Origin of the sequence: Mesorhizobium sp. ESP6-5, assembly GCF_020164695.1 — a bacterium.
Lineage (GTDB): Bacteria > Pseudomonadota > Alphaproteobacteria > Rhizobiales > Rhizobiaceae > Mesorhizobium > Mesorhizobium australicum.
On the sequence record NZ_JAIUGR010000005.1, the window covers coordinates 164319 to 279385 of the forward strand.

General features: G+C 62.6%; 106 protein-coding genes, 1 tRNA gene and 1 pseudogene (2 of these 108 cut by a window edge). 46 read left to right on the plus strand and 62 right to left on the minus strand.

The features are described from left to right. From LB524_RS10070 to LB524_RS10080, 3 genes are all read left to right on the plus strand, one after another. On the plus strand, window positions 1–528 hold the 3' portion of the coding sequence (locus LB524_RS10070) for a YgfZ/GcvT domain-containing protein (protein WP_224525710.1). The gene continues 333 nt to the left of window position 1, outside the view; only the last 528 of its 861 coding nucleotides appear in the window; its start codon lies beyond the left edge, outside the window; the stop codon is at window positions 526–528. Then, window positions 528–1163: an HD family hydrolase gene (locus tag LB524_RS10075; RefSeq protein WP_015318561.1), complete on the plus strand. Its 636-nt coding sequence runs from the start codon at window positions 528–530 to the stop codon at window positions 1161–1163. Before LB524_RS10070 ends, LB524_RS10075 begins: the two co-directional genes overlap by 1 nt. A gap of 65 nt (window positions 1164–1228) precedes the next feature. Next, window positions 1229–3367: a putative bifunctional diguanylate cyclase/phosphodiesterase gene (locus tag LB524_RS10080; protein ID WP_224525713.1), complete on the plus strand. Its 2139-nt coding sequence runs from the start codon at window positions 1229–1231 to the stop codon at window positions 3365–3367. Window positions 3368–3382: 15 nt separating this feature from the next. Here LB524_RS10080 and LB524_RS10085 read toward each other — a convergent pair whose 3' ends face one another. Next, window positions 3383–4273: a fatty acid desaturase family protein gene (locus LB524_RS10085; RefSeq protein WP_224525715.1), complete on the minus strand. Its 891-nt coding sequence runs from the start codon at window positions 4271–4273 to the stop codon at window positions 3383–3385. Between the two features lie 111 nt (window positions 4274–4384). Here LB524_RS10085 and LB524_RS10090 point away from each other — a divergent pair, with 111 nt between their 5' ends. Next, the gene (locus tag LB524_RS10090) at window positions 4385–5299 is read left to right on the plus strand and encodes a LysR substrate-binding domain-containing protein (RefSeq protein WP_224525716.1); all 915 of its coding nucleotides are present in this window, start codon (window positions 4385–4387) and stop codon (window positions 5297–5299) included. A gap of 15 nt (window positions 5300–5314) precedes the next feature. Here the strand turns inward: LB524_RS10090 and LB524_RS10095 are convergent, their stop codons facing one another. The 18 genes and pseudogenes from LB524_RS10095 to rpoZ form a co-directional block, all read right to left on the minus strand. After that, complete coding sequence (locus LB524_RS10095) at window positions 5315–5587, minus strand: DUF3303 domain-containing protein (RefSeq protein WP_224525719.1); 273 nt, start codon at window positions 5585–5587, stop codon at window positions 5315–5317. A gap of 16 nt (window positions 5588–5603) precedes the next feature. After that, window positions 5604–7067 carry a RimK family alpha-L-glutamate ligase gene (locus tag LB524_RS10100; protein WP_015318565.1) on the minus strand — a complete coding sequence of 488 codons (1464 nt, stop codon included), beginning with the start codon at window positions 7065–7067 and terminating at the stop codon, window positions 5604–5606. Continuing rightward, on the minus strand, window positions 7067–8164 hold the full coding sequence (locus LB524_RS10105; protein ID WP_224525723.1) for a peptidase C39 family protein: 1098 nt from the start codon (window positions 8162–8164) through the stop codon (window positions 7067–7069). The genes LB524_RS10100 and LB524_RS10105 overlap by 1 nt, the downstream gene beginning before the upstream one ends. Window positions 8165–8372: 208 nt before the next feature. After that, complete coding sequence (locus tag LB524_RS10110; RefSeq protein WP_224525726.1) at window positions 8373–9164, minus strand: anti-sigma factor family protein; 792 nt, start codon at window positions 9162–9164, stop codon at window positions 8373–8375. Continuing rightward, window positions 9161–9679 (minus strand): RNA polymerase sigma factor, encoded by a 519-nt coding sequence (locus tag LB524_RS10115; protein WP_140726435.1) that lies wholly within the window; start codon window positions 9677–9679, stop codon window positions 9161–9163. The genes LB524_RS10110 and LB524_RS10115 overlap by 4 nt, the downstream gene beginning before the upstream one ends. Window positions 9680–9840: 161 nt before the next feature. Then, window positions 9841–12588 carry a DUF2339 domain-containing protein gene (locus LB524_RS10120; protein WP_140663083.1) on the minus strand — a complete coding sequence of 916 codons (2748 nt, stop codon included), beginning with the start codon at window positions 12586–12588 and terminating at the stop codon, window positions 9841–9843. An 82-nt stretch (window positions 12589–12670) separates the two neighbouring features. Continuing rightward, window positions 12671–13190, minus strand: a pseudogene (locus tag LB524_RS10125) (PaaI family thioesterase). Next, window positions 13187–13963: a DNA repair protein RecO gene (recO, locus tag LB524_RS10130; protein WP_140823768.1), complete on the minus strand. Its 777-nt coding sequence runs from the start codon at window positions 13961–13963 to the stop codon at window positions 13187–13189. Before recO ends, LB524_RS10125 begins: the two are co-directional and overlap by 4 nt. 133 nt (window positions 13964–14096) lie before the next feature. Continuing rightward, window positions 14097–15257: a porin gene (locus LB524_RS10135; protein ID WP_140618485.1), complete on the minus strand. Its 1161-nt coding sequence runs from the start codon at window positions 15255–15257 to the stop codon at window positions 14097–14099. A gap of 752 nt (window positions 15258–16009) precedes the next feature. After that, window positions 16010–16930 (minus strand): GTPase Era, encoded by a 921-nt coding sequence (gene era, locus LB524_RS10140; protein ID WP_015318573.1) that lies wholly within the window; start codon window positions 16928–16930, stop codon window positions 16010–16012. After that, the gene (gene rnc / locus LB524_RS10145; RefSeq protein WP_140618724.1) at window positions 16927–17643 is read right to left on the minus strand and encodes a ribonuclease III; all 717 of its coding nucleotides are present in this window, start codon (window positions 17641–17643) and stop codon (window positions 16927–16929) included. The genes era and rnc overlap by 4 nt, the downstream gene beginning before the upstream one ends. After that, window positions 17643–18392, minus strand: coding sequence for a signal peptidase I (gene lepB / locus LB524_RS10150; protein WP_027144187.1), 750 nt, complete (start codon window positions 18390–18392; stop codon window positions 17643–17645). Before lepB ends, rnc begins: the two co-directional genes overlap by 1 nt. 78 nt (window positions 18393–18470) lie before the next feature. Continuing rightward, on the minus strand, window positions 18471–18884 hold the full coding sequence (gene acpS, locus LB524_RS10155) for a holo-ACP synthase (RefSeq protein WP_015318576.1): 414 nt from the start codon (window positions 18882–18884) through the stop codon (window positions 18471–18473). After that, window positions 18881–19480, minus strand: a complete 600-nt coding sequence (locus LB524_RS10160) for a DUF2062 domain-containing protein (RefSeq protein WP_015318577.1) — start codon at window positions 19478–19480, stop codon at window positions 18881–18883. Before LB524_RS10160 ends, acpS begins: the two co-directional genes overlap by 4 nt. 335 nt (window positions 19481–19815) lie before the next feature. Continuing rightward, window positions 19816–20196, minus strand: coding sequence for a VOC family protein (locus LB524_RS10165; protein ID WP_015318578.1), 381 nt, complete (start codon window positions 20194–20196; stop codon window positions 19816–19818). Window positions 20197–20209: 13 nt separating this feature from the next. Next, complete coding sequence (gene pyrE, locus LB524_RS10170) at window positions 20210–20788, minus strand: orotate phosphoribosyltransferase (protein ID WP_224525729.1); 579 nt, start codon at window positions 20786–20788, stop codon at window positions 20210–20212. A 24-nt stretch (window positions 20789–20812) separates the two neighbouring features. Further along, on the minus strand, window positions 20813–23041 hold the full coding sequence (locus LB524_RS10175; protein WP_023771627.1) for a RelA/SpoT family protein: 2229 nt from the start codon (window positions 23039–23041) through the stop codon (window positions 20813–20815). A gap of 211 nt (window positions 23042–23252) precedes the next feature. After that, window positions 23253–23654: a DNA-directed RNA polymerase subunit omega gene (rpoZ, locus tag LB524_RS10180; protein WP_015318581.1), complete on the minus strand. Its 402-nt coding sequence runs from the start codon at window positions 23652–23654 to the stop codon at window positions 23253–23255. Between the two features lie 317 nt (window positions 23655–23971). Here rpoZ and LB524_RS10185 point away from each other — a divergent pair, with 317 nt between their 5' ends. Together LB524_RS10185 and LB524_RS10190 are read left to right on the plus strand one after the other, a co-directional pair. Continuing rightward, entirely contained in the window at window positions 23972–24553 is a 582-nt protein-coding gene (locus LB524_RS10185) for an NYN domain-containing protein (RefSeq protein WP_015318582.1), read from the plus strand. A gap of 11 nt (window positions 24554–24564) precedes the next feature. Beyond that, a complete protein-coding gene (locus tag LB524_RS10190; protein WP_140663089.1) occupies window positions 24565–25221 on the plus strand; it encodes a uracil-DNA glycosylase in 657 nt (218 codons plus the stop codon). Window positions 25222–25254: 33 nt separating this feature from the next. On the opposite strand, the gene LB524_RS10195 is transcribed toward LB524_RS10190, so the two are convergent. Then, on the minus strand, window positions 25255–25728 hold the full coding sequence (locus LB524_RS10195; protein WP_015318584.1) for an Lrp/AsnC family transcriptional regulator: 474 nt from the start codon (window positions 25726–25728) through the stop codon (window positions 25255–25257). 145 nt (window positions 25729–25873) lie between these two features. Here LB524_RS10195 and LB524_RS10200 point away from each other — a divergent pair, with 145 nt between their 5' ends. Further along, a complete protein-coding gene (locus tag LB524_RS10200; protein ID WP_224525730.1) occupies window positions 25874–26797 on the plus strand; it encodes a DMT family transporter in 924 nt (307 codons plus the stop codon). A gap of 62 nt (window positions 26798–26859) precedes the next feature. Here LB524_RS10200 and LB524_RS10205 read toward each other — a convergent pair whose 3' ends face one another. From LB524_RS10205 to dapA, 3 genes are all read right to left on the minus strand, one after another. Then, window positions 26860–27570, minus strand: coding sequence for a GH25 family lysozyme (locus tag LB524_RS10205; protein WP_224525732.1), 711 nt, complete (start codon window positions 27568–27570; stop codon window positions 26860–26862). Between the two features lie 73 nt (window positions 27571–27643). Next, a complete protein-coding gene (gene smpB, locus LB524_RS10210; RefSeq protein ID WP_224525746.1) occupies window positions 27644–28123 on the minus strand; it encodes an SsrA-binding protein SmpB in 480 nt (159 codons plus the stop codon). Window positions 28124–28274: 151 nt separating this feature from the next. Beyond that, complete coding sequence (gene dapA, locus LB524_RS10215; protein WP_140618726.1) at window positions 28275–29156, minus strand: 4-hydroxy-tetrahydrodipicolinate synthase; 882 nt, start codon at window positions 29154–29156, stop codon at window positions 28275–28277. A 350-nt stretch (window positions 29157–29506) separates the two neighbouring features. On the opposite strand from dapA, the gene LB524_RS10220 reads away from it, so the two are divergent. Both LB524_RS10220 and LB524_RS10225 read left to right on the plus strand, forming a co-directional pair. After that, complete coding sequence (locus LB524_RS10220) at window positions 29507–31537, plus strand: lytic transglycosylase domain-containing protein (RefSeq protein ID WP_224525748.1); 2031 nt, start codon at window positions 29507–29509, stop codon at window positions 31535–31537. Window positions 31538–31646: 109 nt separating this feature from the next. Then, a complete protein-coding gene (locus tag LB524_RS10225; protein WP_224525751.1) occupies window positions 31647–32546 on the plus strand; it encodes an alpha/beta fold hydrolase in 900 nt (299 codons plus the stop codon). A 58-nt stretch (window positions 32547–32604) separates the two neighbouring features. Here the strand turns inward: LB524_RS10225 and LB524_RS10230 are convergent, their stop codons facing one another. Continuing rightward, window positions 32605–33681: a tyrosine-type recombinase/integrase gene (locus LB524_RS10230; protein WP_224525753.1), complete on the minus strand. Its 1077-nt coding sequence runs from the start codon at window positions 33679–33681 to the stop codon at window positions 32605–32607. 242 nt (window positions 33682–33923) lie between these two features. Further along, complete coding sequence (locus LB524_RS10235; protein ID WP_224525756.1) at window positions 33924–35081, minus strand: porin; 1158 nt, start codon at window positions 35079–35081, stop codon at window positions 33924–33926. Between the two features lie 452 nt (window positions 35082–35533). Between LB524_RS10235 and LB524_RS10240 the strand changes: the two genes are divergently transcribed. From LB524_RS10240 to LB524_RS10250, 3 genes are all read left to right on the plus strand, one after another. Then, window positions 35534–35624, plus strand: a tRNA-Ser gene (locus LB524_RS10240). Window positions 35625–35718: 94 nt separating this feature from the next. Beyond that, window positions 35719–35970 carry a GIY-YIG nuclease family protein gene (locus LB524_RS10245; protein WP_140618505.1) on the plus strand — a complete coding sequence of 84 codons (252 nt, stop codon included), beginning with the start codon at window positions 35719–35721 and terminating at the stop codon, window positions 35968–35970. 96 nt (window positions 35971–36066) lie between these two features. Further along, window positions 36067–37260, plus strand: a complete 1194-nt coding sequence (locus tag LB524_RS10250; protein ID WP_224525759.1) for a porin — start codon at window positions 36067–36069, stop codon at window positions 37258–37260. A 128-nt stretch (window positions 37261–37388) separates the two neighbouring features. Here LB524_RS10250 and LB524_RS10255 read toward each other — a convergent pair whose 3' ends face one another. Both LB524_RS10255 and LB524_RS10260 read right to left on the minus strand, forming a co-directional pair. Further along, window positions 37389–39050 (minus strand): tetratricopeptide repeat-containing sulfotransferase family protein, encoded by a 1662-nt coding sequence (locus LB524_RS10255; protein WP_224525762.1) that lies wholly within the window; start codon window positions 39048–39050, stop codon window positions 37389–37391. A 236-nt stretch (window positions 39051–39286) separates the two neighbouring features. After that, window positions 39287–40951, minus strand: coding sequence for a tetratricopeptide repeat-containing sulfotransferase family protein (locus LB524_RS10260; protein WP_224525764.1), 1665 nt, complete (start codon window positions 40949–40951; stop codon window positions 39287–39289). 120 nt (window positions 40952–41071) lie between these two features. Between LB524_RS10260 and LB524_RS10265 the strand changes: the two genes are divergently transcribed. Continuing rightward, window positions 41072–42184, plus strand: a complete 1113-nt coding sequence (locus LB524_RS10265; RefSeq protein ID WP_224525767.1) for a pyridoxal phosphate-dependent aminotransferase — start codon at window positions 41072–41074, stop codon at window positions 42182–42184. On the opposite strand, the gene LB524_RS10270 is transcribed toward LB524_RS10265, so the two are convergent. Continuing rightward, window positions 42181–42450 carry a hypothetical protein gene (locus LB524_RS10270; protein ID WP_224525770.1) on the minus strand — a complete coding sequence of 90 codons (270 nt, stop codon included), beginning with the start codon at window positions 42448–42450 and terminating at the stop codon, window positions 42181–42183. The two genes, LB524_RS10265 and LB524_RS10270, sit on opposite strands and share 4 nt — an antisense overlap. A 68-nt stretch (window positions 42451–42518) precedes the next feature. On the opposite strand from LB524_RS10270, the gene LB524_RS10275 reads away from it, so the two are divergent. The 7 genes from LB524_RS10275 to LB524_RS10305 all read left to right on the plus strand — a co-directional run bounded on the left by LB524_RS10275 (window position 42519) and on the right by LB524_RS10305 (window position 49323). Next, window positions 42519–42803 carry an acylphosphatase gene (locus LB524_RS10275; RefSeq protein WP_224525773.1) on the plus strand — a complete coding sequence of 95 codons (285 nt, stop codon included), beginning with the start codon at window positions 42519–42521 and terminating at the stop codon, window positions 42801–42803. Window positions 42804–42869: 66 nt separating this feature from the next. After that, complete coding sequence (locus LB524_RS10280; protein WP_224525775.1) at window positions 42870–43520, plus strand: TetR/AcrR family transcriptional regulator; 651 nt, start codon at window positions 42870–42872, stop codon at window positions 43518–43520. Further along, window positions 43489–44652 (plus strand): isovaleryl-CoA dehydrogenase, encoded by a 1164-nt coding sequence (locus LB524_RS10285; RefSeq protein WP_224525778.1) that lies wholly within the window; start codon window positions 43489–43491, stop codon window positions 44650–44652. Before LB524_RS10280 ends, LB524_RS10285 begins: the two co-directional genes overlap by 32 nt. A gap of 1 nt (window position 44653) precedes the next feature. Beyond that, complete coding sequence (locus LB524_RS10290; protein ID WP_224525782.1) at window positions 44654–46261, plus strand: carboxyl transferase domain-containing protein; 1608 nt, start codon at window positions 44654–44656, stop codon at window positions 46259–46261. A gap of 1 nt (window position 46262) precedes the next feature. Continuing rightward, a complete protein-coding gene (locus LB524_RS10295) occupies window positions 46263–46793 on the plus strand; it encodes an O-acetyl-ADP-ribose deacetylase (RefSeq protein WP_224525785.1) in 531 nt (176 codons plus the stop codon). 120 nt (window positions 46794–46913) lie between these two features. Next, on the plus strand, window positions 46914–47288 hold the full coding sequence (locus LB524_RS10300) for a hypothetical protein (protein ID WP_224525789.1): 375 nt from the start codon (window positions 46914–46916) through the stop codon (window positions 47286–47288). A gap of 49 nt (window positions 47289–47337) precedes the next feature. Continuing rightward, the gene (locus LB524_RS10305) at window positions 47338–49323 is read left to right on the plus strand and encodes an acetyl/propionyl/methylcrotonyl-CoA carboxylase subunit alpha (protein ID WP_224525805.1); all 1986 of its coding nucleotides are present in this window, start codon (window positions 47338–47340) and stop codon (window positions 49321–49323) included. 81 nt (window positions 49324–49404) lie between these two features. Here LB524_RS10305 and LB524_RS10310 read toward each other — a convergent pair whose 3' ends face one another. Together LB524_RS10310 and LB524_RS10315 are read right to left on the minus strand one after the other, a co-directional pair. Beyond that, on the minus strand, window positions 49405–50526 hold the full coding sequence (locus LB524_RS10310; protein ID WP_140718108.1) for a branched-chain amino acid ABC transporter substrate-binding protein: 1122 nt from the start codon (window positions 50524–50526) through the stop codon (window positions 49405–49407). Between the two features lie 423 nt (window positions 50527–50949). Beyond that, window positions 50950–51216: a sel1 repeat family protein gene (locus LB524_RS10315; RefSeq protein ID WP_010915070.1), complete on the minus strand. Its 267-nt coding sequence runs from the start codon at window positions 51214–51216 to the stop codon at window positions 50950–50952. A gap of 439 nt (window positions 51217–51655) precedes the next feature. Between LB524_RS10315 and LB524_RS10320 the strand changes: the two genes are divergently transcribed. The 5 genes from LB524_RS10320 to LB524_RS10340 all read left to right on the plus strand — a co-directional run bounded on the left by LB524_RS10320 (window position 51656) and on the right by LB524_RS10340 (window position 55331). After that, a complete protein-coding gene (locus LB524_RS10320) occupies window positions 51656–51997 on the plus strand; it encodes a DUF2147 domain-containing protein (protein WP_140618524.1) in 342 nt (113 codons plus the stop codon). 208 nt (window positions 51998–52205) lie between these two features. Further along, on the plus strand, window positions 52206–52361 hold the full coding sequence (locus LB524_RS10325) for a hypothetical protein (protein WP_181166393.1): 156 nt from the start codon (window positions 52206–52208) through the stop codon (window positions 52359–52361). Between the two features lie 40 nt (window positions 52362–52401). After that, the gene (locus LB524_RS10330; protein ID WP_140788148.1) at window positions 52402–52596 is read left to right on the plus strand and encodes a hypothetical protein; all 195 of its coding nucleotides are present in this window, start codon (window positions 52402–52404) and stop codon (window positions 52594–52596) included. A 117-nt stretch (window positions 52597–52713) separates the two neighbouring features. Beyond that, window positions 52714–54174, plus strand: coding sequence for an AMP nucleosidase (locus LB524_RS10335; RefSeq protein ID WP_224525807.1), 1461 nt, complete (start codon window positions 52714–52716; stop codon window positions 54172–54174). A 146-nt stretch (window positions 54175–54320) separates the two neighbouring features. Further along, window positions 54321–55331, plus strand: a complete 1011-nt coding sequence (locus LB524_RS10340) for an endonuclease/exonuclease/phosphatase family protein (protein ID WP_224526105.1) — start codon at window positions 54321–54323, stop codon at window positions 55329–55331. 64 nt (window positions 55332–55395) lie between these two features. On the opposite strand, the gene LB524_RS10345 is transcribed toward LB524_RS10340, so the two are convergent. Next, on the minus strand, window positions 55396–55992 hold the full coding sequence (locus LB524_RS10345; RefSeq protein WP_140663123.1) for a DUF922 domain-containing Zn-dependent protease: 597 nt from the start codon (window positions 55990–55992) through the stop codon (window positions 55396–55398). Window positions 55993–56130: 138 nt separating this feature from the next. Beyond that, window positions 56131–57810 (minus strand): electron transfer flavoprotein-ubiquinone oxidoreductase, encoded by a 1680-nt coding sequence (locus LB524_RS10350; RefSeq protein WP_224525809.1) that lies wholly within the window; start codon window positions 57808–57810, stop codon window positions 56131–56133. 220 nt (window positions 57811–58030) lie between these two features. Here LB524_RS10350 and LB524_RS10355 point away from each other — a divergent pair, with 220 nt between their 5' ends. The 3 genes from LB524_RS10355 to LB524_RS10365 all read left to right on the plus strand — a co-directional run bounded on the left by LB524_RS10355 (window position 58031) and on the right by LB524_RS10365 (window position 60492). Further along, window positions 58031–58675 carry a hypothetical protein gene (locus tag LB524_RS10355; protein WP_224525811.1) on the plus strand — a complete coding sequence of 215 codons (645 nt, stop codon included), beginning with the start codon at window positions 58031–58033 and terminating at the stop codon, window positions 58673–58675. A 90-nt stretch (window positions 58676–58765) separates the two neighbouring features. Further along, window positions 58766–59635, plus strand: coding sequence for a uracil-DNA glycosylase family protein (locus LB524_RS10360; protein WP_224525812.1), 870 nt, complete (start codon window positions 58766–58768; stop codon window positions 59633–59635). A gap of 53 nt (window positions 59636–59688) precedes the next feature. Continuing rightward, window positions 59689–60492 carry a helix-turn-helix domain-containing protein gene (locus LB524_RS10365; protein WP_015318612.1) on the plus strand — a complete coding sequence of 268 codons (804 nt, stop codon included), beginning with the start codon at window positions 59689–59691 and terminating at the stop codon, window positions 60490–60492. On the opposite strand, the gene LB524_RS10370 is transcribed toward LB524_RS10365, so the two are convergent. Next, window positions 60493–61458, minus strand: coding sequence for a DMT family transporter (locus LB524_RS10370; protein ID WP_140618532.1), 966 nt, complete (start codon window positions 61456–61458; stop codon window positions 60493–60495). A 270-nt stretch (window positions 61459–61728) separates the two neighbouring features. Between LB524_RS10370 and pepN the strand changes: the two genes are divergently transcribed. Both pepN and LB524_RS10380 read left to right on the plus strand, forming a co-directional pair. Then, entirely contained in the window at window positions 61729–64374 is a 2646-nt protein-coding gene (gene pepN, locus LB524_RS10375) for an aminopeptidase N (RefSeq protein WP_224525816.1), read from the plus strand. Between the two features lie 196 nt (window positions 64375–64570). Further along, on the plus strand, window positions 64571–66892 hold the full coding sequence (locus LB524_RS10380) for a PAS domain-containing sensor histidine kinase (RefSeq protein WP_224525819.1): 2322 nt from the start codon (window positions 64571–64573) through the stop codon (window positions 66890–66892). Between the two features lie 45 nt (window positions 66893–66937). Here the strand turns inward: LB524_RS10380 and LB524_RS10385 are convergent, their stop codons facing one another. The 14 genes from LB524_RS10385 to LB524_RS10450 all read right to left on the minus strand — a co-directional run bounded on the left by LB524_RS10385 (window position 66938) and on the right by LB524_RS10450 (window position 82472). Next, window positions 66938–67411: a hypothetical protein gene (locus LB524_RS10385; protein ID WP_140726696.1), complete on the minus strand. Its 474-nt coding sequence runs from the start codon at window positions 67409–67411 to the stop codon at window positions 66938–66940. Window positions 67412–67460: 49 nt separating this feature from the next. Further along, window positions 67461–70421: a bifunctional [glutamine synthetase] adenylyltransferase/[glutamine synthetase]-adenylyl-L-tyrosine phosphorylase gene (locus tag LB524_RS10390; protein WP_224525821.1), complete on the minus strand. Its 2961-nt coding sequence runs from the start codon at window positions 70419–70421 to the stop codon at window positions 67461–67463. Then, on the minus strand, window positions 70421–71896 hold the full coding sequence (locus LB524_RS10395) for an ATP-binding protein (protein WP_224525823.1): 1476 nt from the start codon (window positions 71894–71896) through the stop codon (window positions 70421–70423). Before LB524_RS10395 ends, LB524_RS10390 begins: the two co-directional genes overlap by 1 nt. Window positions 71897–71904: 8 nt before the next feature. Next, window positions 71905–72579 carry a response regulator transcription factor gene (locus LB524_RS10400; protein ID WP_224525825.1) on the minus strand — a complete coding sequence of 225 codons (675 nt, stop codon included), beginning with the start codon at window positions 72577–72579 and terminating at the stop codon, window positions 71905–71907. A 353-nt stretch (window positions 72580–72932) separates the two neighbouring features. Further along, window positions 72933–74483, minus strand: coding sequence for a Do family serine endopeptidase (locus tag LB524_RS10405; protein WP_140618544.1), 1551 nt, complete (start codon window positions 74481–74483; stop codon window positions 72933–72935). Between the two features lie 132 nt (window positions 74484–74615). Then, window positions 74616–75083, minus strand: coding sequence for a cytochrome c-type biogenesis protein (locus tag LB524_RS10410; protein ID WP_224525828.1), 468 nt, complete (start codon window positions 75081–75083; stop codon window positions 74616–74618). Beyond that, the gene (locus LB524_RS10415) at window positions 75080–77065 is read right to left on the minus strand and encodes a heme lyase CcmF/NrfE family subunit (RefSeq protein WP_224525831.1); all 1986 of its coding nucleotides are present in this window, start codon (window positions 77063–77065) and stop codon (window positions 75080–75082) included. The genes LB524_RS10410 and LB524_RS10415 overlap by 4 nt, the downstream gene beginning before the upstream one ends. 32 nt (window positions 77066–77097) lie before the next feature. Then, window positions 77098–77541: a cytochrome c maturation protein CcmE gene (gene ccmE / locus LB524_RS10420; protein WP_224525834.1), complete on the minus strand. Its 444-nt coding sequence runs from the start codon at window positions 77539–77541 to the stop codon at window positions 77098–77100. An 8-nt stretch (window positions 77542–77549) separates the two neighbouring features. Next, complete coding sequence (gene ccmI, locus LB524_RS10425; RefSeq protein WP_140618550.1) at window positions 77550–78686, minus strand: c-type cytochrome biogenesis protein CcmI; 1137 nt, start codon at window positions 78684–78686, stop codon at window positions 77550–77552. A 121-nt stretch (window positions 78687–78807) separates the two neighbouring features. Then, complete coding sequence (locus tag LB524_RS10430; RefSeq protein ID WP_224525836.1) at window positions 78808–79248, minus strand: hypothetical protein; 441 nt, start codon at window positions 79246–79248, stop codon at window positions 78808–78810. 186 nt (window positions 79249–79434) lie between these two features. Beyond that, a complete protein-coding gene (locus LB524_RS10435) occupies window positions 79435–80805 on the minus strand; it encodes an ATP-binding protein (RefSeq protein ID WP_224525838.1) in 1371 nt (456 codons plus the stop codon). Window positions 80806–80851: 46 nt separating this feature from the next. Beyond that, window positions 80852–81517, minus strand: coding sequence for a response regulator transcription factor (locus LB524_RS10440; protein ID WP_015318627.1), 666 nt, complete (start codon window positions 81515–81517; stop codon window positions 80852–80854). Between the two features lie 78 nt (window positions 81518–81595). Continuing rightward, window positions 81596–81895 (minus strand): hypothetical protein, encoded by a 300-nt coding sequence (locus tag LB524_RS10445; protein WP_015318628.1) that lies wholly within the window; start codon window positions 81893–81895, stop codon window positions 81596–81598. A gap of 169 nt (window positions 81896–82064) precedes the next feature. Beyond that, window positions 82065–82472 carry a DUF3168 domain-containing protein gene (locus tag LB524_RS10450; RefSeq protein ID WP_015318629.1) on the minus strand — a complete coding sequence of 136 codons (408 nt, stop codon included), beginning with the start codon at window positions 82470–82472 and terminating at the stop codon, window positions 82065–82067. 322 nt (window positions 82473–82794) lie between these two features. Here LB524_RS10450 and LB524_RS10455 point away from each other — a divergent pair, with 322 nt between their 5' ends. Beyond that, complete coding sequence (locus LB524_RS10455) at window positions 82795–83583, plus strand: 2-keto-4-pentenoate hydratase (protein WP_224525840.1); 789 nt, start codon at window positions 82795–82797, stop codon at window positions 83581–83583. On the opposite strand, the gene LB524_RS10460 is transcribed toward LB524_RS10455, so the two are convergent. From LB524_RS10460 to LB524_RS10480, 5 genes are all read right to left on the minus strand, one after another. Continuing rightward, window positions 83580–84395, minus strand: a complete 816-nt coding sequence (locus tag LB524_RS10460; protein ID WP_140663155.1) for an ABC transporter permease — start codon at window positions 84393–84395, stop codon at window positions 83580–83582. The genes LB524_RS10455 and LB524_RS10460 overlap by 4 nt on opposite strands. Next, window positions 84395–85228, minus strand: a complete 834-nt coding sequence (locus LB524_RS10465; protein ID WP_015318632.1) for an ABC transporter permease — start codon at window positions 85226–85228, stop codon at window positions 84395–84397. The genes LB524_RS10460 and LB524_RS10465 overlap by 1 nt, the downstream gene beginning before the upstream one ends. 22 nt (window positions 85229–85250) lie before the next feature. Beyond that, window positions 85251–86363 (minus strand): ABC transporter substrate-binding protein, encoded by a 1113-nt coding sequence (locus LB524_RS10470; RefSeq protein WP_224525842.1) that lies wholly within the window; start codon window positions 86361–86363, stop codon window positions 85251–85253. Window positions 86364–86433: 70 nt separating this feature from the next. Then, window positions 86434–87528: an ABC transporter ATP-binding protein gene (locus tag LB524_RS10475; protein ID WP_224525844.1), complete on the minus strand. Its 1095-nt coding sequence runs from the start codon at window positions 87526–87528 to the stop codon at window positions 86434–86436. Between the two features lie 122 nt (window positions 87529–87650). Continuing rightward, entirely contained in the window at window positions 87651–88547 is an 897-nt protein-coding gene (locus LB524_RS10480; protein WP_140823797.1) for a LysR substrate-binding domain-containing protein, read from the minus strand. Window positions 88548–88623: 76 nt separating this feature from the next. On the opposite strand from LB524_RS10480, the gene LB524_RS10485 reads away from it, so the two are divergent. The 6 genes from LB524_RS10485 to LB524_RS10510 all read left to right on the plus strand — a co-directional run bounded on the left by LB524_RS10485 (window position 88624) and on the right by LB524_RS10510 (window position 96322). Then, on the plus strand, window positions 88624–90210 hold the full coding sequence (locus LB524_RS10485) for an amidohydrolase (RefSeq protein WP_224525845.1): 1587 nt from the start codon (window positions 88624–88626) through the stop codon (window positions 90208–90210). Between the two features lie 40 nt (window positions 90211–90250). After that, a complete protein-coding gene (locus tag LB524_RS10490) occupies window positions 90251–91183 on the plus strand; it encodes a dimethylarginine dimethylaminohydrolase family protein (RefSeq protein ID WP_224525847.1) in 933 nt (310 codons plus the stop codon). 223 nt (window positions 91184–91406) lie between these two features. Continuing rightward, on the plus strand, window positions 91407–93560 hold the full coding sequence (locus tag LB524_RS10495) for a transglycosylase domain-containing protein (protein WP_224525848.1): 2154 nt from the start codon (window positions 91407–91409) through the stop codon (window positions 93558–93560). Between the two features lie 109 nt (window positions 93561–93669). Next, window positions 93670–94254: a DUF1214 domain-containing protein gene (locus LB524_RS10500; RefSeq protein ID WP_224525852.1), complete on the plus strand. Its 585-nt coding sequence runs from the start codon at window positions 93670–93672 to the stop codon at window positions 94252–94254. Continuing rightward, window positions 94247–94816, plus strand: coding sequence for a DUF1254 domain-containing protein (locus tag LB524_RS10505; RefSeq protein WP_140618565.1), 570 nt, complete (start codon window positions 94247–94249; stop codon window positions 94814–94816). The genes LB524_RS10500 and LB524_RS10505 overlap by 8 nt, the downstream gene beginning before the upstream one ends. 480 nt (window positions 94817–95296) lie before the next feature. Then, window positions 95297–96322 (plus strand): hypothetical protein, encoded by a 1026-nt coding sequence (locus tag LB524_RS10510; protein WP_224525854.1) that lies wholly within the window; start codon window positions 95297–95299, stop codon window positions 96320–96322. Here LB524_RS10510 and LB524_RS10515 read toward each other — a convergent pair. The 3 genes from LB524_RS10515 to LB524_RS10525 all read right to left on the minus strand — a co-directional run bounded on the left by LB524_RS10515 (window position 96300) and on the right by LB524_RS10525 (window position 99227). After that, entirely contained in the window at window positions 96300–96647 is a 348-nt protein-coding gene (locus LB524_RS10515) for a DUF1491 family protein (protein ID WP_224525857.1), read from the minus strand. The two genes, LB524_RS10510 and LB524_RS10515, sit on opposite strands and share 23 nt — an antisense overlap. Before the next feature lie 71 nt (window positions 96648–96718). Then, entirely contained in the window at window positions 96719–97501 is a 783-nt protein-coding gene (locus LB524_RS10520) for a peptidoglycan-binding protein (protein WP_224525860.1), read from the minus strand. Then, entirely contained in the window at window positions 97476–99227 is a 1752-nt protein-coding gene (locus LB524_RS10525) for a PAS domain-containing sensor histidine kinase (protein WP_224525863.1), read from the minus strand. Before LB524_RS10525 ends, LB524_RS10520 begins: the two co-directional genes overlap by 26 nt. Window positions 99228–99760: 533 nt before the next feature. On the opposite strand from LB524_RS10525, the gene LB524_RS10530 reads away from it, so the two are divergent. After that, window positions 99761–100108 (plus strand): DUF5330 domain-containing protein, encoded by a 348-nt coding sequence (locus LB524_RS10530; RefSeq protein WP_224525865.1) that lies wholly within the window; start codon window positions 99761–99763, stop codon window positions 100106–100108. A gap of 100 nt (window positions 100109–100208) precedes the next feature. Beyond that, window positions 100209–100637 (plus strand): SufE family protein, encoded by a 429-nt coding sequence (locus tag LB524_RS10535; protein WP_015318647.1) that lies wholly within the window; start codon window positions 100209–100211, stop codon window positions 100635–100637. 86 nt (window positions 100638–100723) lie between these two features. Here the strand turns inward: LB524_RS10535 and LB524_RS10540 are convergent, their stop codons facing one another. Further along, a complete protein-coding gene (locus tag LB524_RS10540; protein WP_015318648.1) occupies window positions 100724–101152 on the minus strand; it encodes a MucR family transcriptional regulator in 429 nt (142 codons plus the stop codon). A 450-nt stretch (window positions 101153–101602) separates the two neighbouring features. Further along, complete coding sequence (locus tag LB524_RS10545; protein ID WP_140618729.1) at window positions 101603–101971, minus strand: SH3 domain-containing protein; 369 nt, start codon at window positions 101969–101971, stop codon at window positions 101603–101605. Between the two features lie 113 nt (window positions 101972–102084). On the opposite strand from LB524_RS10545, the gene LB524_RS10550 reads away from it, so the two are divergent. The 3 genes from LB524_RS10550 to LB524_RS10560 all read left to right on the plus strand — a co-directional run bounded on the left by LB524_RS10550 (window position 102085) and on the right by LB524_RS10560 (window position 105382). After that, entirely contained in the window at window positions 102085–104184 is a 2100-nt protein-coding gene (locus LB524_RS10550) for a S9 family peptidase (protein WP_140618577.1), read from the plus strand. Window positions 104185–104203: 19 nt separating this feature from the next. Further along, window positions 104204–104830, plus strand: a complete 627-nt coding sequence (locus LB524_RS10555; RefSeq protein ID WP_140618579.1) for a LysE family translocator — start codon at window positions 104204–104206, stop codon at window positions 104828–104830. A gap of 150 nt (window positions 104831–104980) precedes the next feature. Continuing rightward, entirely contained in the window at window positions 104981–105382 is a 402-nt protein-coding gene (locus tag LB524_RS10560; protein WP_015318651.1) for an SET domain-containing protein, read from the plus strand. Here the strand turns inward: LB524_RS10560 and LB524_RS10565 are convergent. The 4 genes from LB524_RS10565 to LB524_RS10580 all read right to left on the minus strand — a co-directional run bounded on the left by LB524_RS10565 (window position 105379) and on the right by LB524_RS10580 (window position 108583). Beyond that, window positions 105379–106326 (minus strand): cytochrome c, encoded by a 948-nt coding sequence (locus LB524_RS10565; RefSeq protein ID WP_224525883.1) that lies wholly within the window; start codon window positions 106324–106326, stop codon window positions 105379–105381. The genes LB524_RS10560 and LB524_RS10565 overlap by 4 nt on opposite strands. A 9-nt stretch (window positions 106327–106335) precedes the next feature. After that, window positions 106336–106773 (minus strand): c-type cytochrome, encoded by a 438-nt coding sequence (locus LB524_RS10570; RefSeq protein WP_224525885.1) that lies wholly within the window; start codon window positions 106771–106773, stop codon window positions 106336–106338. A 157-nt stretch (window positions 106774–106930) separates the two neighbouring features. Further along, complete coding sequence (locus LB524_RS10575; protein WP_015318654.1) at window positions 106931–107533, minus strand: superoxide dismutase; 603 nt, start codon at window positions 107531–107533, stop codon at window positions 106931–106933. 171 nt (window positions 107534–107704) lie between these two features. Beyond that, a complete protein-coding gene (locus LB524_RS10580; protein ID WP_015318655.1) occupies window positions 107705–108583 on the minus strand; it encodes a branched-chain amino acid aminotransferase in 879 nt (292 codons plus the stop codon). A gap of 156 nt (window positions 108584–108739) precedes the next feature. Between LB524_RS10580 and LB524_RS10585 the strand changes: the two genes are divergently transcribed. After that, a complete protein-coding gene (locus tag LB524_RS10585) occupies window positions 108740–109402 on the plus strand; it encodes a haloacid dehalogenase type II (RefSeq protein ID WP_140618589.1) in 663 nt (220 codons plus the stop codon). A 170-nt stretch (window positions 109403–109572) separates the two neighbouring features. Next, window positions 109573–110400, plus strand: a complete 828-nt coding sequence (locus tag LB524_RS10590) for a L,D-transpeptidase (protein ID WP_015318657.1) — start codon at window positions 109573–109575, stop codon at window positions 110398–110400. 41 nt (window positions 110401–110441) lie between these two features. On the opposite strand, the gene LB524_RS10595 is transcribed toward LB524_RS10590, so the two are convergent. Beyond that, window positions 110442–111989, minus strand: coding sequence for a helicase HerA-like C-terminal domain-containing protein (locus LB524_RS10595; RefSeq protein WP_224525887.1), 1548 nt, complete (start codon window positions 111987–111989; stop codon window positions 110442–110444). Between the two features lie 330 nt (window positions 111990–112319). Here LB524_RS10595 and LB524_RS10600 point away from each other — a divergent pair, with 330 nt between their 5' ends. Then, complete coding sequence (locus LB524_RS10600; RefSeq protein ID WP_224525889.1) at window positions 112320–113762, plus strand: methylmalonyl-CoA mutase subunit beta; 1443 nt, start codon at window positions 112320–112322, stop codon at window positions 113760–113762. Beyond that, window positions 113759–115067, plus strand: partial view of a methylmalonyl-CoA mutase gene (scpA, locus tag LB524_RS10605; protein ID WP_224525891.1) — the 5' portion only. Its footprint extends 812 nt past the window's final position; 1309 of the gene's 2121 nt are visible here — the first part of the coding sequence; it begins with the start codon at window positions 113759–113761; the stop codon falls past the right edge of the window. The genes LB524_RS10600 and scpA overlap by 4 nt, the downstream gene beginning before the upstream one ends.

Consider the following 115067-nt stretch of genomic DNA (forward strand, 5'->3'; position numbering starts at 1 on the left):
GAAAGTGATTCAACCGCGCTTGCCGACAGGCGCTTAGGCGACGAAGGCGTCACGCGCTTCCATGCCGGCACCGCAGACGCTGGCGACATTGGCGCGTGGCAGGCCTTTCGCATTGCCCACGGCGTCGCCGAGAGCGGGGCCGACTATGCACTTGGCGATGCGTTCCCGCATGACGTGCTGCTCGACGAAATGGGCGGCGTCGGCTTCAAGAAGGGCTGCTATGTCGGCCAGGAGGTCGTCTCGCGCATGCAGCATCGAGGCACCGCCCGGCGGCGCGTTCTGATTGTCCAGGCTGGGCTTCCCCTGCCCTCTGCGGGTGCCGAGCTAACCGCCGGTGGGCGGCCGGTCGGCACGCTCGGCTCGAGTGCTACCGTGACAGGGCTCGCTATCGCCCGTATCGACAGGGTGAAGGCGGCGCTCGATGCCGGGCAGCCGATCCTGGCGGGTGACGTACCGGTGACGCTCATCATCCCCAGTTGGGCCAAATTCAGCTATCCGCAGGAAATCGCCGGCGCGGAGGAAGCCTGATGGCGGCAGACCGCGCCGGTGCGCCGCCACGGGCATGGCAGCGTATGCTGTCCGGCCGCCGGCTCGACCTTCTCGACCCTTCGCCGCTCGACATCGAGATCTCGGACATCGCCCATGGGCTTGCCCGCGTCGCCCGCTGGAACGGCCAGACCAGCGGCGAGCACGCCTTTTCGGTTGCCCAGCATTCACTGCTGGTCGAGGCACTGTTCAACGAGCTGGTGCCCAAGGCTTCGGCCGACGACCAATTGGCGGCACTGCTGCACGATGCGCCCGAATATGTCATCGGCGACATGATCTCGCCATTCAAGTCGGTGATGGGCGGCAGCTACAAGGACTGCGAAGTGCGCCTGCAGCGCGCCATCCATCTGCGCTTCTCGCTGCCGCCGGAACCGGGTGCGATCCTGCGCAAGGAGATCAAGCGCGCCGACCAGATCGCCGCCTATTTCGAGGCGACGCTGCTTGCCGGGTTTTCGACCGCCGAGGCGACCGAGTTCTTCGGCCGGCCGCGCGGTTTTTCCGCCGAGCGCTTCGACTTCGCGCCACGCTCGGTGACCTCAGCGCAGAATGCGTTCCTGAAGCGGTTTTCGGCGATCGAGAAGTCGCGGCATCACGTTCCGACGTCCGCGCTAGGATAGAAAACGCTAAATTAACCGGAAGCGTCAACAGTGTGGTGTTCGATCAAGCATCGCAGGGGCGCCTCATGCCCGTCGTGGATGTCAAGGGTGGTTCGGTCGTCCCGGAACGGGCGGCCGGAGGCATGGAACACCCGCGCCGCATGCAAGATGAGCTGCGCGAGCAGAACGAACGCTTTTCAGCTGCTGCCGAAAACATGTCGCATGGCCTGTGCATGTTCGACGACGAGCGCATGATCATCTGCAACGGCAATTATATCAACATTTTCCGCCTCGACGCCAAAGTGGTACGGCCAGGCATTCGCTTCGTCGATATCCTGCGGCACAGCGTCGATATCGGGGTTGCCTCGCAAAGCGCCGAAGAACTCTACGCCATCCGCAAGCCCTATATCGACCAGGCAAAACCCTCAACTTACGAGGAGACGCTGTCTGACGGCCGCATCATCAACATCTCGCACCGTCCGCTTGCCCTGGGTGGATGGGTTTCGATCTACGAGGACATCACCGAAAAGCGGCGCGCCGAGCAGGATCTCAAGGAGCAGCATCGCCGTTTCGACGCGGCACTCGCCAACATGTCGCAAGGCCTGCTGATGTACGACGCCGACGGCAAGATGATTGTGCGCAACAGGCGTTTTCTGGAGCTCTATAACGTCACTGCGGAGGACTTCCCGCTTGGAACGACGCACCGCAACGCACTCGAACGATTGCTGGAACTCGGCATCTACATGAAGATCGACGTCGACAGCGAAGTCGCCAAAACCGAAGCCTGTCTGGCGGCGGCAAAGACGCATTCGGCCTACCGGCATCTGACCGACGGCAGGACGGTTCTGGTCACACGCCGGCCGATGAGCGGCGGCGGCTGGGTGGTGACTTTCGACGACGTGACCGAGCGCCGCCGAACCGAAGAGCGCATGACCCATCTTGCGCATCACGACACGCTGACCGGACTGCCCAACCGCTCGAAGTTTCGCGAACGGCTCGATCTTGCGCTGGAGGACGCGGCAGCCAAGCCGTTGGCGATCTTCTCGCTCGATCTCGACCGCTTCAAGGCGGTCAACGACACCTGGGGACACCCCGCAGGCGACTGGCTGCTGAGAAGCGTAGCCGAGAGGCTGCGGCATTGCGTCCGCAACGAAACAGACATCGTCGCCCGCTTCGGCGGCGACGAGTTCGTCGTCATGCAGTTCCATTTCAAGGGCATTGGCGATGCCGAAAAACTGGCAAAGCGCATCGTCGAAGCAATCGCAAAACCATTTAGAGACAAGAGCCGGGACATGCATGTCGGCATCAGCATGGGCATTGCCGTTTTCCCCAACGACGGCAGGGACGCCGACACGCTGCTGAAAAACGCGGATACGGCGCTCTACCGGGCGAAGAGCGAAGGACGAAACCTGTATCGCTTCTTCGAGCCCGGAATGGATGCTGTCGTGCAGGCCCGCAGGGCGCTTGAAGTGGACCTCGAGGCAGCACTGCCGCGCCAGGAGTTCGATCTCCATTTCCAGCCCATCATGAACATCACGTCCGGCGAGATCACCGGCGCGGAAGCCTTGATGCGCTGGCATTCACCAGGGCGTGGCACTGTCGCGCCGGACGACTTCATCCCGGTCGCCGAAGAGACCGGGCTGATCGTGCCGCTCGGCGAGTGGGCGCTGAGGAAAGCCTGCGCAGAGGCCGCAAGCTGGCCACCCGGCCTACGCATTGCGGTCAATGTCTCGGCCGTGCAGCTTAAAAGCAACGGGTTTGCCCGCGGCGTGATCTCGGCGCTGGCTTTTTCCGGCGTTCCGGCTGGACGCCTCGAGCTGGAGATCACCGAAACCGTGCTGATGGACGAAAGCAAGGCCGTGCTGAAAACGCTGCGCCAGTTGCGTGAGCTCGGCATCCGCATCGCCCTGGACGATTTCGGCACCGGCTATTCCTCGCTCGGCTACCTCAGGCGTTTTCCGGTCGACAAGATCAAGATCGACCGATCATTCATTCGCGACATGGGCAACCGCGACACGGCGGCGATCGTTCGGACCATCATCGGGCTGGGTGCCGAGCTTGGCATCGTCGTTACGGCCGAAGGCGTCGAGACGGAGGCGCAACTCGACATGCTGCGCGACAATGGCTGTGTCGAGGCGCAAGGCTATCTGATCGGCGTGCCGTCGAAGCCGGTCGACATCCAGCGCCTGCTGGAGTCGCGTGCGACACGCAGCCAGACCGGCTGATGGCGTCAGCGCAAGTCAGCGCAGCGTTTCCAGGTATTTCTCATGGAAGCTGACATAGCCGGGCTCGACCACCTTCAGATGCCGCTCGATCAGCGCATGAAACCGCGGCAATTGGTGAAACGGAACGCCGGGATAGGCATGATGCTCGGCATGGAACGGCATGTTCCAGGCGAGCTTGCGCACCCCCCAGCTGGTCAGCGTCGTCCTGGTGTTTTCCAGCATGTTGGCCACGAACGGGCAACGACCGTGCTCGGCCAGCAGATAGAGGCGCAGGAATGGCTGTCCGAGCAGAGCGGGAATGATCCAGACATAGAAAAGCACGGTGAGACGGAAATGAACGGCGAGCAGAATGAGGACAGCGTAGAAGGCAATCATGGCGCGCGCCTCGGCCCGCACCTTGCGTCGGCCTTTCGGCGGTACATAGCTCTCCTGACTACCGCCAATCGCATTGGCGTAGAGTGTCTTGAGATGGCCCCACCACACCGGAAGCCCAGAGACGTGGACAATGTACTGCCGCAGGGTTTCGGGCTTCGGAAAGGCAAGCTCGGGGTCGTTTTCGGGATCCTGCGTGTACCGGTGGTGAGCGAAATGGAAGTAGCGGAACCAGTCGGCCGGCAGCGCGATGGCCAGGCTGCACAGCCGCGCCACGCCGTCGTTCAGCCACTGTGTTTCGAAAGCCGTGCGGTGCGCCGTCTCATGCAGCAGCGTGAACAGGAACACGATCAGGATGCCTTGCGGCAGCATCAGCAACGGCCAGAATGGGACCTCGGCCGCGATCAGCGATCCAATGAAGATAATCGCACCCAAGTGAGTGCCGAGCTGGAACAGGCCCGCAACATCGGACTTGGCCGTCAGGCGGTTGCGCTCTTCCGGTGTCAATGAGGCGATAATGTCGCGATGGTCCATCGGCTTCGATCCATGCTGAAGAATGATGAAGCCATTCTAGTCGACGAAAAAGCTTTCCAGAAACGACGATTTCTGCGATTTAGATAAGCTTACCTTACCTATTTAGCGATCATGGCCACATCCCCATCCCTGAAAGGACTTCAGGCTTTCGAGGCCGCGGCGCGCACGGGCAGCTTTGCCGCGGCGGCGGAAGAGCTTTCGGTTTCGGCCGCCGCCGTCAGCCAGCTTATCCGCACCGTGGAGGTGCAGATGGAACGCAAGCTGTTTCATCGGATCAACCGCCGCGTTGTCCTCACCGAGGCCGGCGTGGAAATGCTGCCTCGGCTGACCGTGGCCTTCCAGGAGATCGGCAGCGTCTCGCGCGAACTGGGCGCCGATGCATTCCGCCCGCGCCTGGTGGTGTCGGTGCCGCCATCCATGGCCATGGGCTGGCTCTCGCAGCGCCTCGCCGGCTTTGTCGCAAGCCACGGCGCCGCCGACATATCGCTCCGGGGCGATGACGACCCGGTGTCGTTCGACCGCGAGTTGATCGACATCAGGCTTTCCTATGGCCCGCATTATCGCGAGCACCCGACCGAGGAGATCGCCCGGGACGCCGTCTATCCCGTCTGCGCGCCGGGGCTTGCCGGCATCACCAAGGCGGGCGAGCCGCTCGCCGGGCTGCCGCTCATCCACACCGACTGGGGGCCGACAGGCGCATCGTTTCCGTCCTGGCCCAACTGGTTCGAGGCCGCGGGTGCTCACCCTGGCCGAGCGGCACGGCGCGGCCTTTCGGCCAATTCGTCGCGCGCGGCCCTCGACCTCGCCATTTCGGGGTTGGGCGTGGCGCTGGCGCAAGGGATTTATTGTGCCGAAGCCGTGGAGGACGGCAGGCTGGTCCGGCCGGCCGGCGGCGCGATTGCATTGCGCCAGCCCTATTGCCTGACGGCTCCAGAGCGAAGCGCAAGCCGCGATGTTGTGGCCGCGTTCCGCGATTGGCTGGTCAACCAATGCCAACGCGCGGTTGGCTCGCCGGCGCTGCGCTGACCGGGAGGGAGATGGTCAGAGGTGCCCGCTCAAGGCCGCCACCATGTCCTTGCTGGTCGCCACGGACACGATCTCGAACTCGACCAGATCAGCCCATTCGATGACCCAGCGCTGCAGCGACGTGACATCATCGGTCTCCACCAGCAGGAAACAGCGGCTCATGTCAGCCGCGATCCAGCTGTGATGCACGACAAGCTCCTCCGGCTTCAGGCGGCCCCGGTCGCGGAACCGGCGGTAGATTTCCTTGCGGTCGCAGCCGGTGAAATCCTCGATGACGATGAAATGCATATTCCCCTCGGATGAACTACCGCCCCGGCCGGTCGAGACGCTCCAGGAACCACTGCGTCAGCCGCACCCAGACCTCGTCCTTCTCGCCGGAATCCTCCCAGCCGTGATCGAGGTTTGGATTGTCGTTGACCTCGATGACGAAGACGCCGTCCTTGGTCTCCTTGAGGTCGACGCCGTAGAGGCCGTCGCCGATGCAGCGCGCCGCCTTGACGGCGGTCTCGACGACATGGGCCGGCGTCTCCTTCAGCGTGAAGGTCTTGATGCCGCCCTGGTCGGGCTTGCCATTGGCCTTGTGGTTGACGATCTGCCAATGTTTCTTGGCCATCAGATAGTGCACGGCAAACAGCGGCTGGCCACCGAGCACGCCGACACGCCAGTCATATTCGGTCGGGATGAACTTCTGCGCGATGAGAAGGTCGGAATCCTCCAGCCATTCGGTCGCGAGCCGCGTCAGTTCCTCCAGGGTCTCGCATTTCTTGACGCCGCGCGAGAAGGACGAATCCGGAATCTTCAACACGAGGGGAAAACCCAGCGTCTGTGCGGCCAGTTCGAGGTCAGAGGTGCCGGCGATCATCACCGTCGGCGGCACCGGCACCTTGTTGTAGGCCATCAGTTCGTTGAGATAGACCTTGTTGGTGCAGCGGATCATGGACAGCGGGTCGTCGATGACCGGCATGCCTTCCTGCTGGGCGCGGCGAGCGAAGCGGTAAGTGTGGTTGGAGATCGAGGTGGTCTCGCGGATGAACAGTGCATCGTAATTCGCGAGCTTGGCCAGATCCTTTCTGGTGATCGGCTCGATTTCGACCCCCATCTTCTCGGCGATCTTGGCCCAGTAGCGCAGCGAAGAGATTTCCGAAGGCGGCAATTCCTCATGCGGATCGACCAGCGTGGCGAAGGTGTAGCGCGCCGGCGTGCGGCCCTTGGTGTCGCGCCACTCGCGGTTGGTGTAGGTCTCCAGGCACTGGATGAAGCTTTTTTCCTCGTCCTCCGTCATCCGAGCCAGGGGGTGGAAGCCGATCTTGCGGATCGAAGCCCATTCGGCGCTGTCCTTGATATGGACTTCGAGCGCCGGCGCCCGGAACCAGTCGAACAACAGCTTGGCGAAACGGTCCCAGACCTTGGACGGGCCGATGCCGAAGAAGATGCAGACCTTCGCCGGAAATACACCGCCGAGATCCTTGCGGCATTTGTTGAGCGCCAGTTCCAGTTCCGGCAAGGCGTGCTCGTAGAGCTTGCGCTCCGACAGGTCGATCATCGTCTCCACAGTCGGGATGACCTTGTGGCCGCGCGAACTCGCCAGCAGCGAGGCATAGTAGCCGCGGCTCTGATAGCCGTAGTTGTTCGACAGGTTGATGACCTTAGGCCGCTGACCGCGAAACAGCGAGGGATGCGCGAGATAGTCGCGATTGGTGATGATCTTGTGCGGCGTCGCCACCTGGTCGAGATCGCTCTGCCTGCCGGTAAGAATGACCCAGGTCATTATCTCTTTCCCAAAGTGATGGCGGCACGCAGTCCGTCGCGGCCGAACTGCGCCATGTTCATGAAGATGCCGTAAGGCACGGGAATGTTGGCGGCATCAAGGATGGTTTCCTGCCTTTCATCCTCGACCCACGGATCGTGGATCAGAATATGATCGCCATCATCGCCGATGGCCAGCACCCAGTGCGGCACCTTCTTGCCGAACATCAGGAAGCCGCTGATCAGCACCAGCACCAGTTTGCCCCCGGCGAGAGCCGCCCTGATATCGTCGATGGTGAATGGACGGTAATTCACCGGGATGCCGTAAAGTTCCGCGCGGCGGCGAAAGTCGACCTGTGCCAGTTCCATGACCCGGCGCTTGTCCTCGCTGCGCACCGATTGCAGGAACAATGCGCCGTAGAAGGAAACGTAAACCTCCGCCGCAAGCCCGCTTTCGTAGCCCGAGACAGCCAGGCCGAATGGTTCGCAGCCGCCCGGTCCTGACATCATGAAGACGGTCGTTGCCTCGCGCCAGAGTCGGATTTCCATCACCGGGTCGGGCACGAAGCCACGATCGAAATTGGCCATGGCCATCATCAGGCAGCATGGACCGCAGGTGAACTCGCAGGTCTGCTGATAGAATGGCACCCTGGTGGCGACCGGAAGTTCGCCGCGCAGGGTTTTTTCATAGCGCAGTGCCGTCGCGCCGTCCTCGTAATAACCGGGCTCGCGGCCAATCTTGCGGTAGCCGGCCTGTTCATAGATGCTGATGGCACGGCCATTGTCCTCGCGCACTTCGAGACGCAGCATCATGCGGTCGTGTTCGAAGGCTGCCTCTTCGGCCGCGGCCAGCAATTGCCGGCCTATGCCGAGCCCGCCGAAAAACGGTCCGACGGCGATCGAATAAAGCCGTGCTACCCCACTGCCCTTGCGAAACAGCACGATCGCATAACCGCCGACGCGGCCATCGATTTCGGCGACCAGCGTCTCGGCGGTCTCGCGCTCGATGAACAGGCGGAAGGAGCGGCGGGAAATGCGGTCGCTCGAGAATACAGCTTTCTCGATGGCGGCGAGGTCATCGACGTCAGACGCGCGGGCCGTGCGGATCTCGGCAGGCATGCGGCTTGAGAAAACCTCGATTGCGTTGCGGCAACGTCCCCGGTCGAAAAGCGTCGCAAACACCGGCCGAAGCGCCGGTATCCATCAAGCGCTATCGCTCCTTGATTAGGGCCGAATTGTGACACTTTCCGCGACGGCAGGGAAGCTGACAAGCTTTGAACGGAATCGCTGTTTTCATGCCAGCCGACCGCGCAAGATCGCAGCCGGCTCAGCTTGAGAGACCGGCCAGAAGCTGGCCATACGCGCTCTTGGCCACGGCCGCCAACTGCTCGCGCGGCAGCGAACCAACGACGGCACAGCCATAGCCTTTATCCAGCCAGTAGACGGCCTGCGGACCGTCCCGCGCCGAAGCATAGGTGCCCTTGGCATTCTCGGTCGATTCCGCCGTCACGAAGAGGGATATGCGCTCGCCCTTATCGTCTTCGTAGAGCAGCATCGCGGCCTTGCTTTCCCCCGCCGGCAGCAACCGGCCGCCAACCAGTTGGAAGCCGTTCGCGCTCAGGTCCGGTGCCACCAGTTTCAGGCCGACCCGACTGGACAGCCAGGTCTGCAGATGATCCTTGTCGCTGGCCGGCACTTCCACCGCGTGCCGCTTCTCGGCGGCATAGATGACATGGGCGGCGATCGCTTGTTCGGCGAGCCGATCCTCCGCCGGATCCTCCTGCCCGATCCCGCCGATACCCGCAAAGTAGCCGCCAAATCCGCCCGTGGCGAGAAGCACGGCCGCGGCGGCGGCAAGCCACCAGCGTGAGCGTGGCACTGCTGCCTTAACAGGCGCTTCACCGAGCACCACCTTGCGCAAGCGCACTGGCACCACCTCGTCCAGCACGCCGGCGAAGGCCGAGCGCAACGCCTCCCGGTCGGCGGTGAAGCGGGCGCTCCTGGCCTTCATCTCGGGATTGGCGTCGAGCCAGGCATCGTAGGCGGCGCGCTCATCGGCCGGCAGTTCGCCGTCGAGCGCCATATGGATGTCCCGTTCGGAAAAATCGCGGCGGATCATTTCTCGACGATCCTTATGGCGCGCCGGCGCGCTGTGTCGTCCAGCAGCCCGCGCAATTCCTCACGCCCCCGCGCGATGCGCGACATCAGCGTGCCGGCGGGAACACCCAGAATGTTGGCGGCCTCAGCATAGGAAAAGCCTTCTATGGCAACCATGACAATGGCCGCGCGGCGATCGGGGCTGATCGCCTGCAACGCGTCGATGATCTCGCGCGAAGCGATGCCCTCCAACTGTTCGGGCGGCTGAGCAACCGCCTCACCCGCTTCCAGCGGCAGCATCGCCGCTTCGCCGCGGCGGTTCACCTTGCGCATCTGGTCGATGAACAAATGATGCATGATCGTAAACAGCCACCTCCTGGGGCTTTCTCCCGTCTGCCAGTTGTCGAGCCGCAACAGCGCACGCTCGAGGCAGTCCTGAACGAGGTCGTCGGCAGCATCACGGCCGCGCAGAAGCGAGCGTGCGTAGCGGCGCAGGCGCGGTATTTCACCAAGGATTGCTGCCTTTTTTTCGTCCATGACCGCTGGTTCTGAGGTCGCCCTTGTTGATCCGATAGAACGCGCCTTCCCGGCACGGCGCAAGCAGCCAGCGCGAAGCGGTCCACCGCTCCGGTCACCCAAGCAATGAGATAACGCCGGCGGATGCCGGTTTATTCCCGCACAGCGTTGAATTCCGGCTATTATTGTTCGCCGGCCGACAATTTCTCCTTTGCCGCCCGCGTCAGCAGCCGCTGGTAGAACAGGCCGATGCCGATCAGAACGGCGCCGAGCCCGATAAAGGACAGCGCCCTGAGCACCCCTTCCAGTTCCGACATGTCGAACAGGAAGACCTTCAGGACGGCCACCGCGATCAGCGCGGCTGAGGCGATGCGCAGCACCTGCGATCTCAGCCAGACGCCGGCGGTGAGCAGCGCCACGCCGATAACCAGCCAGAGCGCCGAATAGGTATAGGTCTCCAACTGCCCAAGGCCGCTCCACATGCCGATGAACTCGCCCTTGAACAGGCGCCTGACCGAAAGCGTGGCATAGGCGAAGGCAAGCAGCGCCGCCATCAGCGCCAGCATGGCCGAATACCATTTCGGCCGCTTGCCCCTGCTATAGAGCGCCAGACCACCGGCGGCGACGGCCGGCAGGAGATAGGCGAGGAACAAGAGGTTGAAGACCGGGATCCGGCCGGTCGATTCGTCCGTGAACAACGGATTGAGCACCAGGAAATGCTGGATGACGATGAAGGCGGCCGAGAGCACGCCCACCGCCATCGAACCATAGCGCAGCACCGAGCTTGGCGAGCGCCTGTCGATGGCGATCAGGATGGCGCCGGCACCGACGGCGATCAGCGTGTAGATCGCCTGTTCGGCGAGCGTCGGCGCATCGCTGTTGATGACGCCGCCATGCATTGCGTGACGCACCAGCATGGCGAGCGTCAGCAGCGCAAACAGTGCCGCCGCCGCTTCCATGGCCAGGCGTGGACGGCCATCGGTGGTGCGGGCGAGTTGCCAGGCCGCGAAGCCGAAGGCGAGCGCCGGCACGCCGTAGCCCGGCAGCAACCAGTTGAAAACCGGTGTCGTCGACAGGAATTCGGCGCCGACGATCGTCGGATCGACGGCGGCGCGGCCAAGCACCGCGATGACAGCGGCGACCGAAATCCAGCCGAGCACAGGATAGGAGCGCCAGCGCGTGGCGAGCGCCGGCACGATCGCGGCGGCACCAAGCAGGATGGTGGTCCAACCGGAATCAAAAGCCATATGCAGCATCAGGAGGCCGGCGACTGCCGCGCCGCCCAAAACAAACGACACTGCGGCTCCCCCCTTGTGCGGCGGTTCCTCGGCCCGCGCGATCCACTCGCCGCCCGCGGCGAAGACCAGGACCAGCAGGGCCGCGACGGCGGCATAGACAAAGTCGCGGTCGAGATTGCCGAACGTGAACCAGAGCGCCAGCAGGACGATCAGCGGCACGATGACACCCCATGCAGCCCAAGAGGCTGCTCGGATCTGCGCCGTGGCGGCGAAGCGGCGCGCGGCCCACAAACCAGCGGCGACGAAAACAAGACCGAGACCAATACCGATACGCAAGCTCAGCGCGTCAGCGGTGGCCAAGGGCACCCCATCAACACCCAAAGCGCCGCCCGAAAAGTCGGAAGCGATAGACGTTGGCGGGATGATGCCGAGATAGATCAGCACCGTCACCAGTCCCGCGCCATAAAGCAGTGGCAGCGCCAGTGGGCGGTAGAGCGCGACCGCTATCATCACGACAAGCAGCACCGCGCCCGGCAAAGCATCACCGGCAGCGGCGAAGACCGGGTCAACCGAGAGGCCAAGCGCCGAGAAGGCGACGAACAGTCCAGGCACGATGGATGGCCAGTCGAAAGTCCCTGCTAGTCCGGTCTCGCCGCCACGACTGCTCAGCCAGACAAGGGCAAGCACAGCCAGCGTCACAGCATCGATGAACAGTATGGCGGAGAGGTTCGCGCCCGGTGCGTCGGTCATGTAGAGGATGGTCCAGACGCCGGTACCGAAAAAAGCGGCCGCCATCAGCGTCTTCCAGTCGCGCATGCGGGCGATCACGCCAGTGGCGGCGAGCACGATGGCGAGATAGCCGAACAACGCCCACGGATTGGGCGCCTGCGAAGCGATCAGCACCGGCGTCACCATGGCGCCGACGAGACCGATGCCGGCCAGCGCCTGGCCATGGACGAGAGCGGCGGCTATGGTCGCAACGCCGATCGCACCGAGCAGCGTGAAGGCAAGCGCCGGGCCGATAAAGCCGTAAATGCCATGGGCGGCATAGACGGTGCCGAACAGGATGAAGGCGCCGGCCGCGGTCAAGATCGCCGGAATATAAGCGCCGGCAATACCTTGCACCGGTACCTTGAAGCCGGTGCGGCGAATGAACTCGCCGCCGGCGACCAGCACCAACCCGAGCACCGCCGCCATGGTGAGCCGCACGCCGGGTCCGAAAATGCCGGCCTCGATGGTGTAGCGGATCAGGAACAAGCCGCCCAGAGCCAGCGCAATGCCGCCGACCCAGACCGCCCAACGCGTGCCGAGCGCGGTTTCAACGTCGGACTGGCGAGCGGCTTTGGCGACTGCGGCCGGCGCGACCTCTGGCGTTTTCGGTGTGATCTCGGGGGCGCTCCAAGGGCCGGGCCCTCCGGCCGGGATTTCCGCCTCCGTGGCCTGTAGCGCGGGGGCCGGCTCGCCGATTGGTGCCGGGGCGATGTCGGCAGGCCTGGCCACCGGAGCCGTGTCGGCCCTGCCCTGCGCCGCCTCCAGTTCCGACGGCTTGACCGTGGGCGATACCGCGCCCGAAAGCACGAGGCTGCGCAGTGCGCCAAGTTCGCGCTCGATCAGACCGATGCGGCCCTGCTGACGCGAAATGATGACGAACAAGGCAATGATGGCGACGAGGCCGATCAGGCTCTCAAACATGGCGGTTCCCCCAAACCAGGCCAGTTTTCACTGACGCTTCATCTCACTGACATTGAAATACGGCGGCTAAACGGCTGAAAATTCAACGTGCCGCCAGATTGGCGGCTGGAAATATCGAACATGTCTCGGTACCGAAAGCCAGCAGCTTGCCGCCGGCATCCTTCAGCGTCGCTTCCGAAACGGCAAGCGTGCGGCCCTTGTGAACCACCTTGCCTTCGCAGACAACCTCACCGGTCCTGGGCGTGATCGGCCGCGTCAGGTTCCACCTTGAACTCCGCAGTGGTGTAAGCCTCGCCCTTGTCGAGCAGGGTCTGCACCGCGCACGCCAACGCTGAATCGAGCAGCGTCGCCGCCCAGCCGCCGTGAACGCCGCCCAGCGGGTTGAGGTGGCGTTCGTTCGGCACGCCCCGGAACACGGCGCGACCTTCCGATACTTCGGTCAACGCGAAGCTGAGCTGGAAGGAGATCGGTGGTGCCGGGTATTTGCCGTCGACGATTCGCTGCAGCAATTCCAAGCCGGTGTATTTCAGGATGTCGGCATGAGGAATGGTGCCGAGGCCGAGCGGCGAGACCCGGCCCGGATAGAGTTCGACTTCGCTCATCGGATGATTTCTCCGGCCGCGCTCTCTCCGGCGATGGGCTTCTGCGCTGCGTGGTGCTTGCGCAGTGCGGCCAGAAAGCCGGCGCGCGCATCGGGCTGATCGATGCCGCGCGGCTCGTAGACGTGGCGGGTGAAGAAGTAGCCGGTCAGGCGGAATGCGTCCGCCATCGCCGCATGATTGGCGCGCTGGCCGGAGCCGCGCTGCAGGAAGGCGGGCAGCACCAGCATCTTGTCGTGCCACGGAGCGCCGGCCCCGCGCGACACCGCGCGTCCGGATTTAGGCGAGACATAGGCCAGATCCTGCCTCGTGCCGGTGGCGGCGCATTGGCTGAGATCGAGGCCAAAGCCGAGTTCATCGAGAATCAGGAGCTCGAAGCGCGCCACCAGTTCGCCGGCGGCATCTGCGTCGTCGAGATGAACGATCATCACCGAAAGCGCCTCGTAGAGGCCGCCATGGGCATCGCGCTCGGGCAGCAGGCGCAGATGCGCCGCCATCGTCTGAAGGCCGTAGACGGCAACGGCACTGTCCATCAGCCGGGCGGCGTTCATCTCGATGGCTTCGGCCTGGAATGTGCCCAGATGCTCGTCGAGGCGCGCACGCCACAAAAGATCGACGCGATTGCCTGGCTGGAGAACAGGCTGCTGCTTGCGCGAGCGGCCACCGCGCACGAGGCCGAGATGGCGGCCATGGGCGCGCGTCATCACCTCGAGAATGGCGCTGGTTTCGCCATGCCTGCGGGTGCCGAGAATGATTCCCTCGTCGCGCCATTCCATATCAGGAGCTTTTCACCGATCGGGTGGCGAAATCAAGGTATGGGTCTGGCGCCTGTGCCGGCTCTCGCAACGAGGCATAAAAAAGCCGCCCGCAGCAATGTGCTGCGGGCGGTTGGTGAGGTCAGTCGATCCGTTAGAAGTTGCGCTGGAAGCGGACGATGCCGCCGACGCTGTCCTTCTTGTCGGCCTTGGACCAGTTGCCGTAGATGGATGGATTGCCGAAATTGCCGTAGTGATCCCAGTCGACTTCGGTCGTGACCGTGAAGCCCGGGACGATGGTGTATGCGACGTTCGCGGCGAGAGCATAGTTCTTGTCGTCGTCAGCCGAAGCCTGGACGTTGAACGAGGTCTTCTCGTTGAACTTGTAGGTACCGCCGCCCCAGACGGCCCAGTTGCCGCCCCACGGCTTGTACTGGCTGCGGCCATGTACGTCGATGGCATTGTGTGCGTCGTCTGTGAGGTTGTCGTCGGTGCCGTAGCCGCCCATGATGAACAGCGACAGTTCCTTGCTGACGTTGACATCCAGGCGAACCTTGCCGGCCACTTCCTCGTAGTTGCTGTCATAGGCGACAACACCGGTGATCGCGCCCCAGTCGCCCTTGTACTTCAAGCCGCCGACGACATGCGGAACATAGCTGTCGATGGTGTTGACGCCCGTGCCTTCTTCGAGCGAGACCACGCCCGTGAAGCCGCTGCCAGCGTCGAAATAGTACTGGACGACATTGGTGTCCTTGACGCCGTACGGGATGATCGTGTCCTGGATGACGTTGCCCGCGTAACCGATGAACTGGTCGTATGCAGTTTCATCCTTACCGACGCGCAGGCCACCGAGCTGTATCCAGGCGAAGTTGAGGCTGGTGGTTTTGTTGCCGGCCTGCCAGGAGGTCGAGGAGCTTCCATCATAGTCGCCCGAGGAGTTGCCGAACTGGAAGCGGGTCTCGGTGAAGGTCTTCAACGTGCCGAGTTCGGTTTCCTGGCCGGTATACGTCCTCAGCGTGAAGCGCATGTTCTTGTAGTAGGTGTCGTGGTTTCCACCGTCCATGTGATCGCCAACGTTGTTGACGCCATCCAGCGTGCCGGAATCGCCGACGCCGATGTCATAGCGGAGATAGCCGCCGATGCGCAGGCAGGTCTCGGTGCCCGGGATGTAGAAATAGCCGGCGCCGTAGACGTCGCAGATCTTGACGTATTCGGCCGGTTCCGGTTCGGCGACGACAACCGCGTCCGCGGCGCGCGCGCCGGACACCGCGATCAAAGCCGCGGCTGAGCCGAGAAGGAGGCTCTTGATGTTCATTTTCTGACCTCTCCAGTCAAGTTTGAAAAAATGGCTTCTGAATTGTGGCTGGCGGATATGTTTTCCCGCCTCACCCCCACAATGAAAAAGGCCCGCACCGCGTCCCCTTTTCGCGGCGAACATACCCACCAATCGTCCACCTTCAATGACAATTCCATAAATGCGCTGGATTCTCGCCACAGATTAAATACGTGTTGCACAAATAACACTAATGAGAGCTTGCTTGAATTTAAAATGGCACAAATGGAACATCGTCATATTTTTGTAATAATTAAGTGTATCCTTCTGCATATACCAGTTTACTCTATGAATTGCGGTCTTTTAAACTCTAAATCTAAAATAAATTGAGAAATTTGTGATTTCTGTCCTCGTATCGCTGTCGGCGCGAAAACAACACCATCAGCAGATCCAGATCACGGCGCGGAAAGCCGGCCTCAGCACGCGTCGCCGCTTCGTTGGCGGCTTGCCAAGAATCTGAGTTGGTCTCGCGCCAATCGCGGGCCGCATGGTGGAGCCGGCGTTTCGCTTTGGCCTGCTTTCCGCCACCCGGGAGCCGTTCGCGGTTCGCGTAAAACCGCGACGTGCTCTACAGCACGTCGCGGCGAATCGGATTCGCCGACCTGCTGTAAGCTTCTGATTTTATGCATGTCGTTGTCCCGGAACCGAGGACTCTTCCGGGCGACATGCATTAGCCTCACGCCCAATGCTTGTGGTCGGCCACCGTGCGATGACGCGCCAGGATTTTTTCGGCCTTAGCGGGGGAACTCCAGCCCCATCTCGCGGTAGCGCTCGGGATCATCGCCCCAGTTCTCGCGCACTTTCACGAACAGGAACAGGTGCACCTTCTGTTCCAGTATGCCTGATATTTCCATCCGCGCGGCCTGCCCGATGGCGCGGATGGTCTCGCCCTTGTGGCCGAGCACGATCTTCTTCTGGCTGTCGCGCTCGACAAAGATGGTCTGGTCGATGCGCACCGAGCCGTCCTTTTTCTCTTCCCATTTCTCCGTTTCGATGTGCGAGGAATAGGGCAGTTCCTGATGCAGCCTGAGATAGAGTTTTTCGCGGGTGATCTCGGCAGCCAGCTGGCGCATCGGCAGGTCCGAAATCTGGTCTTCCGGATAGTACCAGGGGCCGGCCGGCAGCGCCTGCGCCAGATAGTCGAGGAGGTCCTTGCAGCCGGAACCGGTCAGCGCGGAGACCATGAAGGTGCGCTGGAACGGCACTTTCTCGTTCGCTGCCGCAGACAGGGCCAGCAGCGCCTCGTGCTTGACCCGATCGACCTTGTTGAGAATCAGCACCATCGGTTGGCGCACGTCCTTCAGCCGTTCGAGGATGGCATCAGCATCGCCCCTGATGCCGCGCTCGGCATCGATCAGCAGCAGCACGATGTCGGCGTCCTTGGCGCCTCCCCAGGCGGTGGTCACCATCGCGGTGTCGAGCCGCCGCTTGGGCTTGAAGATGCCCGGTGTGTCGACAAAGACGATCTGCGCGTTGTCGTGCGTGGCGATGCCGCGCACGATGGCGCGTGTCGTCTGCACCTTATGGGTGACGATCGAGACCTTGGCGCCGACCAGCTGGTTGACCAGCGTCGACTTGCCCGCGTTAGGCGCGCCGATCAGCGCAACGAAGCCGGAGTGCGTGACGGGAGCGGCTGCAGTGTCTTCTGCGGTCATGCCGCGCTCCCTTTATTGGCCCACACGCCTTCGCGCACGAGAAATGCCGAAGCCGCCGCTTCTTCAGCCGCCCTGCGGGAGCCGCCGGTACCGACGGAAGGTGCAAAGCCGCTAACCTGCAAAGAAATAGTGAAGACCGGCTGATGGTCGGGCCCTTCGCGTTTTTCGATCACATATTCGGGTCGCGCGTCACTCGTCTTGGCAATCCATTCCTGCAAATCGGATTTCGGATTAAGTGGCTTCGTCACAACCGTGCTCGAACGTGGCTCCCAATAACGCAGAACGAACCGCCGCGCGGCGTCGATACCGCCATCGATATAAACTGCCGCGATTAGCGCTTCGACGGCATCAGCCAGATAATTTCCGCCAGAGCCGCGCGATCGCGCCTTCAAGGCGGCGTCGGCTCGAACCAGATTCTCCAGCTGCATCTCGATGCCGACTTCCGAGCATGTCTTTGCATCGACCAGCGCATTGAAACGGGGCGCGATTTCACCTTCCGGTGCATCGGGGAATTTCTCGAAAAGCATATCGGCGACGACAAGACCAAGCACCCGGTCGCCAAGGAATTCAAGACGCTGATTGTTGCTTGCCGCCTTGACCGCGCTGGAATGCGTCAAGGCGGTCTCAAGTAAGCGGATGTCCCTGAAAACATGGCCGGTCCTGGCCATCACCAAACCGGCCAGAGTCTCGCCTGTCGGGCGCTTCAAGGCCATCAGTTGACGAAGTGGAACAGGCGCGAAGCGCGCATCAGCGACGGCCACTTCCAGATTTCGAGCGGGCTAGCCTTGCCGGCGATCGAGAAGAAGACAAGGTTGGCGCGGCCGACCAGGTTCTCGGCCGGAACATAACCGACGGTGAAACGGCTGTCGGCGGAATTGTCCCTGTTGTCGCCCATCATGAAATAGTGGCCGGGGGGCACGTCGAATTCGCGGGTGTTGTCGCCAATCGAGTTCGGCGACAGGTCGAGCGTGTCATAGCTGACACCATCGGGCAGCGTCTCGCGATAGACGTCGATCGGATAATCCTTTTCCGTGATGTCGGGATTGTCGATCTGGCCGGTCTTGACGCGCGGCACGCCAACGCCATTGATGAAGACTTGGCCATCCTTCATCTGGATCTTGTCGCCGGGCAGGCCGATGACGCGCTTGATGTAGTCGACGGACGGATCAGGCGGGAACTTGAACACCACCACGTCGCCACGCTTGGGCTCGGAGCCCCAGATGCGGCCCGAGAAAATGTCCGGTCCAAAAGGCAGCGAATAGCGTGAATAGCCGTAGGACCATTTGGTGACGAACAGATAGTCGCCTTCCAGAAGCGTCGGCCGCATCGAGCCCGACGGGATCGAGAACGGCTGGAACAGCAGCGTGCGAATGACCAGGGCGAGCAAAAGCGCCTGGACGATGACGCTGACGGTTTCGCCAAGCCCGCCGGATTTCTTCTGAGATTTTTCAGCCACGCTCATGTCGTCCTCGATTGTGCGTTGGATGGTATAGAGTCTCGGCGCGCGCTGGGCAACGTCCATGCCGGTCGTCAGATGCAATCAATGTGGCGCTTCTTCGACCGGTAACGCCTCTATGATCACAAAGGCTTGAGCGAGCGGGAAATCATCCGTGATGGTGAGGTGGATCGCCGCCCGATGACCTTGAGGCAGGATCTTTTCCAGCCGCGCCAGCGCCCCGCCGGTCAGCGCCATCGTCGGCGCACCGCTGGGCAGGTTGACGACACCCATGTCACGCCAGAAGACCCCTTGTGCCAGACCAGTGCCCAGTGCCTTGGCGCACGCCTCCTTGGCGGCAAAGCGCTTGGCGTAGGAAGCTGCGCGGGCGCGCCGGTTCTCCGAACGCGCCTGTTCCACCTCGGTGTAGATCCTCTGGATGAAGCGCTGGCCGTGACGCTCAAGCGATTTCTCGATGCGTGTGATGTCGATCAGGTCGCTGCCGATGCCGATGATCATTGGGCGGCGGAACCGACGCTTCCGCCGGGATGAGGCGAATGCTCACGGCGTCTCGCGCGCTCGGCCAGCCGCTTGCGCCGCTGTTCGCGGAAGACATTCATGCCCCAGCGCGTGATGCCGTAGAACACCAGGCCGAACACCAGCCCGAGCGGCACCGCGCCGATCAGCATCGGCTCCAGGACGGGATGCCATAGTTTGGCGAAGGACAGCGTGTGCAGCATCTCGCCCAGATGCGCCGGCGGACCGTGTGTCGGCAGGCGATCGTGCAGGATGAGCTTGCCGGTTTCCCAGGATGCGCCCCACAAGAGCGGAAAAGTCAGCGGATTGCCGAAGAATACGGCTCCCAGAGCGGCGGCCACCAGATTGCCGGCGATCACCCAACACAGAACGGCGGCAATGATGAAGTGGAAACCGACGGGGAAGAACGAAGCAAAGACACCCGCGGCGACGCCGGCCGCCACCGCATGCGGGGTGGCCTTCAGCCGCAGAATGCGCTTGGAGAAATATTGAAGCGAGCGCGAAAACGAACGGCGCGGCCACAGATAGGTACGCACCCGCTCGAAAAGGCCATCAGGCTTGCGGCGACGAAAAAGCACTCTCTTCCTATTCCCGACAGTTCACAGCTTACACGCCGGCTGTTTCCAGCCAGGCTTCGACCGCCACATCTTGCGCTTTACGGTCGCCAGAAGGCAATCGCGACTTTGATATAGCCATCCGCAAGCCCAACAACAACCGAAGGCCGTACGCTCAGCGTCCGCAGCGCCAGATTTTTGGTCAGATCCATCTTCTCCACATCGGACAATCGCGGCGAATTTGAGAAGTGGTTTCGGCTAATTGTCGCAGCCGGATGACCGATATGCGGCCAGGGGTTCCGGCCGGCTTCGACAAGGTCACCATCCGGGGCCGAGACGATATCCTTCCGGCGCGGTGCCTACTTCAGATATTCGCTGACCTCGACCAGATTGTCGTCGGGATCGCGGAAATAGACCGACATCATAGGTCCTCGCGCGCCGATGCGCTCAACCGGACCGACTTCGATGGCAACGCCGTCGGCCGCGAGGCCGGCCTGGATTTCGGCGAGAGGCACCGCCGACACGAGGCAGAAATCGCCAGAACCCGGCGTCGGCGTCCTCGCCTTTGGCTCGAAAGTGCGGCCGACTTCGTGCAGGTTGATCTTCTGCGAACCGAACAGAAGCGCTGTCGGCCGGTTCGGCTGATCCAGGCGCCGCATGCCAAGCACGCGCCGGTAGAAGTCGCAGGTCGCTTCAACCGAGCGGACCGTCAGCACGAAATGGTCGATGCCGGCGATCATTTCGACCTCCTCGTCAGATGTTGCGGCTGCCCGGCTTGATGGCCGGGATGGCGGCAAGCTCCGGCGGCAACCTGTCCGGCGGGTAGGCTGGAACTTCATATTCGGCAAGCGCGATCAACGGCACACCGACATGGGTCTTGCCGGCCGAACGGTCGATGATGCAGGCGGCCGCGACCACCCCTGCGCCAACGTCGCGCAGGCAATCAATGGTTTCGCGGATCGACAGACCGGTGGTGACGATGTCCTCGACGATGACGACGCGGGCGCCTCGATCGATCTCGAAGCGGCGCAGGCGGAACTCGCCCCCTTCCCGCTCCACCCAGATCGCCGGCACGCCAAGGTGGCGCGAGGTTTCGTATGCCGGGATCAAGCCGCCGATCGCCGGCCCGACGACATAGTCGATCTTGCCTGGCACGGCGGCGCGGATCTTCTTGGCCAGCGCCTTGCACAGCCGCTCGGTCTTGTCGGCATGCATGAAGACGCGTGCCTTCTGCAGGAAAACTGGACTGCGCAGGCCCGACGTCAGGATAAAATGACCCTCGAGAACAGCGCCAGCCCCGCGGAATATGTCCAGCACTTCGTCGGTATTCATCTCGTCCCCCATGGTCGGCTATCGCTAGCCGTTGACGCGCCGCGCATCGCTGACGCTCGAATTGTCCTTGAGCTGCGACAGCAGCCGGTTGAGATGCTTCAGGTCCCAGACTTCGAGATCGATCAGCATTTCGGTGAAATCGGGCGCGGTGCGCACCATCGACAGCGTATGGATGTTGGCGTCGTTGGAGGCAACGACCTGGGCGATATCGGCAAGCGAACCCGGCGCGTTGATGGCGGTGACCGAGACGCGCGCGGGGAACCGTTCCTTGGTGCGCTCGTCGATGTCCCAGCGCACGTCGATCCAGCGCTCCGGCTGATCGTCGAAGGCCTGCAGCGCCGGAGACTGGATCGGGTAGATGGTGATGCCGGTGCCCGGCTGGACGATGCCGACGATACGATCGCCAGGGACCGCGCCTTCCGGCGCGAAGCGCACCGGCAGGTCGCCGCGCACGCCGCGGATCGGCACGGCGCCGGCGCCTGGCTGGTCCTTGTCCTTGCGCGCGGCCCGGCCAGGTATCTGGAACAGCATGCCTGCGGCGTTGCGGATCTTCGACCAGCCCTCCTCGCGCTGCTTGGGCGCTGCCGGCGTGACGCGCTCGTCCTTGTAGTCGGGGAACACCGCCTTCATGACATCGGTTGAGGCCAGTTCGCCGCGCCCCACGGATGCCAGCACATCCTCGATGTCCTTGCGTGCCAGCCTGTGCAGCACGGGCTTCAGGCTTTCCCTGGTGAAGGTCTTGCCGGCTCGTTCGAAGGCACGCTCCAGGATACGCGCGCCAAGGCCAGAATACTGCTTGCGGATCGCATTCTTGGTGGCGCGGCGGATGGCGGCGCGCGCCTTGCCGGTGACGACGACCGATTCCCATGCGGCTGGCGGCACCTGCGCCTTGGAGCGGATGATCTCGACCTCGTCGCCATTCTTCAGTTCCGTCATCAGCGGCATGATGCGGCCATTGACCTTGGCGCCGACGCAGGTGTCGCCGACATCGGTGTGGACCGCATAGGCGAAATCGATCGGCGTGGCGCCGCGCGGCAAGGCAATCAGCATGCCTTTCGGCGTGAAGCAGAACACCTGGTCCTGGAACAGCTCCAGCTTGGTGTTCTCGAGAAAATCCTCGGGATTGTCGCCCTCGGCCAACTGCTCGATGGTACGGCGCAGCCAAGCGTAGGCGTTGGTCTCCTTCGAGATCGCATGGCCGGCGCCGTTCGTCTTGCCGCCGGTGTCCTTGTAGATCGAATGGGCGGCGACGCCGTATTCGGCGATCTTGTTCATCTCGCGGGTGCGGATCTGCAGTTCGACGCGCTGGCGCGAAGGCCCGACGATGGTGGTGTGGATCGAACGGTAGTCGTTCTGCTTCGGGGTCGAGATGTAATCCTTGAAACGGCCGGGCACCATCGACCAAGTGGTGTGGATGGCACCCAGCGCGCGATAGCAGTCCTCGACGCTGTCAACGACAACACGGAAGCCGAAAATGTCGGACAGCTGCTCGAAGGACAGCGCCTTGGCCTCCATCTTGCGGAACACCGACCATGGCTTCTTCTGCCGGCTCTTCACGCCGGCGTTGATGGCGTGCTTTTCAAACAGGGCCGACAGCGCCTTTTCAATGTCGGTCAGCACGCCCTTGTTGCGCTCGAATATCTCGGCGAGCCGCGCGGTGACGGCCCGGTAGGCTTCCGGATTGATGAAGCGGAAGGCGATCTCTTCCAGCTCCTCGCGCATGCCTTGCATGCCCATGCGCCCGGCCAGCGGCGCGTAGATATCCATCGTCTCCTCGGCGATGCGCAGGCGTTTGGCCTCGGGCATGTGATCGAGGGTGCGCATGTTGTGCAAACGGTCGGCGAGCTTGACCAGCAGCACGCGAACATCTTCCGAGATCGCCAGCAAAAGCTTGCGCAGGTTCTCCGCCTGCTCGGCCTTCTTGGAGACGAGGTCGAGCTTCTTGAGCTTGGTCAGGCCCTCGACCAGCTTGCCCATTTCGGGGCCGAACAGATCGTCGATCTCGGCCCGCGTCGCCGTCGTGTCCTCGATGGTATCGTGCAGCAGGGCGACGGCGATGGTCGCCTCGTCCATGTGCATCTCGGTGAGGATAGCGGCGACTTCGAGCGGATGCGAGAAATAGGGATCGCCGGAAGCGCGCTTCTGGTGACCATGCTTCTGCATGGCGTAGACATAGGCCTTGTTGAGCAACGCCTCGTTGACGTCAGGCTTGTAGCGCTGGACGCGCTCGACAAGCTCATACTGACGCATCATGGGCTAAATCTCTCGGCGATGAAATGAATCATGCGCCGCACTGTTGTACGGCGCATGCCGGTACCAACTGTCGCAAATACCAGATTCACGCATTATGCCAAGTGCGGCCAAAGCTGCATCTGGTATTTGCGACAGTTGGTACTAGATAGCCACGAAACCGCCGGGACGGAAGTGCCGGAAGATTGTTCCAGCGACCGCCGGAACGGAGGGCTTAGTAGTCGTCGCTCTTTTCCGGGGGCACCAGGCCTTCGATGCCAGCCAGGAGATCTTCCTCGGTCATCCGGTCGAAGGTGACGTTCTCCTCGGCGTCGTCGGCTTCGGCGGCCGCAACAGCGCCGCCGGTCTGATCGGCGATCACTTCGCCATCGGCTTCGGGCTCGTCGACCTCGACATGCTTCTGCAGCGAATGGATCAGATCTTCCTTGAGATCATCGGGCGACAGCGTCTCGTCGGCGATCTCGCGCAGTGCGATGACGGGGTTCTTGTCGTTGTCGCGCGGGACGGTGATCTGCGCGCCCTGGCTGATCTGACGGGCGCGGTGGCCGGCCAGAAGCACCAGCTCGAAGCGGTTGTCGACCTTGTCGATGCAATCTTCAACGGTTACGCGGGCCATGGACTGCCCCTTTCATGCCTGGATTTAATGGAAAACAGGCGCGGTCCATAACCCGAACGGCGCCAAAATACAAGCATCATGGCAATGCGGGCCCACAGGGCACTCAATCTCAATATCGAACTCCCGATCTAGCAAAGCAGCCGGGTCCAGGGTTCGGCGCCACGATCACAATTGCTTGCAGTGCGCCACATGCCCTTGGATTGCCACCAAACTGGCGTTATCTCGATTGGTCCAAGGTCGGCCGGTTATTAGAGCCTGACCGATAGTCGCTACCGCATTTCGTTTAGACGGCCGTTTTTTCGAAAAGGATTATTTCCATGTTCGACCCTCGTGAAAAAATCGCCCTGTTCATCGACGGCGCCAATCTCTACGCCACATCGCGCGCGCTCGGGTTCGACATCGACTATCGCAAGCTCCTGGCGAGCTTCCACAAGCGCGGTTACCTGTTGCGCGCCTATTATTACACCGCGCTGGTGGAGGACCAGGAATACTCCTCGATCCGGCCACTGATCGACTGGCTCGACTATAACGGGTTCAAGGTGGTCACCAAGCCGGCCAAGGAATTCACCGACTCGACGGGCCGCCGCAAGATCAAGGGCAACATGGACATCGAGCTTACCGTCGATGCCCTGGAACTCGCCGATGTCGTCGACCACTATGTCATATTCTCCGGAGACGGTGATTTCCGAACGCTGGTCGAAGCGCTGCAACGGCGTGGCCGCAAGGTGTCGATCGTCTCGACCATGGCCTCGCAACCTCCGATGATCTCAGACGACCTGCGCCGGCAGGCCGACCATTTCATCGACCTGGCGACGCTGAAGAACGAAGTCGGCCGCGATCCCTCCGAACGACCGGCACGGCGGCCCGAACCGGCTGAAGTCGACGAGGACGACTACTGAGGCCGGTCGACTTGACCGCCCCTTCGCTTTCCGAACCCAGCCGCGATTGCCCGCTCTGCCCGCGGCTGCATGATTTCATCGCCGAATGGCGGCAGCGCGAGCCGTCATGGTTCAACGCGCCGGTGCCGACCTTCCTGCCATTGGGCGGCGAAGATACCGTCCAGCTTCTGATCGTTGGTCTGGCGCCTGGCCTGCGCGGCGCCAACCGCACCGGGCGCCCCTTTACCGGCGACTATGCCGGCGACCTGCTCTATTCGACACTGATTGCCCACAACTTCGCACGCGGCGAGTTCAAGGCGCGGCCCGATGATGGGCTGGAACTCCTCGGCACGGCGATCACCAACGCGGTGCGCTGCGTGCCGCCGGAGAACAAGCCGGTCGGTGCCGAGATCGCTACCTGCCGGACATTCCTGGTGCCGACGATCGCTCGCTTTCCCAACCTGCGCGCCGTGCTGGCGCTGGGATCGATCGCGCACCAGTCGACCGTGCGGGCACTGGGCGGGCGCGTCGCCGCCTATCCGTTCAAACATGGCGGCCAGTTGGAAGCCGGCGGCATCATGCTGTTTTCGAGCTACCATTGCTCGCGCTACAACACCAATACCGGTGTGTTGACCGAAGACATGTTCGTCAGGGTATTTGGCGAGATCGCGGCATTCCTGAAGAACTGAGCTCTCGGATACCGTGCGGTCTGCGGTGCCTGCTCACACCGGCAGCAAGGCATCCGGCTTCACGTCGCCGATCGAGGCATAGGTATGTGTCTCCTTCACCCCCGGCAGCGGCAGGATGACGCGTTTGAGAAAGTCCTGATAGTCGGCCATCTCGGCAATGCGGGCCTTCACGAGATAGTCGAAGCCGCCGACGACCATGTGGCATTCCAGAACCTCGGGCGCCTTTGCCACCGCCTCGGCGAAGCGGTCAAAGATATGCGGGGCCGCATGATCGAGCCGCACCTCGATGAAGACAAGCATGCCGCGGCCAATCTTTGCCGGATTGAGCACCGCCCTGACGGCGGTGATGAACCCGTCGCGAAACAGGCGTTTCACGCGCTGGCTGGCGCCGGTTGGTGACAGGCCGACGCGCGCTGCCAGGTCGAGCGTGGTACGGCGTCCATCTTCCTGCAGCAGTCGCAGAAGACTGCGGTCGACGGCGTCCAGGTCGACTGGTTCAGGATTCACGTTCAAGCCCTCCTATTTGCGTGAATTACACTTCAAATTGTAAAAAACAGCGTATTTTGTCGCGACCATTTCGACCATAGGCTGCGCTTCATCGCAAGGTCGGGGCTGTCTCCTCCTGGCGGCATGAACATGCGGCGGAACTGACATGGCGGACGGACGAGACACGGGAGACACAAGACTGGCGGTGATCGCCGGCCTTGTCATGATCGCCATCTATGCGGCGCAGTTCGTCGCCGCCCGCTTCAGCCTCAGGGAGCATCTGACGGCCACCGACATGGCCAGCCTGCGCTTTGCAGGTGCCGGCGCGGTGTTCCTGCCGATCGTCTGGAGACGCGGCCTGGCGACCATGAAGGCGCTGGGCTGGCGGCGTGGACTGACGTTGGCTGCACTGGCCGGATTGCCCTATCCGCTGATCATCAACTGGGGTCTAACCCACGCGCCCGCCGCCCATGCCGCGGCGCTCTGCCCGGCCTCGATCGTGTTCTTCTCGTTCCTATTGTCGCTGTTCAGGGAAAGCGCGTCGCGTCGGCGGATCATCGGCGTCGTTACGATCATCGCCGGCTTGTTGCTGTTCATAGCGCCGGCGCGCACCGGCGCCAGCGATGTCCTGTTCGGGGACCTGCTGTTTATCGGATCGGGCGCGATGTTTTCCACATATGCCGTTCTTGTGCAGCGATGGCGTGTCGACCCGGTCACGGCGACCGCGAGCGTCGTGCTTTTGTCCTGCCTGCCGCTGCCACTTCTTTATGTCTTTGCGCCAAGCGGCCTCCATGCCGCCGCAGGCGCCGAAATCGCCAGCCAGATCGTCATTCAAGGTCTTCTCGCGGGCGCTGCGGCAATGTTCCTCTACACTTACATTGTCGACCGATTGGGCTCACAGGCTGCATCGCTGTTCCTGCCGGGTGTGCCGGTCGCCACCGTGATGGTCGGCATGGTCGTGCTTGGCGAGACCCCGCTGGCTATCCAATGCGTGGCCATCGCCATCATGGCCGCCGGGATGGGTTATTCGGCGATGGGTCGACGCAGCACCAGGGAAAGTCTGGCTGTCTCGACATCAGCTGGATCGTGAATGGTTTCAGGAGCATGGCAGGCTGCCGAAGAAGGGGACCGGCATCGGATCGGGCCTGTTCATCAAGGTGTGGAGGCGAGCAGCGCCGCCAACTTCTCCGGCCCGCCCTGCAAAACGTTCAGATCGACGTCCCCCTCGATGCCGTTCACGCGCCCCCTGTTGTGGTACTGCCAGTAGATCCAGTCACGACGGTCCGGTTCCATGAGCAGTGAGCGTAGCCAGAGTGGGCGAGCGGCGATTTGCCCGGCATAAGCGGCCTCGGCTTCATCCGTAAGATAGACGATCGCCGGCTTGCCGAATGCCGTCTCGACAGGTCCGAGGAAGGCCTGGAGTTCGGCATTCAACTGTTCGGGCGACGGACGCCGCGGACAGTTGCCGCCGAACTCGATGTCGACCACGGGCGGCAGCAGCGGCTGATCGTGCGGCACCACCGAGATGAAATTCCTCGCCTGGTCGGCGCCCGTCCGGCAGAAGGTGAAGAAATGATAGGCGCCGACGGCGAGTCCGGCGGCGCGGGCCTCGCGCAGATTGCCGGCGAAGGCGTCGTCGACATGGTCGCCGCCTTCAGTCGCCTTGATGACGACGAAAGCCACATCATCGGCGGCAACACGCCGCCAGTCGATCCGGCCCTGATGATGGGAGACGTCGATGCCCCTGACCGGATATCGGTCGCGGTCGGGAGAGTAGGTGCGGAAATAGGCCACTCCTCCCGCAGCAATGACACATGCCAGGGCAAGACTGGCCGCGCCCCAGAGAACAATCCGCTTCTTCAAGACCACCCCTGTTGGACTTGCCGGTTGTTCGGCGTTGAAAACCAGACCGTTGGCTTTGCAGGCTATCTCCCGATCACCCGCGTTCCTTCAGCAGCCGGCCTTTTTCGCGCGACCAGTCGCGTTGCTTTTCGGTCTCGCGCTTGTCGTGCAGTTTCTTGCCGCGGCCGACGGCAAGCAGCAGCTTGGCGCGTCCCTGGTCGTTGAAATAGATTTTCAGCGGCACCAGGGTCATGCCTTCGCGGTCCACGCTCTGCGACAGCTTGGCCATTTCGCGCTTGTTGAGCAGCAGTTTGCGGCGGCGGCGCGGCTCGTGGTTGAAGCGGTTGGCCTGCAGATATTCGGGCAGATAGGAATTGATCAGCCAGATCTCGCCGCCTTCGGCCGAGGCATAGCTGTCCTGGATGTTGGCCTGGCCCTGACGCAGCGACTTGACCTCGGTTCCGGTCAGCACAAGGCCGGCCTCGATCGTGTCGAGCACCTCATAGGAAAACCGCGCCTTGCGGTTTTCGGCAACGGTCTTGTTGTTGGGATCGGCTTTTCTGACTTGGTTCATGAGGTCTAGAGTCCGTTTCGAAACTCGCTCCCGCGAGTCAGATGATGGTGCTACCGAGAACCGGAGCGGAGCGTACATATAGTACGGGAACACCGGAAGCGCAGGTGGCGCCTTCAGATGACCGCGGGAGCAGACTTCCCAAACGGGCTCGCTAATTGATCAAGCCGGCGTGCTTCATGGCCGCATCGATCCTCTCGGCCGTTGCCGGCTCGACAGTCACCAGCGGCGAACGCAGCACGTTCTCGACCTTGCCCAGCTTCGACAGTGCATATTTCGCGCCGGATACGCCGGGCTCGATGAAGATCGCCTTGTGCAGCGGCAAGAGACGGTCCTGCAGCTCCAGCGCCTTCGCACTGTCGCCCGAAAGCGTTGCTTCCTGGAATTCGGCGCAGAGCCGTGGCGCGACGTTCGAGGTCACCGAGATGCAGCCGACACCACCATGCGCGTTGAAACCGAGCGCGGAAGCGTCCTCACCCGAAAGCTGGATAAAATCCTTGCCACAGGTCATGCGCTGCTCCGACACGCGCTCGACCTTGCCGGTGGCGTCCTTGACGCCGACGATGTTCTTGAAGTCTTGCGCCAGCCGGCCCATCGTCTCCGGCATCATGTCGATGACCGAGCGCGGCGGGATGTTGTAGATGATGATCGGCAGCTTGGTCGCCCGGGCGACAGCGGCGAAATGCTCGTAGAGGCCGCGCTGTGTCGGCTTGTTGTAATAGGGCGTTACGACCAGGGCAGCATCGGCGCCGGCCTTTTCGGCATACTGCACGAGCCCGACGGCTTCCTCGGTGTTGTTGGAGCCGGCGCCGGCAACCACCGGGGCGCGGCCCTTGGCCACCTCGATGCAGACCTTGACGACGTGGCGATGCTCGTCATGCGACAGCGTAGGCGACTCGCCCGTTGTGCCGACAGGAACCAGGCCTGTCGTGCCCTCGCCAAGCTGCCAGTCGACGAACGCGCGAAAGGCTTTCTCGTCGAAACGCCCGCTCTTTTCGAACGGTGTCACGAGCGCGGTAAGCGAGCCTCTCAGCATGTCGTCCAACTCCTTGGGACTTCTCGGTTCACGCATGTGGTTGTCCCAAAATCGGTATCCACTTTTGGGCGCCATGCACTTTGTTGGTTGTGCATGTCGTTACCCCAAAATCGGTATCCACTTTTGGGCGCCATGCATCGGTGTTTCGTGGTGCGCGCCTTCTAACCGAAAGCGAAGCCGCGCACCATAGTCTCGACATTGTTGCGCGGCAAGCATTGCCATGGTGCCAGCAAGCGTAATTCGAACGGCCTCGATAACCCTTTGTTTACGAGCCCTTCACGACCTAAGTTTAGGCTTCAAGGCTTCTTCGCCCGCTGGTAAAATGCTGGATTAAGGAAAGACACGCGATCATGCCGACCAGTCGGCCCCATCTCTTCGCGCTGCTTGGCGCCGTCGCCGCGCTGATGCCCGGCGTGGCGATCAGCGGCAGCGTCGATGTGCGGGTCACCTCGGCCATCCCGGTGCCTGGTGTACAGGACAAGGCGCAACAGGCCCCCTCACCCAGCGTCGCGCGGTTGAAAAGTGGGCTGGATGCGCTGGCGGCCGGCGATATTGCCGGCGCGCGCGGCGTGCGTGATGCACTGCCCGCACAATCGCTCGACCAGCACATATTGGCCTGGGCGATCGCGCTTTACGGCGGAGACAAGGTTCCGAGCGGCGACATCGCGGCGGCCGCGAAGATGCTGCCCAACTGGCCGGGCACCGTCGCCTTGCGCAAGAACAGCGAGCGCGCGCTCTACCGCGAAAACCCGGCGGCGGATGTCGTCGTCAAGGCATTCGACGGCAGCCAGCCGCAGACATTCGAAGGCGTGATGGTTCTCGCGCGCGCCTATGTGTCGTCCGGCAACGCCAAGGCGGCGCGATCGGTGCTGTCGCCGTTCTGGCGCACCGCGATCCTGGAGGCCAAGGACGAGACGGCTCTGATCAAGGAGTTCGGCAGCCTTGTTCCTGCCGCCGACCACCGTTTTCGCATGGAGCGCATGTTCTATGCCGACCGGGTGAGTTCCGCCTTGCGTGTCGCCGGCCTCGCCGGCGCCCAGCAGCTTGCCGACGCCTGGGCGGCGGCCGACAGGAGCGACAAGAATGCCGCCAAACTCCTAAAGGCGGTACCGGCGGCGCAGCGTTCGGCCGGCTATTTCTTCGCGCAGGCCGAGTATCTGCGCAAGCAGCAGGATTTTGCGGGCGCCGCGGCGGTTGTCATGAAGGCGCCGGCGGACCGTGACTCCCTGGTCGATCCGGATGCCTGGTGGGTCGAACGCCGGGTGCTGTCGCGCGAACTGGTCGACCAGGGCGACATGAAGACGGCATACAAGATAGTCGCCACGCATGCCGCCGAAAGCGCGGCCAATGCGGCGGAAGCCGAGTTCCATGCCGGCTGGTACGCGCTGCGTGGCCTGAACGATCCCAAGCTCGCGGCGACGCATTTCGCGCGCATCGCCGACCTTGCCCAGGGACCGATGACCCTGTCGCGCGCCTATTACTGGCTCGGCCGCGCGGCGGAAGTCGGAGGCCCCGGCAATGCCAAGGATTATTTTGGACGTGCGGCGACCTACGGCACCACGTTTTACGGCCAGCTCGCCGCCGAACGTGTCGTCCGGCAGGCGCTCAACATCGTCTATCCCCAGCCAAGTGCCGCCGACCGGCAGAGCTTTGCCGGCCGCGAGGCCGTCTCCGCCATCAAGCGACTGCAGGAGGCGGGCTACGACCGCTATGCCGAAACGCTCTACCGCGACCTTGCCGGCCAGTTGACCAGTCCGGGTGAACTGGCGCTGCTCGCCGTCCTGGCGGAAAAGCAGGACAACCATTTCATGGCGCTGAAAATCGGCAAGATCGCCGGAGCGCGGGGCATCGACGTCGGAGCGCTGTCCCATCCGCTCGGCGTCATCCCCGATTCGGCCAATATTTCCGGTTCCGGCAAGGCGCTGGCCTACGCGATCGCCCGCCAGGAAAGCGAATTCAATATCGGCGCCATATCCAGTGCCGGTGCGCGCGGGCTGCTGCAGCTGATGCCGGCAACCGCCAGGCAATTGGCGAAGAAGGCTGGATTGCAGTTTTCGCAGAACAGGCTGACAACCGATGCCGCCTATAACGCAACGCTTGGTTCGGCCTTCCTCGGCGAACAGCTCGATCGCTTCAACGGCTCGTACGTATTAACCTTCGCGGGCTACAATGCCGGCCCGGCCCGGGCCGGCCAGTGGGTGACGAAATATGGTGACCCACGCGGCAAGGACATCGATGCGGTGGTGGACTGGATCGAACGGATTCCCTACACGGAAACAAGAAGTTACGTGCAGCGCGTGATGGAGAATTACGAGGTCTACAAGATGCGTATCTCCGGCAAGTACGACATCGTCGGCGATCTCGTGAACGGGCGGAGGTGAAGTTTTTGCTCTTCCTTCGTGAGGAGAAGGAGGAGCCTTTCCCATTTGACCCTCCTGCGCTCCGTCTATAGCAGACGTGGACGATCCCTTCGGCTAAGGAGCCCGTCCCATGTCGAGCAACCCAGGTTTCTCCGACTTCTTCTATGCCGCGCCAGATGGGCTGAGACTTCACGCGCGCGTCTATGGCGAAGCGAATTCCGCACATTGGCCGGTCGTCTGCCTGCCTGGCCTGACACGTAATGCGCGGGATTTTCACGAGCTGGCGCTCTATCTCTCAACGCGATCCGCCCTGGCGCGCAAGGTCATCGCCTTCGACTATCGCGGACGCGGACAGTCGGCCTACGATCCCGATGTCAGTCACTATAATGTCGGCATCGAGGCGGGGGACATCCTTGTCGGGCTGACGGCGCTCGGCATCGAACAGGCGGCCTTCATCGGCACCTCGCGCGGCGGGCTGATCATCCATGTGCTTGGCGCGATGCAGCCGGCGGCGCTGAAAGCCATCGTGCTCAACGACATCGGGCCAGTGATCGAAGCCGCCGGCCTTGCCCATATCCTCACCTATCTTGATCCCACGCCAAAACCGAAGAGCCGTGCCAAGACTGTCGATGCCCAGCGCGACACGCATGGCGGCGACTTTCCCGCCCTCGCTTCGGCGGATTGGGAGCGGATGGCGTCAGCGCTCTATCGCGAGACGGATCAGGGGCTGATGCCGGATTTCGACCCGAGGCTGGTTGAAACGCTCGCCGCCCTCGACCTAAGCAAGAAACTGCCGGATTTGTGGGCGCAATTCGAGGCGCTGGCCGCCATGCCTATGCTGGTCATACGCGGCGCCAACTCGAGACTTTTGTCCGTCGAGACGCTTGAAGAAATGAAGAAGCGCCACCCAAACCTCGAGGCGATCACGGTCGAGGGCCAAGGCCACGCGCCTTTCCTCGAGACCGGCAGCCTGCCCGTCGCCGTTGCTGCTTTTCTCGATCGCGCCGAGAGGCAAATAAGCGGCAAATAAGCCCCAAGACCAGATCAGATCCCGGGGCTGTTACGGCGGCAAAGGCAAACTGTCGGAACTACTTGGCCTTGGAGCTTTTGCGGGTCGCCTTTGGCGGCGCCTTCGCCGAAGCGCCCTCATCCGTCTGCTTCCGCTTCGCCGACGGCGTCGTCACCGGCGACGAAAACAGCGAGCTTTCCGCGCTGCCGGCCGGTTGCTCGCCGCGAGGTTTCTCCAGCACGACAACGCAGCCATCGAGATCATTGGTGGCCAGATGCGCGTAGCGCATGGTCATCGACAAGGTCTGATGGCCAAGCCACATCTGCACGCGGCGGATGTCGATGCCGCCCTGGACAAGACGCGAAGCGCAGGTGTGGCGCAGGATGTGCGGCACGACCTGGTCGTCGGCGCCAAGCCCGACTTCCGCCTTGGCATCGTTCCAGATGGCGCGGAATTGTGCCTGGCTGAGCTTGGTGAACGGGCCCTTGGGTCGGCGTCCTTCGGCCGGAGGCAGCTTGATGACCTCCTTGACCCGTTCGGTCATCGGAATGGTCCGGCTGCGGCCGGATTTGGTGATCCAGAAGGAGACGCGATGTTCCTGGATATCGTTCCAGATCAGCCCGAGCGCCTCGCCGAGGCGGCATCCGGTGTCGACCAGGAAGACGGAAAGCCGGTAAGCATCCTCGCTGCGACTCTTGATAGCGGCAAACAGCCTTGCCTCTTCCTCCCTCTCGAGGAAACGAATTCGTCCCGCCCGCTCCTTCTGGCGGCGAAACTCGGGCAGGCTGTGGATATCTCCCATCTTGTAAGCCTTGCGCAGCAGTTTGCTGAGAGCAGCCATCTTTCGATTGATGGTCGCGTTGCTGTTGCCGCGCTGGCGCAAGGTGCCGATAAGGTTGTCCAGGGTACTCTGGTCAAAGGCGCTGAAACGCTCCCCAAGGAGGATCTCGTCTATCTCGCCGATGAAGGAGCTGACATTATATTTATGTCGCCCATCATCCCACAATATGTCTCGATAAGCTGAAAAAAGCTCTCCGACCCGGTATGACTTTACTTCTCTTATCTTGTTATATGTGTAGTTGATCTTCGAGTTCTGAGAAGAAAACGTCGAAAACTGATCAGAGGGGTATCCCTCTTGAATCGCTTCGTTGGTCATTATCCGTCACTCCCCCGAGTGGATTGGAATCAGCCCTATCCGCTTGGGAGCGTCCTTTCAAGAGATTAAATCACGCAGTTGTGATCTCACCCGCCCACCGCGGATCCCACGAGACCAAGCCTACGGATCTGTTCAGCTACCGATTCCCCCTTTTCCTTCGTTTGCGTTGACCCAGTCACGAAACAAAAACAGCCCGGGCGTTTGTGCGCCCGGGCTGGATTTCACCTGTAAGGAACCAGCCCTTAGAAGGAGCGCTGGAAGCGGAGGATACCCGCGATGTTGCTCTTCTTGTCGGCGCCGACCCAGCCCTGCGACAGGTCGTCAGCACCGCCGACGTTCTGGTAATCGACTTCGGCCGTGACCGTGAAGCCGGGAACCACGTCATAGGCGATGTTCGCCGCGATGCCGAGGTTCTTCCAGTCGTCATACGAGATCTGAGCGTTGAACGAGGTCTTCTCGTTGAACTTGTAGGTGCCACCGCCCCACACTGCCCAGTTGCCGCCCCACTGCTTGTAGAAGCCGCGGCCCGTACCAAAATCGTTGAGGTTATCGTCAGTGCCATAGCCGCCCATGATCCAGAGCGACAGTTCGTTGGAGACGTTGACGTCCAAACGAACCTTGCCGGCAACTTCTTCGTAGTTGCTGTCATAGGAGACGACGCCGGTCAGAGCGCCCCAGCCCTGGGTCCACTTCAGACCACCGACGACATGCGGAACGTAGCTGTCGATCGTGTCGTCGCCAGCGCCTTCTTCGAGCGAGACCACGGCCGAGAAGCCGTTGCCGGCGTCGAAGTAGTACTGAACGACGTTGGTGTCGAAATTGCCGTAGGGGACGATCGTATCCTGGATGACGTTGCCGGCGTAGCCGATGAACGTATCGAAGGCCGATTCGTCTTTACCGACGCGGAGACCACCGAGCTGGATCCAGGCGAAGTTCAGCGAAACCGGCTTGTTGTGTGCCTGCCAGCCGTCGCCGCCAGTCAGCGGGCCGGTACCATCCGGATCCGCGTAGTTGCCGTAGCTGTTGCCGAAGTTGAAACGGGTCTCGGTGTAGGTCTTCAAGGTGCCGAGTTCGGTTTCCTGGCCGGTCCAGGTCTTCAGCGTGAAGCGGGCGTTCTTCCAGTAGGTGTCGTGATCGCCATCGTCCATGTGGTCCGGAACGTTCTGGGCGCCACCGAACGCACCATGATCACCCACGCCGATGTCGTAACGGATATAGCCGCCGATGCGCAGGCAGGTTTCGGTGCCGGGGATGTAGAAGTAGCCAGCGCCGTAGACGTCGCAAATCTTGACGTATTCAGCGGGTTCCGGCTCGGCTACGACGACGGCGTCGGCGGCGCGCGCACCGGAAACTGCGATCAGGGCCGCAGCGGAGCCGAGAAGAAGGCTCTTGATGTTCATTTTCTGACCTCCAGTCAAAAGTTAAAAAACGGGTCTGGGTATTCTTTGCTGAAGGACAGCGTTCCCTGCCCCATCCCCACTACCGAAAAAGATGCGCACCGCGCCGCTTCCTCGAAACCGACATTACCCATGAGCCGGCGGCGTTCAACAACGATCGTACCGGCGAAAGGGCTGTTCGGCTGCTATCCCCCAGCGTTGTTGCACAAATGACACGATTTGGCCTCACTCAGAAAGCTCTCGTTAACCATCAGGCCCGCCATAGCCGGCTATTTCCGGCCGAATCCGGCACTCGGCCGACGGAATCATGGCGAGGCCGCGAGTCACCGGCCAGGGATTTGCCGCATAACCGCCGCATCGCGGAAAATCCGCGGCGCCGGCGCGCCGTTATTTTCCATATTAATGACGCGAGCTTGTTGATTGTGCCGGCGCTTTTCTTTATCCAGCGCCTCAACGGAGAGGTGGCCGAGTGGTCGAAGGCGCTCCCCTGCTAAGGGAGTAGAGGTCAAAAGCTTCTCGTGGGTTCGAATCCCATCCTCTCCGCCACCCTACGCCCTGCGGGGTTCGGGTGGCAGGCCACCCGGAACCGCATTTGGGCGTAGGAGTGTCGCCCGAAGCTACGAAGTAGCGTAGGGGGACCATGTGGTACGTCTATTTCCTGGAGCTCCGTAACGGCGATATCTATGTCGGATCGACAAACGACCTTCGACGCCGCACCGAATCGCACCGATTGGGCAATGTTCCATCGACAAAGGCCTACCTGCCCGTAGCCTTGAAGAGCTACATCGCGGTCGAAACCGAGGCCAACGCTCGCCAACTCGAGAGATATTTCAAGACCGGATCGGGCAAGGCTTTCGCGACCAAGCGTTTCTTGCAGACCGCGCCTCGCTGACCGCCACCATATTATCTACCTGAAATAAAAAGGAAAACGGCTCTCCTGGCAGCTTTTCGTCGGCCTTCGCTCGCGATTCTGACTGGAGGTCAGAAAATGAACATCAAGAGCCTTCTTCTCGGCTCCGCTGCGGCCCTGATCGCAGTTTCCGGTGCGCGCGCCGCCGACGCCGTCGTCGTCGCCGAGCCGGAGCCCGCTGAATACGTCAAGATCTGCGACGTCTACGGCGCTGGCTACTTCTACATCCCCGGCACCGAAACCTGCCTGCGCGTCGGCGGCTATATTCGTGAGGATATCGGTGTGGGCGACGGTGGCTCGTTCGATGGCGTCAATCACGTCACGGACCACCAGCACGGTGATGACGACTCGACCTACTGGAAGCAGACCCGCTTCACGCTGAAGACCTGGACTGGCCAGGAAACCGAACTCGGTACGTTGAAGACCTACACTGAGTACCGCATCAACTTCGGCAACAGCTACGGCGACTATGGCACCCCTGGTCTCGCAGGCAACACCGAAGCGAACCCTAACGCTGGCGGCGACGGCTGGCAGGCGCGCAACAAGACCAGCGCCTTGGAATTTGCCTGGATCCAGCTCGGCGGTCTGCGTGTCGGCGCTGACGAATCGGCCTTTGATACGTTCATCGGCTACGCCGGTAACGTCATCAACGACACGATCGTCCCTTACGGCAATTTCCAGACCAACGTCATCCAATACTACTTCGACGCTGGAAACGGCTTCTCGGCCGTGGTCTCGCTGGAAGAAGGCTCCGGTGAGGTTGGCACCATCGACAGCTATGTCCCGCATGTCGTCGGCGGTGTGAAGTGGACGCAGGGCTGGGGCGCCATCACCGGCGTCGTTGCCTATGACAGCAACTACGAAGAAGTCGCCGGCAAGGTTCGCCTGGATGTCAACGTATCCAACGAACTGTCGCTGTTCGCTATGGTCGGCTATGGTTCGGACAACAATCTCAACGACCCGACCAACAACATCGATGCGCTCGGCCGCGGCTTCTACAAGCAGTGGGGCGGCAACTGGGCAGCGTGGGGCGGCGGCACCTACAAGTTCAACGAAAAGACCGCGTTCAACCTCCAGGCGTCGTATGACGACTGGAAGGACATCGGTGTCGCGGCGAACGTTGCCTACACCGTCGTTCCCGGCCTTACGGTTACGGCCGAAGTCGACTGGCAGCGCGTCGGTCAGGGTGCCATCGACAACCAGTCCGTGTGGGTCAACGCGACCAAGAAGGACAATGTCGGCGGTCTCCTCCGCTTCCAGCGCGACTTCTAATCAGTTCGCCTAGGCGAAATCGAAAACCCGGCGGGCAACCGCCGGGTTCTTTTAAGCCGCTTGCAACTATCGCAGGTAGGGGGCCTGTTTGTCGCGCGCAGGAAGTCAGTTCGAGCAACTGAGAAAGGCTAGCCTTCAGCCAGATCCCCCAAGGCATCGATCAATGGCCGGAGCCTGCTTTCGTAGTGCTTCCAACGCTTGACCGATGATTTGTAAATCGGCTGACGAACCTGCCAGCGGCTGAGTGTTCTAACGGAGCCAGCCCTTTCAAAGAAACGGAGGCAGGCATCGTTCCACTCCAAACCAAGATGCTCCACAAGCCGACGTGACTGCCCCTCCTGGTCGGAAACAAGGTCTTCATAGCGATTCTCGAAAATGCGTCCCGGAAAAAGCGACTTCCAATGGCGCATGAGGCGATCGTACTCGCGGTAGTAGAGCCCAAGCACTGCAAGATTCGAACTATACTGATGCGCATCGTTGAGATTCGAGGTGAAGCAAGAAAAACAATTATCGACGGGATCGCGTACGCAATGAACAATCCGTGCGTTAGGGAAGAGAAGGGCGATGAGGCCCAAACGTTCGAAATTGTGAGGCATCTTATCGACGATACGCAATGCCTCGGGCGCGTTGAGACCCAAGCTGGATAGATATTCGCTGGCGAGCGCCATGGATTGCGGTCGCGTCATCGATATGACCGGCCGCCCCAACGGGCGCCCTGGCTGCAATTTGAAACCGTTGACAACCGCGATTCGCCTCAGCTTGGAGAGTTCCCCCGCGCCGTGGACATCGGGATGGCTCGAGCAGATCTGTTCCGTCAGCGTTGTGCCGGAACGCGGCATTCCAAGCACGAATACAGGCGTTTCGGATGGATCACCATATCCCGCCCTCGCCGCGAAGAACTCCGGATTGAAGAGCTCGATCCACGCATCCACCTGTCGACGATAGGATTCGATGTCAAAATCGAACCCCTTGTTCGTTGCGGCTCGAAGAAAATGGTCCATGGCCTCATCGTGGCGACCAAGATCATCCAAGACCTTACCCGCGGCCATATGAAGCTGATACGGCGCATCGGCGGGATTCGCCGTTTTTTGAAGCTCGTCCAGAATGGCTTTGAGTTCAGGCGGTTCGGCGGAGAATTTTCGAACCGCCACAAGCGTATTGTAGGAGGATGGCACGCTGATCCGCCTAGCTATGCTCTCCTTCAGGTAGACCGTAGCTTCGTCCATGCGGCCGAGGGCAACGAGAGTATCCGCAAGGGCCATCCGGACGAATGCGTTGTCGGGCTCTATTTCGAGCGCTTTTTCATAGAGCGGCACAGCCACGTCGGCCTTTTCGAACATGAAATATGCTTCGCCAAGCCGGCGAAGGGCATCCGTGAGATCCGACTTCAGCTCGCAGGCACGCTGCAAATGATGAATCGCAAGCGGATAATCGCCGACCTTTAGAAAGGCCTCCCCCAGACTGAGCTGATAGTATGGATTGTTCGGCTCCTTCGCTGCCGCGCGGGCGAAATACTTGATCGCCAGTTCGTCGTCGAAACCGAGCCCCAGCGTGCCAAGAATGTAGAGGGCAAGCGCGTGATTGGGCGAGCGCGTCAGAACACGATGGCAGAGTTCTTCGGCTTCCGGCAGCTGTCCGGCTTTCTGTAGTTCCAGCGCTTGTCTAAGCAGCATGTCATCGGTTGGCCCAAGCAACGATCCAGGCTTAGCCGGTTGGGCGAAGGGTCTGGCCTTTTGCACTGGCTGTGCCTTGAGATGCTTGGACCAGGTTGGGGGCAGCCGTGAGTTCATCGTGCCTCGCTAGCAAAAACGGCCGACAGAATCCAGCATGGGATAGACCACCGGCCGTTGCCTGGAGACTTGCCAGAACTATTTGATACCGAAATCTTACTCCCCTACGCCTGCAGATCTGATCCAGTCCTGCACTCGCGTGCATCTACCCGCTTAACGGATTTAGGCCAGAGGGGCAGGACGTCTCGCGCAGCCACGGCCAAATCTCGACATCGTTCCGGCGCAAGCGTGCCAGACTAAGTCTCAGCTAAGTCTCCAAGGGCCTCAATCAGCGGCAGGATTGAACTTCCATAGCCCTTCCAGCGATTGACAGACGAGGTGTAGATCGGTTGTCGAACCTGCCAGCGGCTAAACGTGTTCACCGAACCTGGCTTGTCAAAGAACCGCAGACAGGCGTCGTCCCAGAGCAGCCCCAGATGGTCGATCAAGCGGCGCGATTGCGCTTCCTGGTCGGAGACCATGTCCTCATAGCGGGTCTCAAGCATTTGGCCTGGAAAGACCTTATCCCAGTGCCGCATAAGCCGGTCGTATTCGCGATAATACAGTCCGAGCATATGGAGATCCGCAGTATAACTATTGTCCTCATTGAAACCCAGGAAATAACACGAGAGGCAGTTATCGATAGCATCTCGACGGCAGTGAATGATGCGTGCCTTGGGAAACAGAAGCCTTATAAGGCCGATAAGTTCGAAATTATGCGGCAATTTGTCGACGATACGCTGGGCGTTGGGGGACCGTTGACGGATATGGGCAAGATAGTCTTCAGCCAAAGCCTTCGACTGATTCACCGTCATGGTCAGGATCGAGCTTCGCAATTCTTCGGGCGAGCGCGTTTTGGGCGCGAGATTGTTTGTGATGCGCCGGAGTTTTGTCAGCTCGCCAGCGCCATAAACATCCGGGTGGCTCGCACAGATTTGCTCGGTCAAAGTGGTGCCTGAACGTGGCATGCCAAGCACGAAGACAGGCACTTCCGAAGAGCTTCCATGTCCTGTCTTGGCGGCCAACATCTCGGGGCTGAACAGTTCGATCAAGAAATCGATGCCGCGGCGGTAAGCCTCAAGGTCAAAGCCGCGGGTCGAGCGCTTTGCCTGCTGAAAATGGCCCATCGCCTCGTCATAGCGCCTGATATCGTTGAGCACCTTCCCGGCCGCGTAGTGGAGTTGTTGTATGCTTTTGTTATCAAGCGCCGGATTCTTCAGTTCAGCCAGAATGGATTTTAACTCCGTCGGCTCTTCCTTGAATGTTCGTATACCGACCAGGCCGTTGTAAGCAGCGGCGACATCCTGGCCACGGGCGATCGCCTCTTTCATGTAGTTTGCCGCCTCATCCATCCGGCCGAGGCTTACAAGCGCGTTGGCCAACCCTATTCGGATAGCGGAACGGCCGCCATCGATCTTGAGCGCTTTCTCATAGAGGGGCACCGCGAGGTCGGCTTTGCCGAATCCGGTGTAGGCGCGGCCCAGCGCATAAAGCGCCTCGACCCAGTCGGCCTTCAATTCGCAAGCACGCTCGAAATGCCTGATTGCATCCGTATGCTCGCCGACTTTCAAATAGGTTTCACCCAGGGTCAGATGGTAATGCGGATTTTGAGGTGCCTCCTTTACCGCTCGCTCAAAACAGCGAATGGCCATCTCGTCATCCAGCCCGAGCGCAAAGGTTCCAAGCAGATACAAGGCAAGGGGGTGTCGCGGGGCATGAGCCAATACACGCTGACACAGCGCCTCCGCCTCCGGCAACCGATTTGCCCGATGAAGTTCTACCGCCCGCCTGAGCAGTGCGTCATCGGCCTGCGCATGTGATAGCGGCCCCGCTTTGGGTTCGGCGATTTTCGACTGCGGGTTTTTCGGTCCGGACGGAGTTTTCAGATGCTTGGACCAGGCAGGCGGCAGACGATTGTTCATCGTGTCTGGCTACCAAAAAGACACGGCCGAATCCAGCATGACAAATTGCTGCCTGCGAGCAACTTGCACCTAATAAGCCGGCGCGTTAGCAAGAAGGCCCCTTCCAAGCGAGCTTCCGCCATGCCTCAGCGCCCTGCCCTCTCACCCCTCATCGCCGCGCTTCCGTCGACCGTGCCGTTTGTCGGCCCCGAAGCGCAGCAGCGTGAGCGCGGGCGCGCTTTCCGTGCCCGTATCGGCGCTAATGAGAGCAGTTTTGGTCCTTCGCCGCGCGTCATCGCCCGCATGGAGAGTGTCGCGCGCGACCAGTGGATGTATTGCGACCCGGACAATTACGATCTGAAGGTCGCGGCTGCGGCGCATCACCATGTGGCGGTCGAAAACATCGTGGTCGGCGAAGGCATTGACGGTCTGCTCAGCCTGGTGGCGCGCATGTACGTGGCGCCTGGCGATGCCGTGGTCACCTCGCTCGGCGCCTATCCGACCTTCAACTTCCATATTGCCGGTGTCGGCGGCCGGCTGGTGACCGTCCCTTACGAGAATGATCGCGAAAGCCTTGACGGTCTGCTGGATGCGGTCGTCAGGGAGAAGGCGCCGCTGGTCTATCTGTCCAACCCGGACAATCCGATGGGCAGTTGGTGGGAAGCCGACGAGGTCATCCGCTTCATCGAAGCCTTGCCGGAAACCACCATGCTGGTGCTCGACGAGGCCTATGGCGAATTGGGACCAGCCTCGGCCCTGCCGCCGATCGACATCTCGCGGCCGAACGTCATCCGCATGCGAACCTTTTCGAAGGCCTATGGACTTGCCGGAATACGCTGCGGCTATGCCGTCGCCGAGACGCAAGTGATCAGCGACTTCGAGAAGATCCGCAACCACTATGGCGTCAGCCGCATGGCGCAGATTGCCGGCGTCGAGGCGCTCGCCGACCAAGCCTATCTCGAGACGGTGGTGGCCCGGGTCGCAGCCGGACGTCGGCGCATTGCCGATATCGCCGAACAGAACGGGTTGAAGCCGCTCGCCTCGGCGACCAATTTCGTCACCATCGACTGCGGCCATGACGATGCTTTTGCCCTGAACGTGCTGCAGGGGCTGTTGTCGCGCGACGTCTTCATCCGCAAGCCGATGGCGCCACGGCTCGACCACTGCATCCGCGTCAGCGTCGGTCTCGCCCACGAACTGGACATCTTCGCCGAGGAATTGCCTGGCGCCTTGGCAGCGGCGCGCGGAAACTAGGGCACTTCGCGGCGCTCGGGAGCCATCGCGGCGCCGAGCAGATGTCCGGCACGCGCCAGCACATCCGACAATTCCGCGGCTTCCCTGTCATTCAAGCCCGCGGTCAGGCGGGCCAGATCACGATCCGTGGCCGCATGAAGTGCCGCAAGCGCGGCCTGGCCGCGCGCGGTGAGCGAAAGAACGCGCGGCCGGAGTAGCGCGTGATCGGTACACATCTCGGTCAGGCCGGCGGCAGAAAATTTGGAACGGAGGCCCTCGATTTTCATCGGGGTCACCGTTTCAACCGTTGCCTTCGTTCGATGCTGCGCCAGACTCTATGGAACGGGAGCGAGCCATGAATGAGCGGAAAAGGGCAGTGCAGGCGCACATATACGGCACGGTCCAAGGGGTCGGCTACAGGGCGTGGACGCGCGATGAAGCGACAAGGCTCGGGCTGTTGGGCTGGGTGCGCAACGAAAGAGACCGCTCGGTGACGGCATGGCTTACCGGCGCCGACGCGGCGATTGCGGCCATGATTGAACGGCTTCGGCAAGGCCCGCCGGGCGCATCCGTCTCGCGGATCGATGTGGACGAATTGGCGACCTGGACTACGCCTGGAGATTTCAGAATCATAGCATAGGCGGATTTCCGCCCACTTGAATTAATTGAACGTTTGTTTTATTATTCTGCCGTCAACGAGGCGACGATGGCGCGCACCACAGGATCACACGGCGAGCGAACCGAAGCGGCAGTCCGTGAAGCGGCGGCCATCCTGATTGCGCGTTACGGTTATGAAGCAATGTCGATGCGCCAGCTGGCCGCCGAGGTCGGCGTGCAGGCGGCCGCGCTCTATCGCTATTTTCCGACCAAGGAAGACCTGCTGTTCACGCTGATGCGCGACCATATGCAAGCGCTTCGCGAGGCCTGGGAGCGTTCCAGGCCGGCCGACGCGGATCCGGTGCGGCAGCTTGCCGCCTATGTGCGCAACCACATCGCCTTTCATATCGGGCGCCGCCACGCCACGCATGTGTCGAACATGGAATTGCGCAGCCTGTCGCCCGACAGGCTGACACAGATCCTGCGCATGCGCACGGCCTACGAAAAGGACCTGCGTTCGATCCTGCGCGATGGCGCCGAGGCGGGTATTTTCCGCATCGAGGACACCGGCCTGACGGCCATGGCTCTGATCCAGATGATGACCGGCGTCATCGTCTGGTTCCGGCCGGGCGAGCGATTGTCGATCGCCGAGGTCACGCAGACATACCTTTCGATGACAATGCGCCTGGTCGGCGCGAACATCGGCGTTGGTACCGGGGAGGAACGGCATGTACACGAACACGCTCAGCTTCGGGCATGATGAGGACGTCGAGGCGTTGCGCGACCTGGTGCGCCGCTTCGCCCAGGACAGAATCGCGCCGATAGCCGCTGACATCGATCGCGAGAGCGAATTCCCGGCGCATCTATGGGGAGAACTCGGCACTCTTGGCCTGCTCGGCATAACCGCCGATCCCGATTTCGGCGGCAGCGGCATGGGCTATCTCGCCCACGTGATCGCGGTCGAGGAAATCTCACGGGCCTCGGCATCCGTCGGCCTTTCCTACGGCGCCCACTCCAATCTCTGCGTCAACCAGATCAACCGCTGGGCAACGCCGGCACAGAAGGAAAAATACCTGCCGCCGCTATGTTCGGGCGAGCACGTCGGCGCGCTGGCCATGTCGGAGCCCGGCGCCGGCTCCGACGTGGTGTCGCTCAAGTTGCGCGCCGAAAAGCGCAATGACCGCTATGTGCTCAACGGCACCAAGATGTGGATCACCAACGGCCCGGATGCCGAAACGCTGGTCGTCTACGCCAAAACCGACCCGGACCGGAAATCGCGCGGCATCACCGCCTTCATCGTCGAAAAGGCGATGCCGGGGTTTTCGGTGGCGCAGAAACTCGACAAGCTCGGCATGCGAGGGTCCAACACCGGCGAACTGGTCTTTTCAGACGTCGAGGTGCCGTTCGGCAATGTGCTGCACGAGGAAGGACGCGGCGTCGAGGTGCTGATGTCCGGCCTCGACTATGAGCGCACCGTGCTTGCCGGCGGCCCGATCGGCCTGATGGCGGCCTGCCTCGACGTAGCGATCCCCTATGTTCACGAGCGCAAGCAGTTCGGCCAGCCGATCGGGGAATTCCAGCTGGTGCAAGGCAAGCTTGCCGACATGTATACGGCGATGAACGCCGCGCGTGCCTACGTGTACGCCGTCGCCGCCGCCTGCGACCGCGGCCAGACCAGCCGCAAGGATGCAGCCGGATGCGTGCTGTTCGCCGCCGAGAAAGCGACGCAGATGGCACTCGACGCGATCCAGCTGCTTGGCGGCAACGGCTATATCAACGACTATCCGACCGGCCGGCTTTTGCGCGACGCGAAGCTCTACGAGATCGGCGCCGGCACCAGCGAGATCCGTCGCTGGCTGATCGGCCGCGAGATCATGGCGGAGGGGGTGTAGCATGGCTATCCTCCAAACCCAGATCTCGCCCTCCTCCGAAACCTTCCGTGCCAACGCCGAGCGCATGCGGGCTTTGGTTGCCGACATCGCTGAAAAGGCCACGACCGTCGAGCGCGGCGGCTCGGATGAGGCCCGCGATCGCCATGTCGGTCGTGGCAAGCTGCTGCCGCGCGAACGCCTGGCGCAATTGCTGGACACCGGTTCGCCCTTCCTCGAGATCGGCCAGTTCGCGGCCTGGTCCATGTATGGCGAGGAGATAGCGTCGGCCGGCCTGATCGCCGGCATCGGCCGCGTCGAGGGCACCGAGGTGATGGTCGTTGTCAACGACGCCACGGTGAAGGGCGGCACCTACTATCCGCTGACGGTGAAGAAGCATCTGCGCGCGCAGGAGATCGCGCTGCAGAACAATTTGCCATGCGTCTATCTGGTCGACAGCGGCGGCGCCAATCTGCCCAACCAGGACGAGGTCTTTCCCGACCGCGAGCATTTCGGCCGCATCTTCTACAATCAGGCCAACATGTCGGCTGCCGGCGTTCCGCAGATCGCCTGCGTCATGGGCTCCTGCACCGCTGGCGGCGCCTATGTGCCGGCGATGTCGGACGAGACGATCATGGTGCGCAACCAGGCGACCATCTTCCTTGGCGGACCGCCGCTGGTGAAGGCGGCCACCGGCGAAGACGTCAGCGCCGAGGAATTGGGCGGCGCGGATGTACACACCAGGCTTTCCGGCGTCGCCGATCACTATGCGCTGGACGACGAACACGCGCTCGCCATTTGCCGGCGCATCATCAAGAACCTGAATCGGAACAAGGCTGTAAGCCTGAGCTTACAGAAAGCTCATCAGCCGCTTCATCCCGCGGATGAGCTCTATGGCATCGCCCCGACCGACCTGCGCCAGCCCTATGACGTGCGCGAGGTGATCGCGCGCATCGTCGACGGCTCCGAATTCGATGAGTTCAAGCAGAACTACGGCACCACGCTGATCACCGGTTTCGCCCACCTCCATGGCATGCCGGTCGGCGTCATCGCCAACAATGGCGTGCTGTTTTCCGAAAGCGCGCTGAAGGGCGCGCACTTCATCGAGTTGTGCTGTCAGCGCAACATTCCGCTGGTTTTCCTTCAGAATATCACCGGCTTTATGGTCGGCCGCAAATACGAGGCGGGCGGCATCGCCAAGGACGGCGCCAAGCTGGTGATGGCGGTGGCGACCGCCAGGGTGCCGAAGGTGACCGTCATCATCGGCGGTTCGTTCGGCGCCGGCAACTACGGCATGTGCGGCCGCGCCTACTCACCGCGCTTCCTGTGGATGTGGCCGAACGCGCGCATCTCGGTGATGGGCGGCGAACAGGCGGCAACCGTGCTCGCCATGGTCAAGCGCGAAGGCATCGAGCGAAAGGGCGGCGAGTGGAGCGCCGAGGAGGAAGCGAAATTCAAGAAGCCGATCCTGATGAAATACGAGCATGAGGGCCATCCGCTCTACTCGTCCGCCCGCCTCTGGGACGACGGCATCATCGATCCGGCGAAGACGCGCGAGGTGCTGGCGCTTAGCCTGTCCGCCGCGCTCAACGCCGAGATCGAGGAGACACGCTTCGGCGTGTTCAGGATGTGAGATGAGCAAGGCCCAAGACAGGATTCAAGTCCACACCGGGGACATCACGAAGCTCGACGTAGACGCCATCGTCAATGCCGCCAACACTTCGCTTCTTGGTGGCGGTGGAGTCGATGGCGCCATCCACCGCGCGGCGGGTCGTGATCTCGAGGTAGAATGCCGGATGTTGAACGGATGCAGGGTCGGCGACGCCAAGATCACCAAGGGTTACAAGCTGCCAGCTCGACATATCATCCACACGGTCGGGCCGGTCTGGCAGGGCGGCGGCAAGGGCGAAGCCGAACTGCTAGCCTCTTGCTATCGCAGGTCGCTGGAACTCGCGACCGCCAATGATTGCCGTTCGGTGGCGTTTCCCGCGATCTCGACCGGTGTTTACCGCTACCCGAAAGACGAGGCGACCGAAATCGCCGTCTATGAGGTCAATGACTTCACCAAGCGCAACGCGCTTCCCGAAATCGTTGTTTTCTGCTGCTTCGACGAAGCGATGGCGGAACTATACCGACAACATCTGGCAACATTGGGTGGAGATTGAATTTTATAGACCAGGCCTTTCGTTCGCTCACGAAATCGCGAGCTCATCCTGCAGCTCTGGCGGCGCCGGAGAATATTCGCTATCGCTCCTGCTGCACTTTGCAATGGGGATGGGGTGAGAATGAAACGGAAATATTCACGGAATGTGTCTACTTTAATACTTTCGGCATTGCTGCTAACCGCCGCGCATGGCGCGGGCGTGGCCGGATCGTTGGCGGGAAGCGAGGGAGACAGGCGTTTCCCGCCCTATTTGCCACGAAATTTGAAAGATCCATGTACCAAGACCTACAAGGCCTATGTGGCGGCCGGCGGCCATTCGGCCTACGCCACCACGCCCTATGCCCGGATCATGTCATCATACATAATCTGCGGCGGGCATCTGAACGCGCCGTCACAAAAGGCAGCGGAAGAACTGGCTATGAAATCCTGTCTGACCACGCGCGCGCACTACAAGGTAACCACCGGCGGCGCGTGCGAGATCGCCGCTTCGAAATAGGCCGGTGCCTACCAAAATGGCGCCGCCCGATACTGACCCGGGAGGCTCCATGTTCAGCAAAATCCTGATCGCCAATCGGGGCGAGATCGCTTGCCGCGTCATCCGCACGGCTCGCAAGCTGGGCGTGCACACTGTCGCCGTCTATTCGGATGCCGACGCGAGATCCCTGCATGTCGAGATGGCCGACGAGGCGGTCCATATCGGTCCTTCGCCCGTCGGCGAGAGCTATCTGCGCGGTGACAGGATTGTCGCCGCGGCCCTGGCCACGGGTGCGCAGGCCATCCATCCCGGTTACGGCTTCCTGTCGGAAAACCCCGATTTCGTCGACCAGGTGGTGGCGGCCGGCCTCATTTTCATCGGCCCGTCGGCGACCTCGATCCGCGCCATGGGGCTGAAGGACGCCGCCAAGCGGCTGATGGAAAAAGCCGGCGTTCCGGTCGTTCCGGGCTATCATGGCGAGGCACAGGAAATCGTGCTGCTTGCGTCAAAGGCCCGCGAGATCGGCTATCCCGTGCTGATCAAGGCGCGCGCTGGCGGCGGCGGCAAGGGCATGCGCCGCGTCGAGCATCCCGATGACTTTTCCGAGGCACTCTCCAGCGCCCGGCGCGAAGCAAAGGCCGCTTTCGGCGACGACCGCGTGCTGGTCGAGAAATATGTCGACAAGCCGCGCCATATCGAAGTGCAGGTGTTCGGCGACAATTTCGGCAATGCGGTGCATCTCTACGAGCGCGACTGTTCGGCGCAACGCCGCCATCAGAAGGTAATCGAGGAGGCCCCCGCCCCCGGCATGACGCCGGCTTTGCGCAAGGCAATGACCGAGGCGGCGGTAAAAGCCGCCAAGGCAATCAACTACTCCGGCGCCGGCACCATCGAATTCATCGTCGACGCCTCGCAAGGCCTCGAGGCCGATCGCTTCTGGTTCATGGAAATGAACACCCGGCTGCAGGTAGAGCATCCGGTCACCGAGATGGTCACCGGCACCGATCTCGTCGAATGGCAGTTACGGGTCGCCAGCGGCGAAAAACTGCCGAAGACACAGAGCGAGATCACGCTTTGCGGCCATGCTTTCGAGGCGCGCATCTATGCCGAGGATGCGGCCAAGGGGTTTCTGCCGGCGACAGGCACGCTGCACCACCTTAGATTTCCGGACGTTGTCCCCGAAGGCGCCGCGATGCGCATCGAGACCGGCGTGCGGGCTGGCGATGCCATCTCGCCCTACTACGACCCGATGATCGCGAAGCTGGTCGTTCATGCCGGAGACAGACGGCAGGCGCTGGAAGCGCTCCGCACCGCGCTCGCGCAAATCGAGATTGCCGGCTCCACCGTCAACACCGCTTTTCTTGCCGCTCTTGCCGCCGATCCGGATTTTGCGGCTGAAGACATCGATACCGGCCTGATCGGCAGACACCAGGAGGCGTTGACGGCGGTCGCGCCGCCGACCGGCGGAATCATCGCGGCTGCCGCCCTGGCGGCCTCGGGCGCCGGAGCATTGCCGTCGTCGAACGACCCATGGTCATCACTCGCCGGCTATGCGCATTTCCACGGCGTGGCGCGGCGCATGCGGCTGACGTTCGGCGACGAAGCCATTCAGGCAAAGATTTCAGTGCGATCGGACGGGCGCTTCCAGGTGGCGCTCGATGCGCCTTATGACAGCACCAGTTCGCATGATATTCGCGCCGTTCCCCGCCTCGCCCGCTGGCCTGGCCACATCACGGTGTTCGAAGGCGCCGTCGGCTATACTTTCGCGGTGCCGGACCCCTTGGCCAGGAGCGATGAAGCGGCCGTCGCCACCGGCAGCCTGCGCGCGCCGATGCCGGGCCTGGTCAAGCTTGTGCGCGTGGCGAAAGGCGACGCTGTGATCAAAGGGCAACCTCTGCTTATCCTCGAGGCGATGAAGATGGAGCACACCATCGCCGCCCCGCATGACGGGGTGATCGCCGAGATCGCCGGGGAAGGCGCACAGGTCACCGACGGCGCGGTGCTGGTGCGGTTCGCCGAGGACCAGAACGCGTCCACCGCGGCCGCCGGCGGATAGAAGGAGCGCACCGCGGACCGCAAACGGAAATGGCCAGGACGAACCCGGCCATTCCCTTGGAGTACCCGACTGCCAGGGCGATTACTGCGCGATCGGCGCGTACTTGCCGTCATGCCACTGGTTGATGTCGTAGCTGGCATTCTTGAGGTCGCCCTTCTCGTCGAAGGTGACGTCGCCGACAACGGTGCTGATCGCCGTGCCATTCTTCAGCGCCTCGGCAACCTTGGCCGGATCATCGCTGCCAGCACGCTTGATGCCTTCGGCGAATGCCTGGACCACGGCATAGGAGAACAGCGTGAAGCCTTCCGGCACGAAGCCGCCGGCCTTGATCTTCTCGACGGCTGCCTTGGCTTCCGGCTTTGCCTGCGGATCCGACGGGAACACGAACATCGTGCCCTCGCCGGCCGGGCCGGCAACCTGCCAGAATTCCGGCGACGCGATCGAGTCCGGCATGATCAGCTGGAACTTGAAATTCTGTTCGGCCGACTGACGCAGGATCAGGCCCGCCTCGGGGTGGTAGCCGCCGAAATAGACGACATCAGCCTTGAGATCCTTCAGCTTGGTGACAAGCGCCGAATAGTCCTTCTCGCCGGGGTTGATGGCGTCATAATAGACCTCCTTGAGGCCACCGGTATTCATGGTCGCCTTGACGGCATCAGCCACGCCCTGGCCGTAAGCGCTCTTGTCGTGCAGGATGACGACGTTCTTGCCGGCGTATTTCTTGGCGATCCACGGGCCGATGAAAGCGCCCTGTGCGTCGTCACGCGTGTAAAGACGCATGATTGTCGACCAGCCGGCCTTGGCGGCCGCATCGGTCAGCACCGGGTTCGAGGAAGCCGGGCTCATCATCAGCGCGCCGGCTTCGGCATAGACCGCCGAGGCCGGAATGCTGGAACCCGAGCAGGCATGCCCGTCGATGAACTTGACGCTGTTGGCGACGATGCGATTGGCGACCGACACCGCCTGCTTGGGATCGCACTGGTCGTCCTCGATGTCGAGCTTGATCTGGGAACCGTTGACGCCGCCAGCCGCGTTGATGGCATCGGCGGCGGCCTGTGCGCCTTGCTTGAACTGATCGCCGATGGTGGCGAGCTGTCCGGTCATCGGGCCGACCACCGAGATGGTGATGTCATCGGCGAACGCGACCGGCGCGCTCATCATCAGGCCGAAAATGGCCGCGCTCAAAACACTCATTTTTTTCATGACAATAGAACTCCTCCACTCACGCGCGGCCGCCCGGCCGCGCTTCTTCCAGAGAGGCGGGACAATTTCATCCTTCATCGGACCTGTCTAGGCGCATTGGCGCCACTCGATTGGGCCTGTGGGGCCTCATCCACGCAAAAAGCCACGCCAGCCTTGTTCCGGCCGGTCGTGGCTTTTTTTGCCTGTCAGGCTGTTTCCCCGGCGCCCCCGCGCTGTGAACCCAACCTTCCCTGTCTTCATGTTGGCCATGATCCTTCCGAAAACCGGAATCTTCGGGATCATGGTCCGTCGCGCGGCTTGGACCTGTCGGCGTGCCGCATTCTCGTTGTCGATGGCCGTGGCCTGGCTGTCTGCGCAGCCTTTTCCCTGTTGGCCCGACCGTCTTTCTGCGGTCTTGGCCGGAGCGTCCCCGTCTGGCGGAACTCAGTGCATGGTCATCCATTCGCGGGCTTCGCGCAGCGCCTTGGCGATCTCGACCTTCGACATGGCCGCCGAGAGTTCCGAGCGCAACTCGGCGGCGCGGGCCGATCCCTTGATGGCGGCGATGTTGAACCATTTGTGGGCGGCAACGACGTCGGTTTCGCAATCGCGGCCGGTCGCATACATCATGCCCAATTCGAAAAGAATGTCGGCCTGGGCAGTTGCCCCCATGGCGCCGAAGCCTGCTTCAAGCATTTCAAAACGTGCCATTTTTAGTCCCCTGTCTGGCTCCCGAGAGCTGCCTCCGTTCGTCTTGACCGGGCCGCTCTTTCGATGCTTTCGAGAATGCCGCGCAGGCTTGAATCCGTCGTTAAATGGCGTGCTTAATTTGAGGAAAACAAAGCTAAAACAAGAGGTAAACGCGAAAATTCGTTAAGGATACGAAGCCAGCAATTCAGCTGGTTTTCGCCAAATTTGACGAAAATTTTCGAGCGCGCGGTCAACACTCTGCTAACCCTAGAAAGCAAACACGAGGCGCTGGTCGTTTTCATTTCCGGGCCGACAGGGCGAATTCAGGCGCTTTCGAAATGCCAAAGCCTTCCGTCGCGGCACCGCTTTCGTTTTGACGGAAGCTGGATTAGCTTACGTTTGCGTAAGCGGCAGACCGGCGAGGCGGAGCATTCGGCCGGCTATCCAAAGGGAGGAAGACATGTCTCGAAAAGTGAGCCTGGCCCTGGCGGCCACTTTGATCCTGAGCGGCGCGGCGTGGGCCGATCCGATCGAGGGCAACTGGAAAACGCAAGCCGGCGACACCGCTGCCATTTCAGGCAGCAGCTCGTTCTCCATCACGCTCAAATCAGGCAAATATGCCGGCAAGACCATCGGCTCGCTCAAGGCGGCCGGCGACAACAAATACACCGGCAACATCACCGATCCGGCAAATGACAAGACCTATTCGGGCAAGGCAACCTTGTCGGGCGCCTCGCTCAAGATGAGCGGTTGCGTGCTCGGCGGACTGATCTGCAAGAGCCAGACCTGGCACAAACTCTAAGCGACCATTTCCGTGTGATCTCTAAACGGGGCCTGGCGGGCCCCGTTTTCGTTCTGTCGATGAGCAGGCAGCGCTCGGTCGGCATTCTGGTTGCCGCAACCCAGTCAACATCCCTTCAATCAATTTGAACGGCAGATGAACGCCGGCATCAGAGCCGGTTCAGAGGCGTCAGGGCATTCTCATGCGTGTTGAAGGAGACACGGACCCAATGCTTGCTCGCCGCTTCACCATCGTCTGCCTGCTGATGAGCCTGTTTGGAATGTTCTTCGCCATCCTTGTCGCCGAAGCGGGCCGTTCCCCGCGCTCCTGGGACGGCGCCACCAGAATGTGCCATCTCGCCTGCCCGACCGATTTTCGTCACTGAAGCAGAGAACCCGGACCTCGAAAAGAAAAGCCCAGAGATCATGAACCGCATCGCCGCCAACCTCTCCAAGACCCTCCGGCTCCTGCCGCGGGCGGCGCTCATCCTGATGCTGCTGGCCGCTCCGGTCCTGGCGGTGCCGATGATGCGCGCCGATAGCGGCTCGACGATCGAGGCGCCGGCGCTCAGAAAGTCAGGCGTCGGGTTCGTACTACTGGTCAGCCTGCAGCGGGGTTGAAGAAAAAAGGGCCCTTTGAGCGCCTTCGGCGGCGAGCCCCCTCCCAACCGCCCGTCCAAGTCTCTATATTGAGCCATGGAAAAGCGAATCTATCCCCAAGCCATCGAATCTGTCGTCATGCCCGAGCCCTTTGGCCGGCAAAGCTTCGATAACGCCGAAAAGGCCGTTGCCGCGCTGCAGGTGCTCTACGACCGCAATACCAAGTTTCTGCGCGATTCCTTCGCGGCCCTAGCCGCCGGCGGCGACAGCAGCAAGCGCTATCGGGCCTTCTACCCCGAGATCGGCGTCACCACGAGTTCGTTCACCCAGGTCGACTCGCGCCAGGCCTATGGCCACATGCCAACACCAGGGCATTTCGCCACCACGGTTACCCAGCCGGACCTGTTCGAAACCTACCTCATCGAGCAGCTTCGGCTGATCATGCGCAATCACGGCGTGTCGGTAACCGTCTCGGAATCGACCACGCCGATTCCGCTGCATTTCGCTTTTCTGGAAGGCACCTATGTGGACGGCGCCGATGCCGAACGCATCAAGCGGCCGATCCGCGACCTGTTCGACGTGCCGGATCTCGACGGCACCGACGATCAGATCGCCAATGGCACGTTCGAAGTGGCCTTCGGCGAGCCCCGGCCACTAGCGCCGTTCACGGCGCAGCGCATCGATTATTCGCTGCACCGCATGACGCACTACACCGCAACCAGCCCGCAGCATTTCCAGAACTTCGTGCTGTTCACCAACTATCAGTTCTATATCGACGAGTTCGTCGCCCGCGCCCGCGACCTGATGGAAAAGGGCGGTGACGGCTACACGGAATTTGTCGAACCTGGCAACGTTATCACCCGGGCCGGGCAGAGCGCGCCCAGCGAAGGCGTAGCGCCACAGCGCCTGCCGCAGATGCCGGCCTACCATCTGAAGAAGCCGAACCATGGCGGCATCACCATGGTCAATATCGGCGTGGGTCCTTCCAATGCCAAGACCATCACCGACCATGTCGCGGTGCTTCGGCCACATGCCTGGGTGATGCTTGGTCACTGCGCCGGGCTGCGCAACACCCAGGCGCTCGGCGACTATGTGCTCGCGCATGCCTATGTGCGCGAAGACCATGTGCTGGACGACGATCTTCCGGTCTGGGTGCCGATCCCGCCGCTGGCCGAGATCCAGGTCGCGCTGCAGGAAGCCGTCGCCGAGGTCACCGGCCTATCGGGCTATGATTTGAAGCGCATCATGCGCACCGGCACCGTCGCCACCATCGACAACCGCAACTGGGAACTGCGCGACCAGCGCGGACCGGTGCAGCGGCTGTCCCAGTCGCGCGCCATCGCACTCGATATGGAATCGGCGACGATCGCCGCCAACGGCTTCCGCTTCCGCGTCCCTTACGGCACGCTGCTGTGCGTTTCCGACAAGCCGCTGCATGGCGAGTTGAAGTTGCCAGGGATGGCGACCGAATTCTATAAGCGGCAGGTGGCGCAGCACCTGACTATCGGTATCAGGGCGATGGAGAAGCTGGCGGAGATGCCGATGGAGCGGCTGCATTCGCGCAAGCTCCGGAGCTTTTCGGAAACGGCATTCCAGTAGGCGACCGCGAAGCCTCGGCGAGGCAATTCGTCGTCTTGCTCAGGCCGCAATTTGGCCGATAAGCAAATCCAACGGACCGACACGCGGCATTCAGCGGATACAACCTCGCAGACACGACCTCAATGGCAACAGGCGCGCGCTTGAACATGACGGCTGGGCTGGCATTCCTGGCGATGACGGCATTGTCGGCCGCTTTGTTGGCCGGATTTTTCGGCACGCTGCACCCGGCGTTCGATTCCTTCTCGCATTTCCGCATTCATCTCAGCGTGCTGATGGCACTTCTGGCGCTGCCGCTGCTCGCCAGCTCGTTTCGGCTGCAAGCGGCGGGTGGGCTGCTTTTCGCCATTTCCTGCCTGGCCACAACGACGGGTGCGCTGCCCAAATGGTGGCCACAACAGGCGGCCGCCAAGCCGACCGGCCAGATCGTCTACAGCCTGCTGCAGATGAATCTGCGCTTCAACAACCCAACACCTAAGAAAGTGCTCTCACTGATCGGCCGCACCAATCCGGACGTGATCACGCTCGACGAGGTGTCGCAGATGTGGACGACCGAGCTTGGCTACATCGCCAGCGCCTACCCCTACCGAATCCTCTGCCCCTACCCAAACGGCATGTTCGGCGTGGCGCTGCTGTCGCGCCGGCCCTTTGCCGCCGACGCCGCGCCGCGCTGCGAGCCGCGCGGCGCGATGGCTATCGCCACGGTCGACTTCGGCGGCACCGATGTCGATGTCGCCGCGATTCATTTGAGCTGGCCCTGGCCGAAGGAGCAATACTGGCAGATCGGCGAACTGGCGCAGCCACTGGCCGCGCTCGGCGAGACCGCGATCATGGCGGGCGATTGCAACGCCGTGCCGTGGAGTGCCGCAGTGCGGCGGGTCGCGGCTCTCGGCGGGCTGACACTCATGCCTTCCGCCGGCCCGACGTGGATCCACCGGACGCTGCCCGACTTCCTGCGCCGCTATGCAGGCCTGCCGATCGATCAGGTGTTCAGCAAAGGCGGCGTGACGATCCTGTCTTCGAGGCGGCTGGAAGATACCGGCTCCGACCACCTGCCGCTGCTGGTCGAATTCTTGGTCCGGTCCGATGAGAAGCAGCCTGAGGATGGGCACGCCACTGCGCTCGCGGCGCACGATTTGCCTGCTGAGCCGCAGGGCTGACGCATCAACGAATGGAGCACCCGCGCCGCGGCGAAGCGTTTGAGATGGCGAACGGATTGCTCGTTCAAGGTTTCCCGATCAAGGCAGCGATCAGATGTTCGACATGGCCGCCATCGCGATGCTCACGCCGATCGAAGGCGTTTTGCCTCGCCTCATATTCTGCATAAACGGCCTTGATGCGAAGCCGAGCCTCGCGGCGCGCCTTGTCGCATGACGGGTCGTTGGCGACCCGCAGGCCAGTTATCGACCTTTCTGTCACGCGCATCATCTCTCTGGCGATGCGCCCATGTGTTTCCTCATGGGCGCGAACACCGGCGAAAAACCTGTTCCAACGCCTCTTCAACGTCGGCGCCATGGGCGAGCCGACGCGAGGGAAGGTGTAGAACAGATTGAGCGTGCCGTTGACCCGCCGCAGCCGGCAGACGCCGTTGTCCTGGCCTCCGCCGAGATCCCAGTCGACCGTATAGGCGGTTGTGGCTATGGCATGCGTCATGAAGCCGTGCTTGGGCCCCTTGCTGTCCATCGCATCGATGAAGGCCGTACCCGAGTTTCCCGTGATGTCGTAGGTCCGCGTCTGGACGATTGCCCTGGTGCCGGCCAAGGCCTGAGGCGCGCACAGTGTCCCGATGACGGCGAGGCATGTCAGAACTGTCCGGCGCATCGGCCTTCTCCTTGTCCCCGGAGAAGGGAACCATAAGCCGGTGATAGTTTCAACGGTTCTGCTACGCTGCATGCTCTCGCAGCCAGAACTCCGCTGCAATTTTGCTGCCGCGCCCTGGACGGCCCGGCGGCGCAGGGGTCACATGCCCTGGTAGACCGGTCCTTCACCGCCTTGCGGGGGCACCCAGTCGATGTTCTGGTTCGGGTCCTTGATGTCGCAGGTCTTGCAGTGGACGCAGTTCTGCGCGTTGATGACGAAGCGCACATCCTTAGCCTGCGGATCGGCGGCGGCGTTGCCGTCCTTGTCGACCCATTCGTAGACGCCGGCCGGGCAATAGCGTGTGGAAGGTCCGGCAAAGACATCATGTTCCGAGCGTTTCTGCAGGTCCATGTCGCCGACCAGCAGATGGACCGGCTCGTTTTCCTCGTGATTGGTGTTGGACAGGAACACCGAGGACAGACGGTCGAAGGTCAGCACGCCATCCGGCTTCGGATAGACGATCTTCTTGTGCTGGGCGGCAGGCTCGAGCGTGGCATAGTCGGCCTTGCCGTGCTTCAGCGTGCCGAAGGGCGAGACGCCGAACAGCGTGTTCAGCCACATGTCGAGGCCGCCGAGGCTGACGCCCATAATGGTGCCGAAGCGCGACCACAGCGGCTTGACGTTGCGCACCTTCTTCAGGTCCTTGCCGATGTCGGTCGCCCGCCAGGCATCCTCATAGGCGGAAAGCTCGTCGTTGGTACGGCCGGCGCCGATCGCCTCGGCGACATGCTCGGCCGCCAGCATCCCCGACAGCACCGCATTGTGGGAGCCCTTGATGCGCGGCACGTTGACGAAGCCCGCCGCGCACCCCATCAGCGCACCGCCCGGGAACGACAATTTCGGCACCGACTGCCAGCCGCCCTCGGTTATGGCGCGCGCGCCGTAGCCCAGGCGCTTGGCGCCGTCGAACGTGCCCGCGATCGCCGGATGGGTCTTGAAGCGCTGGAATTCCTCGAAAGGCGACAGATAGGGATTCTTGTAATTGAGGTGGAGGACGAAGCCGACCGCCACCTGGTTGTCCTCCAGATGATAGAGGAACGAACCGCCGCCAGTCTTCATGTCCAGCGGCCAGCCGAAGGAATGCTGCACCAGACCCGGCCGATGGTTCTCCGGCTTGACCTGCCAGAGTTCCTTGAGGCCGATGCCGTATTTGCCGGGCTCGCGGCCATCGGAGAGTTTATATCTAGCGATCAACTGCTTGGCCAGCGAACCGCGCGCGCCTTCGCCGATCAGCACATATTTGCCCATCAACGCCATGCCCGGCGCGAAGCCTGGACCATGCGTGCCGTCCTTCTCGACGCCCATGTCTCCGGTGACGACGCCGGTGACGGCACCTTCTTCATTGTAGAGCAGGCCGGCCGCGGCAAAGCCTGGGTAGATCTCGACGCCGAGCGCCTCGGCCTTGCCAGCCAGCCAGCGGCAGACGTTGCCGAGCGAGACGATATAGTTGCCGTGGTTGTTCATCAGCGGCGGCATGAAGATGTTGGGCAGGCGGAACGAACCGGCGGGGCCGAGCACCAGGAAATGGTCCGCAGTGACCGGCGTCTTGAAGGGATGACCATCCTCCTCGCGCCAGCCAGGCAGCAACCGGTCGATGCCGATCGGATCGACGACGGCCCCCGACAGGATGTGGGCGCCGACTTCGCCGCCCTTTTCCAGCACGACGACGGAGAGCTCGGGATTGACCTGCTTGAGGCGGATGGCCGCGGCAAGGCCGGCCGGTCCGGCACCGACGATGACCACGTCGAATTCCATGCTTTCGCGTTCGATATCGCTCATCAACCCCTCCGCACTGGCTTGCCGCCGTTGGCGTATCTTGCTGGCTCCTGCGCTGCATAGCGCATCAATTGGCGACAGGAAACCGGCGCATACGTGACAATGCCGATTTGGCCAAAAAGTCGCGCTTTGCGCGGCAGAGAGGCCATTTCCACGCGGCGCGGCCCGCGAGGCTTGCGTTTTTTATTGTTCGACGGCTTGCTTATCGGCCATACTTCCCGCCATGCGCATTCCCGGGCCAGGCGGCTTCTCTTCGACGCGCTTTCCATCAACGCCCGGCCGGGCCTGCCGGGCGCTTATTTTGGCCCTTCTGGCGTCGAGCCCGGGTCATGCCGTCGCGGATGAAGTGAAGGTCTGGGCGACAGGCGCGTACTCGTTCTCCGACGAGCTTGGCGGTTTCCGCATCACCGGAGCCTCCGGCATCGGAACCAAGGACGATCCGCTGGTCATCACCGAAGAGCTGAATTCTGCGACACCCGTGACGCTGACCATCCGCACCACAAAGCCGATCCAGGCATTCGGCAGAGCAGGCGAGTTCGCCAATGGCATCATGTATATGCGCATCGACGCGCTCAACAACAGCGGCCAGGCTTGGATCGAGTTCCAGTTCGAGCTTCAGGAAATACTGGACCAGCCAAGCGTGTTCGGAGACGGGCTTTCGTTCGACCAGCGCAACAAGACGCCCGACAATATCTGGTCGAGCAATTTCGCCGATTTCGACCGCGATTTCGAGCCCTATGACCGGCTGCTGTTCAAAAACGGCAAGGTGGACCCGCTGAAGACCGCCAGCTTCGAATTCCTGATGACCGACTACACGCCGCGATGGACCTTCTATTTGGTTCAGGATCCACGCATACCCACTGGCTAGACCGCGACCTCGCCTTGGCAAGCGGGATTGGCTGCCGCGACCGACTTCGCCGAGGTTGCAAATTGATCCCGCCCGGACGATGGTGCGGCCATGACTGCCGCCTCTCCCAACAATCCGGTCGATTTGGCCGATCTGCTCGCCTTCTATGCCAGCGCGGGTGTTGACGAGGCGTTGGAGGATGCGCCGGTCAATCGGTTCGCGGAGGCCGTGCCGAAGCCGGCGGAGCGCACGCCGGCGGCGGCGCCACGCGAAAGCAAGGTACCGGAGCCGGCCGCGGGTCCACCGCGCCTCGATGGGCGCTCCGTGCCGGATGCTCCGGCCCCGCGCCCGCCGACGTCGGCCGTGCCCGACGAAGCGCAGGCGGCGCTGGCGCGCCAGCTGGCGACCGCGGCAATGTCGCTGGACGAATTACGCCAGCACATGGCCGCTTTCGAGGGCTGCAATCTCAAGGCCACCGCCAAGAATCTCGTTTTCGCCGACGGCAACCCGCAAGCCGCAGTCATGCTGGTCGGTGAAGCCCCCGGCCGTGACGAGGACATTGAAGGACTGCCCTTCGTCGGCCGCTCGGGCCGCCTGCTCGACCGAATGCTGGCGGCGATCGGCCTCGACCGTAGCTTGGTCTACATCGCCAATGTCATTCCCTGGCGCCCACCCGGCAACCGCACGCCGACGCCTCACGAAACCGAGATCTGCCGGCCGTTCATCGAGCGTCAGATCGAGCTGGTCAATCCCAAGGTGCTGATCAATCTCGGCGGCCCGTCGGCCAAGACCTTGCTCAACACCTCGGAAGGAATCCTGCGGCTGCGCGGCAACTGGCGCGTGCACACAACGGGTTCCGGCATTGCCATTCCGGCCATGCCGACGCTGCACCCGGCCTATCTCTTGCGCACGCCCGCGCACAAGAAGCTCGCATGGCGGGATTTCCTCGAAGTGAAGGCGAAGCTGCGGGAAGTGAGCTAGCGATGACCTTGCAGGTAATTGAAATACATTCAGCGTCAGCCTAGTCGTCCTGCATGACAACGCCCCAAACCTCCGCCGGTAGCCTGATCCGCGAATGGCGCACGCGACGTCGCATGAGCCAGCTCGACCTCGCCATGGAGGCCGAAATCTCGCAACGGCATCTCTCCTTCGTCGAAAGCGGGCGTGCCGCGCCCTCGCGCGACATGGTGCTGCATCTGGCCGAGCAGCTTGCGATCCCGCTGCGGCAGCGCAATCAATTGCTGCTGGCCGCGGGCTTCGCGCCGAGCTTCAGCGAACGGCCGCTCACCGATACGACGCTGGCACCGGCAATGGCGGCGGTCGAGATGGTGCTCAAGGGGCATGAGCCGTTTCCGGCATTGGCGGTGGACCGGCACTGGAACCTGGTTGCGGCGAACACGGCGATCGGGCCATTCCTGGCCGATGTTTCCGAGCCCTCTCTGCTCCAGCCACCCGTCAATGTGCTGCGGCTCAGCCTGCACCCAGGTGGTGTCGCGCCACGGATCGTGAACCTCCAGGAATGGCGCACCCACCTGCTCGAACGGCTGAAACATCAGAACGATGCCGCCGGTGACCCGGTGCTGGTGGCATTGGAGCAAGAGCTTCGCGGCTACCCCTCTGGCCTGCAGAGCAGCCGGCCGGCGCCAGTCGAGCCGAATGCGATCGTGCATCCGCTGCGGCTTGCCCATGGCGACACGGTGCTTTCCTTCATCAGCACCATCACCGTGTTTGGCACGCCACTGGATGTCACCCTTTCGGAACTGGCGATCGAATCCTTTTTCCCGGCCGATGAGCAGACACGGGCGATGCTGGTACGCTTGGCGAAGGAACGGTCCTGATCACCCTTGCGGCAGCGCAGCTTTGCGGGTGCGCGTCCGCTCCAGACCCAGCTGCCGTTCGCGCCAGATGATGAAGATGCCGGCGGCGACCACGATCACGCCACCGACCAGCGTGCCGGGCGAGGTCACGTCGCCGAAAACGAAGTAGCCGACGACGACGCCCAGGATCATCGAGGTGTATTCGAAAGGCGCCACGACCGAGGCTTCGGCATGACGGTAGGCCGCGGTCATCAAAATCTGGCCGAGCCCGCCACAAAAGCCGGCGAGGATGAGCAACGTGGCTTGTATTGGCGTCAGCGACTGCCAGCCGAAGGGCAGCGTCAACAGCGAGAGCACGCTCGCCGTCGACGAGAACCATAGCACGATGGTCGCCGTCTTCTCCGTCTGCACGAGATTGCGCACCAACAGCATGGCGACAGCGGAGATTGCCGCGGCCGCCAGCGCGGCCATGACGCCCAGGACCTCCTGGTCGTCGAGACCTTCATCCGAATTGAGCAGCGTCAGTTCCGGCCAGGAAATGACGAGCACGCCAATGAGGCCGATCGCGACAGCGCTCCAGCGATAGACGCGGATCGTCTCGCCAAGGAAGACCGAGGAGAACACCACGACCAGCAGCGGCTGTGCATAGTTCAGGGTGATCGCCTCGGGAAGAGGCAGCCTGGTGAGCGCGAAAAAGCCGAGCCCCATGGCACCGACGCCGACGACGCCACGCGCGACGTGGTTGAAGGGACGTTTCGTGACGAATGCCGTGGCCAGATGTCCCTTCAACGTCAGGAAGACAATGATCGGGAAGATGGCGAAGAAGGAACGGAAGAAGACGATCTGCCCGGCAGGCACATCGCCCGCCGCCTTGATACAGGTTTGCATGCCGACAAATACCGCCACGGAGACGATCTTCAGCACGATGCCTCTCAGGGTGCCGTGGCCGCCCGTCGTCTCTGGTTGCGCCCCCGCTCCTGATGTCACTTTGGCAATGCGTCTCTGCCCGCGGTCGAGGGCACGCTACGGTTCTCGAAATGGCAGAACGGGAAATTGTCGGCGCGCCGAACGAAAGCGCCCATCCCGAATTTCGGTGTGACGGCCGTCATGACTGCCTCGCGACAAGGAAAGGATGACCTGAATTAGGCCCTGCCGCAGTTTTGTCGAGGGAGTGTTTCGTGTAAAGAGCGCGGACTTCGAATTTTTGGACCGGTCAGATCATGTCCGGTCCCCGGAAAAGACAGGAAAAGCCAGGGAATGCGCACCGATACAGGCCAGGTCTTCAAACTCGAGGACTATCGCCCCAGCGACTACCTCATTCCGGAAACCAGCCTTGAATTCCGTCTTTCGCCGCAGGCAACGGTCGTCACCGCGATACTGACCGTCGAACGCCGCGAGGACATATCCACGTCGGCTCCGCTGGTGCTCGACGGCGATGGGTTGACGCTCAAACGCGTCGAGGTCGACGGCAAGCTGGTGAGACCGGCGGATCTGCTGACGAGCCCCGACCAACTGACCCTGCTCAAACCGCCGGCGGCTCCTCGTTTCCAACTGCTGATCGAAACCGAACTGGCCCCAGCCGGCAACGAGGCCTTGATGGGCCTTTACCGCTCGAACAACGTGTACTGCACGCAATGCGAGGCGGAGGGTTTTCGCCGCATCACCTATTTCCTCGACCGCCCCGATATCCTGTCGGTCTACACGGTGCGCATCGATGCGCGACGCGACGAAGCGCCGCTGCTCCTGTCGAACGGCAATCCGGTCGAGAGCGGCGATCTCGCCGAAGGCTGGCACTACGCCACATGGCACGACCCCTTCCCCAAACCATCCTATTTGTTCGCGCTGGTGGCCGGCAATCTCGGCCAGGTCGCCGACAATTTCGTCACCATGTCCGGCCGCAAGGTCGAGCTCGGCATCTATGTCGAGCCCGGCAAGGAGGCGCTCGCCGGCTACGCCATGGACGCGCTGAAGCGGTCGATGCAATGGGACGAGGAGGCGTTTGGCCGCGAGTACGACCTCGACGTCTTCAACATCGTCGCCGTGTCGGACTTCAACATGGGCGCGATGGAGAACAAGGGTCTCAACATCTTCAACGACAAATACGTGCTGGCCGACCAGGAGACGGCGACGGACGCCGATTTCGCCAATATCGAGGCGATCATCGCGCATGAATATTTCCACAATTGGACAGGCAACAGAATCACTTGCCGCGACTGGTTCCAGCTTTGCCTGAAGGAAGGGCTGACGGTCTTCCGCGATCATGAATTCTCCGCCGACCAGCGCTCGCGCGCGGTCAAGCGCATAGCAGAGGTGCGCACGCTGCGGGCCCACCAGTTTCCCGAGGACCAGGGCCCGCTGGCGCATCCCGTGCGGCCGCGCCGCTACCGCGAGATCAACAATTTCTATACGGCGACGGTCTACGAGAAAGGCTCCGAAGTGGTGCGCATGATCCGCACCATTCTCGGGGCCGAGGTCTTTCGCGCCGGCATGGACCTTTATTTCGAACGCCACGACGGCGAGGCCGCGACCATCGAGGATTTCATAAAGGTGTTCGAGGACGCGTCCGGTCGCGACCTGTCGCAATTCGCGCTATGGTATCATCAGGCGGGCACACCCAACCTGACGGTAAGTTCGACGCACAATCCGGCCGCACAGGAATTCACGCTTGAGATCGAGCAGTCGGTGCCGCCGACCCCCTCCGAAAGCCGCAAGCGGCTGATGCATATCCCGCTCGCCTTCGGCCTGATCGGCGCCGGCGGCAAACCTGTCGCGTATAGCGGCGTCGAGGGCGCGAGCGTCGAGGACGGCGTCATCCATGTCCGCAAGCGTCGCCATGTGGTGCGTTTCTCGGGCGTGGCCGAGCGCCCGGCGGTGTCGCTCAACCGTGACTTTTCGGCGCCGGTGACGCTGTCGGCCGAGCAGAAGGCGGCCGACCAGTACTTCCTCGCCCGCCATGACAGCGACGCCTTCTCGCGCTGGCAGGCCTTCAACACGCTGTTGACCGATGCTCTGATCGCTGCCTTCCGCCAGATCCTTGGCGGCAAACAGCCGGACTTCGCCCCACGGCTGACCGAGCTTGCCGGCAGCATCGCCAGCGACGAGACGCTGGAGCCAGCCTATCGGGCCCTGGCCCTGGCGCTGCCTGGAGACGCCGACATCGCCCGCGACATCGGCAAGAACATCGATCCCGACGCCATCCATGCGGCCCGACAGGCGCTTGCGCTGGCGATCGGCATGGCCAATGGCGAGGCATTTTCCGGCCTCTACGACAGCCTTGCCGACAAGAGCGCTTTCAGCCCCGACGCGGCGAGTGCCGGACGGCGCGCCTTGCGCAACATTCTGCTGGATTATCTCTCGCTGCTGCCAGGTGGAGCGGCGTTGGCGGCCGGGCATTTCCAGTCCGCGAGCAACATGACCGACCGGGCGGCCGCATTGGCCGTGCTTGCGCATCGCCACCACGGATCGCCGGAGGCAAGCAAGGCGCTGGCGGCTTTCGAACAGACATATGCGTCGGACCCGCTGGTGATGGACAAATGGTTCCAGATCCAGGCCAGCGTGCCTGGGCCGCAGGCGGTGGAGACGGTTCGCGCCCTGACCGCTCATGCCGGCTTCTCGATGGGCAATCCGAACCGGGTGCGCTCGTTGATCGGCACATTCTCCAGCGCCAACCAGACCGGCTTTCACCGCGCCGACGGCGAAGGATACCGCTTCTTTGCCCAGACGGTGCTCGAGGTTGAAAAGCGCAATCCGCAAGTGGCGGCAAGACTGGCGACGGCGCTCAGGTCATGGCGCTCGCTCGAACCGGGCAGGCAAGCCCAGGCCCGGGAAGTGCTGGTTTCGATCGCCAATGCCGAAAACCTGTCGGCGGATCTGCGCGACATCGTCGAGCGCACGTTGGCTTAGGCGCTCCCGCCTTCTTCCCTGCGGGAGAAGGCAGGGTTCTAAAAGCCCATTATTTTAGTCGATTTTTAATCTTTTTTCGCCCGACCACTGGACAAGGCGAATCACCTTTGATTCTTTAATGGCGATTCGGAAGTGCGGTGTTGCCGGATCACCAGCACATAGAAATGCGGCATACTGAAATCGGGGAGTGCCATTTATGGCAAAGGCGGACGCGTGGGGCGCGCCCGGTGGGATGGTTTTTGCGCGTCGCGAGACGCGCGGCGACGGCCTTGCCGGGAATACGCGGCTCATTGCCGAACCGGCCTACAAGCGGCTTCTGGCGGCCGAACCGCTGCTGCGCCGGTCGATACCGGCCCTCATCGTCATCTTCCTGCTCGTCATCGCGGCACTGCGTGTAATCTCGCTGATGAACGAGCGCGACGACGTGGAGCGCGATGCCAAGGCTATCCTGACGCTGGCCGCCGCGCAGCTCGCCAGTTCGCTCGCCACCACATCGGACACGCTGCCGGGCGCCACCCAGGACCTGCTGGAGACCACCAGCCGCCAGGGCGCCATGGGCCGCAGCCATGTGCTGGTCATCACCGACAGCGCCTTCAGGATCACCGCGGTGACGCCGCGTTCGGTGCCCTGGCAAGGCCATTCGCTCGACGGCCTCGTCCAGGGCGGCCAACCTCTGTTCATGTTCGGCGACCGGGCCGGCGTCATGGAGGTCAACATCGGCGGGCAGGACTGGTACGCGGCGGTCAGCCTGAGCAAGGACAGGAAGGGAGCCGCGGCGGCGCTCGTCCCCCAAGAGGCGGTCTTCGACACGTGGCGCAAGACCGTCTCGCTCAACGTCACCCTGTTTGTGCTGACGGCCGGCGTGCTGATCATCATCCTCTATGCCTATTTCGGACAGGCGGCGCGCGCGCAGGCAGCCGACCGCATCTATGTCGAAGCGCATCAGCGTATCGACATGGCGCTGGTCCGCGGCCGCTGCGGCCTGTGGGACTGGGACATGGTGCGCGGCAAGATGTACTGGTCACGCTCGATGTACGACATGCTCGGCTATGAGCCCTGCGAGACGATGCTGTCCTTCGGCGAGGTCGACGAGATCATCCATCCCGAGGATGGCGACCTGTTCGAACTCGCCAACAGGATCGTCGCGCGCGAGATCGACCACATCGACCAGGTGTTCCGGATGCGGCATGCCGATGGCCAGTGGGTGTGGATGCGCGCCCGCGCCCAGGTCATGGACCCGGAAGCGCCGGAGATCCAGCTCATCGGCATCGCCGTCGACGTCACCGAGCAGCGCCATCTGGCGCTGCGCTCCGAAGCGGCCGATCTTCGCCTCAGGACCGCGATCGAGAACATCAATGAATCCTTTGTGCTGTGGGATTCGGCTCAGAACTTGATCATGTGCAATTCCAAATATCAGCAGGACAACGGGCTCTCGGACCGCGACGTGATGCCGGGTGTGACGCGCGCTTCCCTGGAAGAACGTATGCTGGCCTTTGCTTCGGAGCGCCGGCTCGCCAACACCAACGGTCCGCAGGGCGGCGCCACGTTCGAGCGGCAGCTGTCCGACGGCCGCTGGCTGCAGGTCAACGAGCTCAGGACCAGGGACGGTGGCATCGTCTCGGTCGGGTCCGATATCACCCAGATCAAGCTGCACCAGGAGAAACTCGTCGACAGCGAACGCCGGCTGATGGCGACGATCCATGATCTCAGCCTCGCCCGCCGTGCCGAAGAGGAACGGGCGCGCGAACTGGTCGACCTCAACCGCAAATACATGAAGGAAACCGAGCGCGCCGAAGCGGCGAACCGGGCCAAATCCGAATTCCTGGCCAACATGTCGCATGAACTGCGCACACCGCTCAACGCCATCATCGGCTTCTCCGAACTGATGGAACAGAGGCTGTTCGGTCCGTTGGGCTCGGAGCGCTACGAGGAGTACGCCACCGACATCAACAGCAGCGGCAAATACCTGCTCGGCGTCATCAACGACATTCTCGACATGTCCAAGATCGAAGCCGGCCAGTTCTCGTTGGACCAGGAACAGATCGACCTCGGTCCGCTGATCAGCGAGACGGTGCGTGTCGTCTCTCTGCAGGCGGCGCAGAAGGCGATCACCGTGGAAACGCGCATTGCCGACGCCTTGACTTTGTTTGCCGATCGCCGGGCGATCAAGCAGATCGTCATCAATCTTCTGTCCAACGCGGTGAAATTCACCGGCCAGGGCGGCCACATATCGGTCAGGGCCCGCAACACGTCAGGCGCGCTGGTGCTGACGATCGAGGACAATGGCTGCGGTATCCCGAAGGAAGCCCTCGGCAAGCTGGGGCGCCCCTTCGAGCAGGTGCAGAACCAGTTTTCCAAGAACCATGCCGGCTCCGGCCTTGGCCTTGCCATTTCGCGCTCGCTTGCCGAGTTGCAAGGCGGTGCACTGAAGATCCGCTCGACCGAAAGTGTCGGCACGATCGTATCGGTGCGCATTCCCGTGAAGAAGGCGCCAACAGCGGTCAAGGCCGCGGCCTGAGCGGCAGGCTCCGGTTGGCGATGTCGGAGCCCGCATCAACCAATCTTACTGCACGCCGCCTTCGTTGCCTTCGCCATCCCATTGACGGTCATCGCGCCCGTCCTTCGGCAGTTCGCCCTTCTCGATCTTGCCGTCATTGTTCTTGTCGAGCATCGCAAAAAGCTTCTTTTCGCGGCCGATGATGTCATCCGATGTCAGCGTGCCGTCGCCCTTGCTGTCGTAACGGGCGATGATGCGCCTGGCCATGCGTTCGAAGCGCGCCTTCTCCAGCGCGTCGGCGAGTTGAGCGACAGTCAGCTTGCCGCCATTGTCAGCGACAAGCTTCTTGAGCCGCGCGTCCATGACATCGGAGAACTGGTCGAAGGTGATTTTGCCGTCATTGTCCTTCATCGCCTTGTCGAGCCGCATCATGGTGCGCTCACGCACGTTGGCGCTGTCGAGGTTCTCGGCATAGGCCGCGCCGCCGACGGCTCCGGCCAGGGCGATGTATGCAAGTGCGAGCTTGGTTGTCTTTCTCATGGTTTTCTCCTGTTGCATCCTCACCCCGATGCGGCCGAACGGTCGTTGGTCACGACCCTCCGGCACGAAGCAGAAGGTCGAAATCCTTCCTGACCTTTTGCGACGTCTCCTTGAGATGTGCTTCCAGCACACCGAAATCCGGCAGGTCGGTGACCGCCAGAAGCAGATCCGAAAGCCCCGGCGGAACGTCGTCACGTTCGAATGGTCCGGTGAGGCACAGCCGCGTCATCTGGGTCAGTGCCAGATAAAGGGCGTAAGCCTCGCCAAGGTCCTGCCGGATTACGGCATTGGCGAAACGGGGCGTCAGACGAGACAGGATCTCGGCCGTACCGGTGGCGCGTGGCCCGGCCTCGACCTGCCCAGTGATGACAGCCACCTGGGCGATGAATTCGAGATCGATCAGACCGCCCGGTATGAGCTTAATGTCCCACAGGTCGCGGGGCGGTTTTTCCTGCTCGATCATGGTGCGCATGTCGGAAGCTTCGGTTTTCACCTTCGCCGCGTCGCGTGGCTGACCGAGCAGCGCGGCGACCTCCGCTTCAACCTCGGCGCAGAGGCCGGCGTCGCCGGCAATCGGCCGCGCCCGCGACAGCGCCATGTGTTCCCAGGTCCAGGCTTCCTGGCGCTGGTATTTCTTGAAGGCATCGATATGGGTGGCGACCGGTCCCTTGTTGCCGGACGGCCGCAAACGCAGGTCGAGCTCATAAAGCACACCTTCCGCCGTCGGCGCCGATACCGCGGATATCAGCCGCTGCGTCATGCGGGTGTAGTAATGCGACGGCGCCAGCGGCTTTTCACCATCGGAGTCCTCGGCGTCCGCGTCGTGATCGTAAAGCAGGATGAGATCGACATCCGATCCGGCCGTCAATTCGCGGCTGCCGAGCTTGCCCATGCCGAGCAGCGAAACCACGCCACCGGCGATCGTGCCGTGGCGCACCGCGAATTCGGCGATCACCGCTTGCAACGCCGCCGCAATGGTCAGGTCCGCAAGATCGGAGAAAGCGCGGCCGGCGCGGGCCGGGTCGATCGAGCCCGCGAGCAGCCGCACACCGATGAGGAATTTTTGTTCGGAAGCAAATATGCGTAAGCGGTCGAGCACGTCCTCATAGGCCCTGTCGCCCTCGAGGAAGGCGGAAAGCCGCCCCGAGAGATAGGCGCGGTCTGGCAGCTCGGTCAGCAATGCCGGGTCGAGCAAGCCGTCGAACACATGCGGCCGGCGAGTGATGATGGCCGCCAGCCTTGGTGCCGCGCCCATGATCGTCGCCATCAGCTTGAGCAGTGCGGGATTCGACTGCAGCAGCGAAAACAACTGGATGCCCGCCGGCAGGCCGGCGAGGAACTCGTCGAAACGGACCAGCGCCTCGTCGGCCCGGCGCGTCTGGCCAAAGGCCTTGAGCAGTGCCGGCGTCAGTTCCGTCAGCCGCTCGCGCGCCTCCGCCGACTGGGTGACGCGATAGCGGCCGAAATGCCAGCCGCGGATGACACGGCAGATATCGCTCGGCCGCTGAAAGCCGAGGCCGTGCAGGGTCTGCAGCGTGTCCGGGTCGTCGACGTCACCGGTGAAGACCAGGTTGCCGATGCCGGCCGAAAGCTCGGGCGCGGTTTCGAACAGCGCCGCATAGTGGCGCTCGACCTGCTGCAGCGAGGCACGGAAGGCCCCGGCGAACGCGGCGGCGGCGGCGAAGCCCAGCATGCGGGCGATGCGCTCCAGCCCTTCATCGTCTTCCGGCAGCGTGTGCATCTGCTCGTCGGCCACCATCTGGATGGCGTGTTCGACCCGGCGCAGGAACCAGTACTGGAGGGCGAGTGCGTCTCTTGCGTCCGATGTGATCCAGCCTCGGGCGGCGAGCTGACCGAGCATCGGCACGGTTTCGCGGCCGCGCAGCTCCGGAAAGCGGCCGCCGGCGATGAGCTGCTGGGTCTGGACGAAGAACTCGATCTCGCGGATGCCGCCGCGCCCGAGCTTGACGTTGTGCCCCTTCACCGCGATCTCGCCATGGCCCTTATGGGCATGAATCTGGCGCTTGATCGAATGGACGTCGGCAATCGCCGCGTAATCCATGTATTTGCGCCAGATATAGGGCTGGAGTTCCTTGAGGAGGGCATCGCCCGCGGCGAGATCGCCGGCCACCGGGCGGGCCTTGATCATCGCGGCACGCTCCCAGTTCTGGCCACGCGCTTCGTAGTAGCGAAGCGCGGCTTCAACCGGGATAGCCAGCGGGGTGGAGCCGGGATCGGGACGCAACCTCAGATCGGTGCGGAAGACATAGCCGTGCTCGGTGCGGTCCTGCAGGATGCGAACCAGCCGGCGCGTCAGGCGTGAGAACAGGTCGGTGGCGTCGAGAGGATCGACCACGGCGGGTGCCTCCGGATCGAAGAACACGACGAGGTCGATGTCGGAGGAGAAATTCAGCTCATGCGCGCCGAGCTTGCCCATGCCGAGCAGGATCCAGCCCGATCGATGCGAGGGGTTGTCGAGGTCGGGCAGCTTGAGCTTGCCCTGACCATGCGCGTCACGCAGCAGGAAATCGACTGCCGCGCGGGTGCAGGCGTCGGCGAGATCGCTCAACCGCCTTACGGTCAGCGAGGTTTCGGCTTCGCCCGAAAGATCGGCGAGCGCGATCAGGAAATGCGCCTCTGCCTTATGCCGGCGCAGCGCCATCATCAGGCCGGATTCCGAGACCGTTTCGGCCAGCGGCGCCTGGTCGATCGCGGCGGTGATCGCCTTCAGACGGGCCTCTATCGGCAGGTCGAACAGCCCGTCCAGGATTTGCGGCCGGCGGCGCGCCGTGTCGCGCAGGAATGGCGAAAGGTCGAAGACAGCGGCGAGGAGATCCTGCGCCTTGCCTTTGCCGGCCAGGAATTTGGCCACCCGTGTCAGCCCCTCTTCGCGCGCTGCGTCCGCGATTTCGGCCAGCTCCTGTCGTGCCCGGGCTGCGTCGAGCGGGACAAGCGGGGTTTCCAGGCTGAGCAGCCAGTCTGTCTTGCTCCGCTTGGCAACGGCCGCCATCAGTGATCCTCGCGTGCCGGGAAACTCATGACCACGGATAGTCCTGGATTGCCAGGCAGCAGGTCAAGCCGGCCGTAATGGAATGTCATGACCGCCTTGGCGAGACTGAGGCCAAGGCCGGAACCAGGCTGCGAACGGCTCTTCTCCAGCCGCACGAAGCGCTCCGTCGCCCGGGCGCGATCGGCGTCGTCGGGAATGCCCTGGCCATTGTCCGTGACGGAAAGCCTGATCTCGCCATGCGTGCGTTCGAGCTTTACACGGACCGCCGGCTTGGACGTCGAATCGGTCGAGTACTTGATCGCATTGTCGACGATGTTGGAGAGCGCCTGGCCGATCAGCTCGCGGTTGCCGTCGACGACAAAAGCACCATTCACCTCGGCGTCCAGCGAAACGCCAGCCTCCTCGGCCACCGGCTCATAGAGTTCGACGACATCACGGACGGCCACCGCCAGATCGACGCGGCTGGTGTGCTCGGAAGAATAGCCCGCCTCCAGGCGGGAGATCATCAGGATGGCGTTGAAGGTCTTTATCAACTGGTCGGACTCGGCGATGGTGCCTTCCAGCGCCTGTCGATAGTCCGATGTCTTCTGCTTGCCGGAAAGCGTCGCTTCGGCCCGGTTGCGCAGCCGGGTCAGCGGCGTCTTGAGGTCATGCGCGATGTTGTCGGAAACCTGCTTGAGGCCTTCGTTGAGCGTGGCGATCCTGGCCAGCATGGCGTTAAGGTTTTCCGAAAGCCGATCGAACTCGTCGCCGGCGCCGGTTACCGGCAGCCGGCCGGAGAGATCCCCGCCCATGATGCGCCGGCTTGCCTCCGATACGCCATCGATACGCTTCAGCGCCGCGCGGCCGACAAAGAACCAGATCAGGATGCCACCCAGGGCCATCATGCCGAGCGCCAGCATCAGCGAACGGCGGATGACGGCACGGAACCGCTCCGGTTCCCCGAGATCGCGGCCGACCAGCATGATCATCTGGTTCGGCAGCCGCAGCACCAGGGCAATGGCGTTGTGGCCCTTCTCGCCCTGCGCTTGCGTGTCGCTCTGGTCGGGTTGTGCGGTCCCCTTTTCGGTAGGCAAGTTGCGTAGACGATCGAGTTCTCCCTCGCCAAAGCGCTGATAGGAAAAAGGGCTGGTGGTCCAGCCTTCGTTTTCGAGAACGCCCGGCTCGAGGCTCTGCACGTTACCGGTCAGGATCTGGCCGTTGGCATCGGCGATCAGATAGAGATTGGCGCCGGGCTGCCGCGAGCGGGCCTCGACCACGCGGACCAATACGGGAAGGCCACCGCGCTGATAGGCGCGGGCAAGGCCGAGCACCTCGTCGTTGATGGTCTCCTGCGTCTGCCCGGTCAGCATGCGCGCCGAGAGCGAAGTCATATAGAGGACGAGCAGCACCGCGCAGAGCGCGAAGAGCAAGAGATAGAGCGCCGAAAGCCGCGCGGCCGTCGTCTTCATGATGGCGGGCACGGAAAGCGCCATGCCGCCGCCTAGCCGCCCTTCAGCATGTAGCCGGCGCCGCGAATGGTATGCAGGATCGGCTTGTCGAAGCCCTTTTCGATCTTGCCGCGCAGCCGGGAGACGTGAACGTCGATGACATTGGTCTGCGGATCGAAATGATAGTCCCAGACATTTTCGAGCAGCATCGTGCGCGTCACAACCTGGCCGGCATGGCGCATGAGATATTCGAGCAGGCGGAATTCGCGTGGCTGGAGCGTGATCTCACGGCCCGCCCGGCGGACAGAATGCGATAGCCTGTCGAGTTCAAGATCGCCAACCCGGTAGACGGTCTCGGCATCCTTGGCGCTGGCGCGTCGGTTGAGCACCTCGACACGAGCCAGAAGTTCGGAAAAGGCATAGGGCTTGGTCAGGTAATCGTCACCGCCGGCGCGCAGGCCGGTGACCCGGTCATCGACTTCGCCCAGCGCCGAAAGAATGAGCACCGGCGTCGTGTTGCCCCTGGAGCGGAGGGCGGCAATAACCGACAGGCCGTCGCGGCGCGGCATCATCCGATCGATGACCATCACATCGTAGTCACCCGCATCGGCAAGCGCGAAGCCGGTCTCGCCGTCACCCGCAACATGCGCGGTATGACCGGCTTCGGTGAAGGCTTTCTGCAGATAATCCGCAGCCTCGCGATCGTCTTCTATGACGAGAATCTTCATAGGGCCGTTATACGCGATTTCGCTTGAAGGTTGAGTAGCCGGCATCTGCATTTTAGCCTTTGCCAAAGCGCATCGCGATCAAGACGATCGAGAGCGTACGCGATAAATCTTTGTTCCGTGGCGTCGTTAGGCCGAACATGCCAGTTCCCAGTCATGTCGTTACCTGCAACCCGGGACCAACCGGCATCGGGCACGAGGGCCTGAGTGGGCAGCCACATACGGGCGCGGCAGCGGGCGATGGGAAGCCCGCTGCCGCTGAAGGAGAGCGCGATGACTGACTAACGGGCTCTCCTTCTTACTTTCCCCATGCGGCGACTCGGGGGTGTTGAAACCGCCGCATTGGAAAAGTCGTCTCAGCCCTTGGCCACCGGCACCGCGACGAAGCGGTTGTTGTCGTCACGGGTGATCTGCATCAGCACCGCCTTGCGTCCGGATTTGACCGCATCGGCCATGGCCTTGGTGACGTCTTCGGTGCCATTGACCTCCGCCGAGTTGACCGCGGTGATGACGTCGCCCGGCTGGATGCCGCGATCGGCGGCGGCGCTGTCGGGGTCGACGTCTGTCACCACCAGACCCTTGCCGTTTTCAGACTTGGTGACGGTGAGACCGAGATCGGCCAGCGTGTCAGGCTTTGCCGGAGCGGCAGGCTGCTGTTGCTGGTCGTTCGAGGCCTGCTTGTCGCTCGCCGGCAGTTTGCCGAGATCGACCTTGACCGTCTGGCTCTTGCCGTCGCGCCAGACCGTGACATCAACAGACTTGCCGGGCGAATAGGCGCCGATCAGGCGGGCGAGCTCCTTCGGCGACGCAACGTCCTTGCCGTCGACCTGGGTGATCACGTCGCCGGCTGATATGCCGGCCTTCTTGCCGGGGCCGTCGTCCTGGGCGCTCGAAACCAACGCGCCGTTGTTGGACTTCAGGCCGAGCGATTCGGCGATGTCGGAGGTGACCGGCTGGATTTCGACGCCGAGCCAGCCACGCTGCACCGCACCGCTCTTCATCAGGTCCCCGACGACCTGCTTGGCGGTCGAGGCCGGAATGTCGAAGGCGATGCCGACGCTGCCGCCGGAAGGCGAGAAGATGGCGGTGTTGATGCCGACCACCTGGCCGTTGAGGTTGAAGGTCGGGCCGCCTGAATTGCCGCGGTTGACTGAGGCGTCGATCTGGAGGAAATCGTCATAGGGGCCGGCGCCGATATCGCGGCCGCGCGCCGAGACGATGCCCGCGGTCACGGTGCCGCCGAGACCGAACGGATTGCCGACAGCCACGACCCAGTCACCGACGCGAACCTTGGAATCGTCGGCGAAGTCGACATAGGTGAACTTGCCGCCACCATCGACCTTGAGCACGGCGAGATCGGTGCGCGGATCGGTGCCGACCAGCTTGGCATCGAGTTCCTTGCCGTCATTGGTCACAACGGTGAAGGCGGTGCCCTCTTCGACGACATGGTTGTTGGTGACGAGGTAACCGTCTTCGGAGATGAAGAAGCCGGAGCCCTGCGCTACCGGGCGCGGCTCGCCATTGTTGCGGTCGCGATGACCGAAGCGACGATGACCTTCGTCGTTCTGGCCGCCCTGGTCGCCAAAGCCGCGGAATTCCTTAAAGAAACGACGCAGCTGCGGATTGTTGGGAAGATTGTCGAGGCCGTCCTGATCGTCGGAGCCATCATCGGCGGTCGGCTGGATCTTGGCCTTGACCTTGACGCTGACCACGGCTGGCGACACACGCTCCACGACATCGGCGAAGCTCGGAACCTGCGGGGCCTCGACGCGCACGGCGTCAGCGAGAACGGGGCTGGTTCCGCTGGTCAGCGCGCCAACGCCGATCGCACCGGCGACCGCGATAGACGCGGCAGCAGCCAGAAGACGCTTGCGGGTGCGAAAATATGAATCGGGGGCAATATTCATGGATCTCTTATCCTCTTTCAAGCGGACGCGCCTTGATCGGCATCCTCAAGGAACGAGAATTAGGGAAGCGCACATTACGACGCCATTTCCGGCACATGAAACTTTGGTAATGTTGGCGAGCGACGGCAGCCGTCAGTCGCGGCGGAGGATCGCGTCCAGTGCGGCCTGCTCTTCGACCGAAAGCGCTGCAGTTGCCGGAAGCCGGCGCGACCGCGCACTGAGCACTATAAACACGCCGCCGGCCAGAAGCAGGAGAACCGGCGTGCCCCACAGCAGCGCGTTGCGCAGATCGAAGCGTGGCTTCAGCAGCACGAACTCGCCGTAACGCGAAACCACATAATCCATCACCTGCCGGTCGGTATCGCCCGCGACAAGGCGTTGTCGCACCAGGATACGCAGGTCCCTGGCAAGGTCCGCATCGGATTCGTCGATCGACTGGTTCTGGCAGACCATGCAGCGCAGGCCTTCCGACAGCGCCCGCGCCCGCGCCTCGAGTGCCGGGTCGGCCAGCATCTCGTCGGGCTTCACCGCCATTGCCGTTCCGGCGAAGAACAACGCCAGCAACAAGACCATCGACGTCAACGAAAGCCTTGCCCTCATGGCAGGCCCGCCGGCGCCACCGCCTGCTTGCGACGGCGCGAAGGCGCGCCGACCCGCAGGCGCCTGTCCATCAGCGACATCGCCGCACCCGCCATCATCACCAGGCCGCCGCCCCAGATCAGCGTCACCAGCGGCTTCCACCACAGACGCACCACGACCGAGCCATCCTTGCCCTCGTCGCCGAGCGAAATGTAGAGCTGGGAAAGGCCAAGGGTCTTGATGCCAGACTCCGTCGTCGTCATCTGCCGCACCGGATAGAAACGCTTGGCGGAGCTGACTTCGCCGACAGGGCTGCCGCTGACGCCGATCAGCTCGAAACGCCCGCGATCCTCGCTGTAGTTCGGTCCCTGCGCAGGATAGAGCCCGACGAACCGCACCGTGCGGCCGGAGATTTCGACGGTTTCACCGGCATGCATGGACAGGATCTTCTCCGTCCCGAAGCAGAGCGTGCCAACAATGCCGAGCACGGTCAGGCCGAGGCCAAGATGCGCGAAAGCAGTCCCGAAGACCGAGCGTGGCAAACCAACCAGACGCCTGACCATTGTCGGCGCGGCGACATTGCCGACCCCCGCCTTGGTGGCGAGGTCGGTCAGCGCGCCAAGGATCAGCCAGACGCCGAGGCCGACGCCAAGCGCGGCAAGCACCGAAGCGCCGTCGATGAACAGGACCGTAACCAGCGTCGCAAGAAGTGCGGCCGCGAACGCGGCCATCAGCCGCTGCGCAACGCCGAAGACATCGCCGCGCTTCCAGGCCAGCAGCGGCCCAAAGGGAACCATCACGAGCAGCGGCACCATCAGCGGCGCGAAGGTGAGGTTGAAGAACGGCGCTCCGACCGAAATCTTGTCGGCCGAAAAAGCCTCGACCGCCAGCGGATAGAGCGTGCCGACGAGCACCGTGGCGGTCGCCGTGGTCAGGAATAGATTGTTGAGGACGAGCGCGCCTTCACGCGAAACCGGATGGAAGAGGCCGCCTGCCGTCAGCTTCGAGGCGCGCAGCGCAAACAGCGCCAGCGAGCCGCCGATGAACAGCGTCAGGATGCACAGGATAAAGACGCCACGCGTCGGATCGGTGGCAAAGGCGTGGACGGAAGTCAGGACGCCCGAACGCACCAGGAAGGTGCCGAGCAGCGACAGCGAGAAGGTGAGGATGGCGAGCAGCAGCGTCCAGATCTTCAACGCCGAGCGCTTTTCCATGACGATGGCCGAATGCAGCAGCGCGGTGCCCGCCAGCCACGGCATGAAGGAAGCGTTCTCGACCGGATCCCAGAACCAGAAACCGCCCCAGCCGAGTTCGTAATAGGCCCAGTACGATCCCATGGCGATGCCGCCGGTCAGGAACATCCAGGCGACCAGCGTCCATGGCCGCACCCAGCGCGCCCAGGAGGCATCGATGCGACCCTCGATGAGGGCGGCGACCGAGAAGGAAAAGCAGATCGAGAAGCCGACATAACCGAGATAGAGCATCGGCGGGTGAATGGCGAGGCCAAGATCCTGCAGGATCGGGTTGAGATCGCGGCCTTCGATGGGCGCCGGATTGAGCCGGATGAAAGGATTGGAGGTCACCAGGATGAACAGGAAGAAGGCAGCGCCAATAGCGCCCTGCACGGCGAGCACATTGGCGCGCAGCGTCGCCGGCAAGTTGGAGCCGAAAGCGGCCACAAGCGCGCCGAAGAAGGTCAGGATCAGCACCCAGAGCAGCATCGAACCTTCGTGATTGCCCCAGGTTCCGGTGATCTTGTAGATCAGCGGCTGCAGCGAATGCGAGTTCTCCCAGACGTTCGCCAGGGAAAAATCAGAGCTTGCATAGGCGCTCGCAAGGGCCGCGAAGGACAGCGCCGTCAACGCGAAACCGGTCACCGCGACCGGACCGCCGACCGCCATCAGGCGCTGGTTGTTCAGCCGCGCGCCAAACAGCGGCACGATCGTCTGCACCAGTGAAAGCGCGAACGCCAGAACCAGGGCGAAATGTCCGGTTTCAACCATTCGCGCGACTCACGCTTGCTCTTCCGCCAGAGTTACTCACTCTTGCTCTCCTGCCAGACGCCCTTGGCCTTCAGGCCGTCGGCTACTTCCTTGGGCATGTAGCGCTCGTCGTGCTTGGCCAGAACGCTGTCGGCGACAAAGACGCCGTCAGCGCCAAAGGTACCCTCGGTGATGACACCCTGCTCTTCGCGGAAAAGATCGGGCAAGATGCCGGTATAAGTCACCTTGACCGATTTGTGGGTGTCGGTGACCGAAAAGGCAACTGTTGCGCCCTGGCCGCGCTGGATGGTGCCTTTTTCGACCAAACCGCCGAGCCTGATGCGCTGGCCCGGCTGAACGCTGGCGGTGGTCAGATCGGCCGGCATGTAGAAATAGGACGCCTTCTGGCCAAGCGCATAGAAGGTCAGCCCGGTGGCGGCGCCCAGAAAAACCAATCCGCCCGCGATCACCGACAATCGTTTCTGCTTGCGCGTCATACCCAATTCTACTCCGTCGCCGTCAAGCCGAGCGAGGCGGCAAAGGCGGTGAATTTCTTGGCTTCGTCACTATCGGCGCCAAAGACCGCGATGGCGCGGCCCAGCGCATCGCGCGCCTGATCGGCCTTGCCCAGCACGACATAGGAACGAACCAGCCGCATCCATCCTTCCGGGTCGCGCGGATTTTGACGAAGTTTGTCGTCCAGGCCGGCGACCATGGTGTTGATCATGGCTTCCCTGTCCTGCTGCGACATGGAGGACGCCGCGTCGACATCGGCGGCATCGGGGCCTTTCGCGGTCGTGCCGGAGGCGACTTCCGGGCCGCCGGATTTGGCCAGCGCCTGTTCGACAGCGCCGCGCCACGGCGAATCCGGCGGCAGCGTACCAAGCATAGCCTGCCAGGCCGCGGCCGCTTCCTTGCCACGGCCCTCCTGCGCCAGTGCCATGGCCAGATAGAAACCGGCTTTCGCATTGGCCGGGTCAAGCTTCAAGGCCGCCTCGAAGGCATCCTGGGCATCGGCCGAAACAATGCCGCCCGCCGCACCGGCGATCGCCTCGCCGAGACCGGCCTGACGGACAGCGCTGTCGCCGTCGAGGCGAATGGCGTTGCGGTAGGCCGCCGCGGCGTCGGCAAAGCGCTGCATACGCAGATAGACCGGCGCCAGCACGTCCCAGCCCCTGCCGTCGGAAGGATTGGCGGCAAGATGGGCCTCGGCGCGCGCCACCAGCTCATCGACCGAACTGTCGGCGGGGTTCTTGGCCAACCGCTCACTGAGCGGCTGCGACGGCAGGTCAGGCGAGCCGATCTGACTGTAGAGCCCCCAACTGACCAACGGAACCGCCAGCACCGCAACGGTCGCGACAAGCCGTACGGTGCCCGATGACCTGCCGGACGCCTTGGCCGCCATATCCGCGTTGCCCAGGCGAAGGATGCGGCGGGCGATCTCGGCGCGCGCCTCGGCCGCTTCAGCGGGCCCGATCAAACCGCGCCCGGCATCGCGGTCGAGTTCGGACAGTTGATCGCGATAGACTTCCAGATCGTGATCGCCGCTCGATGATGCGCCCTTGGAGGCACCAGCCAACGGCAAAAGCACCGCCAGGCTGGCGCCCAGCGTGAGAATTGCGGCTATGACCCAGAACAGCATGGTTCTTCCAATAACGGCAGAGCCCTGCCCTGCCAACACAGGCATCCTGCGACGCTTTGACGGCACGCGCCGAATGTCGCGATCGAAATCCACCGGCCGGATCGCAACGAGACCCGGCTGGCTAGGTCAATGGCATCCAACTGCCGTCGGCATTGCGGCAGGCTGTTCCGTGCGCCGTGACGCTGGCGCCGCCCGTGAACACCGTCTGCGTGTATTGGCGGCAATCCTGCGAACCGACGCGGTAAGGCTGGGCAGGGACGACCTCGCCATAGCGTGAGGCCTGATCGCCCTTCCAGGTCACCTTCTGGCCGCTGGTGTTGTATTCGAGCGCCTTGTATTCGGCCTCGAGCGCGCTGCGCTTCTCCGTGTCGCTCAGACCGTTGCCGATCGACCCGCCAATGAGGCCGCCGCCCATGGCGGAGATGATCGACTTGGTAACGACCTTGCCGCCGGCCGGAGGCGTCGAGGCCGGTGTCGCCGCCACGGTCGGGCCCTTGCCGCTCAAGGTGGTGCAGCCCGACACGGCCAGCAATGCGGAAACAAGCGCGACGCGAATCTTCATGCCAACAACCGGTTTTCTTGAGTTGGAGCCTGCCATGGATGCGCCGGGGGCCGCGTCATCGGAGAAGTAGGCGTGGCCATAGTGTTGATATTTGTCGGAAATTTGGCCACTGGCGGCTGCTCCGGGGTCAATCGATATGCCGCCACAATATGCGCCTTCCATTGCTGCCGATTGGCCTGGGTAGCATTACTGCAGGCTCCGCAATCGCACCGTCGCCTTCAGTCCGCCCATGCCGGACCGCTCGAGTGCCAGGACGCCTCCATACTCGTTGACGAGATCGGCGACAATGGCAAGGCCCAGGCCCGTCCCAGGCTTGGTCTCATCGAGGCGCCGCCCTCGCTTCAGCGCTTCACGGGCCCTATCCTCGGGAATCCCCGGTCCGTCGTCCTCGATGCTGATCTCAAACAGGCTCTCATCCTTGCCGGCCAAGGGCACGACCGAGATCGCGACAGCACTCCTTGCCCATTTCACCGCATTTTCGAGAAGATTGCCAAGCAGTTCCTCGAGGTCCTCGCGTTCGCCGGCAAAGACGATCTCGGTGGCCGGCAGCGACAGGGACAGGCTGGTCCGCGGGTTCAGCTTCTGCAAAACGCGCACCATGCGCTGCACCAGCGGTGCCACCGGCGTGCGATAGACGACGCTGTCGCGCTGCGCCGCGACGCGGGCACGCTGCAGGTAATGGTCGATCTGCTTTTGCATGGAGGCGGCCTGCTCGGCGATCAACTGTCCCTTGGCGCCGCCAAGCGCCCGGCCCTCGTTGAGCAGAACGGCAAGCGGTGTCTTCAGGGAATGGGCGAGGTTGCCGACCTGGGTCCGAGAACGCTCGACGATGCGTTTGTTGTTTTCAATCAGCGCGTTGGTTTCGTTGGCTAACGGTTCGATCTCGGCCGGGAAGCGGCCGTCGAGCCTCTGTGCGGTGCCCTCGCGCACCATGGCGAGTGCGTTCCGGACCCTGCGCAACGGCTGCAGCCCGAGCAGGATGGCAATGGCGTTGATGGCGATCATGCCGATGCCGAACAGGCTGAGATAGGTCAGCAGGCGGCGCTGGAACGTTGCTATTTCCTGCTCCAACTCGGTCTTGTTGCCCATGACGCGGAAGCGCGCGGCGCGGTTCTTCGCGTCGAGAACGAATTCGCTCTCGAACACGACCAGCTCCTCGCCATTGATGCCTTGCGCGGCATAGCTGCGCTGGAAATTGGCGTTGAAGGGAACATCCGCCACGTCCGGCGACGGGATGGTCCGGGTCATGGACGACGAGTGAAGATCGCCGTGAACGCCTTCCGAGGCGGGCTCGACGGACCAGTACCAGCCCGAATTCGGTTCCGAGAAACGGAGATCGCCAAGATCGGGGGAGCCGGTCAACGCGCCGCTGTCGGAGATGCCGATGGAGCCGATCAGGTTGAACAGATGCGCCGACAATAGACTGTCGAAGCCCCGCTCGCTGGCCTGCCGATAGAGCGTTGTGATCAGGGTGAAGATGACGACCAGGGTCAGGATCGCCCACACGGTGGAGAAGGCGATGACGCGGAACGTCAGCGAGCGCGGCCACGCGCGCAACGAGAGCCGTCTGCCCACGGTCGGGTTGGTGGGGAGCGGTTCCGCCTTACGCCTCCGGCTCGCGCATGCGGTAGCCCATGCCGCGTACGGTTTCGATCATGTCGATACCCATCTTCTTGCGCAATCGTCCGACAAAGACCTCGATGGTGTTGGAATCGCGGTCGAAGTCCTGGTCGTAGAGATGCTCAACCAGTTCGGTGCGCGAAACGACCTCGCCCATGTGGTGCATCAGATAGGCAAGCAGCCGGAATTCGTGCGAGGTCAATTTCAGCGGCACGCCGTTGACATCGGCCTTCGAAGCCTTGGTGTCGAGACGCAGCGGCCCGCAGGTCAGTTCCGACGAGGCGTGGCCGGCCGCGCGGCGGATCAGGGCCCTGACGCGCGCCAGCACCTCCTCGATGTGGAACGGCTTGGTGACGTAGTCGTCGGCGCCGGCGTCGATGCCGGAGACCTTGTCGCTCCAGCGGTCACGCGCGGTCAGGATCAGCACCGGCATCTTGCGGCCGCCGCGACGCCAGCGCTCGACCACGCTGATGCCGTCCATCTGCGGCAGGCCGATGTCGAGCACAACGGCATCGTAAGGCTCTGTGTCGCCGAGGAAATGGCCCTCCTCGCCGTCGAACGCACGATCGACGACATAGCCGGCATCGACCAGCGCATCCGAGATCTGCCGGTTGAGATCCTTGTCATCCTCGACGACGAGTACGCGCATACGGGGACCAATGCCTGTTGATTGAAGATTTCAGATATAGGCCGATTCCGCCGGCCTGGGAAACGGAGGGAAGAGCGGTCAGTTCTGCGGAACGACGATTTCGGAGCGGCGCGGACGTTGTCCGTCCTTGCCGGGCACGAGCACGACGATGACGCAGACCGGCTGGCCGCCACGCGTCGATGCCGAAGCCTTGGCGAGCGTTCCGCCATTCTGCTGAGCCACCTGCTGACCGATTGCATAGCAGTCGGATGCAGCCAGGACGATCGGGCTGGCCTGGTCGGGCTCGATGACCGGTATCGCCATTGCCTGCGACGCAAACAGCCCGGCGGCACTAAGCGCCAGGGTCGCGGTTCGGAAATGGGAGCGAAGCGTTTTCATGACCCGCGTTGTAACGCATCGGTGCTGAACGTGAAATGAACAGTGAACGGCCCTGAAACCATGCTCGCCACACCCTGCAACGCGAGACAGACATCTTGGGTTTCACCGCCCCCCAGTGAAACCCGCGAAAGCTCAGTCTAGACTCCGTTTCGGTGATATTGAAAGTGCGTCAGGCGTTTTCCTGCGTCAGCGCACGGAATCGCAGCAGGCCATGGTGGACAAGGAGTTCCTCATCGTAACGCGCCTCGCTGAATTCCAGCGACAGCCGCGTCTGGCCACGCGGGCCTATAACCAACACCGCTCCGGCAAGCCGCGCCTTGATGGCATCCATGATCGCCCGGGTCTCGGCCTCGCCATGCGCCTTCGACCAGACATGCAGCGTGATCAGCTGGTCGTCGTTGTTCTCGGCGCCGGTGTCCCAGTCAAAGGCAGAAGTCTGGCCTGAAGTCACATAGGGAAAGGCGACGTTGTCGGTTGCCCGCTCGAGCAGTCCGGCGCCACCCAGCAGCGCCGACAGCGACGCATCGCTTTTCAGTCTTAGAAACAGGGCCTGCTGCAAATCGCCGGGCGCGGTCATCGTCCATTTCCTCAAGCCGTTGCGCCACCGACAATGCTTTTCCAAAGCCTGCCCATGTCCGCATCCCTTCTCAGATATAGCGGTTCGCCACGCGAAGACGATGGCGATTCGTCATCGGAATCATGAACGCCGATGATCTCGAAAATACGACTTGCCGACAATCTCGTCAGTCGGCGCGATAGGGCCTGGCAAATTGACCATGAGCTTGCCTCTGATTGTCTGGTCACGCGATCTTGCCCCATATAGGCTGGTCCATACGACGGAATGTTCCTTGCCGGCTTGGCCGGACAGAGGGGCATGTTCCCGATTTCCGGAGCTGACCATGCTCGATCCAGAAAAGGCCAGGGCCGCGTCACGTCTGCTGGTAGGCCATTGGGACAATGGCACCCATCTCGACGCCATACCCGAGGAACTGCGGCCGAAAACGCGCACCGAAGGTTACGCCATCCAGTCGCATGTCATGGAGCATTCGGCGGCCCCGCTTTTCGGCTGGAAGATCGCGGCAACCAGCCTGGCCGGTCAAAGGCATATCAACGTCGACGGCCCGATGGCCGGGCGTCTGCTCGCCGAAAAAGCGGTCGAGGTCGGCGGGATCGTCTCGCTGGCGACGAGCAAGATGCGGGTCGCCGAGGTCGAATTCGCGTTCCGTTTCGGCCGCCAGATCCCACCTCGCGCCGCACCTTATGAAATCGCTGACGTGATGGACGCCGTGGCGACCCTGCATCCGGCGATCGAAATACCGGACTCACGATATGATGATTTCTGCGCTGTCGGCGCGCCGCAGCTGATCGCGGACAATGCCTGCGCCAATCTGTTTGTCATCGGCCAGCCTGCCGAAGACGATTGGCGCGACGTGAACCTGGCGGAGTACCCGGTGACCGGTCTCGTTTCGGGTAAGTCGCGGCACGACGGAACGGGCGCGGCTGTCCTCGGCGACCCACGTATCGCGCTCACGTGGATCGTCAATGAGCTATCGGGACTTGGCATAGCGCTCCAACCGGGACAGGTGGTGATCACCGGAACTTGCGTCACACCGATCAGCGTCGCCGCCGGTGACGAAGTCATTGGCGATTTGGGCAGGTTCGGCAAAGTGTCGGTGCGGTTCGTCTAGACCGGCTTGCTCCCCCGGTTCAGCCTGACCACGACGCTCCTCACCGCCAGAACCAGCACGGTGATGACGATCAAAATCACCGACAGTGCGGCGATCGCCGGGTCGATGTTGTCGCGTAGTCCCATCCACATCAGGCGCGGCAGCGTGATGGCGTTGACCGAGGTGATGAACAAAGTGACGCCGATCTCTTCCCAGGACAGCACGAAGGACAGCAGCGCCGCGGTGACGATGCCGAATTTGATGTTGGGCATGATGACGCGCGTGGCGCGCTCCCAGACACTTGCGCCAAGCCCCCGCGCGGCAAGGTCGATGCGTCGGTCTAGCTGGCTGAGCGAGACCAGGATCAGCACCGTCGCGAACGGCACCGTCATCACCGAATGCGCCATGGCAACGCCGAGCCAGGTATCGTAGCCGAAGAAGGAGCTGACGCCCGAGATCGAGGTGAGCAGGAAGTAGAGCGTGACCGCCGAAACCACCGGCGGCACCACCATCGGCAACAGCACGAAGCCGACGAGGGTCGCGGTGAAGCGCGGCTGGAACATCCAGACGCCGAGGCTGAAGCAGAGCGCCAGCACAGTTGAAATGGCGCTGCTGACGATGCCGATGCGGATCGAAAGCAGGATCGACTGGAGCCAGCGCGGATCCTCGATCAACGATCGGTAGTGGCGCAACGACAATTCGCCCGTCGGCATCGCCAGCATGCGGCTCGGCGTCAGCGACACGGGGATGACGGCCAACAGCGGCAACAGCAGGAACAACGCCACCAGGGCGGCGATAACCAGGGAGACAGGACCGGGGCGATAAGTCGGCATCAGATCAGCTGCTTCGGTCTGACATAACGGAACAAGAGCGCCATCAGCGCGCCGACGAACAGTACCAGCACGACGCTGATCGCGGCCCCCAGCCCCCAGTCCGGGCTCTGGAATATCCTGAGATAGATCAGTTCGGCGATCATGACGCTGCGCCCGCCGCCGAGAATCGCCGGCGTGACGAAGAAACCGAGCGAGAAGACGAACACGATCATCGCGGAGCCGATGATGCCGGAGCGCGTCATCGGCACGAACACCGTCCAGAAGGTACGCATGCGGCTTGAGCCGAGGCCGCGCGCGGCGAGCAGAACACGCTCGTCAAGGCTGCGCATGGCCGAAGCCAGCGGAAAGACGGCGAAAGGAATGAGGAAATGCGTCATGCCGACAATGACGCCGAATTCGTTGCGTACCAAAGTCAGCGGTTCGGAGATAAAACCGATCGACTGCAGCCAGGTGTTGATCAGGCCGCGATTGGACAGCAGTGCCACCCAGCCGAAGGCGCGTGTCAGCACCGAGATCCAGAACGGCACCAGGATGCAGAATTCGGCGATGAGGCGCTGCGCCGGGCTGCCGCGAACCCAGACGACCGTAATAGCATAGGCGGCGGCGACCGACACTATAGTGACGATCGCGGCGATGCGCAGCGTGCGGATGAACACCGACTGGACCAGATCGTCGGTGAGCAACGCCTCGTACTGGCCAAGCCCGGGCGTCGGCAAGGTGAAACTCCATTTCACCACGCCGAGAAATGGCCAGGCATAGGCAAGGCCGAGAAAAAGGAGCAGCGGCGCCATCAACAGCGCCGCGCCCATCCTGTCGGAGAGAACGCCTCTCATGTTAGATCAGCATCGCCGCCGGTCAGGCGGAGATGATCTTGGTGTATTCGTCGAGCGCCGGCCCATAGTTCTTGGCGTACCAGTCCATGTCGAGCGGGATCTGCTTCTTCATGTTCTCGGGATCGACGGGGTTGATGCGCTTCTTGTCGGCGGGGATCAGCGCGTCGGCCGCCGGATTGGCCGGACCCTGGCCGAGCTTGTCGAACATGACGAGCTGCTTTTCCGGATCCTGGGCGCTGGCGATGAACTTCATCGCCGCATCCTTGCCGCCGGGGTTGTTCTTGAGCACGGCCAGCGCGCCGGGCGAGATCAGGCCCTGGTCCCAGATAAACTTGATCTTGCCGCCGGAATCCTGCTCGATCAGCGAGGCGCGCGTCGACCAGACGATCGCCATGGAGGCTTCGCCATTGAGCAGCACGCTCTGGCTCTCGGCGCCGCCGCCCCAATAGGCGACGACGTTTTCCTTGAAGGCTGATATCTTGTCATGCGCACGTTTTAGGTCGAGCGGGTAGAGCGAAGCCGGCGCGATGCCGTCGGCCAAAAGGGCCGCTTCCCAGCTCGACACGCCCCATTTGTAGAGCGAACGCTTGCCCGGGAATTTCTTCACATCGAAGAAATCGGCCATGCCAGTCGGTGCATCCTTGCCGTATTTCTCGGAATCGTAGGCGATGACATAGGAGAAGAAATAGGTCGAGGCGGCATAGTCCCAGCCGAAGCCCGGCCGCATCTTCTTTTTGTCGACGATGTTGTAGTCGATCGGCTCGAGCATGCCTTGCGCGCCGAGCGTAATGGCCGAGAACGGGTCGACGTCGACCAGGTCCCAGGTCGGGGCGCCGCTCTTGGATTGCGCGGCGATCGCGCCTTCGGTCGGGCCCGACCCGTCCATCTTGACGGTGATACCGGTATCCTTGGTGAAGGCCTGGCCATAGGCCGCGTCGTAGGCCGTGATGGCATCGCCGCCCCAGTTGACCAGCACAAGTTCCTTTGCTGCGGCAAAGGCACCGGTCGAGCGCAGCAGCATCGGCGTGCCGGCTAGCGCGAGGGCAGCGAGTTGCGTGAACTGCCGACGCGAGATCTCGCCGCGTCTCGTCCTTTCGGACAGCATTTCGATGGCCTGTTTCTTGGTGTCGTTCATGTCAGTTCCCCTTTGTTTTCGTTGATTTTGATTCCGGAAGCCGGTGCGGCTGATCAGGCCGCGCCGGCGCTCATTGTCCTCCGTCCGGAAGGAGGAAACCCTTTTCCGCCGGCCATGTCAGCCACACGGAATTGCCCTTGCTGAGCGCCGCCGCCGCGACCTCGTTGGGCACCGAGACGGTGACTTTGGCACCTTGGCGCGTGGTGAGGTCGAGCTTGGTCGCCGCCCCCAGATAGGTCGAGGCGATTGCCGTCGCGGCAATGCCGTTCTCTCCGGCGGCGGCCTCGCGCGCTATCGACATGTGTTCGGGCCGGATCGCCAGGATGGCGTCGCCACCCACCTTCTCAGCCTTGCAGCGCATGCTGACCGCGCGGTCCTCACAGAGGCCGGTCGAGCCGTTGTCGACGGCCTTAACCCCCTTCAGCGGCAGCATGTTGATCTCACCGAGGAACTCGGCGACGAAGCGATTGTCCGGCCGGTCGTAGACCTCGTCCGGCGCGCCGACCTGCAGCAGTTTGCCATGATTGAAGATGGCGACGCGCGAAGACAGCGCCAGCGCCTCGCTCTGGTCGTGGGTAACGAAGACGAAGGTGGTGCCGGTCTCCTGGTGCAGGCGCTTCATCTCTGCCTGCATCTGGCCGCGCAGGCTCTTGTCCAGCGCCGAAAACGGCTCGTCGAGCAGGAGCACGCCCGGCTCGAACACCAGCGCCCGCGCCAGCGCGACGCGCTGCTGCTGGCCACCGGAAAGTTGCGAGGGCAATTTCTTCTCGTGGCCGACCAGACCGACGCGCTCGATCATCTCGCCGACACGCTTCCTGATCTCGGCGGCCGATTTCTTGCGGACCTTGAGCGGGAAGGCGATGTTGGCCTCGACGCTCATATGCGGAAAGAGCGCATAGCCCTGGAACACCATGCCGGCGGCACGCTGCTCGGCCGGGCGGTCGGTGATATCGGCGCCGTCGCTGAAAAGCCTGCCCTCGCTCGGCTGCACGAAGCCGGCCAGGATCATCAGGAAGGTGGTCTTGCCGGAGCCGGAAGGCCCAAGCAGCGTCAGGAACTCGCCGCGGCCTATGTCGAGCGTCAGATTGTCCAGCGCACGGAACGAGCCGAAGCTCTTGCCGATCCCGATTGCCTTGATCTCTGCGGCCCGGCCGGGTTGCTGCATCCTGCCTCTATCCTTACCGTTGAGCCAAATCGTAGGCAGGGCGGAAGCTCACCGCAACCGAATAGTTTTCGCCTGATCGGCAAATTTCATTCATCTATGGCGGGCTGGCGCCACGCTGCCTCTCAATAGGGCTGAATGCGGTTCTCGGAGAGAGTAGACCTCAGCCATCCCGCGAACGCTTCCAGGACCGGGTGCGAGGCCTTGGCGTGTTCGGAGACCAGAAAATAAGAGCGCGGCGATTTGATCGCGATGTCGAAAGGCCTGACCAGACGGCCTTCGCTCAGCGCACGGCGGCTGGTCAGTTCGTCACCCATGGCGATCCCCTGCCCGGCAATCGCGGCCGAGAAGACGAGGTTCATGTCGGAAAAGAAGATGCCGCTTTCGGTGTCCGGGTTTTCGACCTTGGACAGCGCCAGCCAGCGCGCCCAATCCTCGGTGTCGTCGAGATGGAGCAGATTGGCGCGCAGCACGTCCGCCGGCCGGGAAAAGCCGCCGACCTTGTTGAGCAGCGTCGGGCTGCAGAGCGGCGTGAACGAGATTTCGCACAACAGCTCGGCCATGCGGTTCGGCCAGTTACCCACGCCGAACGCGATGAAGGCGTCTGCGTCGGCATTGCTGACATCGTCGAGCCGTCGGGGCGTCAGGATGCGCAGCGCGACATCGGGGTACATCTGCCGGAACTCGCCGATATGGGTGCACAGGAACAGCGAGGCGAAGCCCGGTGTACAAGAGATGGCGAACGAGCCGCCGACGCCAGTGCCGGCATCGCGCGTCACCGCGTCACCCAGCACGGTCAGCGCCTTGCGCACGTCGCTGGCATAGCGCTGCCCACGCGGGGTGAGCGCCACCCCCTTGCCGATCCGCTCCAGCAGATCGAAGCCGAGATCGCGCTCGAGCAGCCGCAATTGGTGGCTCACCGCGCTGCGGGTCAGGTGCAGTTCGTCGGCGGCGCGCCAGACGCTGCCATGTCTGGCAAAACTGTCGAGCGCGCGTAGCGCCTGTGTCGATGGGATTCTCAAGAGGTGAACCGAATTTGCATGAACCAGGAAAACATATCACTTTTTGGCGAGCCGCTTCACTGCTTTCTTCTAGAGCATGGAGAAACCGGTGACGACATCGGCGCAAGAGACCGCGCTTGCCTGCCTGGACGGCATCCAGCCCCTGCTGTCGGCATGGACACGCACCATTTTCGATTTCGGCGAGACCGCCTGGCGCGAGTACCAGTCGGCCGCCTGGTATGTCGATCGACTCAAGCGCGAGGGATTTTCGGTCGAGGAAGGCTCGGGCGGCATGCCGACCGCCTTTTGCGCCCATTGGACGAACGGTGCCGGACCGACAGTGGGCATGTATGCCGAATATGATGCCGTGCCCGGCAATTGCCAGGACGCCGTGACGGTGAGGCAGCCGCGACCTGGCCTTGGCGCCGAGGCCGGCGGCCATACCGACCCGCATTCGGGGCTCGGCATAGCAAGTCTCGGCGGCCTGCTCGCCACCAAAGCCGCCATGCAGCGCCACGACATTCAAGGCACGCTGCGCTTTACCGGCGAGCCGGCTGAGAAAGTGCGCGGTTCGAAGCCAATCCATGCGGCAAAAGGCTACTATGACGGCCTTGCCGGCATGATCTCCTTCCATCCCTTCTACATGCTGCCGCTCTGCAATACCGCGCGCTGGGACACGCATTGCGGCGCGGCCTACGCGATGATCTATCGCTTCGTCTGCGACGAACCCGAAAATTGGGTTCGCGCAAGCGACGGCGCACCGATCCCGCAGGCGCATTCGGCGGTCAGGGCACCGGGCGCCAACGATGCACTGATGACCATGTACATGGCTTCCAAGGCGTTGCGCGATTCCATGCTGCCACACCAGGGCGGCTGGTCGATCAGCGAGGCTATCCTGACGGCCGGCCAGGCCACGGCCGACAATCTGCCGGCGGGACTGGCCGAGATCCAGTACATGATCCGCGTGCCCACCATCGGCATGGCCGAGCAGGTAACGGCGGTGCTCGACCGCAATGCCGCGGCCGCGGCTGCGATCAGCGGCTGCCGCTACGAGCGGCACTGGGTGTCGAAGTCACGGCCTGGGCTCGCGAACCATGCCATGGCCGGGATTGCCTATGAAGCCCTGTCGACGGTCGGGCCGCCACGCTGGGACCAAGTCGCCAGAACAATCGCGCGGGAAATCCAGGTCAATACCGGCGGCACTGCTACCGAAAACCCTTTTATCGAGGAGCTTGAGCGGCTGATTTCGCCACAAGAGGCCGAGGCGATCCTGCGCCGCGACCTGCCGCCGTCCCAGGTGAACTCGACCTCCGACGACTACACCGACATGAGCTGGCACGCGCCGACCGCCCGCTTCTATGTCGCCCGCCCAGCGCTCCGCTCGGCGAATGGCGGTGCCTATCCCTCCTGGGTGATGAATGCGCTGGGTGGCATTCCGGCGACGATCGACCCGATGGTCATCTGCGCCGCCAAGACGGTCGCGCTGACGGCGCTGCGCCTGCTCGAGGACGAGACCGCCCGCGATGCGGCAATGGACGAGTTCATCACCCGTACCGGCGGTGGCGTCGGCGGCTCCAACTGGATCGCGCCGCTCTGCGACTACGACCCGCCGATCAACTTTCGCTGGCCGGAATATGTCACCACCGCGCGCGGCCGCGACTGGTGGATCCCAAGCAATGCATGACCTGACCAACCCTTTAGAAGAGCCCACGAGGAGAACCCGCATGACCGTCCATGACCGCATCATCGCCGAGCCGTTTTCGCTGCAACGCCGCAACCCGGCCGGCGGCACCCAGCCGCTGACCGTCTGGGGCTTCGCCAACGAAACCGACGTGTTGACCGACGTGCTGCTCGGATCGCCGAATTTCCTGCGCCACCTGTCGACCAGTTCGCTGTCGCGCAAGCACCTGCGTGAAGCCCCTTGCAACGTTCAGATCGCGCAGGCACAGCACAAGGATCTTGTCGCGGCCTACGAGCATTTCGGCGTCAACATTCACTGGCACGAGCCGACGCCGGAACTGCCGATGCAGGTCTATTCCCGCGATTCCAGCGTGATGACGCCTTATGGCGCCATCATCACCGCCATGGCCAACTGGTGGCGGCGCGGCGAGAACTACGCCGCCATCCGCACCTATGAAAAGCTCGGCATCCCGATCTACGACATGGTTACGGCCGGCACTTTCGAGGGCGGCGACTTCAATGTCATCGAGGACGGCGTGGTGCTGATCGGCTGCGGCGGCGCCCGCACGCAGGAGGAAGGCGCCCGGCAGGTGCAGGCCTGGTTCGAGAAGGAAGGCTGGGAGACACGCATTGCCTTCATCGACGAATATTACGTCCATATCGACCTGATGGTGGTGCCGATCGCCGAAAAGCTCACTGCCGTCTGCCTCGCCTGCACCGAGCCTGGCATCGTCGACTGGCTGAAGGGCAAGGGGCACGAGATCATCGACGTTCCCTTCCAGGACACGATGGCGCTCGGCTGCAACTTCATGTCGCTGGGCAAGGACCGGGTGATCGCGCCGACGTCCAGCAAGACGCTGGTCGAAAAACTCAAGGCGCGCGGCTTCGAGGTCGCGGCCGTCGACATGAGCGAAATCTCCAAGACCGGCGGCGGTATCCATTGCATGGCACAGGCGCTGAAACGCGAGGCGGCCTGATAGTCGGGAAAACGGCAAAACAGCTCCCGCTCGCCGGCTCGAGCACCTGGCGGGCGAGGGACCGGCCGCCGGGTACCTGGCTCTTCCATCAACAAACCGTGCCCCTGTGTCCTCGCCGCCCTTGTGAGTGTCCGTAAATGGATGAATAGTCGGACAGGGCGCCGCCCTGAAATTGCCCGCTTGCGGTTTTCAGGTCGCGCCAGAACCGAGCCGGGTTTTTTGAATGGTCAGCCCTGAACCACGCAAGAGAAGAGGTCCGATCGCCGCCTGGTTGCTGGCGCTGGACGCGTGGCTCGATTCCTCGCTCTATGAGATCGGGTTCAAGGCACGCCAGTTCTGGGAGGCCGCGACGATCTTCTCGCGGCGCTTCCGTCTCAAGGGTTGGCGCCGCGGCTTCATCGAACTTTTGAGCGAAGGTTTTACACTCGGCGCCGGCGGCATGGTGGTGATGCTGGCGCTGGCGATACCCGCTTTCCAGGACACCACCGGCGACTGGCGTGCCCAGGGCGACTTCGCCGTCACCTTCCTGGACCGCTATGGCAACGAGATCGGCCAGCGCGGCATCATCCAGCGCGATTCCGTGCCGGTCGACGAGATGCCGGACCATGTCATCAAGGCGGTCCTCGCCACCGAGGACCGCCGGTTTTTCGACCATTACGGTATCGATGTGCTCGGCCTGTCCCGCGCGATCTTCGAGAACGTGCGGGCGAATTCGGTCGTCCAAGGTGGCTCGAGCATCACCCAGCAGCTGGCCAAGAACCTGTTCCTGACCAATGAGCGCACGTTCGAGCGCAAGATCAAGGAGGCGTTCCTGTCGCTGTGGCTGGAGGCCAATCTGTCGAAGAAGGAAATCCTGCAGCTCTATCTCGACCGCGCCTATATGGGCGGTGGCACGTTCGGCATCGAGGCGGCGGCGGACTTCTATTTCGGCAAGAGCGTCAAGGACCTGAACCTTGCCGAGGCGGCGATGCTGGCCGGTCTGTTCAAGGCCCCGACCAAATACGCGCCGCATATCAACCTGCCGGCGGCGCGCGCGCGCGCCAACGTGGTGCTGTCCAACCTCGTCGATTCCGGCTTCATGACCGAAGGCCAGGTGCTGCAGGCCAGACTGCACCCGGCCGACGTCGTCGACCGCGGCGAACAGAAGAGCCCCGACTACTACCTTGACTGGGCCTTCGACGAGGTCAAGAAGATCGCCAAGCCAGGCCAGCACTCGCTGGTTGCCCACACCACCTTCGACGCCAACATCCAGAAGGCGGCGGAGGAGTCCGTCGAGTTCCACCTGCGCCAGTTCGGCAAGGAGTACAACGTCACCGAAGGGGCCGTGGTGGTCATCGAGACCAATGGCGCGGTGCGGGCGATCGTCGGCGGCCGCGATTACGGCGCCAGCCAGTTCAACCGCGCCACCAAGGCACTGCGCCAGACCGGCTCATCGTTCAAGCCCTATGTCTACGCCACGGCGATGGAACACGGCTTCACGCCGAACTCGATCATTTCTGGCGGGCCGATCAGCTGGGGCAACTGGTCGCCGCACAATTACAGCGGCGAGTCGGCGGGCAACATCACGCTGATCATGGCGATGGCCAAGTCGATCAACACCGTGCCGGTGCGGCTCGCCAAGGACCATCTCGGCATCGCGCCGATCAAGGCATTGGCGGAATCGTTTGGGGTGGAATCGCCGCTCGAAGGGCACAAGACGATGGTGCTCGGCACCTCGGGCATGACCGTGATGGACCAGGCGACGGGCTACAGCGTGTTCGCCCAGAATGGCTTCGTCGGTTCCCGGCACGGCATCACCCAGCTCGTAACCCGCACCGGCGACGTGGTGTATGACTGGACCAAGGACGCGCCGCCGCCGCATCGCGTCCTGTCCGAGCAGGCGCTGAAATCCATGAACACCATGCTGGCGGCCGTGCCGGTGATGGGCACGGCGCGGCGGGCGCAAATTCCCAACATCGTCGTCGCCGGCAAGACCGGCACCACGCAATCCTACCGCGATGCCTGGTTCGTCGGCTTTACCGGCAACTACACGGCCGCCGTGTGGCTGGGCAATGACGATTTCACCCCGACCAAGAACATGACCGGCGGCTCGCTGCCGGCGATGGTGTGGCAGCGGTTGATGGTCTACGCGCACCAGAACATCGACCTGAAGCCGATCCCGGGGATCGACAAGCCCTTCGTCGACGAGGAGGTCGCGGCCAAGGCCGCCGAGGCACAGAAGAAGAGCGAGGAGCAGGCAGCGGCCGATGCCGCCGCCGAGCGGCCGCCGGTGCTGTCCAGTCGAACCACACAGACGTTGCGGGACATGAGCCAGATGTTCCAGGCGGCCCCCAAACTCGACGCCCCCGCTCCACCCGAAACGTTGTCGGCACTGTGATATCCGCCCGCTGAGACAAGACCGACTGGGAAATCCATCACGCCTGCTTGCCACAAGGCCCCGGGCCGCGATATCCCCGAACGGCAATTCTGCGCGCACCTGGCCCTTCATGCTCAAGAACGCCTTCCTGATGCTGATTTCGCTAGCCATAGCCATTGGCGGAGGCGGTGCCAGCGTCTGGTATGCGCTGAAGATCCAGGACGGTGTCGGCGCAATCAGGATCGGCCAGTGGACTGCCTTCCCCGACATCGGCACACCGGCCGCGGACCCCTATTCCAAGGCCCGCGTGGCGCGCGAGGGCGTGCTGGCGCTTGGTCGCGCCGAGGGCCTGTCCTTCGTGGCGGAAAAGGATGCCGCCGGCGACCAGCTCAAGCGGGAATGCATCTACAGGATCGAGGGCGGATTTCCGACAGCGCGGTTCTGGACGCTTTATGCCGCAGATCAGTCGCTCGGCGTCGTCGAGACCGGCAAATCGCGGCTTGCGGCTCTTCAGTCCTACGAGGTGCTACGCCAACCGGACAATTCCGTGATTATATCCGTGGGCCATCACCCGATGCCGGGCAACTGGCTGCTGACCGACGGTTCTGGACGGATGTATTTCGTCCTGACCCTCTACGACACGCCGATCGCCAGCAGCACCGGCCTGTCAGACGTTTCGCTGCCCAGGATCGTCAAGGCGGGCTGCGATGCGTAGTTTGCGTGCCGCATTGCGCAGGCTTCTCCATGCCATCCTGCTCGGCCTCGTCGGCGCCGGCATCGTCCACATTGTCGTCCTGCTTCTGGTGCCGGAATTTTCGGAACGCGACGCCTGGTCGCGTCTCTCCATGGCTTCGGATCTCTACAAGATGAACCGGCTCGATGCCGAAGCGGGCGGCGCACCGGTGGTGAAATCGGTTGACCCGCTGTTCTACGCAACGGCCTGCCGCTTCGACCTCGAGGAAGGAATGGTCCGGATCAAGGCGCCGGGGGACGTCCCGTTCTGGTCGGTGTCGGTCTATGACCGCAGCGGTCACAACATCTATTCCTTCAACGACCACACGGCGGCGGGCGGCAAGCTGGATGCCGTCGTGCTGACGCCGGCGCAGATGATCGACGTGCGCAAGGACCTGCCCGAGGATCTTCAGGGAGCGATCTTCGTCGAGGCGCCTATCGATGAAGGCATCTTCGTCATCCGCAGCTTCGTACCCGACGAGAGCTGGAAGCCGATCGTGTCGCGCTTTCTCGATCAGAGTTCCTGCGAGTTGCAGGATTTCTAAGCCGCGATCCTCGATCGCTGATCCGGAGCAGAGGGCCTGACGGACCACACCATGGCTTCAGCAAAGCTCAGTGGTGAGGGACTGCTCAGTGATGGGGGACTGGCGTCCGTGGCGATCCCGGCTTGTCCGGCCCTGCAGGCCGGGCTTCGCCGGTGCTGGACCGTTCATAACGGATGCCGGGAAATATGATCACCGCCGCCGGTATTTCGGTGGTTTGCTTGGCTCGATTGGCCGGTGCCGCACGCGGCACGAAAGACAGTACCATGCCCATGATTCGCGCATTCCTCTCGGTTTCCCCGGAGCACAACGCAACGCCTCCAAATATCATTAAGGCCGGCAGAGGGTTAACGGAGCGCTAACGGATCGCGGCTAAATTGATCTTTGTTCCCGGGTCAGTGAGTTCTGACCGAGGCAATCGCGAAACCGACATAGTCCCGGTGCGCGAGGTCGAGTGTGTATCTGGTGTCAGGCGTATCCTTCGTGTCATCTTCGGATTTCAGGCAAATCGCGATAAGGACGCAAGCGGGAAAAGCCGAAAGGCTGTTCCGCGCCGCCGTTTCCGCGTTCTGCTCTCTGACGCGGCCGTCGCGCCGGGAGATCGGCCAACTCGAAGACCTGACGCTGCCTCTGTTCGATGATGTATCCGTCGAATCGCGGCGCTTCGTGGCAGCCGCCCTTTCCGAATGCGAATACGCACCCGCGGCCCTGGTGCGGCGCCTCTGCGAGGAACCGGTCGACATTGCCGCTCCACTGCTCATCCGCTCGCGCGCCGTCAGCGACATCGACCTGATCGCGCTGATTGGCCGGCATGGGCTGCCGCATGCGCGCGCCATAGCGCGGCGCAAGGACCTGAACCCGACGATCGCCGATCTGATCAGGGCGCTCGAAAGGCCAACCCTGGTGCGGACGCGGGATCCGGAAGCTGCCCCGGCGCAGAGCCTTGTCGTGAAGGCGCAAGCGACGGCGGACAGCGCGGAAACTCAGCAGACACCCGGCGTTGCCGCCGAGAGCGCGCGGCGTAAGCTGCGCTCCATGATGCGCACCGGCGACCAAGCCTTGGCGGCGAAGGTCGACGCGTTCCCCGGTGCGGACACCTTTGTCAAACTGCGCGAGACGGCACTGACGGGAAATGCCGCGTTCTTCCACACCGCGCTGGCGGACGCTCTCGACATTGATTTTTCGATTGCGCAATCGCTGACCTTCCACCAGAACTATGCGCCGCTGCTTGCGGCGCTGCGTTCGCTCGACTTCAGCGAGGACCGGGCATTCCTGATCACTGTCGCCGTCTATCCCGGCCTGTTCCCGCATCCCCAGGCCATCCGCGCCTATCTCGACCGCTACCGCCTGCTGCATCGCGACGCGGCCCTGGACAAAGTGCGGGAGTGGAAGGCCGAAACCCTGTCCAAGACGGTTCGCGGCAAGCCACCGGCAAACGGCGACAGCCGCAGGGCCTCCAACAGCGACGAAGCCGACGCCCCCGGCCTCAGGGCGTCTTCACGGAAATAAGCTCCTCGACGGGAACGCTCCCGGCCTCGATCTCGACCACCCAGATGTCGGGATCGAATTTTTTCTCGCGCTCCAGTCTCGCATCCAGCACGGCGGCATCATTGCCGGCGGCGAGAAGGCTGAAAAACCGGTCTTCGGGCTTGGCCGAATCGTAGCTTGTCTGCGGTGCCGGCCCGTAGAGAGCCGTTTCACCCAGCCTGCCCCGCGCCAGGATGAACACGGCCCCGGCCTCCGTCGCACCGCGATTGACCACGGCGGCAAATCCGCCGGCGCCGAAAACCCGGCGCAACAGGGCCGAGACCCACAGATCAGCGGTTACGCGCATGGAAGACTCCCGACGACATGCGGGCTCTCTACCGAAATTTCCCGTGCAGGGCGAGCCGTCGTTTTCTGCCGTCAGTTGGTGAGGCCGATCTCGCGCATCTTGACGTAGACGATCTCGTCGGGCTCGCCGGTCTGCGGCAAGCCGAACAGCGACTGGAATTCCTTGATCGCCGCCTTGGTACGTGCACCGACGACGCCATCCAGTTGCATGTCGTCATTGCCGAAGGCCTTCAGCCCGGCCTGGATCTTGACGATGCGGGGGTCAGGCCCCTGCAAAGCGGCGTTCGCCTGTGCCTCGTTGGTCTGCAAGGAAACGGGAACGGCGGCTGGCGGCATGTCAGGACGAGGTTGCGGTTTCGGCACGGCAGCCGTCTTCGGCGTTGCACCCAGTTGATCCAGGAGCAGTGCGTCGATCTCGCCCGAGGCGTTCAGCCCGACCCTCTGTTGATAGGCCTGTATGGCCTTGCGCGTGTTGGGGCCGGAGATGCCGTCGACGGTGCCGGAGTAGAAATCGAGGTCCTTCAATATGCCTTGCACCTGCTCGACCACCGGGTCGCCCTTGATCGGGGCGGGCGCGGCATTGGACCGCACGATGTTGATTGTCGTCTCGGGCTCGTCGGCGGCGGCGTGCGGAAAGCCCTGGAAATTGCGTGTGGCGAAAAACGCTCCGGCGTGCGGGAAAGGCTGATACCATAGCGCATTCGCCGAGACGTAGAACAGCGTCACCAGGAATGCGGTCGATCCTCCCACCAGGACGGGATTGCGCGAAATCATGCCGCCGACGGCGATGGCGCCGTCTTGAAAGGCATTGCCGCGGCGTTTGAGCGCCTTAGCCTGTTTTGCGGAGCGAGCCATTTCCGTCCCCTTTCGCCCTCGTCACCGGCATTGTCAGCACTCCGGTCGGGTTGGCGGGGCGCCCCTTCGGCCCGCCGACCGGCAGGCTGATGGTCACCGTGGTGCCCTCGCCCGGCATGCTTTCGATCGACATGGTCCCTTCATGCAAGGCCACCAGCCCCTTCACCAGGGAAAGGCCGAGACCCGTGCCCTCGAAACGGCGGGTATAGTCGTTCTGGATCTGCGTGAAGGGTTTGCCGAGATTGGCGAAATCCTCCTCGGCGATGCCGATACCGGTGTCCCTCACCCAGAAATGCAGACGTGAGCCGATCCGCTTGGCGCCGACGACGACATCGCCGCCGTCGGGGGTGAACTTGATCGCGTTGGAAACGAGGTTGATGAGCATCTGCTGTACGGCGCGGCGATCGGCATTGATATCGCCGGCGTCAGGGGCGATCTGCGTCTGCAGGTCGATATTCTTGGCCTGCGCCTGCAGCCGCATCATCGACTGGCACATGTCTACGGCTTCTACGAACCGGAACGGCTCCGGCTCGGTGGCGTAGACGCCCGATTCGATCCTCGACACGTCGAGTATGGATGTCACGACTGCCAGCAGATGCTGGCCCGAATCCCGCACCAGACCGACATATTCCTTCTGGCGCGGATCTTTGAAGGCGCCGAACATCTCGTGCAGCAGCATGTCGGAGAAACCGATGATGGCGTTCAACGGCGTGCGCAGTTCATGGCTCACGACTGCCAGGAACCGGCCCTTAGCCACTTCGGCGGCGGCGGCCGTCTCATTGGCTTGCGCCAGTTCTTCGCGCAGCCGCGCGGTCTCGTCATTTTGGCGCAGGACAAGCGTGAAGACGTCGCCTTGTTTCTCGCCACGCACCAGTTCGAGCGCGAATGGCTGGTAATTGTCGGCCACAAAGCCATTTCCATTGTGGGCGCCGTTGCCACTCTGGGGCAGCCTGATGCGCAAGTCGAGGCGGCGCGACCGTGCGCCGTCACGCATGTCGGCCAGGGCGCTGAGATAGGAGACGCGGTCCGACAGGTGCACCCGATCGAAGAGGCCCGTTCCGGACAACAGTTCAGGCGGCAATTTCAGAAGCGTACGCGACTTGGCGGATGCATCCACGATCTCGCCGTGGCGGGCGACCCGCAAGACCACCGCGTCGATGATGTCTTCCAGTCGATCACCCGCATCGAGCGTATCGGCCGCGCCGGCAGTGCCGCGAAAAGCCGATATGCGCGGGATGAGGGCCAGCGCCCAGGCCAATGGCACCAGCCAATGCCAGGCGGCGATGTGCGCATCCGTGAATGGAAGGAAGGCGGCCGACAAGGACTGAAGGGCGATGGCGATGACGGCTGTCGCGCCCCCCCACAATGCCGCACGCCGTGACGCGCCGATCCACCAGGCTTCGAATGGCAACGCCAGGGCAAGCATGGCGACAGGTGAACTCAATCCGCCGGCGGCACCGATGAGACCGGCAAGGGCAAGCGCCGCCATCGCCAGGGCGATCGGCCCCGCAGCAGCCATCTTGCCGGTAGCGGCTACCAGCAGGGCGACGAACCAGCACAGGCCGAAGGCCGCGAAAATGGCGGCCATGGTCACCGCGGCGCCCATCCCCGATGTAACCAGCGTGACCGCGGCACCCGCTGCAAAAAACGGCGCGGCCAGCATCACGCCGATGAAACGGCGCTGGCGCTCGCGGTCGCTCCGTTCGAGAACGCTGGGATGAACCATGCGCTCACAACCGGCCGCTATTGCACCAGGCAATTCAGCGTATCTGGCCTCGATCGGCATCAATTCAACGCACTCGCACTCGTCGTGAACAGCTCTGCTTTTGCAGATTGTCTTGGTTGGCTTTGAAACTCGCATCCAGCGTTTAAGGAATGGATAAGGCAGGGCCGACCAAGGCCCGCCCTGCGGCAAATATCGGGATGACGGCGGCCGAAAACCCGGTCAAATGCAGCCATAGTAAACGGAGGGTTATCCTGGCGGCCCTGTCGTCGGACCGCGGGCCAAGTCGTCGAAGCCGCTTTATTTCCTCGAAGACACAATTCATTCAACGGGATAGATGGTTATCGAATGGTGAGAAGGATCGTTCCGATATGAAACAAATCGACAGCAAAACGCTTCGTTTCGAATTTGCCTAAAATTTGAGGAAAATTCTCGGCGATCGTGCAAGCCGTCCTTCGTGCCTGTGTGTCAACATCCTGCCCATAAAAGAGGTCATGCCATATGATGCATGATCCGGTCACGACGAGAGGCAAGGCATGTTCTTCCTGATAAGAATGGCTTTCTGGTTTTCACTGGTGCTGCTGGCGCTGCCGCTGGGTGTCGGGTCCGATGAAACGGGCCAGGAAAGCGTCGGGCCGATCCAGGCCCTGTTCGCGGCGCGAGACGCCGTCGGCGACATCGCCGGTATCTGCGAACGCAAGCCCGATGTCTGCGAGACGGGCAAGTCGGCGATGCACACCATCACCGCACGCGCCAAGGAAACTGCCAAGATCGCGGCGGCCATGCTGGACGACAAGTCCGCCGGCTCCGATACCTCGACAATGACGGGCAGCGTGCCGGAAGTCGTCCTGCCTGAAACGGTCAACCTGCCGATAAACAATTAAGCCGTCTCGACGGCGCACCGCGGGCAGTCTGCCCTCTCGACGCCCGCGGTGTCCTTGTTTTTTCCGTGACGCGGCGCCGCCGCGTGACTATATCCGGGTCATGACGACGACGATCCAGACGATCCGCGACGACTTCTCGTTCCTTGACGAATGGGAGGATCGTTATCGTTACGTCATCGAACTCGGCGAAGCGCTGCCGCCCTTTCCCGATGCGGAGCGCAACGCCACCAACAAGGTGCCAGGTTGCGTCAGCCAGGTCTGGCTGACCACCGAACGGGGTCCGGGCGCCGACCCCGTCATCACCTTCACCGGCGATTCGGACGCCCATATCGTGCGCGGACTGGTTGCGATCATGCTGGCGCTGTTTTCCGGAAAGACGGCCAGCGAAATCCAGAAAATCGATGCGGAAGCGACGCTGAAGGCACTCGGCCTCGACGAGCACCTGTCGCCCCAGCGTGCCAACGGTCTTCGCTCGATGGTCAAGCGCATCAAACGCGACGCCGAGATGGCGCTCGCCCAGACTGCCTGATCGACCTGTCGATCTTCCGCCCACCCCTGAAATCAAACGGCGCCCGAAGGCGCCGTTTGATTTCAATCCAATCTGGCAAGCAGCGACTACCGCGCCGCCTTGCGCTTGCGGCCGAGGCCCATCTTCTTGGCAAGCTGCGAGCGGGCCGCCGCGTAATTCGGGGCAACCATCGGATAGCTTGGGTCCAGGTTCCACTTTTCGCGATACTGATCGGGCGTCAGATCGTAGTGGGTCATCAGGTGACGCTTGAGCGACTTGAACTTCTTGCCGTCTTCGAGACAGACAATGTAGTCGTCATGAACCGAGCGCTTCGGGTTGACAGCCGGCTTCTGCTTGTCGGCAGGCGCCTGTTCGACGGTTCCGCCCACACGCCCGAGGGCGGCATGGACATCGGATATAAGGTTCGGCAGTTCGCCGACCGGCACCGGATTGTTGCTGACATAGGCAGCCACCACGTCGGCGGTGAGCTCGATCAGCGCATCATTGTTTCTGGAAGGTGTTTCGACAATATCCATGGTCTTCAGGCCCCAACAAGAGTTACGTCGGTCTGTGCCCCTTTTTACAGGCAGGGCATTGCACGAATTTGCGCAGATAGAGCTGCCGCGATTCGTGTCACGGGGACATCAATGCGGCCGCAGGTCAAGTAAGTCAATTCGTTGCGCGCATTATATTTATGAATCTTGATCAACTATTCCGCGATCAGCTTCAATCTTTCGTGCATCATGTAATTTTTCGATATTTCGCCCGCCAAACCGATAAAGCCTGACGTAAGGTCAGTTCACCGTTACATTCGCGATAACTCACAAATCAGGTTTCAATGCTCTCGTTTGCTTTGCCGTCGCTTCGGCAAACTTGGTTGTTCGCATCTGTCCTCAAAACCACAGGTTGCCGCTCCTCTCTGTCGGGCAGGCAACCAGGCGACATGCCCGCCGGTCGAACCCGTCGGGGCCAAAATCGATGGTCGCTCAATACGGGATGATATATCTGCCATAGGCCCAGCCGGTCACGAAGGTGCCGTTCTTGGCCGGCTCATGCCAGACTTCGCACCAGCGATAGCGAACCGTCTGCTGCTGTTTCCATGCCGGTTGATTGGCGATATCGAGCAGGTTTATGCCGCCGGTGCATCGTCCGGTCATCTGCAGGACGGTCCCGTTCGGGTATGCGACCTGCTTCTGGGATGTTCCCGACGGATATTTGCGCACATTGAGCGTGTCGCCGAACGGCACATTGGCCACTTGCCAAGCCGAAAATACGGTCGCATGAGACTGGCCGGCAAAGACCAGACTTAGCGAAGCGACGGCGAAAGCCGCAGCAATACGAGACCGAATAGTCATCTTCTCTCCCCCGGCCGTCGCATGGGCCGACACCAACTCTACGCCACAGCTCTTGAACCTGCCCTGATCGGCGTGTTCATTCGTCATTCAAGATATTTCCAGAGCGAGACGCAATGACCAGGACTTCCCGATTTCCAATCGCCAGCGCCCCTGCCCCCGAGAAAAGGCCCGTCTCGGACACGCATCACGGCATCACGCGAACCGATGAATATGCCTGGCTGCGAGCGGATAACTGGCAAGAAATGTTCAGGGATCCTTCCTTGCTCGATCCAGGTATCCGCGCCGAACTCGAAGCCGAGAATGCCTATCAGTCGACGCTGATGGCCGACACGTCAGATCTGCAAAAGCAGCTTTTCAAGGAAATGAAGGGCCGCATCAAGGAAGATGATTCTTCCGTTCCCATGAAGGACGGGCCTTATGCCTACGGCTCTTCCTTCAAGCTCGGCGGCGAGCAGCCGCGCTATTTCCGAACGCCGCGCGGCGGCGGACCCGAGCAGATCCTGCTCGACGGCGACGCCGAGGCCGAGGGCAAGGCCTATTTCCGGCTTGGCGGCGTCGATCATTCGGCCGATCATAGCAAGCTGCTATGGGCCTTCGACGACAAGGGTTCGGAATTCTACACGCTGCGTGTGCGCGACCTTGCCGACGGCAAGGAACTGGCGGACCAGATACAGGCCACCGGCGGTTCGGGCGTCTGGGACGCGGGCAATGACGGGTTCTTCTATACGCGTCTCGACCCAAACCACCGGCCGTCGAAGGTGCTGTTTCACGCACTGGGGCAGGCCCCTGAAACCGACCGGCTGATCTACGAGGAAACCGACCCCGGCTTCTTCATGAACGTCGACGGGACCCGCAACAATCAATGGATCATGATCGGCATCAACGATCACGAGACTTCGGAATATCGCCTCTTAAGCGCCAGCGATCCATTTGCCGAGCCGAAGCTGGTTTCGGCGCGCGAGACCGGCCTTCAATATGAACTTGAGGAAGGCGGCGATATCTTCTTCGTCCTGACCAACGCGGACGGTGCCAAGGACTTCAAGATCATGACGGCGCCGGCGAGCGACCCGGTCCGCGCCAACTGGCAGGAACTGGTGCCGCATGAACCCGGCCGGCTGATCCTGTCGGTGATCGGCTTCAAGGACCACATGGTGCGGCTCGAGCGCAAGGAAGGCCTGCCGCGCATCGTCGTGCGGGATCGGGCCAGCGGCGAAGAGCATCTGATTTCCTTCGATGAGGAAGCCTTCTCGCTCGGCCTTTCAGGGTCCCTGGAATACGACACCGAGATGATGCGTTTTTCCTACTCGTCGATGACGACACCGTCGCAGATGTTCGACTACAACATGCGCACTCGTGAGCGTGTGCTGCTCAAGACCCAGGAAGTGCCGTCCGGCCACGATCCGCACCTCTACGTCACGAGGCGGCTGATGGCGCCGGCGGCCGATGGCGAACTGGTGCCGATCTCGCTTCTGCATCACCGCGACACGCCGCTGGATGGCTCCGCGCCATGCCTGCTCTACGGTTACGGCTCCTACGGTATCACCGTGCCGGCCGCCTTCAACACCAACTGGTTCTCGCTGGTGGACCGGGGGTTCGTGTTTGCCATTGCCCACGTGCGCGGCGGCAAGGACAAGGGATATGGCTGGTACGACGACGGCAAGCGGGCGCACAAGATGAACACGTTCACCGATTTCATCGCCTGCGCCCGCCACCTCGTTGCCGAGCGCTATACCGCGCATGACCGAATCGTCGCGCAAGGCGGCTCGGCCGGCGGTATGCTGATGGGCGCCATCGCCAACATGGCGCCGGATTGCTTCGGCGGCATCGTGGCCGAGGTTCCCTTCGTCGATGTACTCACCACCATGCTCGATGCAACGCTGCCGCTGACCCCGCCAGAATGGCCAGAATGGGGCAATCCGATCGCGTCGGCCGACGATTACCTGACGATCGCCGCCTATTCGCCATACGACAATGTCGCCGCGCTCGACTATCCGCCGATCCTGGCGCTCGCCGGTCTCACCGATCCGCGCGTCACCTATTGGGAGCCGGCCAAATGGGTTGCGCGGCTGCGCGACCGCAAGAGCGGCGACAATCCGGTACTGTTCAGGATCAACATGGATTCCGGCCATGCCGGTGCCTCCGGCCGGTTTTCACGCCTGGAGGAGATCGCCTATACTTATGCCTTCACGCTGAAGGTGACGGACAAGGCATAGCTCACGGAGGAACGCTGCGATGATCGATCTGGCCACAGCGATAGCTTACATCGCGGTTGTGCTCGGCTTTGTCTTCATTCCTGGTCCGGCCACATTGTTGACGATCGCCCGCGCAACGAGTTCGGGGACGAGAGTCGGAATCGCCACAGGCGGCGGGATCGCTGCCGGCGATGTGTTTCATACCGCCATGGCGATGGTTGGGATCTCGGCTATCATCGCCACATCGGCGACGCTGTTCAGCATCGTAAAGTATATCGGCGCGGCCTACCTCGTTTACCTCGGCATTCGGGCCATCATCGAGAAAGCGCCAACCGATCCGACCGCCGGCGCGCTTGCAAGCTCCGCCGGCAAGGCGTTTCGACAGGCTGTCCTGACCGAGGTGCTCAACCCCAAGACCGCGCTTTTCTTCCTGGCGTTCCTGCCTCAGTTCGTGCGGCCCGAAAACGGATCAGTGATGGTTCAATTGGCCGTATTGGGGATCATCTTCGTCATGCTGGGGCTTTTCAGCACGGTCGTGTTTGCCGTGAGCGCAGGGCGGCTCGGCAGTTTCCTGCGCCGAAATCCGACAGTGCTGAAATGGCAAGGCAAGGTTGTCGGCGGCATCTACTGCGCCCTGGGTGTCCGCCTCGCCTTGCAAGAGCGCTGAGGCCAGGCGACCCACGTCTGCTGGCAGGCCTGATGATCATCACTTTTTGAATTCCGCGCGGCTCATTTCCGCTCGCAATTGCGACGGTCGCGCGCTACCCAAGGCACGGTTTTCCCGGGCACGAAGTCCGCACTTGCACAAGGGTCCATTATGCTGCTCGTCGACGTCTATCTCGACAAATCGCCGATCCAGGGCATCGGTGTGTTTGCCAAGAACCATATTGCCAAGGGCACGCTGGTCTGGAAGCTCGACCCCCGGTTCGATCGGATCATCGACGTCGAGACCTATGAGAGCGAAACCGGGCCGGTGAAGAACTACCTCGACCGCTATTCCTACCCCGACCGTCGCGATCCCGCCTATATCGTCTTCGAAGCCGACGATGCCCGCTACATGAACCATGACGACGAGCCGAATTGCGATGTCTCGTCGCCCGAGGAGACCTACGCCTTGCGCGACATCGCGCCTGGCGAGGAGATGACCTGCAACTACAACCTTTTCTTCGAAACGGGCTTCGATTTCCTCGGCGATCGCCACCTGCAGTCCGAGGATTAGTTCGTACTTTTCTTGCGCGCCGGATAGCCGTTGGGATGCGGCGGCACCGCCTTCAGATAGGCAGCAATCGCCACACGGTCGTCCGCCGTCAGCTCGGCCATGTTGCGCTGCACGTCGACCATGGCGCCGCCGACGGAATCGAAATCCGGCGTGAATCCGGTTTCGAGGTAGTTTGCGATGTCGGACGCGGACCAGCTGCCGATACCTCCCTCGCCCGAAGTGATGTTCGGCACGACGCCCGAGCCCTCGGCGGCCACCGCACCGGCCAGCCATTCGCTTTTCCTGGTTCCGCCAGCGAGGTCGCGCGGCGTATGGCATTCGCCGCAATGGCCCGGTCCTTCGACCAGGTAGCGGCCCGCCATCACGGGGTCTGGCGCGCCATCAGGCAGGGGCACGACAGGCTTGTCACTGAGATAGAGCCGCTTCCACAGGCCAATGCCGCGCCGGATGCTGAACGGGAACGCCAGCGAATTGCCGGGCGCCTTGCCGGCGACGGCGGGAAGCGTCTTCAAGAAAGCGTAGAGGTCGGCGACATCTGACGGTTTCATGCGCGCGTAGGAGGCATAGGGGAATGCCGGATAGAAATGCTCGCCCGAAGGCGACACACCTTTCAGCATGGCGTTAGCGAGATCCCCGACCGACCATGCGCCGATGCCGTCCTCGGGATCTTGCGAAATATTGGGCGGAACAAAGATGCCGAATGGCGTCTTGAGTTCGAGCCCGCCTATGAGCTGAAGCCGTGCATCGCCCTGCGATCCGGGCTTGGCATGGCAGGAGGTGCAGCCGCCGGCATAGAAGATGCGCTTGCCCCGGGCAACATCGCCTGGGCCGAGTTGCGCCAGGGTCGCCGCATCAAGCGTGACCGGTGCCGACAGCAGCCACCCCGCCGACGCGCCGGCGACCAGGACGAGGGCCGCGCCGACGAGCTTCTTCAGCCATGCCATGGCTGGCGATCAGCCCTTTTTGACCCTGTAGCCCTGGTGGCAGGTACCACAGTCCGAGCCGATGGTGCCGATCTGCGTCTTCAGCGCATCGACGTCGGCCGGAGCCGCCGCGACCGCAGCCTTGACATCGGCGAGATACTTGTCCTCAGTCGCCTTGAAGCCGGCCATGTCTTCCCAGATTTTTGGCGCCGCCGTGGTGTCGCCGGCGTCGGTGCCCTTCGGGAACAAGGCCTCTACGTCGAACTTCTCGGCATTTGCCTGCAGTGCCTGCAACTGCGTCAGCACCGCGGCGGCATCAAAGGGCTCCTCGCCCTTGACCACTTTCGACAGGCCGCCGACGATCTTTCCGCGTTCCTTCATCAGAGCCTGCCGATCGAGGATCGGATCGGCAAAGGCCGCCGATGCGGCGAGTGCGAGCATGGAGATGGCGATGACAAGCTTTCTCATTCATTTGGCTCCGTGGTGAAGGCATTTCAGGACAGGACGTTAACGGATGCGGGAGGTGGAATATTCCCATTCTCCCGCATGAAATTGCATGACCCTAGCCGTGGGGTTCGAGACGAAAAGAAAAGGCCCGGGGGTGCCGGGCCTTTCGGAAGATTGATCAGGCATTCGCCTTTTCGTAGAGTTCAAGCACGTGATCCCAGTTGATCAGGCTATCTACGAAGGCCTCGAGGTATTTCGGCCGGGCGTTGCGATAATCGATGTAGTAGGAGTGCTCCCAGACGTCGACGCCGAGGATCGGCGATGCGCCATGAACCAGCGGGTTCTCGCCGTTCGGCGTCTTCGATATCGCCAGCTTGCCGTCCTTGACCGAAACCCAGGCCCAGCCCGAACCGAACTGCGTTGTGCCGGCGGCAATGAAATCAGCCTTGAACTTGTCGTAACCGCCGAGATCGCTGTCGAAAGCCTTCTGCAGCGCGCCAGGGAGCTTGTTGCCGCCGCCGCCCTTCTTCATCCATTTCCAGAAATGGATGTGATTGTAGTGCTGGGCAGCATTGTTGAAGAGACCGGCATTCTTGCCGAACGATTGCTTGACCACCTCTTCGACCGAAAGATCGCCAAGGCCGGCTTCGGCGGCGAGCTTGTTGCCGTTGTCGACATAAGCCTTGTGATGCTTGTCGTGGTGATACTCCAGCGTCTCTTTGGACATATAGGGCTGCAGGGCCTCATAGTCGTAGGGCAGAGCGGGCAATTCGAAAGCCATGGGTAGTACTCCCTCGTGGAAAATCCGGTGTGGATACCGGAGTAAGATAGGTCGGGATTGAGCTGGAGCAACTCCGGAAGTGAAGCGCCGGTCCCTTTCTAAGCGGGTTCCCGGGAACTGTCACATGCTTTTCCTGTGACCAGCCGCGCGGCGACAAAAAGGCCGGCTATCTCAGCCAGCCGAGGTCGAATGCGCCCACTCCCAATAGAGTTCACGTGCCTTCTTGGCCACCGGGCCGGGTTGCAGATCACGGCCCTCCATGCGGGTGACCGGCACCACCTTGGAGTGGTTGCCGGTCGAGAAGATTTCGTCCGCTTCGAGGAAATCCCGCACCGACAGCGTCTTTTCAGTCGTCGTGAACCCATAGTCGCCAAGCAGCGTCATCGTGCGCGCGCGGGTAATGCCGGACAGGAAGGTTCCGTTCGGCGCCGGCGTCAGCACATGGCCGTCCTTGACCAGGAAGATGTTCGAGCTTCCGGTCTCCGCGACATTGCCCAGCATGTCGAGCACAAGCGCGTTGTCGAAGCCGCGCGCCTTGGCCTCGAGGATGGCGCGGCCGTTGTTGGGATAGAGGCAGCCGGCCTTGGCGTTGGTCGGCATGGTTTCGATGGTCGGGCGCCGGAATGGCGACACGGTCACCGAAAAGCCGGTCGGTGAGATCATCGGCGATTCATAGAGGCAGAGGCAGAAACGGGTCGAGGCCGGATCGGCCGGCACGCCCATGTAGCCGCCATGCTCGGCCCAGTACATCGGCCTGATGTAGACCGCCGTCTTGCCGTCGAATTTCTTCAACCCGTCCCAGGTCAGCCCGACGATCTGCTCGGGCGTCATGTTCGGCGCCAGCCCAAGCGCGATCGCCGAGGCATTGACGCGTGCGGCATGAAGTTCGAGATCGGGCGCCACGCCTTCGAACCACCGCGCGCCGTCGAACACGCTGGTGCCGAGCCACATGGCATGGCTGCGCGGCCCCAGAATGGCGACATTGCCTTCGTACCAATCGCCATCGACGAAAGTCCATGTCGCGGATTGCGCCGCCGCCGCCAGTGTCATCGCGTTTTCCCGTTCCGGTCAAATCTTGTGTGACAACATTGGATGATGCTTTGACCGCCGCCGTCAACCAGCATCGGGGAGTTTTGTTGAGGCCAGCGACGGGTGCGCTGCAATCAAGGCTTGCACCTTGTCCCGCCTCGCCTCAAAACTGTTGCCATGCAATACGCCGCCTACGTGTTCGACGCCTATGGCACGCTGTTCGACGTGCACGCCGCCGTGCGCCGCCATGCGGACGCGATCGGCCCGGACGGCCAACTCCTGTCCGAAATCTGGCGCGCCAAACAGCTCGAGTATTCCTGGGTTCGCACGCTGATGGGCGCCTATGCCGATTTCTGGCAGCTGACCGAACAGGCGCTGGATTTCGCCTTGCGCAAGGTCCCTTCGGCCGATCCGAGCCTCAAGGCGAAACTGCTGGAAGCCTATTGGCGACTGGACTGTTATCCCGAAGTGCCGGCCGTGCTGAAAGCGCTCAAGGCTTCGGGCGCCAGGCTGGCGATCCTCTCCAACGGTTCGCCCGAAATGCTGCAGGCAGCGGTCAAGTCGGCGGCACTCGACCAGGTCCTGGACGACATCTATTCGGTCGATGCGGTGCGTCGCTTCAAGACCGATCCTGTTGTCTACGACATGGTCGCCACGGGATGGCGCCTCTATCCCGGCGCGGTCTCCTTCCAGTCCTCCAATCGCTGGGACATTGCGGGCGCCACCAAATTCGGCTTCCGCACGGTCTGGATCAACCGCTCCAACCAGCCGGAGGAATACCAGGACTTGCCACCGGCCCTGATCCTGCCATCGTTGGAGGCACTCGTATCCGGCGCCTAACTGACCTGTGGCCCCAGCGCCACAGTGGCGGCGCAGTCACAGCTTCGCCTTTGTTTGTCCACGTTCGAGCCAGAATCGGAACCGCCTATCGCCTCAGGTGTTGTCAGGCACCCGCAGCGAACGTCGCGTGTTGACGCTTTGTTGCGATTTGAGTCTTAAAGAAGGCAGCCATGTCCATAACCGAAATCGAATCCTATCGCCTGAGCCGTCGCGGCTTCCTCAACGCCGCAGCCCTGGGCGCCGCCTCGATCGCGGTTTCCGCATGCGCCACCACCGGACCGGGACCAGTCGAGCCGCCGCCGCCACCAACGTATGTCGAGCCTCCGCTCGCCGACTATGCGTCGATGTACGCTGCGGTCAACGATGGCGGTTTCGATCTGCCGGCCATCCCCGTCGACAGGATCGATCCGCAGTTCCTGCGCCAGATCGTACCCGACCCGACCGGGCAGAAGCCGGGGACCATCGTCGTCGATACGACAGGCCATTTCCTCTATCTGGTTCGCCCGGGCGGCCAGGCCATTCGCTATGGTGTCGGCCTTGGCCGCGCCGGCTTCGAATGGTCGGGCGACGCCGTCGTCCAGTGGAAGCAGAAATGGCCGAAGTGGACGCCGCCGGATGAGATGATCGCCCGCCAGCCGGAATTGAAGCAGTACAGCGCCGACAATGGCGGCATGCCCGGCGGCCTAAAGAACCCGCTCGGCGCACGTGCGCTCTATCTCTTCCAGGGCAATGTGGACACGCTCTATCGCCTGCACGGCTCGCCGGAATGGCGCTCGATCGGCAAATCGGTGTCGTCGGGCTGCGTGCGCCTGATGAACCAGGACATTATCGACCTTTATGACCGCGTGCCCTCGAAGACGCCGGTCATCGTGACCAGCGACGCTCGCCAGCCGATGGTGGCGACGGCCAACCACAAGGCGATCCCGATCGATGCCGGCGTGCCGGATGGATCGGTGCTGCTCGGCCCAGTCAAAGCGGTCACGAACGCGATCTTCTGAGTTTCAGTTTCAGGGGGCAGCAGCGTTGCCGCTGCCCTGATCTACCGTCCCCGCGACAAACTACCCAGAATCCCGCGCACAATGGCACGTCCAACCGACGAGCCGACCGAGCGCACCACCGACTTGATCGCGGCCTCGGCCACCGTCTGGCGATTGGAGGGGCGCGGCGCAGGCGCGCGCCGGCCACCGGACTGCGGCGCGGGATCGTCATTGCCGAAGCCTGGAATGGTCCAGCGCGAGCCGCCGGTGCCGGTCTGCTGCGCTTGCGCCTCGGCGTCCTGCGCCTGCTTTGCCTTCTTCTGCAGCATTTCGAAGGCCGATTCGCGATCGACAACCTGGTCATACTGGCCGGTGACCGGGCTTTCCCCGATCAGCTTCTGCCGCTCGGCAGGGGTGATGGGTCCAAGCCGCGATGACGGCGGACGGATCAGCGTGCGCTGGACCATGGACGGAATGCCCTTGGCCTCCAGGGTCGAGACCAGGGCCTCGCCGGTGGCGAGCTGGGTGATGGCGATGGCGCAGTCGAAATCCGGATTGGGCCGGAAGGTTTCGGCCGCCGTCCTCACCGCCTGCTGCTCGCGGGGCGTGTAGGCGCGCAACGCGTGCTGCACGCGGTTGCCGAGCTGGGCCAGGACCTTTTCGGGGATATCCAAGGGGTTCTGCGTGACGAAATAGACGCCGACGCCTTTCGAGCGGATCAGGCGGACCACCTGCTCGACCCGGTCGATCAGCACCTTCGGCGCCTCGTCGAACAAGAGGTGTGCCTCGTCGAAGAAGAACACCAGCTTCGGCTTGTCGGGATCGCCAACCTCCGGCAGTTCCTCGAACAGCTCCGACATCAGCCAGAGCAGGAACGTCGCGTAGAGGCGCGGATTCATCATCAGCTTGTCGGCGGCCAGCACGCTGATGGCGCCGCGACCATCGCGGGTGGTGCGCATGATGTCGGCAATGCGCAAAGCCGGCTCGCCGAAGAAGTTCGCCGCGCCCTGCTGCTCAAGTACCAGCAGCGTGCGCTGAATCGCCCCCACCGACGGCTTGGTGACGTTGCCATAACGGGCGCTGATTTCCTCGGCGCGCTCCGCGATGTTGGCGAGCAGCGCCTGCAGGTCCTTGAGGTCGAGGAGAAGAAGGCCCTCTTCATCGGCAATGCGGAAGGCAATGTTCATGATGCCTTCCTGCGCGTCGGTCAGGTTCATCAGCCGCGACAGGAGCAGCGGGCCCATTTCCGAAATGGCGGCGCGGATGGGGTGGCCCTGCTCGCCGAACAGATCCCAGAAGATGACGGGAAATTCCTGGAAGTCGTAAGGGTCGAGCTTGACCTGTTCTGCCCGCTTGACCAGGAAATCCTGGGCGGTGCCCATCATGGCGATGCCGGAAAGGTCGCCCTTGATGTCGGCGCAGAAGACCGGCACGCCGGCGTTGGAAAATCCCTCTGCCAGGATTTGCAAGGTGACCGTCTTGCCGGTACCGGTGGCGCCGGTCACCAGGCCATGGCGATTTCCGTATTGCAGCAGCAGGTTTTCGGCGCGCTGATAGCTGTCGTCGGGCTTGCGGCTGGCGCCGATGAAAATACTGGTGTCGTCAGCCATAGGTCGGGTCTCCGCAAAACTGATGTGTCTAAGCCAGCCTTTGCCCGAAGGTATAGTGAGGCTGCCGCACAGCGACAATGACAATCGTCCAAGGCAGGACCTCAGGGCTATCGTCCAAATCGGACCAATCGCCAAAATCGGATTTTGGAACTTGCGGATTTCGATGGTGTTTGGCAATCGTCCATGGTCCGTCCACGCAAGCGACCTATATCAGGTGGATCGAATATCAGGTGGTCGAATTCAAGCCCTGGGCGTGCATTGCGATAACTGACCGGGGACCGTAGATTAGGCTGCCCGGGCTGGTGCGGCCACATAGAACGAGGACGATGAATGGGCGCCGGAGCCTTGACCAGGGATGTTGAGCCAACGAATGCGGAGCGTCAGCGATGGCTGACCCTGGCGGAAAAAGCGTTGGCCGGCGCATCCTTCGAGGAAAAGCTGGTCTCGCATACCGACGACAATATCCGCGTCGAGCCGCTCTATGAACGCGCGACCGGAACGGAACCGATCGTGCGCGCCAATCCTCAATCGCCGTGGATCGTCAGCCAGCGCGTCGACGACCCCGATGTCGAACGCGCCAAGAGGCAGGCCCTGGAAGATGTCGCCCAGGGCGCGACGGGGTTGTCGCTCGTCTTCGAGGGCGCCCCGAACGCGTTTGGCTACGGCCTGCCGAGGACGGCGCAGGCGCTCGAGACGGTGCTGGAGGGCGTGCCCCTCAACCGGGTCCAGATCCGTATCGACACCCACCCCTGGAGCCGCCCCATGGCCGACTGGCTGGTGGCGTTCCTGAGCAAGCGCCGCTCCGATCCGGCAAAGCTCAACCTTTCCTTCGGCATCGATCCGGCTGCTATCCTCGCCGGCACCGGCCGGCTGCGCATGTCGATCGAGGCGCTGCAGGAATCCATGCCGCAATCGCTGGCGCATTTCTTCTCGATGGGCGTTCCGGGTGTGCTTCTGGAGGCAGACGGTCGCGTCTTCCACAATGCCGGCGCCACGGAAGCGCAGGAACTCGGCATCATGCTGGCCTCGGCGGTCTCGTATCTGCGAATGTTCGAGAAGGCGCGGCAGCCGCTCGTCTATGCCGCGCCTCATATCGGCTTCGCGCTCAGCGTCGACCAGGACCAGTTCCTGTCGATGGCCAAGGTGCGAGCCCTGCGCAGGCTGTGGGCACGGGTGCAGGAGGCCTGCTCGATCCCCAATTCCACGGCCAACATCCATGCCGAGACATCATTTCGCATGATGACGGCATTGGATCCCGAAACCAACATCCTGCGCACGACGATCGGCTGCTTCGCCGCGGCGGCGGGAGGCGCCGATTCGATCTCAATCCTGCCGCATACGATCGCGCACGGCCTGCCGGCCGCCTTTGCCCGCCGCGTCGCGCGCAACGCGCAGCTGATCATGGCCAATGAAAGCCATGTCGATCATGTCGCCGATCCCGCCCATGGCTCCGGCGCCGTCGAAGCGCTGACCTCAGACCTTTGCGAAGCCGCGTGGGCGGAATTACAGGCCATCGAGGCTGAGGGTGGCGTGCTGTCCAGCCTTCGGGACGGACATATCCAGCAGCGCGTCCGCAACGCCGCCGCCCATCGCGCCATAGCCTTCAAGTCAGACGAGCGGGCCATTGTCGGCGCCACGCTTTATCCGTTGAAAAGCGAGCGCCCGGTCGAGACGCTGGACGCAGAGAAGCGACCTGCCTTCACCGAGGGCGTCGTCCTGTGCGAAGCGTTGTCTCCGGTCCGCATCGATCAATCCATCGGGGCCGCTTCTTGATTCCGGATTTCAGTCAGATCGGCTGGGTGCCGCCGCGCCGCGCGCCTGTCGAGGTCAAGGGACAGCGAACAACGCCGGAAGGCCTTGTCGTCAAGCAGCTGTACAGTCAGGGCGACCTCAAGGGATTGTCGCATCTCGACACCTATCCGGGCCTGCCGCCCTTCGTGCGCGGCCCCTACCCGACCATGTATGTCCAGCAACCCTGGACCATCCGGCAATATGCCGGTTTTTCGACCGCCGAAGAATCCAACGCCTTCTACCGGCGCAACCTTGCCGCCGGCCAGAAAGGCCTTTCGGTTGCCTTCGATCTCGCCACGCACCGCGGCTATGATTCGGACCATCCGCGCGTCGCCGGCGATGTCGGCATGGCGGGTGTGGCTATCGATTCCATCCTCGACATGCGGCAATTGTTCGACGGCATTCCGCTCGGCGAGATGACCGTGTCGATGACGATGAACGGCGCGGTGCTGCCGATCATGGCGCTCTACATCGTGGCGGCGGAAGAGCAAGGCGTCGCGCAGAAGGATTTGGCCGGGACCATTCAGAACGACATTCTGAAGGAGTTCATGGTCCGCAACACCTATATCTATCCGCCGAAGCCCTCGATGCGGATCGTCTCGGACATCTTCTCCTACACCTCGAAGAACATGCCGAAGTTCAATTCGATTTCGATCTCCGGCTATCACATGCAGGAGGCCGGCGCGACCGCCGACCTGGAGCTCGCCTATACGATCGCCGACGGGATCGAATATGCCCGCGCCGGCGTCGCGGCGGGGCTCGACATCGACCGTTTCGCGCCGCGCCTGTCGTTCTTCTGGGCGATCGGCATGAATTTCTTCATGGAAGTGGCCAAGCTCAGGGCCGCACGCCTGTTGTGGGCGACGCTGATGAAAAAGAACTTCGCGCCAAAGGACGAGCGGTCGCTGTCCCTGCGCACCCATTGCCAGACCTCCGGCTGGTCGCTGACGGCGCAGGATCCCTACAACAACATCATCCGCACCATGATCGAGGCGATGGCCGCGACCCAGGGGCATACCCAGTCGCTGCACACCAACTCGTTCGACGAGGCAATGGCGCTGCCGACCGACCATTCGGCGCGCATCGCCCGCAACACGCAACTCGTCCTGCAGAAGGAATCCGGCACCACGCGCATTATCGATCCGTGGGGTGGTTCGGCCTATCTCGAACGGCTGACACACGATCTGGCGGCGCGTGCGCTCGCCCATATCGAGGAGGTCGAGGCTCTCGGCGGCATGGCGGCTGCGATCGAAAAGGGCATACCCAAGCTGCGCATCGAGGAAGCCG

Bases quoted from the DNA above. Each gene is read 5' to 3' on its own strand.
- LB524_RS10580 (WP_015318655.1), bottom strand. From the start codon at position 108,583: ATGACACTGGCGGCGGCGGCGCAATCCGCGACATGGACTTTCGTCGAT.
- LB524_RS10395 (WP_224525823.1), bottom strand. From the start codon at position 71,896: ATGGCGCTTTCCGTGCCCGCCATCATGAAGACGACGGCCGCGCGGCTT.
- LB524_RS10550 (WP_140618577.1), top strand. From the start codon at position 102,085: ATGACCAGGACTTCCCGATTTCCAATCGCCAGCGCCCCTGCCCCCGAG.
- LB524_RS10335 (WP_224525807.1), top strand. From the start codon at position 52,714: ATGCCCGAGCCCTTTGGCCGGCAAAGCTTCGATAACGCCGAAAAGGCC.
- LB524_RS10300 (WP_224525789.1), top strand. From the start codon at position 46,914: ATGAAACGGAAATATTCACGGAATGTGTCTACTTTAATACTTTCGGCA.
- LB524_RS10175 (WP_023771627.1), bottom strand. From the start codon at position 23,041: ATGATGCGTCAGTATGAGCTTGTCGAGCGCGTCCAGCGCTACAAGCCT.
- LB524_RS10545 (WP_140618729.1), bottom strand. From the start codon at position 101,971: ATGACTATTCGGTCTCGTATTGCTGCGGCTTTCGCCGTCGCTTCGCTA.
- LB524_RS10555 (WP_140618579.1), top strand. From the start codon at position 104,204: ATGATCGATCTGGCCACAGCGATAGCTTACATCGCGGTTGTGCTCGGC.
- LB524_RS10250 (WP_224525759.1), top strand. From the start codon at position 36,067: ATGAACATCAAGAGCCTTCTTCTCGGCTCCGCTGCGGCCCTGATCGCA.
- LB524_RS10270 (WP_224525770.1), bottom strand. From the start codon at position 42,450: ATGAAAATCGAGGGCCTCCGTTCCAAATTTTCTGCCGCCGGCCTGACC.
- LB524_RS10260 (WP_224525764.1), bottom strand. From the start codon at position 40,951: ATGAACAATCGTCTGCCGCCTGCCTGGTCCAAGCATCTGAAAACTCCG.
- LB524_RS10515 (WP_224525857.1), bottom strand. From the start codon at position 96,647: ATGCGCGTAACCGCTGATCTGTGGGTCTCGGCCCTGTTGCGCCGGGTT.
- pepN (WP_224525816.1), top strand. From the start codon at position 61,729: ATGCGCACCGATACAGGCCAGGTCTTCAAACTCGAGGACTATCGCCCC.
- LB524_RS10390 (WP_224525821.1), bottom strand. From the start codon at position 70,421: ATGGCGGCCGTTGCCAAGCGGAGCAAGACAGACTGGCTGCTCAGCCTG.
- LB524_RS10585 (WP_140618589.1), top strand. From the start codon at position 108,740: ATGCAATACGCCGCCTACGTGTTCGACGCCTATGGCACGCTGTTCGAC.
- LB524_RS10565 (WP_224525883.1), bottom strand. From the start codon at position 106,326: ATGGCATGGCTGAAGAAGCTCGTCGGCGCGGCCCTCGTCCTGGTCGCC.
- ccmE (WP_224525834.1), bottom strand. From the start codon at position 77,541: ATGACGCGCAAGCAGAAACGATTGTCGGTGATCGCGGGCGGATTGGTT.
- LB524_RS10120 (WP_140663083.1), bottom strand. From the start codon at position 12,588: ATGTTTGAGAGCCTGATCGGCCTCGTCGCCATCATTGCCTTGTTCGTC.
- LB524_RS10530 (WP_224525865.1), top strand. From the start codon at position 99,761: ATGTTCTTCCTGATAAGAATGGCTTTCTGGTTTTCACTGGTGCTGCTG.
- LB524_RS10495 (WP_224525848.1), top strand. From the start codon at position 91,407: ATGGTCAGCCCTGAACCACGCAAGAGAAGAGGTCCGATCGCCGCCTGG.
- LB524_RS10295 (WP_224525785.1), top strand. From the start codon at position 46,263: ATGAGCAAGGCCCAAGACAGGATTCAAGTCCACACCGGGGACATCACG.
- LB524_RS10165 (WP_015318578.1), bottom strand. From the start codon at position 20,196: ATGATCGCCGGCATCGACCATTTCGTGCTGACGGTCCGCTCGGTTGAA.
- LB524_RS10200 (WP_224525730.1), top strand. From the start codon at position 25,874: ATGGCGGACGGACGAGACACGGGAGACACAAGACTGGCGGTGATCGCC.
- LB524_RS10595 (WP_224525887.1), bottom strand. From the start codon at position 111,989: ATGGCTGACGACACCAGTATTTTCATCGGCGCCAGCCGCAAGCCCGAC.
- rnc (WP_140618724.1), bottom strand. From the start codon at position 17,643: ATGGCCTTGAAGCGCCCGACAGGCGAGACTCTGGCCGGTTTGGTGATG.
- LB524_RS10285 (WP_224525778.1), top strand. From the start codon at position 43,489: ATGTACACGAACACGCTCAGCTTCGGGCATGATGAGGACGTCGAGGCG.
- LB524_RS10330 (WP_140788148.1), top strand. From the start codon at position 52,402: ATGAACCGCATCGCCGCCAACCTCTCCAAGACCCTCCGGCTCCTGCCG.
- LB524_RS10520 (WP_224525860.1), bottom strand. From the start codon at position 97,501: ATGGCTCGCTCCGCAAAACAGGCTAAGGCGCTCAAACGCCGCGGCAAT.
- LB524_RS10310 (WP_140718108.1), bottom strand. From the start codon at position 50,526: ATGAAAAAAATGAGTGTTTTGAGCGCGGCCATTTTCGGCCTGATGATG.
- LB524_RS10255 (WP_224525762.1), bottom strand. From the start codon at position 39,050: ATGAACTCACGGCTGCCCCCAACCTGGTCCAAGCATCTCAAGGCACAG.
- LB524_RS10410 (WP_224525828.1), bottom strand. From the start codon at position 75,083: ATGAGGGCAAGGCTTTCGTTGACGTCGATGGTCTTGTTGCTGGCGTTG.
- LB524_RS10280 (WP_224525775.1), top strand. From the start codon at position 42,870: ATGGCGCGCACCACAGGATCACACGGCGAGCGAACCGAAGCGGCAGTC.
- LB524_RS10590 (WP_015318657.1), top strand. From the start codon at position 109,573: ATGTCCATAACCGAAATCGAATCCTATCGCCTGAGCCGTCGCGGCTTC.
- LB524_RS10380 (WP_224525819.1), top strand. From the start codon at position 64,571: ATGGCAAAGGCGGACGCGTGGGGCGCGCCCGGTGGGATGGTTTTTGCG.
- LB524_RS10430 (WP_224525836.1), bottom strand. From the start codon at position 79,248: ATGAAGATTCGCGTCGCGCTTGTTTCCGCATTGCTGGCCGTGTCGGGC.
- LB524_RS10345 (WP_140663123.1), bottom strand. From the start codon at position 55,992: ATGCGCCGGACAGTTCTGACATGCCTCGCCGTCATCGGGACACTGTGC.
- LB524_RS10560 (WP_015318651.1), top strand. From the start codon at position 104,981: ATGCTGCTCGTCGACGTCTATCTCGACAAATCGCCGATCCAGGGCATC.
- LB524_RS10385 (WP_140726696.1), bottom strand. From the start codon at position 67,411: ATGAGAAAGACAACCAAGCTCGCACTTGCATACATCGCCCTGGCCGGA.
- LB524_RS10570 (WP_224525885.1), bottom strand. From the start codon at position 106,773: ATGAGAAAGCTTGTCATCGCCATCTCCATGCTCGCACTCGCCGCATCG.
- LB524_RS10475 (WP_224525844.1), bottom strand. From the start codon at position 87,528: ATGCAGCAACCCGGCCGGGCCGCAGAGATCAAGGCAATCGGGATCGGC.
- LB524_RS10455 (WP_224525840.1), top strand. From the start codon at position 82,795: ATGCTCGATCCAGAAAAGGCCAGGGCCGCGTCACGTCTGCTGGTAGGC.
- LB524_RS10105 (WP_224525723.1), bottom strand. From the start codon at position 8,164: ATGCCTGCCGAGATCCGCACGGCCCGCGCGTCTGACGTCGATGACCTC.
- LB524_RS10110 (WP_224525726.1), bottom strand. From the start codon at position 9,164: ATGATCCGCCGCGATTTTTCCGAACGGGACATCCATATGGCGCTCGAC.
- rpoZ (WP_015318581.1), bottom strand. From the start codon at position 23,654: ATGGCCCGCGTAACCGTTGAAGATTGCATCGACAAGGTCGACAACCGC.
- LB524_RS10235 (WP_224525756.1), bottom strand. From the start codon at position 35,081: ATGAACATCAAGAGCCTTCTTCTCGGCTCCGCTGCGGCCCTGATCGCA.
- LB524_RS10400 (WP_224525825.1), bottom strand. From the start codon at position 72,579: ATGAAGATTCTCGTCATAGAAGACGATCGCGAGGCTGCGGATTATCTG.
- LB524_RS10450 (WP_015318629.1), bottom strand. From the start codon at position 82,472: ATGACCGCGCCCGGCGATTTGCAGCAGGCCCTGTTTCTAAGACTGAAA.
- LB524_RS10600 (WP_224525889.1), top strand. From the start codon at position 112,320: ATGGGCGCCGGAGCCTTGACCAGGGATGTTGAGCCAACGAATGCGGAG.
- LB524_RS10185 (WP_015318582.1), top strand. From the start codon at position 23,972: ATGTTCGACCCTCGTGAAAAAATCGCCCTGTTCATCGACGGCGCCAAT.
- LB524_RS10080 (WP_224525713.1), top strand. From the start codon at position 1,229: ATGCCCGTCGTGGATGTCAAGGGTGGTTCGGTCGTCCCGGAACGGGCG.
- LB524_RS10470 (WP_224525842.1), bottom strand. From the start codon at position 86,363: ATGAACGACACCAAGAAACAGGCCATCGAAATGCTGTCCGAAAGGACG.
- acpS (WP_015318576.1), bottom strand. From the start codon at position 18,884: ATGATCATCGGCATCGGCAGCGACCTGATCGACATCACACGCATCGAG.
- LB524_RS10325 (WP_181166393.1), top strand. From the start codon at position 52,206: ATGCTTGCTCGCCGCTTCACCATCGTCTGCCTGCTGATGAGCCTGTTT.
- LB524_RS10575 (WP_015318654.1), bottom strand. From the start codon at position 107,533: ATGGCTTTCGAATTGCCCGCTCTGCCCTACGACTATGAGGCCCTGCAG.
- LB524_RS10100 (WP_015318565.1), bottom strand. From the start codon at position 7,067: ATGACCTGGGTCATTCTTACCGGCAGGCAGAGCGATCTCGACCAGGTG.
- LB524_RS10535 (WP_015318647.1), top strand. From the start codon at position 100,209: ATGACGACGACGATCCAGACGATCCGCGACGACTTCTCGTTCCTTGAC.
- LB524_RS10315 (WP_010915070.1), bottom strand. From the start codon at position 51,216: ATGGCACGTTTTGAAATGCTTGAAGCAGGCTTCGGCGCCATGGGGGCA.
- LB524_RS10320 (WP_140618524.1), top strand. From the start codon at position 51,656: ATGTCTCGAAAAGTGAGCCTGGCCCTGGCGGCCACTTTGATCCTGAGC.
- LB524_RS10355 (WP_224525811.1), top strand. From the start codon at position 58,031: ATGCGCATTCCCGGGCCAGGCGGCTTCTCTTCGACGCGCTTTCCATCA.
- LB524_RS10085 (WP_224525715.1), bottom strand. From the start codon at position 4,273: ATGGACCATCGCGACATTATCGCCTCATTGACACCGGAAGAGCGCAAC.
- lepB (WP_027144187.1), bottom strand. From the start codon at position 18,392: ATGAGCGTGGCTGAAAAATCTCAGAAGAAATCCGGCGGGCTTGGCGAA.
- LB524_RS10360 (WP_224525812.1), top strand. From the start codon at position 58,766: ATGACTGCCGCCTCTCCCAACAATCCGGTCGATTTGGCCGATCTGCTC.
- LB524_RS10440 (WP_015318627.1), bottom strand. From the start codon at position 81,517: ATGCGCGTACTCGTCGTCGAGGATGACAAGGATCTCAACCGGCAGATC.
- era (WP_015318573.1), bottom strand. From the start codon at position 16,930: ATGACCGCAGAAGACACTGCAGCCGCTCCCGTCACGCACTCCGGCTTC.
- LB524_RS10275 (WP_224525773.1), top strand. From the start codon at position 42,519: ATGAATGAGCGGAAAAGGGCAGTGCAGGCGCACATATACGGCACGGTC.
- LB524_RS10525 (WP_224525863.1), bottom strand. From the start codon at position 99,227: ATGGTTCATCCCAGCGTTCTCGAACGGAGCGACCGCGAGCGCCAGCGC.
- LB524_RS10230 (WP_224525753.1), bottom strand. From the start codon at position 33,681: ATGACCAACGAAGCGATTCAAGAGGGATACCCCTCTGATCAGTTTTCG.
- LB524_RS10365 (WP_015318612.1), top strand. From the start codon at position 59,689: ATGACAACGCCCCAAACCTCCGCCGGTAGCCTGATCCGCGAATGGCGC.
- ccmI (WP_140618550.1), bottom strand. From the start codon at position 78,686: ATGCTGTTCTGGGTCATAGCCGCAATTCTCACGCTGGGCGCCAGCCTG.
- LB524_RS10115 (WP_140726435.1), bottom strand. From the start codon at position 9,679: ATGGACGAAAAAAAGGCAGCAATCCTTGGTGAAATACCGCGCCTGCGC.
- smpB (WP_224525746.1), bottom strand. From the start codon at position 28,123: ATGAACCAAGTCAGAAAAGCCGATCCCAACAACAAGACCGTTGCCGAA.
- dapA (WP_140618726.1), bottom strand. From the start codon at position 29,156: ATGCTGAGAGGCTCGCTTACCGCGCTCGTGACACCGTTCGAAAAGAGC.
- LB524_RS10500 (WP_224525852.1), top strand. From the start codon at position 93,670: ATGCTCAAGAACGCCTTCCTGATGCTGATTTCGCTAGCCATAGCCATT.
- pyrE (WP_224525729.1), bottom strand. From the start codon at position 20,788: ATGAATACCGACGAAGTGCTGGACATATTCCGCGGGGCTGGCGCTGTT.
- LB524_RS10465 (WP_015318632.1), bottom strand. From the start codon at position 85,228: ATGAGAGGCGTTCTCTCCGACAGGATGGGCGCGGCGCTGTTGATGGCG.
- LB524_RS10540 (WP_015318648.1), bottom strand. From the start codon at position 101,152: ATGGATATTGTCGAAACACCTTCCAGAAACAATGATGCGCTGATCGAG.
- LB524_RS10485 (WP_224525845.1), top strand. From the start codon at position 88,624: ATGGAGAAACCGGTGACGACATCGGCGCAAGAGACCGCGCTTGCCTGC.
- LB524_RS10405 (WP_140618544.1), bottom strand. From the start codon at position 74,483: ATGAATATTGCCCCCGATTCATATTTTCGCACCCGCAAGCGTCTTCTG.
- LB524_RS10090 (WP_224525716.1), top strand. From the start codon at position 4,385: ATGGCCACATCCCCATCCCTGAAAGGACTTCAGGCTTTCGAGGCCGCG.
- LB524_RS10445 (WP_015318628.1), bottom strand. From the start codon at position 81,895: ATGAAAACGCTTCGCTCCCATTTCCGAACCGCGACCCTGGCGCTTAGT.
- LB524_RS10075 (WP_015318561.1), top strand. From the start codon at position 528: ATGGCGGCAGACCGCGCCGGTGCGCCGCCACGGGCATGGCAGCGTATG.
- LB524_RS10305 (WP_224525805.1), top strand. From the start codon at position 47,338: ATGTTCAGCAAAATCCTGATCGCCAATCGGGGCGAGATCGCTTGCCGC.
- recO (WP_140823768.1), bottom strand. From the start codon at position 13,963: ATGGAATGGCGCGACGAGGGAATCATTCTCGGCACCCGCAGGCATGGC.
- LB524_RS10340 (WP_224526105.1), top strand. From the start codon at position 54,321: ATGACGGCTGGGCTGGCATTCCTGGCGATGACGGCATTGTCGGCCGCT.
- LB524_RS10290 (WP_224525782.1), top strand. From the start codon at position 44,654: ATGGCTATCCTCCAAACCCAGATCTCGCCCTCCTCCGAAACCTTCCGT.
- LB524_RS10415 (WP_224525831.1), bottom strand. From the start codon at position 77,065: ATGGTTGAAACCGGACATTTCGCCCTGGTTCTGGCGTTCGCGCTTTCA.
- LB524_RS10245 (WP_140618505.1), top strand. From the start codon at position 35,719: ATGTGGTACGTCTATTTCCTGGAGCTCCGTAACGGCGATATCTATGTC.
- LB524_RS10135 (WP_140618485.1), bottom strand. From the start codon at position 15,257: ATGAACATCAAGAGCCTCCTTCTCGGCTCAGCCGCGGCTTTGATCGCG.
- LB524_RS10505 (WP_140618565.1), top strand. From the start codon at position 94,247: ATGCGTAGTTTGCGTGCCGCATTGCGCAGGCTTCTCCATGCCATCCTG.
- LB524_RS10265 (WP_224525767.1), top strand. From the start codon at position 41,072: ATGCCTCAGCGCCCTGCCCTCTCACCCCTCATCGCCGCGCTTCCGTCG.
- LB524_RS10490 (WP_224525847.1), top strand. From the start codon at position 90,251: ATGACCGTCCATGACCGCATCATCGCCGAGCCGTTTTCGCTGCAACGC.
- LB524_RS10460 (WP_140663155.1), bottom strand. From the start codon at position 84,395: ATGCCGACTTATCGCCCCGGTCCTGTCTCCCTGGTTATCGCCGCCCTG.
- LB524_RS10350 (WP_224525809.1), bottom strand. From the start codon at position 57,810: ATGAGCGATATCGAACGCGAAAGCATGGAATTCGACGTGGTCATCGTC.
- LB524_RS10220 (WP_224525748.1), top strand. From the start codon at position 29,507: ATGCCGACCAGTCGGCCCCATCTCTTCGCGCTGCTTGGCGCCGTCGCC.
- LB524_RS10225 (WP_224525751.1), top strand. From the start codon at position 31,647: ATGTCGAGCAACCCAGGTTTCTCCGACTTCTTCTATGCCGCGCCAGAT.
- LB524_RS10095 (WP_224525719.1), bottom strand. From the start codon at position 5,587: ATGCATTTCATCGTCATCGAGGATTTCACCGGCTGCGACCGCAAGGAA.